Origin of the sequence: Bradyrhizobium sp. Rc3b (assembly GCF_900114915.1) — a bacterium.
Classification (GTDB): domain Bacteria; phylum Pseudomonadota; class Alphaproteobacteria; order Rhizobiales; family Xanthobacteraceae; genus Bradyrhizobium.
Genome location: NZ_FOUS01000005.1, coordinates 350,723 through 464,970 on the forward strand (window position 1 = coordinate 350,723; position 114,248 = coordinate 464,970).

General features: G+C 65.2%; 100 protein-coding genes, 2 tRNA genes, 1 rRNA gene and 1 riboswitch (1 of these 104 cut by a window edge). Of the genes, 54 read left to right on the forward strand and 49 right to left on the reverse strand.

Going from position 1 to position 114,248, the window contains the following annotated elements; all coding sequences use genetic code 11:
• Positions 1–28: 28 nt before the first annotated feature.
• Positions 29–105 (reverse strand) — tRNA-Ile (locus BM190_RS14325).
• A 192-nt stretch (positions 106–297) separates the two neighbouring features.
• A 16S ribosomal RNA gene (locus BM190_RS14330) occupies positions 298–1,786 on the reverse strand.
• Positions 1,787–2,929: 1,143 nt separating this feature from the next.
• Between BM190_RS14330 and BM190_RS14335 the strand changes: the two genes are divergently transcribed.
• Positions 2,930–4,993 carry a M23 family metallopeptidase gene (locus tag BM190_RS14335; protein WP_092255644.1) on the forward strand — a complete coding sequence of 688 codons (2,064 nt, stop codon included), beginning with the start codon at positions 2,930–2,932 and terminating at the stop codon, positions 4,991–4,993.
• Positions 4,994–5,145: 152 nt separating this feature from the next.
• On the forward strand, positions 5,146–6,765 hold the full coding sequence (locus BM190_RS14340) for an NHL repeat-containing protein (RefSeq protein WP_092255647.1): 1,620 nt from the start codon (positions 5,146–5,148) through the stop codon (positions 6,763–6,765).
• A 93-nt stretch (positions 6,766–6,858) separates the two neighbouring features.
• Here the strand turns inward: BM190_RS14340 and clpB are convergent, their stop codons facing one another.
• Positions 6,859–9,498: an ATP-dependent chaperone ClpB gene (gene clpB, locus BM190_RS14345; protein ID WP_092255650.1), complete on the reverse strand. Its 2,640-nt coding sequence runs from the start codon at positions 9,496–9,498 to the stop codon at positions 6,859–6,861.
• 239 nt (positions 9,499–9,737) lie between these two features.
• On the opposite strand from clpB, the gene BM190_RS14350 reads away from it, so the two are divergent.
• Positions 9,738–10,526 carry an MOSC domain-containing protein gene (locus BM190_RS14350; RefSeq protein WP_092255653.1) on the forward strand — a complete coding sequence of 263 codons (789 nt, stop codon included), beginning with the start codon at positions 9,738–9,740 and terminating at the stop codon, positions 10,524–10,526.
• 148 nt (positions 10,527–10,674) lie between these two features.
• Here BM190_RS14350 and BM190_RS14355 read toward each other — a convergent pair whose 3' ends face one another.
• The gene (locus BM190_RS14355; RefSeq protein WP_092255656.1) at positions 10,675–11,334 is read right to left on the reverse strand and encodes a TIGR02594 family protein; all 660 of its coding nucleotides are present in this window, start codon (positions 11,332–11,334) and stop codon (positions 10,675–10,677) included.
• A gap of 216 nt (positions 11,335–11,550) precedes the next feature.
• On the opposite strand from BM190_RS14355, the gene BM190_RS14360 reads away from it, so the two are divergent.
• Complete coding sequence (locus BM190_RS14360) at positions 11,551–12,411, forward strand: alpha/beta fold hydrolase (RefSeq protein WP_092255660.1); 861 nt, start codon at positions 11,551–11,553, stop codon at positions 12,409–12,411.
• 344 nt (positions 12,412–12,755) lie between these two features.
• On the opposite strand, the gene metW is transcribed toward BM190_RS14360, so the two are convergent.
• Together metW and metX are read right to left on the reverse strand one after the other, a co-directional pair.
• Positions 12,756–13,418: a methionine biosynthesis protein MetW gene (gene metW, locus BM190_RS14365; protein ID WP_091960292.1), complete on the reverse strand. Its 663-nt coding sequence runs from the start codon at positions 13,416–13,418 to the stop codon at positions 12,756–12,758.
• Positions 13,419–13,433: 15 nt separating this feature from the next.
• Positions 13,434–14,636 carry a homoserine O-acetyltransferase MetX gene (gene metX, locus BM190_RS14370; protein ID WP_092255960.1) on the reverse strand — a complete coding sequence of 401 codons (1,203 nt, stop codon included), beginning with the start codon at positions 14,634–14,636 and terminating at the stop codon, positions 13,434–13,436.
• Between the two features lie 89 nt (positions 14,637–14,725).
• Positions 14,726–14,805: riboswitch (SAM riboswitch) on the reverse strand.
• A 156-nt stretch (positions 14,806–14,961) separates the two neighbouring features.
• Here metX and BM190_RS14375 point away from each other — a divergent pair.
• Genes BM190_RS14375 through BM190_RS14385 form a run of 3 tightly spaced genes read left to right on the forward strand, consistent with a single transcriptional unit; the run spans position 14,962 to position 17,876 of the window.
• Entirely contained in the window at positions 14,962–15,810 is an 849-nt protein-coding gene (locus BM190_RS14375) for a chorismate mutase (RefSeq protein WP_092255663.1), read from the forward strand.
• Positions 15,811–15,846: 36 nt separating this feature from the next.
• A complete protein-coding gene (gene hisC, locus BM190_RS14380) occupies positions 15,847–16,944 on the forward strand; it encodes a histidinol-phosphate transaminase (protein ID WP_092255666.1) in 1,098 nt (365 codons plus the stop codon).
• Complete coding sequence (locus BM190_RS14385; protein ID WP_018316246.1) at positions 16,941–17,876, forward strand: prephenate/arogenate dehydrogenase family protein; 936 nt, start codon at positions 16,941–16,943, stop codon at positions 17,874–17,876. The genes hisC and BM190_RS14385 overlap by 4 nt, the downstream gene beginning before the upstream one ends.
• 105 nt (positions 17,877–17,981) lie before the next feature.
• On the opposite strand, the gene BM190_RS14390 is transcribed toward BM190_RS14385, so the two are convergent.
• Positions 17,982–19,166, reverse strand: a complete 1,185-nt coding sequence (locus BM190_RS14390; protein WP_092255669.1) for a DUF2125 domain-containing protein — start codon at positions 19,164–19,166, stop codon at positions 17,982–17,984.
• A 110-nt stretch (positions 19,167–19,276) separates the two neighbouring features.
• On the opposite strand from BM190_RS14390, the gene BM190_RS14395 reads away from it, so the two are divergent.
• Positions 19,277–19,885 carry a gamma-glutamylcyclotransferase gene (locus BM190_RS14395; RefSeq protein ID WP_026201635.1) on the forward strand — a complete coding sequence of 203 codons (609 nt, stop codon included), beginning with the start codon at positions 19,277–19,279 and terminating at the stop codon, positions 19,883–19,885.
• 97 nt (positions 19,886–19,982) lie between these two features.
• On the opposite strand, the gene BM190_RS14400 is transcribed toward BM190_RS14395, so the two are convergent.
• The 4 genes from BM190_RS14400 to ftsE form a co-directional block, all read right to left on the reverse strand.
• A complete protein-coding gene (locus BM190_RS14400) occupies positions 19,983–20,756 on the reverse strand; it encodes a lysophospholipid acyltransferase family protein (RefSeq protein ID WP_018316250.1) in 774 nt (257 codons plus the stop codon).
• A 23-nt stretch (positions 20,757–20,779) separates the two neighbouring features.
• Complete coding sequence (locus tag BM190_RS14405) at positions 20,780–21,484, reverse strand: YdcF family protein (RefSeq protein WP_092255672.1); 705 nt, start codon at positions 21,482–21,484, stop codon at positions 20,780–20,782.
• A 102-nt stretch (positions 21,485–21,586) separates the two neighbouring features.
• Entirely contained in the window at positions 21,587–22,555 is a 969-nt protein-coding gene (locus tag BM190_RS14410; RefSeq protein ID WP_092255675.1) for a cell division protein FtsX, read from the reverse strand.
• A complete protein-coding gene (ftsE, locus tag BM190_RS14415; RefSeq protein ID WP_020508614.1) occupies positions 22,548–23,207 on the reverse strand; it encodes a cell division ATP-binding protein FtsE in 660 nt (219 codons plus the stop codon). The genes BM190_RS14410 and ftsE overlap by 8 nt, the downstream gene beginning before the upstream one ends.
• Positions 23,208–23,368: 161 nt before the next feature.
• Between ftsE and BM190_RS14420 the strand changes: the two genes are divergently transcribed.
• Positions 23,369–24,250, forward strand: coding sequence for an MJ0042-type zinc finger domain-containing protein (locus BM190_RS14420; protein WP_092255678.1), 882 nt, complete (start codon positions 23,369–23,371; stop codon positions 24,248–24,250).
• Between the two features lie 41 nt (positions 24,251–24,291).
• Complete coding sequence (locus tag BM190_RS14425; RefSeq protein WP_018316255.1) at positions 24,292–24,666, forward strand: response regulator; 375 nt, start codon at positions 24,292–24,294, stop codon at positions 24,664–24,666.
• Between the two features lie 192 nt (positions 24,667–24,858).
• Here the strand turns inward: BM190_RS14425 and BM190_RS14430 are convergent, their stop codons facing one another.
• Positions 24,859–26,004, reverse strand: coding sequence for a DUF4175 family protein (locus BM190_RS14430; protein ID WP_092255681.1), 1,146 nt, complete (start codon positions 26,002–26,004; stop codon positions 24,859–24,861).
• Positions 25,992–27,941: a TIGR02302 family protein gene (locus tag BM190_RS14435; RefSeq protein ID WP_092255683.1), complete on the reverse strand. Its 1,950-nt coding sequence runs from the start codon at positions 27,939–27,941 to the stop codon at positions 25,992–25,994. The genes BM190_RS14430 and BM190_RS14435 overlap by 13 nt, the downstream gene beginning before the upstream one ends.
• 165 nt (positions 27,942–28,106) lie before the next feature.
• Between BM190_RS14435 and BM190_RS14440 the strand changes: the two genes are divergently transcribed.
• Positions 28,107–28,490: a carboxymuconolactone decarboxylase family protein gene (locus tag BM190_RS14440; RefSeq protein WP_018316258.1), complete on the forward strand. Its 384-nt coding sequence runs from the start codon at positions 28,107–28,109 to the stop codon at positions 28,488–28,490.
• 229 nt (positions 28,491–28,719) lie between these two features.
• Complete coding sequence (locus tag BM190_RS14445; RefSeq protein WP_092255685.1) at positions 28,720–29,610, forward strand: NAD(P)-dependent oxidoreductase; 891 nt, start codon at positions 28,720–28,722, stop codon at positions 29,608–29,610.
• 103 nt (positions 29,611–29,713) lie between these two features.
• Here the strand turns inward: BM190_RS14445 and lysA are convergent, their stop codons facing one another.
• The 3 genes from lysA to argH form a co-directional block, all read right to left on the reverse strand.
• Positions 29,714–30,979 (reverse strand): diaminopimelate decarboxylase, encoded by a 1,266-nt coding sequence (lysA, locus tag BM190_RS14450; protein WP_092255688.1) that lies wholly within the window; start codon positions 30,977–30,979, stop codon positions 29,714–29,716.
• Between the two features lie 23 nt (positions 30,980–31,002).
• The gene (gene lptM, locus BM190_RS14455) at positions 31,003–31,296 is read right to left on the reverse strand and encodes an LPS translocon maturation chaperone LptM (protein ID WP_026201636.1); all 294 of its coding nucleotides are present in this window, start codon (positions 31,294–31,296) and stop codon (positions 31,003–31,005) included.
• A gap of 95 nt (positions 31,297–31,391) precedes the next feature.
• On the reverse strand, positions 31,392–32,789 hold the full coding sequence (gene argH / locus BM190_RS14460) for an argininosuccinate lyase (RefSeq protein WP_092255689.1): 1,398 nt from the start codon (positions 32,787–32,789) through the stop codon (positions 31,392–31,394).
• A gap of 101 nt (positions 32,790–32,890) precedes the next feature.
• Between argH and tlpA the strand changes: the two genes are divergently transcribed.
• Entirely contained in the window at positions 32,891–33,556 is a 666-nt protein-coding gene (gene tlpA, locus BM190_RS14465) for a thiol:disulfide interchange protein TlpA (protein ID WP_092255692.1), read from the forward strand.
• A gap of 5 nt (positions 33,557–33,561) precedes the next feature.
• Here the strand turns inward: tlpA and BM190_RS14470 are convergent, their stop codons facing one another.
• The 6 genes from BM190_RS14470 to BM190_RS14495 all read right to left on the reverse strand — a co-directional run bounded on the left by BM190_RS14470 (position 33,562) and on the right by BM190_RS14495 (position 37,682).
• Positions 33,562–33,756: a hypothetical protein gene (locus BM190_RS14470; RefSeq protein WP_018316264.1), complete on the reverse strand. Its 195-nt coding sequence runs from the start codon at positions 33,754–33,756 to the stop codon at positions 33,562–33,564.
• 179 nt (positions 33,757–33,935) lie between these two features.
• Complete coding sequence (locus tag BM190_RS14475) at positions 33,936–34,817, reverse strand: 3-hydroxybutyryl-CoA dehydrogenase (RefSeq protein ID WP_026201637.1); 882 nt, start codon at positions 34,815–34,817, stop codon at positions 33,936–33,938.
• A gap of 210 nt (positions 34,818–35,027) precedes the next feature.
• Positions 35,028–35,972 carry an electron transfer flavoprotein subunit alpha/FixB family protein gene (locus BM190_RS14480; protein ID WP_018316266.1) on the reverse strand — a complete coding sequence of 315 codons (945 nt, stop codon included), beginning with the start codon at positions 35,970–35,972 and terminating at the stop codon, positions 35,028–35,030.
• Positions 35,972–36,721 (reverse strand): electron transfer flavoprotein subunit beta/FixA family protein, encoded by a 750-nt coding sequence (locus tag BM190_RS14485; RefSeq protein ID WP_018316267.1) that lies wholly within the window; start codon positions 36,719–36,721, stop codon positions 35,972–35,974. The genes BM190_RS14480 and BM190_RS14485 overlap by 1 nt, the downstream gene beginning before the upstream one ends.
• Before the next feature lie 127 nt (positions 36,722–36,848).
• Positions 36,849–37,421, reverse strand: coding sequence for a cob(I)yrinic acid a,c-diamide adenosyltransferase (locus tag BM190_RS14490; protein WP_092255695.1), 573 nt, complete (start codon positions 37,419–37,421; stop codon positions 36,849–36,851).
• Between the two features lie 66 nt (positions 37,422–37,487).
• On the reverse strand, positions 37,488–37,682 hold the full coding sequence (locus tag BM190_RS14495; protein ID WP_018316269.1) for a twin transmembrane helix small protein: 195 nt from the start codon (positions 37,680–37,682) through the stop codon (positions 37,488–37,490).
• Between the two features lie 233 nt (positions 37,683–37,915).
• Here BM190_RS14495 and BM190_RS14500 point away from each other — a divergent pair, with 233 nt between their 5' ends.
• Positions 37,916–38,809: a YihY/virulence factor BrkB family protein gene (locus BM190_RS14500; protein WP_026201638.1), complete on the forward strand. Its 894-nt coding sequence runs from the start codon at positions 37,916–37,918 to the stop codon at positions 38,807–38,809.
• On the opposite strand, the gene BM190_RS14505 is transcribed toward BM190_RS14500, so the two are convergent.
• Positions 38,736–40,016, reverse strand: a complete 1,281-nt coding sequence (locus BM190_RS14505) for an ATP-binding protein (RefSeq protein ID WP_092255698.1) — start codon at positions 40,014–40,016, stop codon at positions 38,736–38,738. The genes BM190_RS14500 and BM190_RS14505 overlap by 74 nt on opposite strands.
• 104 nt (positions 40,017–40,120) lie before the next feature.
• On the reverse strand, positions 40,121–40,993 hold the full coding sequence (gene gluQRS, locus BM190_RS14510) for a tRNA glutamyl-Q(34) synthetase GluQRS (protein WP_092255965.1): 873 nt from the start codon (positions 40,991–40,993) through the stop codon (positions 40,121–40,123).
• A 122-nt stretch (positions 40,994–41,115) separates the two neighbouring features.
• Between gluQRS and BM190_RS14515 the strand changes: the two genes are divergently transcribed.
• Positions 41,116–41,769: a DNA-3-methyladenine glycosylase family protein gene (locus BM190_RS14515; RefSeq protein WP_092255701.1), complete on the forward strand. Its 654-nt coding sequence runs from the start codon at positions 41,116–41,118 to the stop codon at positions 41,767–41,769.
• A gap of 31 nt (positions 41,770–41,800) precedes the next feature.
• Here BM190_RS14515 and BM190_RS14520 read toward each other — a convergent pair whose 3' ends face one another.
• On the reverse strand, positions 41,801–42,688 hold the full coding sequence (locus BM190_RS14520) for a LysR family transcriptional regulator (protein WP_092255703.1): 888 nt from the start codon (positions 42,686–42,688) through the stop codon (positions 41,801–41,803).
• A 180-nt stretch (positions 42,689–42,868) separates the two neighbouring features.
• Here BM190_RS14520 and BM190_RS14525 point away from each other — a divergent pair, with 180 nt between their 5' ends.
• The 6 genes from BM190_RS14525 to BM190_RS14550 all read left to right on the forward strand — a co-directional run bounded on the left by BM190_RS14525 (position 42,869) and on the right by BM190_RS14550 (position 50,346).
• Positions 42,869–43,843 (forward strand): NAD(P)H-dependent flavin oxidoreductase, encoded by a 975-nt coding sequence (locus BM190_RS14525; protein ID WP_092255969.1) that lies wholly within the window; start codon positions 42,869–42,871, stop codon positions 43,841–43,843.
• A 35-nt stretch (positions 43,844–43,878) separates the two neighbouring features.
• On the forward strand, positions 43,879–45,063 hold the full coding sequence (locus BM190_RS14530; RefSeq protein WP_092255706.1) for an ABC transporter substrate-binding protein: 1,185 nt from the start codon (positions 43,879–43,881) through the stop codon (positions 45,061–45,063).
• A 22-nt stretch (positions 45,064–45,085) separates the two neighbouring features.
• Positions 45,086–46,612 carry an acyl-CoA synthetase gene (locus BM190_RS14535; protein ID WP_092255708.1) on the forward strand — a complete coding sequence of 509 codons (1,527 nt, stop codon included), beginning with the start codon at positions 45,086–45,088 and terminating at the stop codon, positions 46,610–46,612.
• Positions 46,613–46,778: 166 nt separating this feature from the next.
• Positions 46,779–48,542, forward strand: coding sequence for a flavin-containing monooxygenase (locus tag BM190_RS14540; protein WP_143109041.1), 1,764 nt, complete (start codon positions 46,779–46,781; stop codon positions 48,540–48,542).
• A gap of 54 nt (positions 48,543–48,596) precedes the next feature.
• The gene (locus tag BM190_RS14545) at positions 48,597–49,574 is read left to right on the forward strand and encodes a peptidyl-alpha-hydroxyglycine alpha-amidating lyase family protein (protein WP_092255974.1); all 978 of its coding nucleotides are present in this window, start codon (positions 48,597–48,599) and stop codon (positions 49,572–49,574) included.
• Between the two features lie 214 nt (positions 49,575–49,788).
• Positions 49,789–50,346: an HNH endonuclease gene (locus tag BM190_RS14550; protein ID WP_018316280.1), complete on the forward strand. Its 558-nt coding sequence runs from the start codon at positions 49,789–49,791 to the stop codon at positions 50,344–50,346.
• A gap of 9 nt (positions 50,347–50,355) precedes the next feature.
• On the opposite strand, the gene BM190_RS14555 is transcribed toward BM190_RS14550, so the two are convergent.
• Positions 50,356–51,825, reverse strand: a complete 1,470-nt coding sequence (locus tag BM190_RS14555; protein ID WP_092255711.1) for a GH1 family beta-glucosidase — start codon at positions 51,823–51,825, stop codon at positions 50,356–50,358.
• A 2-nt stretch (positions 51,826–51,827) separates the two neighbouring features.
• A complete protein-coding gene (locus BM190_RS14560; protein ID WP_092255714.1) occupies positions 51,828–52,829 on the reverse strand; it encodes a glycoside hydrolase family 16 protein in 1,002 nt (333 codons plus the stop codon).
• Between the two features lie 236 nt (positions 52,830–53,065).
• Here BM190_RS14560 and BM190_RS14565 point away from each other — a divergent pair, with 236 nt between their 5' ends.
• The gene (locus BM190_RS14565; RefSeq protein WP_018316283.1) at positions 53,066–53,287 is read left to right on the forward strand and encodes a dodecin; all 222 of its coding nucleotides are present in this window, start codon (positions 53,066–53,068) and stop codon (positions 53,285–53,287) included.
• 173 nt (positions 53,288–53,460) lie between these two features.
• Positions 53,461–55,365 (forward strand): sensor domain-containing diguanylate cyclase, encoded by a 1,905-nt coding sequence (locus BM190_RS14570; protein ID WP_092255716.1) that lies wholly within the window; start codon positions 53,461–53,463, stop codon positions 55,363–55,365.
• A gap of 13 nt (positions 55,366–55,378) precedes the next feature.
• Here the strand turns inward: BM190_RS14570 and BM190_RS14575 are convergent, their stop codons facing one another.
• Positions 55,379–58,555, reverse strand: a complete 3,177-nt coding sequence (locus tag BM190_RS14575; protein ID WP_177237075.1) for an autotransporter domain-containing protein — start codon at positions 58,553–58,555, stop codon at positions 55,379–55,381.
• 378 nt (positions 58,556–58,933) lie between these two features.
• On the opposite strand from BM190_RS14575, the gene BM190_RS14580 reads away from it, so the two are divergent.
• Complete coding sequence (locus BM190_RS14580; RefSeq protein ID WP_092255719.1) at positions 58,934–59,977, forward strand: helix-turn-helix domain-containing protein; 1,044 nt, start codon at positions 58,934–58,936, stop codon at positions 59,975–59,977.
• A 56-nt stretch (positions 59,978–60,033) separates the two neighbouring features.
• The gene (locus BM190_RS14585; protein WP_092255722.1) at positions 60,034–60,678 is read left to right on the forward strand and encodes an HAD family hydrolase; all 645 of its coding nucleotides are present in this window, start codon (positions 60,034–60,036) and stop codon (positions 60,676–60,678) included.
• Between the two features lie 98 nt (positions 60,679–60,776).
• On the opposite strand, the gene BM190_RS14590 is transcribed toward BM190_RS14585, so the two are convergent.
• The 6 genes from BM190_RS14590 to BM190_RS14615 all read right to left on the reverse strand — a co-directional run bounded on the left by BM190_RS14590 (position 60,777) and on the right by BM190_RS14615 (position 68,079).
• Complete coding sequence (locus BM190_RS14590; RefSeq protein ID WP_018316287.1) at positions 60,777–61,745, reverse strand: ABC transporter ATP-binding protein; 969 nt, start codon at positions 61,743–61,745, stop codon at positions 60,777–60,779.
• Positions 61,742–62,737, reverse strand: coding sequence for an ABC transporter ATP-binding protein (locus tag BM190_RS14595; protein WP_092255726.1), 996 nt, complete (start codon positions 62,735–62,737; stop codon positions 61,742–61,744). Before BM190_RS14595 ends, BM190_RS14590 begins: the two co-directional genes overlap by 4 nt.
• A complete protein-coding gene (locus BM190_RS14600) occupies positions 62,737–63,654 on the reverse strand; it encodes an ABC transporter permease (protein ID WP_018316289.1) in 918 nt (305 codons plus the stop codon). Before BM190_RS14600 ends, BM190_RS14595 begins: the two co-directional genes overlap by 1 nt.
• On the reverse strand, positions 63,620–64,579 hold the full coding sequence (locus BM190_RS14605) for an ABC transporter permease (RefSeq protein ID WP_018316290.1): 960 nt from the start codon (positions 64,577–64,579) through the stop codon (positions 63,620–63,622). The genes BM190_RS14600 and BM190_RS14605 overlap by 35 nt, the downstream gene beginning before the upstream one ends.
• A 29-nt stretch (positions 64,580–64,608) precedes the next feature.
• A complete protein-coding gene (locus BM190_RS14610) occupies positions 64,609–66,399 on the reverse strand; it encodes a peptide ABC transporter substrate-binding protein (RefSeq protein ID WP_092255729.1) in 1,791 nt (596 codons plus the stop codon).
• A 261-nt stretch (positions 66,400–66,660) separates the two neighbouring features.
• Positions 66,661–68,079, reverse strand: coding sequence for a M20 family metallopeptidase (locus tag BM190_RS14615; protein ID WP_092255732.1), 1,419 nt, complete (start codon positions 68,077–68,079; stop codon positions 66,661–66,663).
• 287 nt (positions 68,080–68,366) lie between these two features.
• On the opposite strand from BM190_RS14615, the gene BM190_RS14620 reads away from it, so the two are divergent.
• The 3 genes from BM190_RS14620 (at position 68,367) to BM190_RS14630 (ending at position 70,721) form a co-directional block, all read left to right on the forward strand.
• Positions 68,367–69,338, forward strand: a complete 972-nt coding sequence (locus BM190_RS14620) for a S1C family serine protease (RefSeq protein ID WP_092255980.1) — start codon at positions 68,367–68,369, stop codon at positions 69,336–69,338.
• Between the two features lie 22 nt (positions 69,339–69,360).
• Entirely contained in the window at positions 69,361–70,431 is a 1,071-nt protein-coding gene (locus BM190_RS14625; RefSeq protein ID WP_092255735.1) for a carboxylesterase family protein, read from the forward strand.
• A gap of 83 nt (positions 70,432–70,514) precedes the next feature.
• The gene (locus BM190_RS14630; RefSeq protein ID WP_018316294.1) at positions 70,515–70,721 is read left to right on the forward strand and encodes a hypothetical protein; all 207 of its coding nucleotides are present in this window, start codon (positions 70,515–70,517) and stop codon (positions 70,719–70,721) included.
• Positions 70,722–70,795: 74 nt separating this feature from the next.
• On the opposite strand, the gene BM190_RS14635 is transcribed toward BM190_RS14630, so the two are convergent.
• The 3 genes from BM190_RS14635 to BM190_RS14645 all read right to left on the reverse strand — a co-directional run bounded on the left by BM190_RS14635 (position 70,796) and on the right by BM190_RS14645 (position 72,475).
• Complete coding sequence (locus BM190_RS14635) at positions 70,796–71,452, reverse strand: DsbA family protein (protein WP_177237076.1); 657 nt, start codon at positions 71,450–71,452, stop codon at positions 70,796–70,798.
• A 114-nt stretch (positions 71,453–71,566) separates the two neighbouring features.
• Positions 71,567–72,043 carry a PaaI family thioesterase gene (locus tag BM190_RS14640; RefSeq protein WP_092255741.1) on the reverse strand — a complete coding sequence of 159 codons (477 nt, stop codon included), beginning with the start codon at positions 72,041–72,043 and terminating at the stop codon, positions 71,567–71,569.
• 3 nt (positions 72,044–72,046) lie between these two features.
• Positions 72,047–72,475: an acyl-CoA thioesterase gene (locus BM190_RS14645; protein ID WP_092255983.1), complete on the reverse strand. Its 429-nt coding sequence runs from the start codon at positions 72,473–72,475 to the stop codon at positions 72,047–72,049.
• Between the two features lie 104 nt (positions 72,476–72,579).
• On the opposite strand from BM190_RS14645, the gene BM190_RS14650 reads away from it, so the two are divergent.
• On the forward strand, positions 72,580–73,128 hold the full coding sequence (locus tag BM190_RS14650; RefSeq protein ID WP_092255744.1) for a TetR/AcrR family transcriptional regulator: 549 nt from the start codon (positions 72,580–72,582) through the stop codon (positions 73,126–73,128).
• A gap of 128 nt (positions 73,129–73,256) precedes the next feature.
• Here BM190_RS14650 and BM190_RS14655 read toward each other — a convergent pair whose 3' ends face one another.
• A complete protein-coding gene (locus BM190_RS14655) occupies positions 73,257–73,748 on the reverse strand; it encodes a hypothetical protein (RefSeq protein ID WP_092255747.1) in 492 nt (163 codons plus the stop codon).
• A gap of 205 nt (positions 73,749–73,953) precedes the next feature.
• On the opposite strand from BM190_RS14655, the gene BM190_RS14660 reads away from it, so the two are divergent.
• Both BM190_RS14660 and BM190_RS14665 read left to right on the forward strand, forming a co-directional pair.
• A complete protein-coding gene (locus BM190_RS14660) occupies positions 73,954–74,226 on the forward strand; it encodes a PsiF family protein (RefSeq protein WP_092255749.1) in 273 nt (90 codons plus the stop codon).
• 100 nt (positions 74,227–74,326) lie between these two features.
• Positions 74,327–75,412: an AbrB family transcriptional regulator gene (locus BM190_RS14665; RefSeq protein WP_092255752.1), complete on the forward strand. Its 1,086-nt coding sequence runs from the start codon at positions 74,327–74,329 to the stop codon at positions 75,410–75,412.
• Positions 75,413–75,583: 171 nt separating this feature from the next.
• On the opposite strand, the gene BM190_RS14670 is transcribed toward BM190_RS14665, so the two are convergent.
• A complete protein-coding gene (locus BM190_RS14670; RefSeq protein ID WP_092255755.1) occupies positions 75,584–76,126 on the reverse strand; it encodes a disulfide bond formation protein B in 543 nt (180 codons plus the stop codon).
• 157 nt (positions 76,127–76,283) lie between these two features.
• Here BM190_RS14670 and BM190_RS14675 point away from each other — a divergent pair.
• The 6 genes from BM190_RS14675 to BM190_RS14705 all read left to right on the forward strand — a co-directional run bounded on the left by BM190_RS14675 (position 76,284) and on the right by BM190_RS14705 (position 83,731).
• Positions 76,284–76,368, forward strand: a tRNA-Leu gene (locus BM190_RS14675).
• A 192-nt stretch (positions 76,369–76,560) separates the two neighbouring features.
• Positions 76,561–76,863: a hypothetical protein gene (locus BM190_RS14680; RefSeq protein ID WP_092255758.1), complete on the forward strand. Its 303-nt coding sequence runs from the start codon at positions 76,561–76,563 to the stop codon at positions 76,861–76,863.
• An 861-nt stretch (positions 76,864–77,724) separates the two neighbouring features.
• Positions 77,725–77,952 (forward strand): hypothetical protein, encoded by a 228-nt coding sequence (locus tag BM190_RS14690; RefSeq protein WP_018316304.1) that lies wholly within the window; start codon positions 77,725–77,727, stop codon positions 77,950–77,952.
• Positions 77,953–78,196: 244 nt separating this feature from the next.
• On the forward strand, positions 78,197–80,953 hold the full coding sequence (locus tag BM190_RS14695; protein WP_092255760.1) for a T6SS phospholipase effector Tle1-like catalytic domain-containing protein: 2,757 nt from the start codon (positions 78,197–78,199) through the stop codon (positions 80,951–80,953).
• 151 nt (positions 80,954–81,104) lie between these two features.
• On the forward strand, positions 81,105–81,788 hold the full coding sequence (locus tag BM190_RS14700) for a response regulator transcription factor (RefSeq protein WP_026201644.1): 684 nt from the start codon (positions 81,105–81,107) through the stop codon (positions 81,786–81,788).
• Positions 81,785–83,731, forward strand: a complete 1,947-nt coding sequence (locus BM190_RS14705; protein ID WP_092255762.1) for a sensor histidine kinase — start codon at positions 81,785–81,787, stop codon at positions 83,729–83,731. Before BM190_RS14700 ends, BM190_RS14705 begins: the two co-directional genes overlap by 4 nt.
• Positions 83,732–83,866: 135 nt before the next feature.
• Here BM190_RS14705 and BM190_RS14710 read toward each other — a convergent pair whose 3' ends face one another.
• On the reverse strand, positions 83,867–84,157 hold the full coding sequence (locus BM190_RS14710; protein ID WP_018316308.1) for a hypothetical protein: 291 nt from the start codon (positions 84,155–84,157) through the stop codon (positions 83,867–83,869).
• Positions 84,158–84,395: 238 nt separating this feature from the next.
• Here BM190_RS14710 and BM190_RS14715 point away from each other — a divergent pair, with 238 nt between their 5' ends.
• Complete coding sequence (locus BM190_RS14715) at positions 84,396–84,620, forward strand: hypothetical protein (RefSeq protein ID WP_028139882.1); 225 nt, start codon at positions 84,396–84,398, stop codon at positions 84,618–84,620.
• Between the two features lie 65 nt (positions 84,621–84,685).
• Here BM190_RS14715 and BM190_RS14720 read toward each other — a convergent pair whose 3' ends face one another.
• Together BM190_RS14720 and mddA are read right to left on the reverse strand one after the other, a co-directional pair.
• Positions 84,686–85,108 carry a GFA family protein gene (locus BM190_RS14720; protein ID WP_018316309.1) on the reverse strand — a complete coding sequence of 141 codons (423 nt, stop codon included), beginning with the start codon at positions 85,106–85,108 and terminating at the stop codon, positions 84,686–84,688.
• 213 nt (positions 85,109–85,321) lie between these two features.
• Positions 85,322–86,110, reverse strand: a complete 789-nt coding sequence (mddA, locus tag BM190_RS14725) for a methanethiol S-methyltransferase (protein ID WP_177237077.1) — start codon at positions 86,108–86,110, stop codon at positions 85,322–85,324.
• Between the two features lie 133 nt (positions 86,111–86,243).
• Between mddA and BM190_RS14730 the strand changes: the two genes are divergently transcribed.
• Complete coding sequence (locus tag BM190_RS14730) at positions 86,244–87,791, forward strand: winged helix-turn-helix domain-containing tetratricopeptide repeat protein (RefSeq protein ID WP_092255766.1); 1,548 nt, start codon at positions 86,244–86,246, stop codon at positions 87,789–87,791.
• A gap of 21 nt (positions 87,792–87,812) precedes the next feature.
• On the opposite strand, the gene irr is transcribed toward BM190_RS14730, so the two are convergent.
• Entirely contained in the window at positions 87,813–88,298 is a 486-nt protein-coding gene (irr, locus tag BM190_RS14735) for a Fur family transcriptional regulator Irr (RefSeq protein WP_092255770.1), read from the reverse strand.
• Between the two features lie 483 nt (positions 88,299–88,781).
• Between irr and BM190_RS14740 the strand changes: the two genes are divergently transcribed.
• The 7 genes from BM190_RS14740 to BM190_RS14765 all read left to right on the forward strand — a co-directional run bounded on the left by BM190_RS14740 (position 88,782) and on the right by BM190_RS14765 (position 95,888).
• The gene (locus tag BM190_RS14740; RefSeq protein WP_092255773.1) at positions 88,782–90,332 is read left to right on the forward strand and encodes an ABC transporter substrate-binding protein; all 1,551 of its coding nucleotides are present in this window, start codon (positions 88,782–88,784) and stop codon (positions 90,330–90,332) included.
• Between the two features lie 270 nt (positions 90,333–90,602).
• Positions 90,603–91,574, forward strand: a complete 972-nt coding sequence (locus tag BM190_RS14745) for an ABC transporter permease (RefSeq protein WP_092255776.1) — start codon at positions 90,603–90,605, stop codon at positions 91,572–91,574.
• Positions 91,571–92,410, forward strand: a complete 840-nt coding sequence (locus BM190_RS14750; protein ID WP_143109043.1) for an ABC transporter permease — start codon at positions 91,571–91,573, stop codon at positions 92,408–92,410. The genes BM190_RS14745 and BM190_RS14750 overlap by 4 nt, the downstream gene beginning before the upstream one ends.
• Before the next feature lie 2 nt (positions 92,411–92,412).
• On the forward strand, positions 92,413–94,032 hold the full coding sequence (locus BM190_RS14755; RefSeq protein WP_177237078.1) for an ABC transporter ATP-binding protein: 1,620 nt from the start codon (positions 92,413–92,415) through the stop codon (positions 94,030–94,032).
• Positions 94,033–94,407: 375 nt separating this feature from the next.
• The gene (locus BM190_RS40410; RefSeq protein ID WP_018316319.1) at positions 94,408–94,584 is read left to right on the forward strand and encodes a hypothetical protein; all 177 of its coding nucleotides are present in this window, start codon (positions 94,408–94,410) and stop codon (positions 94,582–94,584) included.
• Positions 94,581–94,790 (forward strand): hypothetical protein, encoded by a 210-nt coding sequence (locus BM190_RS14760; RefSeq protein WP_018316320.1) that lies wholly within the window; start codon positions 94,581–94,583, stop codon positions 94,788–94,790. Before BM190_RS40410 ends, BM190_RS14760 begins: the two co-directional genes overlap by 4 nt.
• 159 nt (positions 94,791–94,949) lie before the next feature.
• Positions 94,950–95,888, forward strand: a complete 939-nt coding sequence (locus BM190_RS14765; protein WP_092255782.1) for an AEC family transporter — start codon at positions 94,950–94,952, stop codon at positions 95,886–95,888.
• Between the two features lie 7 nt (positions 95,889–95,895).
• On the opposite strand, the gene BM190_RS14770 is transcribed toward BM190_RS14765, so the two are convergent.
• Positions 95,896–96,183, reverse strand: a complete 288-nt coding sequence (locus BM190_RS14770; RefSeq protein ID WP_177237079.1) for a hypothetical protein — start codon at positions 96,181–96,183, stop codon at positions 95,896–95,898.
• 208 nt (positions 96,184–96,391) lie between these two features.
• Here BM190_RS14770 and BM190_RS14775 point away from each other — a divergent pair, with 208 nt between their 5' ends.
• From BM190_RS14775 to BM190_RS14790, 4 genes are all read left to right on the forward strand, one after another.
• Positions 96,392–96,712: a hypothetical protein gene (locus BM190_RS14775; RefSeq protein ID WP_092255788.1), complete on the forward strand. Its 321-nt coding sequence runs from the start codon at positions 96,392–96,394 to the stop codon at positions 96,710–96,712.
• 224 nt (positions 96,713–96,936) lie between these two features.
• Complete coding sequence (locus BM190_RS14780) at positions 96,937–97,662, forward strand: outer membrane protein (protein WP_092255990.1); 726 nt, start codon at positions 96,937–96,939, stop codon at positions 97,660–97,662.
• A 166-nt stretch (positions 97,663–97,828) separates the two neighbouring features.
• Positions 97,829–99,982 carry a methyl-accepting chemotaxis protein gene (locus tag BM190_RS14785; RefSeq protein WP_092255791.1) on the forward strand — a complete coding sequence of 718 codons (2,154 nt, stop codon included), beginning with the start codon at positions 97,829–97,831 and terminating at the stop codon, positions 99,980–99,982.
• 233 nt (positions 99,983–100,215) lie between these two features.
• Positions 100,216–101,277, forward strand: a complete 1,062-nt coding sequence (locus BM190_RS14790; protein WP_092255793.1) for an MBL fold metallo-hydrolase — start codon at positions 100,216–100,218, stop codon at positions 101,275–101,277.
• A gap of 34 nt (positions 101,278–101,311) precedes the next feature.
• On the opposite strand, the gene aroQ is transcribed toward BM190_RS14790, so the two are convergent.
• Positions 101,312–101,743 carry a type II 3-dehydroquinate dehydratase gene (aroQ, locus tag BM190_RS14795; RefSeq protein WP_092255796.1) on the reverse strand — a complete coding sequence of 144 codons (432 nt, stop codon included), beginning with the start codon at positions 101,741–101,743 and terminating at the stop codon, positions 101,312–101,314.
• A 340-nt stretch (positions 101,744–102,083) separates the two neighbouring features.
• Here aroQ and hemA point away from each other — a divergent pair, with 340 nt between their 5' ends.
• Both hemA and BM190_RS14805 read left to right on the forward strand, forming a co-directional pair.
• Positions 102,084–103,313 carry a 5-aminolevulinate synthase gene (gene hemA, locus BM190_RS14800; RefSeq protein ID WP_018316328.1) on the forward strand — a complete coding sequence of 410 codons (1,230 nt, stop codon included), beginning with the start codon at positions 102,084–102,086 and terminating at the stop codon, positions 103,311–103,313.
• 320 nt (positions 103,314–103,633) lie between these two features.
• A complete protein-coding gene (locus tag BM190_RS14805) occupies positions 103,634–107,143 on the forward strand; it encodes a PAS domain-containing hybrid sensor histidine kinase/response regulator (protein ID WP_092255993.1) in 3,510 nt (1,169 codons plus the stop codon).
• 37 nt (positions 107,144–107,180) lie between these two features.
• On the opposite strand, the gene BM190_RS14810 is transcribed toward BM190_RS14805, so the two are convergent.
• The 3 genes from BM190_RS14810 to BM190_RS14820 form a co-directional block, all read right to left on the reverse strand.
• The gene (locus BM190_RS14810) at positions 107,181–107,741 is read right to left on the reverse strand and encodes a cytochrome P460 family protein (RefSeq protein ID WP_092255799.1); all 561 of its coding nucleotides are present in this window, start codon (positions 107,739–107,741) and stop codon (positions 107,181–107,183) included.
• 71 nt (positions 107,742–107,812) lie between these two features.
• Positions 107,813–108,841, reverse strand: coding sequence for an alpha/beta fold hydrolase (locus tag BM190_RS14815; protein ID WP_092255802.1), 1,029 nt, complete (start codon positions 108,839–108,841; stop codon positions 107,813–107,815).
• A gap of 37 nt (positions 108,842–108,878) precedes the next feature.
• Positions 108,879–109,298, reverse strand: a complete 420-nt coding sequence (locus tag BM190_RS14820) for an organic hydroperoxide resistance protein (protein WP_092255805.1) — start codon at positions 109,296–109,298, stop codon at positions 108,879–108,881.
• A gap of 198 nt (positions 109,299–109,496) precedes the next feature.
• Between BM190_RS14820 and BM190_RS14825 the strand changes: the two genes are divergently transcribed.
• Positions 109,497–112,358, forward strand: a complete 2,862-nt coding sequence (locus BM190_RS14825; protein ID WP_092255807.1) for an ATP-binding protein — start codon at positions 109,497–109,499, stop codon at positions 112,356–112,358.
• Positions 112,359–112,363: 5 nt separating this feature from the next.
• Here BM190_RS14825 and BM190_RS14830 read toward each other — a convergent pair whose 3' ends face one another.
• On the reverse strand, positions 112,364–113,035 hold the full coding sequence (locus tag BM190_RS14830; RefSeq protein WP_018316334.1) for a response regulator: 672 nt from the start codon (positions 113,033–113,035) through the stop codon (positions 112,364–112,366).
• A 337-nt stretch (positions 113,036–113,372) separates the two neighbouring features.
• Between BM190_RS14830 and BM190_RS14835 the strand changes: the two genes are divergently transcribed.
• On the forward strand, positions 113,373–114,248 hold the 5' portion of the coding sequence (locus tag BM190_RS14835; protein WP_018316335.1) for an MFS transporter. Its footprint extends 750 nt past the window's final position; only the first 876 of its 1,626 coding nucleotides appear in the window; the start codon lies at positions 113,373–113,375; its stop codon lies beyond the right edge, outside the window.

The window sequence follows — 114,248 nt, forward strand, 5'->3', positions numbered from 1 at the left end:
CCTAGCCGAAGCAGCGAAGCGCGAAGGCTGGTGGGCCTGGGAAGACTTGAACTTCCGACCTCACGCTTATCAAGCGCGCGCTCTAACCAACTGAGCTACAAGCCCCTAACGCATATCCAGTCAAGGACCAGGGATTCTGCAAGCTTGCAGCCCCAGCGCGTGTTCGTCCGCGAAGAAAGAGAAACGAAGACGGCGAAATCCCGCCAATGCAGCTCAACAATCCTGACGATTGTTGGCCACTGATGTTTCTAAAACGATCCGATAGTGAGCCGAAGCTCGCTGAAGGATCATCCTTAGAAAGGAGGTGATCCAGCCGCAGGTTCCCCTACGGCTACCTTGTTACGACTTCACCCCAGTCGCTGACCCTACCGTGGCCGGCTGCCTCCCTTGCGGGTTAGCGCACCGTCTTCAGGTAAAACCAACTCCCATGGTGTGACGGGCGGTGTGTACAAGGCCCGGGAACGTATTCACCGTGGCGTGCTGATCCACGATTACTAGCGATTCCAACTTCATGGGCTCGAGTTGCAGAGCCCAATCCGAACTGAGACGGCTTTTTGAGATTTGCGAAGGGTCGCCCCTTAGCATCCCATTGTCACCGCCATTGTAGCACGTGTGTAGCCCAGCCCGTAAGGGCCATGAGGACTTGACGTCATCCCCACCTTCCTCGCGGCTTATCACCGGCAGTCTCCTTAGAGTGCTCAACTAAATGGTAGCAACTAAGGACGGGGGTTGCGCTCGTTGCGGGACTTAACCCAACATCTCACGACACGAGCTGACGACAGCCATGCAGCACCTGTGTTCCAGGCTCCGAAGAGAAGGTCACATCTCTGCGACCGGTCCTGGACATGTCAAGGGCTGGTAAGGTTCTGCGCGTTGCGTCGAATTAAACCACATGCTCCACCGCTTGTGCGGGCCCCCGTCAATTCCTTTGAGTTTTAATCTTGCGACCGTACTCCCCAGGCGGAATGCTTAAAGCGTTAGCTGCGCCACTAGTGAGTAAACCCACTAACGGCTGGCATTCATCGTTTACGGCGTGGACTACCAGGGTATCTAATCCTGTTTGCTCCCCACGCTTTCGTGCCTCAGCGTCAGTATCGGGCCAGTGAGCCGCCTTCGCCACTGGTGTTCTTGCGAATATCTACGAATTTCACCTCTACACTCGCAGTTCCACTCACCTCTCCCGAACTCAAGATCTTCAGTATCAAAGGCAGTTCTGGAGTTGAGCTCCAGGATTTCACCCCTGACTTAAAGACCCGCCTACGCACCCTTTACGCCCAGTGATTCCGAGCAACGCTAGCCCCCTTCGTATTACCGCGGCTGCTGGCACGAAGTTAGCCGGGGCTTATTCTTGCGGTACCGTCATTATCTTCCCGCACAAAAGAGCTTTACAACCCTAGGGCCTTCATCACTCACGCGGCATGGCTGGATCAGGGTTGCCCCCATTGTCCAATATTCCCCACTGCTGCCTCCCGTAGGAGTTTGGGCCGTGTCTCAGTCCCAATGTGGCTGATCATCCTCTCAGACCAGCTACTGATCGTCGCCTTGGTGAGCCATTACCTCACCAACTAGCTAATCAGACGCGGGCCGATCTTTCGGCGATAAATCTTTCCCCGTAAGGGCTTATCCGGTATTAGCACAAGTTTCCCTGTGTTGTTCCGAACCAAAAGGTACGTTCCCACGCGTTACTCACCCGTCTGCCGCTGACGTATTGCTACGCCCGCTCGACTTGCATGTGTTAAGCCTGCCGCCAGCGTTCGCTCTGAGCCAGGATCAAACTCTCAAGTTGGACTTGAACTTTGAACCGGCTGATCACAACGTTTGACGAGGTCCCACCATTATCGACCGAAGTCGATGTGCTGCCTGCGATTCACATCGCTGGCAACGATGGTGTTTCCTTTGAAACGTGTACCGCCGAAGTCTTTCGTCCGGTCCCGACCAGAAAAGCCGAAGCTTTTCAGGAGCGAGACCCGCAAGGACTCCGCCGTCCACGTTTCTCTTTCTTCATCTTCACTTGTCAAACAGCCCGGGACCGTGGAGGCCCCAACCTTCCTGAGAGGAAGGGTTCCGACACCCTTACCGACGATGGATGAACTCCAATCGACTTACGTCGACTGTTGTGTCACTCAACAAGGTGAGGAGCATCAGTGGCGCGTTCGCTCGCCTTGGTCAGTGACCCGGCGGCGCCGCGCTCAGTGGTCGGGTTATAGGCCCCCGCACTCGGGATTGTCAACGCCCATTGTCAACAAATCGTCGCACGGTGGATTGTCGCGAAAAAGGACGTGTTTCCAGGCGGTTAGGAGGACCGTAGATGCGCCGATCCGGTCGGGACGGTGAAAAAACTTGAAAAAAGTTTGGGCCCCAGGGGGCTCCGGAGCCGACCTGGGAGGGGTTGTGGGTGGGGACTGGGAAGCGACTTGGCGAGCCACCTGGGAAGCCACATGGGGAACGGCTTGGCGAGTGGATTGGCGCGCGGGTCGGGATCGACACAGGGTACTTGGGGAGGGATTGAGGGGCGGCTTACCGTACCTTCGCGGTGGGAAGCAGCTTGCAGCACCCTCTCGGGAGGCCCCCGCCCTCCGGCCGTTCAGGAAACTTTTTCGATGACAGGCGCCGTACTTGAGCCACAATCCCGCGGCGTTCTGATAAGAGACAAGCTTGAATCGCACGGATGCCAGTGGGGGCTGCCGGCGGTTTTCATGGGGTCAGAGGAAGGCGATCTTGCAGATGACGCGGCCTTCCTCCGACATTCGAGAGACATCGAGAGAGCTTCACCCGTCCAGCTGTTCGTAATTTCGGCCGGCCCCACCCGAGGGGCCTTCTGAGCACGGACGCCTGCGCGGCTTGCCTTTTCCGGCGATCCCCCTTCAAGAGGGCGACCAGGACGAGGTTCGAAAGCGGGCATCTTGGGTCGTTGATTGGGGGACTTGCGTTGAACCACAGGACATCACGCGGCGCTTACGGGCGTGAGACCGGGATCATCGATCTCGGCCACGAGCCGCCGCTGTCCGTCGATGGTTCTGAAGCCGCCGTAATCGACCGCCGTCGCGTCTCGGTGCAATGGTTCAGCGGGACAATTTTGACCGGACTCTGCGGCGCAGCCCTGATCGGCGGCGCCGTTTTCGCATCGCTCGACGGCGAGATGACCTTCGCCAAGGTGCCGGAGCGGGTCGAGGGCGCGCTGCGCGGTGCATTCGGCGGCGCCGATCGCGCCGCCACACTGCACAAGAGCGACCGCCTGCCGCCACCGAGCGAATCCACCGCGTCCCGCAACATCATGCGCGTCTCCACCGTGGCCCGCGTCGGCAACCGCGACGTGATGCGGGTGCGCCCCTTCGTCCGGATCGCCGGCAATCTGTCGATGACGACGAGCGACCTGTCGGCGAAGATCCCACCGTTCAACGCCCAGCGCCTGCTCACCGATGTCGGCTCCGATCCGAAGACCGCATCCGACGATCCCAACAATCCCGAAGCGGTCGAGCCCGACGCCGAAGTGTCCTTTGTCACCAAGGACCTGTCGCCGGTGCTGCCGAAAGCCAAGATTTCCGCGGTGGTGGCGCTCGACGACATCCTGATGCGGGTGCGCGATGCCGCCAACTGGCGCGGCAATGGCGGAGTGCGCTACGCCTCGCTCGCCAATGCCGCAGCCGATGTCTCCGGCGCGACCGGCCCGTCCGACATCAGAACCGCCTACGCCGCCGAGGCCTCGCCGTCCGATCCCTATGCCGGTTTCGAGACGCGCGTGGTGCCGGAAAACGTCACGCTGCTGCCCAAGACCAAGGAGCAGATCACCGGCGGCAATCCCAACGGCGAACGCGTCCATCTGGTCAAGAAGGGCGACAGCGTCGCCTCGGTGCTGCGCGATCTCGGCGCGAACGCCGACGAGATCAAGGCGATCACCGCGACGCTCGGCCCCCGCGGCCGCGACGGCGGCCTCAAGGACGGCGAGAAGCTCCGCATCCTGATGGCGCCGGCAAGTCCTGGCGCCCGCCTCCAGCCCTATCGCGTCGTCGTCGCCAACGAGTCCATGGTCGAGGCGATCGCGGCGCTGTCCGATCTCGGCAAATACGTCGCGGTCGACGTCTCCAGCATGAACACCGTCGCCGATGCCGCGGCCAGCGCCAGCAGCGATGACGACGATGATGACGACGGCTCCGGCGTGCGGCTCTACCAGAGCATCTACGAGACCGCGATGCGCAACAAAGTGCCGATGCCGGTCATCGACGACATGATCAAGATCTACTCCTACGACGTCGATTTCCAGCGCAAGGTGCAGCCGGGCGATTCCTTCGACGTGTTCTACGCCGGCGAGGACGAGGGCGTGACGTCGACGGAGAAGAACGACGTGCTGTTCGCCTCTCTCACGGTCGGCGGCGAGACCAAGAAATACTACCGCTACCAGAGCCCCGACGACGGCGTCGTCGATTACTATGACGAGACCGGCAAGAGCGCGAAGAAATTCCTGGTCAGAAAGCCCGTCAACAACGCTATCATGCGCTCCGGCTTCGGCGGCCGCCGCCACCCGATCCTGGGCTATGTGAAGATGCACACCGGCGTCGACTGGGCCACCGCCTACGGCACGCCGATTTTCGCTTCCGGCAACGGCGTGATCGAGAAGGCCGGCCCCGAAGGCGGCTACGGCAAGTATATCCGCATCAAGCACAACAACGGCTATGAGACGGCCTACGGCCACATGTCCGCTTTCGCCAAGGGCATGGAGATCGGCAAGAAGGTGCGGCAGGGCCAGGTGATCGGCTTCGTCGGCTCATCCGGCCTCTCGACCGGCCCGCACGTCCACTACGAGATCCTGGTCAACGGCCGCTTCGTCGACCCGATGCGCGTGAAGCTGCCGCGCGGCCGTTCGCTCGAGGGCCCGATGCTCGCAGGCTTCGAGAAGGAGCGCGACCGGCTCGACGGCATGATGAGCGGCCGCGGCGGCGCCATCGCCCGCATGTCTGACGCGACCGGCGGCCCGTTGCAGGTCAGCAACCGCTAATTGCAACCGGCCGGCATCGGCCGGACATCTCAAGATCCGATCCGAATTCGACGTTCTCGCGCGAGGCGCGCTTGGCGGCGGCTCAACGTCAAGTTTTGTTTGCCAAAGCGGCACCAGGGGCGAATACTTTCCAAAAAACGGGAGGTCTCGCCATGAAGAACAGGCTCGCCTGCGCAGCATTCGTCGCTGCCCTTTTCGCTACCACGAGCGTATCGGCCGAGACTTGGGAGGTCACCAAGCTGGTCCAGGGCTCGGCGTTCCATGGCGTGCATGGGCTCGGCATCGACAAGGCCGGCCATCTGTTCGCCGGCAGCGTCGCCGGCGCCGCTCTCTACGAGGTGGATGTATCAGGCGGTACCGCCAAGGTTGCAATCCCCTCGCCGATCGGAATGGCCGACGACATCGCCTTCGCGCCCGACGGCACCATGGCCTGGACCGGTTTCCTCACCGGCGATCTCTATGCGCGCAAGGGCGACGGCCCGATCAAGAAGCTCGCCAGCGGCCTTCCCGGCATCAACTCGCTCGCCTTTCGCAAGGACGGCAGGCTCTACGCCACCACCGTTTTCCTCGGCGACACGCTCTATGAGATCGACGTCGAGGGCGTGAAGCCGCCGCGCCAGATCATGGAGAAGATGGGCGGCCTCAACGGCTTCGAGTTCGGTCCCGACGACAAGCTCTACGGTCCGCTCTGGTTCAAGGGCCAGGTCGCAAAAGTCGACGTCGACAAGGCCGAGCTGACCGTCGTGGCCGACGGCTTCAAGATCCCGGCCGCGGTGAACTTCGATTCCAAGGGCAATCTCTTCGTAGTCGACACCGCGCTCGGCCAGCTCGTCCGGGTCGATCCCAAATCGGGCGCCAAGACCATGGTCGCACAATTGAAGCCGTCGCTGGACAATCTCGCCATCGACGAGAAGGACCGCATCTACGTCTCCAACATGGCCGACAACGGCATCCAGGAGGTCGACCCCGCGACCGGCCAGGCCAGGCAGATCATCATCGGCAAGCTCGCTTTGCCCGGCGGTATCGGCGTCACCTCGGAGAACGGCAAGGATACGATCCACCTCGCCGACGTGTTCGCCTATCGCACGGTGGATGGGGCGACCGGCGAGGTCACCGAGAAGGCGCGCATGCACGCCGCCGACACCACGCTCGAATATCCCATGAGCGCGACGGCGCGGGGCAACGACGTGGTGCTGTCGAGCTGGTTCACCGGCACGGTGCAGGTGATCGACGCCAAGACCGGCGCCACGCGCGACATGCTGCATGGCTTCAAGGCGCCGCATGACGCGATCGTGCTCGCCGACGGCAGCATTTTGGTCGCCGAGCTCGGCACCAAGTCGCTGGTCAAGGTGAGCGGTGAGCACGGCAAGGATCGCACCACGCTGATCGGCGACCTCGAGGGCCCGGTCGGGCTCGTTCGTGGCAAGACCGACGAGGTCTACGTCACCGACGCCTTTGCGGGCACTGTCTCGAAGATCGACAGCAACGGTGAAAAGACTGTGGTCGCCAAGGAGCTGAAGATGCCGGAGGGCATTGCGCGCGGCAGCGACGGCCAGCTGATCGTGGCGGAAGTCGGTGCCAAGCGGCTGATCGAGATCGCGCCGGACAGCGGCAAGATCACCGAGATCGCGGCCAATCTCCCGATCGGCCTCGCGGGCGCACCCGGCGGCCTGCCGACCAACATTCCGACGGGCGTGGCGGTCGGGGCGACGGGGGTGATCTACTTCTCGTCCGACATCGAGAACGCGATCTACAAGGTCTCGAAGAAATAGCGATCGGCCGGCGGGCAAGCCGGGCAAGAACAATTCGCCCCGGAGAGGATGACCTCTCCGGGGCGATAATGTTTAACGGCGAACGCCCGCGTTTCAGTTCAGCTTGCGCTTCGCCACCGGCGCCTCGAACTGGGTGATCTCGGCGGTCTGCGGCGCCTTGCCGTTGAAGGTCAGGACGTTGCCTTCGGACGAGATCGCGACAGTATCGCCGTCCCTGACGTCGCCGGCGAGGATCATCTCGGCGAGCGGGTCCTGGACGTGACGCTGGATCACGCGCTTCAGCGGCCTTGCGCCGTAGGCGGGATCCCAGCCCTTGGCGGCGAGCCAGTCGCGTCCGGCAGAATCGAGCGTCAGCACGATCTTGCGATCGGTCAGCAGCCTCTGCAGCCGCGCGAACTGGATCTCGACGATCCGGCCCATCTCGCTCCGCTGCAAGCGGTGGAACAGGATGATCTCGTCGACGCGGTTGAGGAATTCGGGGCGGAAATGCCCGCGCACCATTGCCATCACCTGCTCGCGCACGGCCGAAGTGTCCTCGCCCTCCGGCTGGTTCACCAGGAATTCCGAACCGAGGTTCGAGGTCATGATGATCAGCGTGTTGCGGAAATCGACGGTGCGGCCCTGACCGTCGGTCAGGCGGCCGTCGTCGAGCACCTGCAACAGGACGTTGAAGACGTCAGGATGCGCCTTCTCGATCTCGTCGAACAGCACCACCTGGTAGGGCCGGCGCCGCACTGCCTCGGTGAGCGCGCCGCCTTCGTCATAACCGACATAGCCCGGAGGCGCACCGATCAGCCGCGAGACCGAGTGCTTCTCCATGTATTCGGACATGTCGAGGCGGACCATCGCGGTCTCGTCGTTGAACAGATACTCCGCGAGCGCCTTGGTCAGCTCCGTCTTGCCGACGCCGGTGGGCCCTAAGAACATGAACGAGCCCGTGGGGCGGTTCGGGTCCTGCAAGCCCGCGCGCGAGCGACGCACGGCGGTTGCGACCGCGCGCACGGCCTCGGCCTGGCCGACGACGCGGGTGCCGAGCTGCTCCTCCATCTTCAGGAGCTTTTCCTTCTCGCCCTCCAGCATCTTGTCGACGGGCACGCCGGTCCAGCGCGAGACCACCTGCGCGATGTGATTGGCGGTGACCGCCTCCTCCATCATCTCGCCGGAGCCTTCACGCGCCTCGATATCCGCAAGCTGCTTCTCGAGCTGCGGGATCCGGCCATAGGCGAGCTCGCCGGCCTTCTGGAATTCGCCGCGACGCTGGGCGTCGGCGAGATCGACGCGCAGCGCGTCAAGCTCCGACTTCAGCTTCTGGGCGTTGGAGAGCTTGTTCTTCTCCGCGCTCCAGCGTGCCGTCAGCGCCGCGGACTTCTCCTCGAGCTCGGCGAGCTCTTTCTGGAGCGCCTCGAGACGGGACTTGGAGCCGGGATCGCTTTCCTTCTTGAGAGCTTCCTGCTCGATCTTGAGCCGGATGATCTCGCGGTCGAGCGAATCCAGCTCTTCCGGCTTGGAATCGACCTGCATCTTCAACCGCGCAGCCGCCTCGTCCATCAGGTCGATCGCCTTGTCGGGCAGGAAGCGATCGGTGATGTAGCGGTTGGATAGCGTCGTCGCGGCAACAAGCGCGGAATCCGTGATCCGCACGCCATGATGCTGCTCGTACTTGTCCTTGAGGCCGCGCAGGATCGAGATTGTGTCCTCGACCGAAGGCTCGCTGACGAAGATCGGCTGGAAGCGCCGCGCCAGCGCGGCGTCCTTCTCGACGTGCTTCTGATACTCGTCGAGCGTGGTCGCGCCGATGCAGTGCAGCTCGCCGCGGGCGAGCGCCGGCTTGAGCAGGTTGGAGGCGTCCATCGCGCCGTCGCCTTTGCCGGCGCCGATCAGCGTGTGCATCTCGTCGATGAACAGGATGAAGGTGCCCTCGCTGCCAGTCACCTCCTGGAGCACGGCCTTCAGCCGTTCCTCGAACTCGCCGCGGTACTTCGCGCCCGCAATCAGCGCGCCGAGGTCGAGCGACAGCAGCTTCTTGTCCTTCAGGCTCTCGGGCACGTCACCATTGACGATGCGCAGCGCGAGACCTTCGGCGATGGCGGTCTTGCCGACGCCGGGCTCGCCGATCAGGACGGGATTGTTCTTGGTCCGGCGCGACAGCACCTGGATCGTACGGCGGATTTCCTCGTCGCGGCCGATCACCGGGTCGAGCTTGCCGTCGCGCGCCGCCTGCGTCAGGTCGCGGGCATATTTCTTCAGCGCGTCATAGGCGTTCTCGGCGGTCGCGCTGTCGGCCGTGCGGCCCTTGCGCAGCGCCTCGATCGCCGCATTGAGGTTTTGCGGGGTGACGCCGCCCTTGGCGAGGATGGTGCCGGCCTCGCTGGTCTTTTCCAGCGTGAGCCCGAGCAGCAGCCGCTCGACGGTGACGAAGCTGTCGCCGGCCTTCTCACCGGCCTTCTCAGCCGCGTCGAAGGTGCGGGCGAGCTCGGGCGCCAGATAGATCTGCCCGGCACCGCCACCGCTGACCTTCGGCACCTTGCTGAGGGCATCCTCGGTCGCCTTCAGAATTGCACGGGAATTGCCGCCGGCGCGGTCGATCAGACCGGAAGCCAGCCCCTCATTGTCGTCCAGCAGGACCTTCAGCACGTGCAGGGTGGAGAACTGCTGGTGCCCCTCGCGCATCGCGAGCGACTGCGCGGACTGGACGAAGCCCCTGGAGCGTTCGGTGTATTTGTCGATATTCATCTTTTCTGTCCCTCGGCCTGCCCTCAGGGCCCTCTAAGGCACCCCAAACGGCATCTTCATTGGGTTTCCGATTACCGCATTGACGTTTCTCAACCGGTAACGGTCGTGTTTTGCCGACGTTGCCGCCGGCCTGAGCCAGATGTGGGAAGCAGGTTGCAGATGCGAAAGAGGCCAGTTCACAATTTCGTGCGCTGATCCGCCGGCTTGGCGGGCCCGGGGCGAATCCCTTAAGTAGCGGCATGACAGCTAGCCAGACTGCCGAAATCACCGGCCTCTACCGCTATCCGATCAAGGGCCTGACGCCGGAGGCCCTGCGCCGCGTCCCCTTGCGGACCGGCCAGACCCTGCCCGCCGACCGCCGCTACGCCATCGAGAATGGCCCGAGCGGCTTCGATCCCGAGGCGCCCCAGTGGAAGCTGAAAATCCAGTTTCTGATGCTCGCACGAAATGAGCGGCTTGCCGAGCTCGATAGCCGGTTCGACGACGCCACCAATGTCCTGACCATCCGCAAGGACGGCCAGACCGTCGCCAGCGGCGATCTGGAAACCGCGGTCGGGCGCGCCGCCATCGAGCGCTACTTCGCGGAAAATTTCCAGCCGGAGCTGAAGGGCCCGCCGAAGCTGCTGTCCGGCCGCGATCACAGCTTCTCCGACGTCGCCCGGAAGGTGGTCTCCATCATCAATCTCGGCAGCGTCCGCGCCATCGAGACCATGCTGGGCGGGACCGCCGTGCATCCGCTGCGCTTCCGCGCCAATCTCTACGTGAAGGGCTGGCCGGCCTGGTCGGAGCTCGATCTCGTCGGCCAGACGCTGGCGATCGGCGCGGCGCGCCTGAAAGTGGTCAAGCGCATCGTCCGCTGCCCGGCCACCAATGTCGACCCGGTGACGGCCAAGCGCGATCTCGAGATACCGCCGACGCTCTCGCGCAATCTCGGCCACATGGACTGCGGCATCTATGCCGAGGTGATCGAAGGTGGCGAGATCGGCGTCGGCGATGCGGTCGCGGTGGAAGAGCCGAAGCTGGTTTGAGCCGGCACCGGTACCGTAGGGTGGGCAAAGCGACTTGTCCGCCATAGCTCGAAGAGCGACGGTAGAAGCGTGCCCACGCAATTTCTGCGACGGAGAGAGATGGTGGGCACGGCGCAAGTGCGCCTTTGCCCACTCTACGGCTCCGTCGTTAGTTCGGCATCACATATGCGTAGATCCGGCCGCGCGAGACCGGCGCCTCGCGGACGCGGTTGCCGTTGTTGCCGGAGATCATGATCGGATTGCCCTGTGCATCGATGCCGGTGATGATGCCGACATGACCGCCGCGGCGACCGCGCGACATCACTGCGATGGCGCCGACCTGCGGACCGGAGACGCGGGTGCCGTAGCGGGCGAACGAGCTCGCCATGTCGGAGCCTGAGCCCTTATGGCCGGTATGCTCCAGCACCATGTTCATGAAGCGCGCGCACCACAGGCTGCCGCGCCCGGTCGGATTGCCGCCGACATAGCGGCGCGCCTCGGACACCAGGCTCGATCCGCCGCCGAAGCCGCCGCTTGCAGCCATGGTGTTGTTGACCATGCCGCCGCTGTTGGCGTTCGGATCATAGCTCGCCTGGGTGTCGGCGAATCCACTCGCCCGCAACTGCGCCGCGCTGCGCTCGAAGCGCGAGCTGCGTGCATGGTAGCGGTAATGATGATGTCTGGCGTGGTGCACGTGTGCGTGCCGCTCTGCGCTATGACGATGATGCGGCCGCGCTGAGGCCGGAGAAACGAACGCGGCAACCGCCGCGAAGAAGATCGCCAGCGCGACAACACAACGCGACAGGCGAGACGCAAACAACTCAAACATTCTTCATCCTTCGTTGACACCCCACTTCCCGATCGGCCCGTGCAACGGCCGATATCGGTCTGGCCGTTAAGCCGTCCGATGTGGCGAGAAAAAGACGCGGGCTGCCTGCGAATAGCTGTGATGATTTTGCGCCGACACTGATCGAGGCCGCCGCATTGCGGACAACAGCATTAACTGCAATCCTGCAAAGGCGGCTTGAAGAGAGGGAAACGGTTAATGCCCCACGCCACGACCAGGGACGACGTCCGCATCTATTTTGAGGAAGCGGGTCAGGGAACGCCGATCATTTTTCTGCACGAGTTCGCGGCCGACTACACCAATTGGGAGCCGCAGATGCGTTACTTCTCGCGCGGCCACCGCTGCATCACCTATTCGGCGCGCGGCTACACGCCGTCGGACGTGCCGGAGGGCGAGGTTTACAGCTACACGCATTTCTATAGCGATGCGCTCGCGGTGCTTGATCATCTCAAGATTGAGCGCGCGCATCTGGTCGGCCTGTCGATGGGCGCCTACTCCTCGCTCCAGATCGGGCTCAACGCGCCGCAGCGCGCGTTGTCGATGACGCTGGCCGGCGTCGGCTCCGGCTCGGAGATCGAGAACCTGGAGGCCTGGCGCAAGCAGTGCCGCGCCAATGCCGAGCAGTTCGAGACGCTGGGCTCCGCCGAGGTCGCGAAAGTCACGCGCGAGGCGCCGAGCCGGATTCCCTTCCTGGTGAAGGATCCCCGCGGCCACGCCGATTTCTACGCCGCGCTGGCGCGCCACGACGCCAAGGGTTCGGCACGCACGATGCGCGGCTTCCAGGGCCGCCGCCCCTCGATTTACACGATGACGGATGCGATCAAGCGCGCATCGACGCCGGCGCTGATCATCTGCGGCGACGAGGACGATCTATGCGTCGGACCGAGCCTGTTCCTGAAGAAGCATCTGCCTGCGGCGGGGCTGGCGATGTTTCCGAAGTCGGGGCACGTGCTCAATCTCGAAGAGCCCGCGCTGTTCAACGAGACGGTGGCGCGGTTCGTGACGCTGGTGGAGGCGGGAAGATGGCCGGTGCGCGACCCGCGGTCGCTGGCGCATTAGGCACAGGCGCAGCAAATACTCCGTCGCGTAGCCCGGATGGAGCGAAAGCGTAATCCGGGATTGTCAACGCGGCGCGACTTGCCCCGGATTGCGCTGCGCTTCATCCGGGCTACGGGGTTCGGTTAGGTCTGCACTATGAAACGCCCCGCGCTCTCAACTCCATCACCCTGAGGTGGCCGCCTCTTCAGCGGCCCTCGAAGGGCGACGGCCACGCTCTCGCCACAGCGAGAGATGAGCACGCCGAAACACTCGGCCGCTCATCCCTCGAGGCTCCCGGCGCGATGCTTCGCATCGCGCCACTCGCGCCTCAGGATGACGGGTCAGGCCGCAGCAGGCGAGAAAAACTACTTCCCGCCGCCGCGACTGAGCAAGAACACCGCCTGCTCGCCGAACATGTTCCACACCCACCAGGGCAGATTCAGCGGCACCGGGCGGCCGTAGAGATCGAGCGCGACCGAGCGCTCCATCTTGACGTTGATCTCGTCGCAGAGCTGCACGAAATCCTTGATGGTGCAGAAATGGATGTTGGCGGTGTCATACCATGTCGCCGGCAAATTCTCGGTGCGCGGCATGTGGCCGCCGACCAGGAGCTGCAGCCGCATCTTCCAGAAACCGAAATTCGGGAACGAGACGATGGCGCGGCGGCCGATGCGCAGCAGATTCTCCAGCACCACGCGCGGCTGCCGCGTCGCCTGCAGCGTCTGCGACAGGATCACATAGTCGAAGGCGTCATCCGGATAATTGACGAGATCGGTGTCGGCGTCGCCCTGCACCACCGCAAGGCCCTTGGCGACGCAGCGATTGACGCCCTCGCGCGACAGCTCGATGCCGCGGCCGTCGATGCCGCGGGTCTCCAGCAGCTGAAGCAGATCGCCCTCGCCGCAGCCGACGTCGAGCACCTTCGAGCCGGGCTTCACCATCTCGGCGACCAGCAGATGATCGGCGCGAAACTGGCCGGACGATCCGGTCGCGACGCCGTTCAACGGCAACACTTCCTGTACAGACATCGCTAGCCGTCCTTGTCAGTCGTTCTTGCCAGTGAGCCCGCGCGCCTTGCCCGCCGATTGCAGGAAGGCGCGGGAGATGTCGAAGAATTCGGGAACGTCGAGCAGGAAGGCGTCATGGCCGCGATCGGTCTCGATCTCGGCGAACGACACCCGCGCGCTCGATGCATTCAGCGCGTGCACCAGCGCGCGCGATTCCGAGGTCGGAAACAGCCAGTCGCTGGTGAAGGAGACCACGCAGAAGCGGGTCTTGATGTCGACGAACGCCTTGGCGAGCACGCCGCCTTGGTCGGCGGCGATGTCGAAATAGTCCATCGCGCGCGTCAGATAGAGGTACGAGTTGGCATCGAAGCGCTCGACGAAGGACGAGCCCTGGTAGCGCAGATAGCTCTCGACCTGGAAGTCGGCGTCGAACGAGAAGGTCGGCAGCTCGCGGTCCTGCATGCGCCGGCCGAATTTTCGATGCAGCGCCGCATCCGAGAGATAGGTGATGTGCGCCGCCATCCGCGCCACCGCGAGCCCGCGATGCGGATGGATGCCGTGATCGGCATAGCCGCCGCCGTGCCAGTCGGGATCGGCCATCACGGCCTGGCGGCCGAGCTCGTGGAAGGCGATGTTCTGCGCCGAGTGCCGCGTCGCGCAGGCAATCGCCAGCGCGGAGAACACGCGGCCCGGATAGGCGGCGGTCCATTGCAGCACCTGCATGCCGCCCATCGAGCCGCCGACTACCGCAAACAGCGTGTCGACGCCGAGCCGGTCGACCAGCATCGCCTGCGCGCGCACCATGTCGGGAATGGTGATGACCGGGAAATCCAGGCCCCAGACCTTGCCGGTGGCAGGATTGATCGAGGCCGGCCCGGTCGAGCCCATGCAGCCGCCGATCACGTTGGAGCAGATGATGAAGTAGTGCTTGGGATCGATGGGCCGGCCGGGGCCGACCAGCGTCTCCCACCAGCCGGGCTTACCGGTGACGGGATGCACATTGGCGACATGCTGATCGCCGGTCAGCGCATGGCAGATCAGCACCGCGTTGGAGCGATCGGCGTTGAGCTCGCCATAGGTCTGGTAGGCGATCTGGAACGGGGTGAGATCGACGCCGCAATCGAGCCGCAGCGGCTGCTCGGCGCCGAAATGCGCGATCTGCGAGCTTGGATGATCCACCTCGTGCGACCGCTCGTCGGCGCTGATCGCAGGACTCGGTATCGACTTGACGCCACCCATCTGACCATCGACCTCGTTTGCGATCACGCGTGATCGCCACTTGCATCAGGCCATGAAAAACCCGGCCTGAACGATAGGTTCGGCCGGGATCGGAAGCGTCCCCGGCCTGTTTAGCGAGTTTTTTAACGTGGCTGCAAGCCGGCCGGCTCAAATGACCACGGAACGGGCAAAAACTACCGTCTTGGGTGGTTTTCGTCAAGTCGCGGCCGGGATCGGCCCAATTCGTCTCTCTCGCGTCGTCCGAAAAGGACGTGATTTCTCTTTGCTTTCGCCGTCCCGACTGCCTAATCAGGACATCCCCCATCGAAACCATCGACAGCCAGACATGTCCCAACGTCCGCCCGCGCCACCATCGCTTCAGGAACTGCGCAAGGAGATCGACGCGATCGACGAGGGCATGCATCGCCTGCTGATGCAACGCGGCGACATCATCGACCGCCTGATCCAGGTGAAGCAGACCCAGGAGGTCGGCTCGGCGTTCCGCCCAGCGCGCGAGGCCGCCATGATGCGTGACCTCGTGCAGCGCCATCGCGGCATCCTGCCGCTCGACACCGTCGAGAGCATCTGGCGCGTCATCATCTCGACGTTCACTTACGTGCAGGCGCCGTTCTCGGTGCATGCCGACATCTCGGCGAGCGAGCCGGCGATGCGCGATTCCGCGCGCTTCCATTTCGGCTTCACGGTGCCTTACGTCGCGCATTTCAGCGCACAGGCCGCGGTCGAGGCGGTGGCGAAATCCAAGGGCGATCTGGCGCTGGTCTCGGCGACGTCGAGCCGCACGCCATGGTGGCTCTTGCTCGAAACGGAAGGCGCGCCGAAGATCATCGCGCGGATGCCCTTCGTCGAGCGCGCCGACCATCCGGCGGCGCTGCCGGTGTTCGCGATCTCGCGGGTCGCCGACAGCGCCCTGGTGACGGAGGTCGAGACCTTCAGCGTCCGCGTCTCCGGCTGGAACGCCGAGGTCGCGCGGGCCCTGTCGCCGCTCGCCGAGATCGTGGCGGTACCCGACACCGCCTTCGACGGCGCAGCGCTGCTGGTCTCGGTCACGACTGCGACCAGCATCGACAAAATCAGGGCTGCCCTGATCGAGGCGGGGGCCTCGGTGCGCTCCACGGCCCTCGTCGGCAGCCACGCAACGCGCTATACGGTGCCCCCGACCGGGGCGAAATCGTAAACCACGCGCCGCGCCCCGCCATTTTCGGAGTTCAAGATGTCCCGCCCAGTGCCGAATCCCGGCATTCTCGATATTGCGCCCTACACGCCCGGCAAGAGCCCGGTCGCGGAGCCGGGCCGCAAGGTGTTCAAGCTGTCGGCCAACGAGACGCCGTTCGGGCCCTCGCCCAAGGCAATCGAAGCCTTCAAGCACGTGGCGGACCACCTGGAAGACTATCCGGAAGGAACCTCGCGCGTGTTGCGCGAGGCGATCGGCCGCTCCTTCGGGCTCGCCCCCAACCGCATCATCTGCGGCGCCGGCTCGGACGAGATCCTCAATCTGCTGGCGCACACCTATCTCAGCCACGGCGACGAGGCGATCTCCACCACGCACGGCTTTCTGGTCTATCCGATCGCGACCATGGCGGTCGGTGCCAAGAATGTCGTCGCGCAGGAGACCAACCTGACCTGCGACGTCGACGCCATCCTCAAGGCAGTGACGCCGAAGACAAAGCTGGTTTGGCTCGCCAATCCCAACAATCCGACCGGCACCTATGTGCCGTTCGACGAGGTCAAGCGCCTGCGCGCCGGCCTGCCGTCGCACGTGCTGCTGGTGCTCGATGCCGCTTATTGCGACTACGTCTCGCGCAACGATTACGAGATGGGGATCGAGCTGGTCGCCACCACCGAGAATACGGTGGTGACGCACACCTTCTCCAAGATCCACGGCCTCGCCGCACTGCGCATCGGCTGGATGTTCGGCCCCGAGCACATCATCGACGCGGTCAACCGCATCCGCGGCCCGTTCAACGTGTCGACGCCGGCAATGTATGCCGCGGTCGCCGCGATCGAGGACACCGCGCACCAGGCGATGTCGAAGCAGTTCACCGAGACCTGGCGCAACTGGCTGACCGAGGAGATCGGCAAGCTCGGACTGAAGGTGACGCCGAGCGTCGCCAATTTCGTGCTGATCCACTTCCCGACCGACAAGGGCAGGACCGCTGACGATGCCGACGCCTTCCTGACCAAGCGCGGCCTAGTGCTGCGCGCACTGAAGAATTACGGCCTGCCGCATTCGCTGCGCATGACCATCGGCACCGAGGAGGCCAACCGCCTCGTCGTCGACGGCCTGCGCGACTTCATGGCCGGCAAATGAGCGAGCAAGCGCACTTCCAGCGCGTCGCGCTGATCGGCTTCGGCCTGATCGGCGGCTCGATCGCGCGTGCTGCGAAGCTCCAGGGTCTGGCGGACGAGATCGTCACCACCGCGCGCTCGGAGAAGACCCGCGCGCGGGTGCTCGAACTCGGTATCGTCGACCAGGTCGTGGCGACCAATGCGGACGCGGTGAAGGATGCCGATCTCGTCATCCTCTGCATTCCCGTCGGCGCCTGCGGCGAAGTCGCGCGGGAGATCGCCGCGCATCTGAAGCCCGGCGCAATCATCTCTGACGTCGGCTCGGTCAAGGGCGCCATCGTCAGGGACATGGCGCCGCATCTGCCGAAGACCGTTCATTTCGTGCCGGCGCATCCCGTCGCGGGCACCGAGCATTCGGGGCCGGATTCGGGTTTCGCCGAGCTCTTCATCAATCGCTGGTGCATCCTCACCCCGCCGGAAGGCGTCGATGCGGCCGCGACCGATCGCCTGCGCGCTTTCTGGGCGGCGATGGGCGCCAAGGTCGAGGTCATGACGCCGGATCATCACGATCTCGTGCTCGCGATCACCAGCCATCTGCCGCATCTGATCGCCTACACCATCGTCGGCACCGCCGACGAGCTGGCGCAGGTGACGGAGTCCGAGGTGATCAAGTTCTCCGCCGGCGGTTTCCGCGATTTCACCCGCATCGCGGCGTCCGATCCGACGATGTGGCGCGACGTCTTCCTCGCCAACAAGGAGGCGGTGCTGGAAATGCTCGGCACCTTCACCGAGGATCTCGCAAAACTCACCCGCGCGATCCGGCGCGGCGACGGCGAGGCGCTGTTCGACCATTTCACCCGCACCCGCGCCATCCGCCGCGGCATCGTCGAGATCGGCCAGGATTCGGCCGCCGCGGATTTCGGCCGCCAGCACGGGGCGCTGAAGAAGCCGTGAGTTCGTAGCCCGGATGGAGCGCAAGCGTAATCCGGGATTCTTGATCGCGGCTGGCACCGTCCCGGATTGCGCTTCGCTCCATCCGGGCTACGGCAGCTACGCCACCTAATACAGCGGCGGGATCTGGCCGACCTTGACCGGCCCGAGCAGCACGGCGCCGTCGACGAATTTCAGCGGGAAGCTTCTCGCCTTCTTGCCTTCCAGCATGCTCTCGGTGCCGATCGAGTTGATGCCGGCGGCAACGCCGGCATTGGCGTTCTGCTTGATCACCTTGCCGAGGCCGGGAACGGCGCGATCGAGCGCGCCGAACAGATTGTTGAGGTCCTGCGACTTCACCCCGGGCGCAACGCGGTCGAGCGTGGCCTGCGGCACACCCTCCTCCAGCATCTTCTCGATGCCCAGCGCCGGGATCACGCGCTCGAGCCCCGTCACCGTCATCTGCAATTCGCCGTCGAGCCGGCCATTGGCCGAGAGGGCGAGCGTGCCGGCCGCAACCGCGATCATCTCGCCCTGCTGAATCCGCGACAGCACGATCTCGATGTGGCCGCCGGCGGCCTGGATCTCGCGGAAGCGCTGCGGCCAGGGCTTTGGCGTCAGGTCGGACAGGCCCGTGATCTTGGCGCGCGTGTCCGCCTCGAACGGCTCGGCAAGCAGGGGATGAACGCCCTGGATGCTGCCCTGCGCGACTTGGAGCACGGTCTCGATCACAGGATGATCGGCCGGCGAGCCATCCGCGAGGCGTCCGTGCAGCTCGACCTGCTTGGCGCGCGCGAGCGGCACCTGCATGCTGCCGTCGAGACGATTGATGTTGGGATCGTCGAACACGATGGAGGCGCGGTCCGGCACGGCCGGCAGGCCGACCACGCTGCTGCGGCCCTTGCTCCAGTTCACCACGAAGGTGTTTTGCGTGACGCCGTCGGTCAGCGTCGCGGGCGCTGAGAATTCGGCGATGACGAGCTTGGGATCGTACACCTGGGCAACGACCAGGATGTTGTCGAGCTTGGCCGTGAACGGCGTCTTGCTGGCATTCTGCGAGACCAGGGCGACGCTGGCGCCGGAGCACTGGACCTCGAAGCGGAACGGGAAGCCGGCGATCGAGCGCTTGGCGCAATCATAGATGCGGCCGGACTTGGCCTCCTGCGCCCGCCACGCGTCGGCGACCACTTCGGCCTGCGAGGCCGCGTAGAACCAGAAGCAGCTCCAGGCGACGGCGAGGATCAGGACGAGGACGGGGGCAATGAAAAGGCCCCAACGGGAACGGCGGCCTGCGGCAACGGTCATATTGGACATGCGGCGACCCTTTGGCCCCAGATTTTGGCAAATGTAAGCGAGGCCCGCCCCCGACGAAAGGCGGAGAATTCGCTTCGCTTGAGGGCGCGGTTCTGGTAGCCGTGCCCGAAATGTCCGAAATCACCCTCCCCTCCGTCACCACAGCCACGGGCGACCTCTGGGTGTTCGGCTACGGCTCGCTGATGTGGCGGCCGGGCTTCGACTTCGAGGAGCGCGTCCCGGCACGGCTGGTCGGCGAGCACCGGGCGCTCTGCGTCTATTCCTTCGTCCATCGCGGCACACCGGAGAAGCCGGGCCTGGTGCTCGGGCTCGACCGCGGCGGCGCCTGCCGCGGCATCGCCTTTCGCGTCGCTGAAAAGAACCGCACCGACGTGGTCGCGTATTTGCGGGCGCGCGAGCAGGTCACCTCGGTCTATCGCGAGGTGATGCGCTCGGTGTGGCTGGAGAACGATGCGCGCCAGCGCGTCTCCGCGCTCGCCTATGTCGTCGACCGCGGCCATGTGCAATATGCCGGCCGCCTCTCGCTCGCCGAGCAGCACCGCCATGTCGTCCAGGGCCACGGCCAGTCCGGCGCCAATCGCGACTATGTCACCGCGACGGTGAAGGCGATCGAGGCCGAAGGTTTTCGCGATACGCAATTGCATCAGCTCGCAACCATGCTGCATGGGGAGGCGCATTCCCTGCACCCGCCGGCTCGCGACGATCGAGAGAGCCGCTAGAGCATGATCCGGAAAAGTGCGCAGCGGTTTTCCGGAAAGATAATGCTCAAACAATAAACTAAAGCGCGATGACGATTCATCCTAATCTCATCGCGCTTTAGCTCTCCGACGGGGCGTAACTCGGCGAGGCGCCAATCAGTTGCTCCTGCTCCTTGCGGCCGGCCTCGACGAGGCGGCCGGTTGCCTCTTCGATCGCCGTCTGCACACGGGAGAGAAACTCATCCTTCGGCAGGCCCGATGGCAACGGATCGAGGAATTCCACCACGAGCGTGCCGGGATAGCGCATGAAGGTGCGGCGGGGCCAGAACAGGCCGGAGTTGAGCGCGATCGGCAGACACGGCACGCCGCAGGACGAATAGATCTGCGCGAAGCCGGTCTTGTAGTCGGGCGGCGCGCCCGGCGCGCGGCGCGTGCCTTCCGGAAAGATGACGAGCTGCCGGCCCGAGCGCACCGCCTCGCGCGCCCGCCGCGTCATGTCCAAGAGCGCCTTCACGCCGGCCTTGCGGTCGATCGCGATCATCCCGGTCTTGACCAGGAACTGGCCGAACACCGGGATCTGCATGAGCTGACGCTTGAGGATGAAGATCGGACGATTGAAGAAGCCGGGCAGCACGAAGGTCTCCCAGAACGACTGGTGCTTTGCCACGATCACAAGCGGCCCCTGCGGGATGTTCTCGACACCGCGGAATTCGACCTTGATGTTGCAGACCACGCGCATCAGGACCAGCGTCGCCTTGGCCCACCATTGCGCGACCGTCAGCATGGCGCGCGGCGGCAATGCGAAGGTCGGCAGCGCCACGATCGCGAGGCAGACCAGCACGGCGTAGAACAGCACGTTGAACACGAGCGAGCGCAGGAAAATAAGGAACATCGACGATCCGATTATTTTGCCGATCAATTGGCCTGTGCGGTGGCGGGCCGCTTTGGCTGCTGACCTGCAGGCTGCTCCGACATCTCGGGCGAAAGGTCAATCCCGAAATCCTCCAGCCGCACCCTGAGCTCGGCCGCGACGTACTTGACATATTCCGACAGCAGCAGCCGCAAGGTGGACGCCGATGTCCACCACGGTTCCTCGCGCCATTTGTCGCCGACCACCGCGAACGGGATCAGCGTCGTCTGCGGCATCGCATGCGAGAATTCCACCAGCGCGCGCGGCATGTGATAGTTCGAGGTGACCACGATCAGCGACTTGAATCGGCGGCCGTCGGCCCAGCGCCGCGCCTCCGCCGCATTGCCGCGGGTCGAGAGCGCGGTGCGGTCGAGATCGACACAACAGGTCATGAAGGACTGGTTCTCCGGCAAGGTCCGGGAGATGTCACTCGCCGTCGACGTCGGGTGCACGCCGGAGATCAGGAGCCGCCTGCCGTAGCCGGCAGCGAGCAGCTCCATCGCGTCCGACACCCGCGAGGAGCCGCCGGTCAGGACCACGATGCCGTCTGCCCTGCGGCTTGGGGCGATCTCGGCGCCGCGCAATTGCGACAGGAACGCGATGAAGCCCGCCGCCGCGCCGACGAAGGCGAGCGCAATCGTCGACACCACGGCCGCGCGCAGCCAGCCGCGCGGCAGGTTCGGCGATCGATCGTCGGTCGGCGAGGTCATATGATGTCGATGATCCCTTCCCTGAGGTGATTTTAAAAGGTTTTGAGGCGAAGTGGAGTCCGGTTTCTTCGCCCTCTCCTGCCGGAGAACGGAAGAAAGAACTCAATCAACATCGTTCAACGTCGCAAACAGGGTCTGGCGTGAGGCCACCGCGGTGATGGCGCCGATCAGCACGGCCTGGGCCGCGAGCACGATGTAGCCGGACGGCCGCAGCGAGAAGGTGCCGAGCAGCGCCGCGAACTGGTCGCCGACGGGGGTACCGGAAAACCAGCCGGCGATCGACTCGGAGAAGCCGAACACCAGCATGGCGGCGCCGCCGCCGATCACGCCGCCCTCGAGGCCGAGCCTCAGGAAATGACGCAGGAAGTGATTGGCGATGTAGCGGTCGCCGGCGCCGACGAAATGCAGCACCTCGACGATCGGACGGTTCGCCGCCATGGCGCCACGGGTCGCGAACGAGACCGAGATGATGGTGGCGATGATGACCAGCGCGAGGATGCCGAGGCCGGCGAGCACGGTGGCGTTGGTCATCGAGCGCATCCGCTCGATCCAGGCGCGGTGATCGTCGACGCTGGCACTTGGCGCGACCTGGGTCACGCGCGCGCGCAAGGCGCCGAGATCGAGCAGCGTGCCGGGTTGCACACGCGCGATGATCATGCGCGGCACCGGCAGGTCGTCCATCGACAGCCCGGTGCCGAGCCAGGGCTCGAGCAGCTTGCCGCTCTCCTCCCGGGTGAACGGCTTGACCTCGACGACGCCGGCTTGCGCGCGCATCGCCTCCGTCACCGCCGCGGTGTCGCGTTCGAGATCGCGGCCGGCCTGCGGGCGAACCTGGATGGTGATCTCGCTGGCGACGTCCGACTGCCATTCCGCGGCGGAGGCGCTCACCAATAGCACCGTGCCCGTGGTCATCGACGCCAGGAAGGTCATGATGGCGACGACGGCGACCAGCGCGCGGCCCTGGATCGAGGCGCGCGGCACGATCGGCGACATGTTGCGCGCGTTGGCTGGAAGCTGCGGACGCTCGTGTCCGAGGTCGACCAACACGCCGCGCTCGTCGGTCCTACTCATAGACGTGCAACCGTCCCTGGTGCAGCACCAGCCGCCGGGCCTCGTACTGGTCCATCAGGCCGATGTCGTGGGTCGCGATGATGACGGCGGTGCCTGATTTGTTGAGCTCGATGAAGAGGCGCAGCAGACGGCGTCCGAGCGTCGGGTCGACGCTGCCGGTCGGCTCGTCCGCGAGCAGCAGTTGCGGCCGCGAGATGACGGCGCGCGCGATCGCCGCGCGCTGCTTCTCGCCGCCCGACAGGATCGGCGGCAGCGCGTCCATGCGGTCGCCGAGCCCGACCCAGCGCAGCAGGTCGATCACCTCCTTGCGATAGCTCGACTCGCTGCGGCCCATGACGCGGAACGGCAGCGCCACGTTCTCGTAGGTCGTCATGTGATCGAGCAGGCGGAAATCCTGCAGCACGATGCCGATGCGCTTGCGCAAATCGGCGATCTCGTCCTTGCCGAGACGCGAGATGTCGTGGCCGAACAGATTGACAAGTCCCCGCGTCGGCCGGTGCGACAGGAACAACAGGCGCAGCAGCGAGGTCTTGCCGGCACCGGAGGGGCCGGTGAGGAACTGGAACGAATGCGCCGGGATCTGGAAGCTGAGGTCGCGCAGGATCTCCGGCCCCAGACCGTAACGCAATCCGACATTTTCGAACCGAACCAAGCTCAGCTCCGTTCGAGAGGGGACGCGGGTCGCACTGCTGCGCTCCGCCATACGCGACCAACGGGTTTTGCCGCCGTTATGGTTTCCGGTTCGTTAACGGTCGCCTTGTAGCATCCAGAGTGCCCGGTTCGGCGCGGCTGGGTCATCGTCGAGGCCCGTCCATGCATATCGTCTGCCCCCATTGTATGACATCCTACGCCATCAAGCTCGCGAGCCTTGGGGCGAACGGACGGGCGGTCCGCTGTTCCCGCTGCAAGGAGACCTGGATCGCCCACGCCGAGGATGCCATCGAGGAGGCATCCGTCCCGGCCATGGCCGCGGCCAGCCAGGCCGACGACCAGACCGACCTTGCCGAGCAGTGGAACTCCTATGCCAAGGACGACAGCGCCACTGACGCACCTGTCGTCGACAGTCCCTCGATCGCCAGCGACTGGCCCGATGAAGAGGCCCCCAAGGAAACCGAGGACGAGTGGTCCGCGGCGGCCCGGGAAGCCGAGGAGGAGGTCGTCGGCGCGCAGCACCAGTCCTGGTTCCGCGGTCTGTTCGGCCGCCGCGGCGCGCGGGTGAGCCGTCCGGTCGCCACCGCGTCGCCCAAAAAATCCCATTTCGGCCTGCCGACCGCCTGCGCCGCCATGGGCGCGCTGGTGCTGGCGCTGGTGATCTGGCGCGGCGACATGGTGCGGCTGCTGCCGCAAACCGCCGTCTTCTACAAGATGGTCGGGCTCGAGGTGAACCTGCGGGGCCTCGCCTTCAAGGACGTGAAGCTGTCCAGCGAGACCGTGGACGGTAAGCAGGTGCTGGTGATCGAGGGCGTGATCGTCGGCGAGGGCAAGAAGCCGCTCGACATTCCGCGGCTGCGCTTTGCCGTGCGCGACGGGCAAGGCGCGGAGATCTACGCCTGGAATACGGTGCTGGAGCAGACCGTGCTGCGGCCCGGCGAGCGCGCCTTCTTCCGCTCCCGCCTGGCCTCGCCGCCGCCGGAAGGCCGCAATATCGACGTTCGCTTCTTCAACCGGCGCGACATTGCCGGCGGCAGCGTATAATCGCGCTGCACGGTACCGAGGTTGGTCCGAAAGTTGGTCCCATGCCGAAGATCTTGATCGCCGATGACGAAGATTCGATGCGCACGCTGGTGGCGCGCGCCATCGCCATGGACGGGCACGAAACGGTCACCGCGCAGGACGGCGCCGAGGCGCTGGAGATCCTGACCCGCGAGGACGGCGCCTTCGACCTGCTGCTCACCGACATCCAGATGCCCGTGATGGATGGCATCGCGCTGGCGCTCTCCGCCGCGCGCGATTTTCCCGACCTGACCATCTTGCTGATGACCGGCTTTGCCGACCAGCGCGAGCGCGCCTCGAACCTCAATGCGCTGGTGCACGACGTCGTGACAAAACCGTTCTCGGTCGCCGACATCCGCACCGCCGTGGCGGATGCGCTGGCAGCGAAGAAAACCTGACACCTCAACACAGTCACAGCTGATCCGTCATCCTGAGGCGCGAGCCGTGCGGCGCAACGCGCTGCATGGGGTGCCTCGAAGGATGTACGGCCCCGATGTAGCCGATCCAGCCGGGCCGTCGCCCTTCGAGGCTCGCCGAAGAGGCGAGCACCTCAGGGTGACGGTGATAGATAGGGCACGTACTGGGCCGCCTCAAAAATCCTTCAGCAGCCGCTCGATGTAGTCGAGCTCGATCTGCGGACGCGAGCTGTCGCCGAGGCGGCGGCGGAGCTCTTCGAGGATGCGGCGGACGCGCTGGGCGTCGATCTCGCCCGGGATCTTGACGGTGTAGTCGTCGCTGAGATCGCGGCCATGAAGCGGGCGCCCGAGCGGATCGGTCTGGTTGCCGCCGCTCTGCTGACGGCCGGCCCGATTGCCGGGACCATCGCCCTGCCCGTCGCCATCGCCCTGCTGCATCGCCTCGGCCATCTTCTGCGCGCCCTTGCGCATCGCGTCGAGAGCCTTGCCCTGCGAATCCACGGCACCGTCGGCATTGCCTTCACCGAGCTTCGAGCCGGCATCACCCATGGCACCGTCGGCGGCGTCGAGGCTGCCGTCGTCATCACCCTGATCGCCGTCCTGATCGCCGCTCTGGCCCGGGTCGCCCTGCTGGCCTTTCTGACCCTGCTGCCCTTTTTGACCCTTTTGTCCCTTCTGTGCGAGGCCGCGCTTGGCGAGCTCGTCCTGCAGCTTCTTCAGGCGATCGCGCAGCGACTGCTGATCCTGCTGCAGGTCCGACATCGACTGGTCGCCCTGCTGCTTGCCACGCGAGCGGTCACGCCGGGAATCCTGGCCCTGCTTGAAAGTCTTGTCGCGCAACTGCTGCTGCTTGCGGATCATGTCGCTGAGCTCGTTCAGCGCCTGCTCCATGTCGCTCTCGCCGGATTGCCCGGGCTGCGCCATCTGGAGATTTTCCATGATCTGCGCGAGCTGCTCGAGCATGCGCTGGGCCGCCTCTTTATTGCCCTCGCGCGCCGCCTTCTCGATCTGCCGCAGCAGGTCGTCCAGATCGCGCTGCGTGATGACGGAACGATCGCGATTGGAAGACTGGCTTCTTTCCGTGGCGCGCTTGTATTCCTCGAGCTTCTGAATGGCGTCGGACTGGTTGCTCAGGCTCTTCCCAGATTCCTTCTGCCTGAGGCTGTCGCCGGATTCCTGCATCGCCTTTTCCGCGCTGTCGAGCAGCGCATCGGGATCCTGATCCAGCTGTGCGGCGGCCGGCGAGACGCCGCCCAACAGCAAGGCGAGGCAGGCGATCGACATCACCTTCAAGACTGGCACGGGTGCTAGCTTCCGCATTTCCGGTCCCGCGTAAACTGGTTGGTCCTGTCGTCCCCCGCCTTGTTGGCACGGTTGTTCGCCGACTTGCGATAGGCCTGAAGCTGCTCGCGCAAGACGTCCTGCTGCTGCGCCAGCTCGGCGAGCTGCTCGGGCGTCGCGTGCTGGGTCTTTTGTCGCAGCTCGACGGCCTTGTCGAGGATGAGCTGGACCTCCGCCGGGAACGGCTGCCGGGCGCCGAGCGGATTCTGCTCGGCGCGGCGGGCGAGATCGCGCACCTTGCCGGCCATGGCCTCGCGCAGCTTCTGCGTCAGCACCCTGAGCTCGTCCTCGCTGGCGCCGCGGTCCAGCGCCGCCTTGAGCGCGTCCTGCGCCGAGCGCAGCGCGGCGTTGACGCTGCCGGCGACGCCGTCGTCCTCGATGGTCGTCGCGAAGGCCCACATGCTCGCCACCACGTTGCGCAGCGCATCGTCGGTGCGGGCAGCCTCGAGCTGGCTCGCGAGGCTGCGGAGGCCGAGATAGCAGCCGGCATCCGGCGTGAACAATTCGGGTGCGATCATCAGCGCGTCGAGCGCGGTGTAGACGTCCGAATTCCTGTTGGCGTCGAGCGCGAGGATGCGGCGCTGCTCGATCAGCGCGCGTGCGAGCGAGTTGGTGAACAGGCGCTCGGGCAGGCGCATGTTGAAGGGTTCGCTCCTGGCCTCGTTGCCGGCCTCGTCCTTGGCGGTGAGCGTCAGCGTGACGTCGGCGCCGGCATAGGGGTCCTCGCTGAGATCCTTCACTGTCTGGCCGACGCCGTTGCGGGTGCGCGCGTTCGGCAGCACGAGCGGGAATTGCGGCGGCTGGAACAGCGGCCGCGCCGCGGCCTTGCCGTCGGAATCCTTGCTGCCATCCTTGCTACCATCCCTGGCGTCGGCGGGGCGCAGGGCAATGTGGGCATCCCCGCCGGTCACGCCGTAATCGTCCTCGATCTTGTAGGAGAGCTGGAGCCCGCCGCGCGCCTGGCGCTCGGGATCCTTGGCGAGCGCGATCGTCGGTGCACGGTCCGGCGTTGCCGCAAACGCCCATTGCGGCTGGCCGGAGGGCGCGCGGACATGCGCGGTGCCATCTGCCGTGATGGTGAAATGCTTCTCGTTGGTGCCCTTGGGCGCGGCCTCCGCGGGAGCAACCTCCTTGAGGCCGCCGGAGACAACGACATCCAGGCTGCCGCCGGAGGAGCGTACGATCAGGGTCGAGCCGGCGGGAACGGCAAGCGGGCCGGCGGCGGGCAGCGCCGCGGCCTCCTTGTTGGCGGCCGACAGGATGACCGGCGGCTTGCCGGTATAGAGCGGCGGAGTGACCCAGGCATCGACGCGAACATTAGCCGGCGCCAGCACGCCGTTCCAGTCGAAGGCGGCCCCGAGCCGCATCGCGCGCTCGTCGCCGGCGGCGAAGAAGGTCGCGACCAGCATCACCATGACCAGCGCGCGCAGCGCCCAGGGATCATGCAGCGCGAGCCGCGGATGCGGCAGCCCGGCGCGGATGCGCTTGAGCGAGGCCAGCGTACGCTCGCGCTGCGCCTGCCACAGCGCCTGTGCGACCGGGTCCTGCGAGGACAGCGTGTCCGTCAGCGTCGTGGCCGGGCGATGACGGATGCCGGAGCCACGATCGAGCCGGCTGAGCGCCTCCTCGCGGCTCGGCCAGCGGAAGCGAATCAAGGGAAACAGGACGGCAATTGCGATGCCGGCGAAAACAACGAGACCGATGGCACGGGCAACGAACGGCAGCGCCAGCCAGAGGCCGGCCCAGGACACCACCAGGAACAGGCCGACGACGGTCAGCAGCCGCGCCAAATTCGGCCAGGCACGCTCCCACGCGATGGCATAAATGGCCCGATCGAGGGCCTGCGCCAGCTTCAGCCGCGACAGAGCATCGCCGTTGCGGATCGGGTCTGACGGGTCGGGGGTGACGCCGTTCAATCAACTCTCCAGGTTGCCCGGTAGAGAAGCCTATCACAACGGCAGCACTGAGGCATCCGTTCCGGTACGGGAGACACCCCTTTTCCCGCATAACACGAGGACGTGACTGGCCCGCTGCAACCCCGTAATTTCCGCGCCGCCCCGAGGGAGACGAGAGGAAACGCCATGGACAAGAAGATGCACGACAAGGGCCTGGAAGTCCGCAAAGCGGTGCTGGGCGAGGCCTATGTCAACAACGCCCTGAAGAATGTCGACGACTTCAACCGCCCGTTCCAGGAGATGCTGAACGAGTATTGCTGGGGCACGGTGTGGGGCCGCGAGGAGCTGCCGCGCAAGACCCGCAGCATGCTCAACATCGCCATGATCGCGATCCTCAACCGCCAGCACGAGTTTCGCGCGCATCTGAAGGGCGCGCTGACCAATGGCGTCAGCCGCGAGGAGATCCGCGAGATCCTGATGCAGGTGGCGATCTATGGCGGCATGCCCGCCGCAGTCGACAGCTTCCGCATCGCGCGCGAGGTGTTTGCGGAGATCGACGGCAAGGCGTGAGATGCAGCGCCAATCTCCGCTGTCGTCCCGGACAAGCGCAGTGAAGCGGAGCGTAGATCCGGGACCCATCACCACAGGGAGATGTGGTTAAGGGGACTCGGAGTAACCGCTTCGGCATAACAACTCCTCCCTGGGATTATGGGTCCCGGATCGGTGCGCGCTTTGGGCGCGCTTGTCCGGCACGACAGCGAGGATGGAGCAACAACAACAACAACCAAAAGGAAACACCATGGACATCGGATTCATCGGGCTCGGAAACATGGGTTTCCCGATGGCACGGCGGCTGATCGAGGCGGGACACCGGCTCGTCGTGTTCGACACGCGCAAGGAGGTGACGGGCAAGCTCGTAGCACTCGGCGCTAAGCCAGCGACATCGCCGAAGGACGTCGCCGATCAGGTCGAGACCGTGATGGCAAGCCTGCCCTCGCTGCAAGCCTCGCTCGAAGTCGCAACGGGAGCGAACGGCGTGATCGAGGGCCGCCGGGCAAAACGCTTCGTCGATCTCTCCACCGTCGGCTCGGCGATGGCCGTGAAGATTCACGACCTGCTCACCAAGCGCAACATCGTGCAGATCGACTGCCCCGTCTCCGGCGGCGTCGGCGGCGCCGAGAAGGGCACGCTGGCGGTGATGGTCTCTGGGCCGAGAGCGGAATTCGAGCTGCTCAAGCCCGCGCTCGACGTGATCGGAAAGGTGTTCTTCATCGGCGAGAAGCCCGGCGCCGCGCAGACCATGAAGCTCGCCAACAATTTCCTGTCGGCCACCGCGATCGTGGCGACGTCGGAAGCCGTGGTGATGGGCGTGAAGGCCGGGCTCGATCCCGCCGTGATGATCGACGTCATCAACGCCGGCTCCGGCATGAACACGGCGAGCCGCGACAAGTTTCCGCGCGCCGTGCTGCCGCGCAGTTTCGATTTCGGTTTCGCCACGGGATTGATGGTGAAGGACGTCCGGCTGGCGCTGGAGGAGATGAAGCAGCTCGGCCTGTCGATGGAGGTCGCGGACGCGGTCGGGCGGTTGTGGGAGACCGTGATCAGCGCAGAAGGCGCCGAGTCCGATTTCACCGCGGCGATAAAGCCGATCGAGAAGAAGGCGGGGGTGGTGGTGGGCGAAAAAAAATAACGCCAAACCCGTAGCCCGGATGGAGCGCAGCGTAATCCGGGGTTGTTACGGCTCGGCGAGAACCCGGATTTCGCTGCGCTCCATCCGAGCTACGATCACTGTCTCACAGCCACGGCGCGGGCGTATCCATCGCGATCAGCTGCTCGACCTCGATGCGCGGGCGGACCACGGCGTACTGATCGTCCTTCACCAGCACCTCCGGCACCAGCGGGCGGGTGTTGTAGGTACCGGCCTGCACCGCGCCATAGGCGCCGGCGGTCATGATGGCGATGAGATCGCCGGGCGCCGGCGTCGGCAGCGTGCGGTCGAGCGCGAGATAGTCGCCGGTCTCGCAGACCGGGCCGACGACGTCGGCCATGATGGTGGCGGCGCCCTTGGTGGGCTGCTTCACCGGCAGGATGTCGTGATGCGCCTCGTACAGCGTCGGGCGGATCAGGTCGTTCATGGCGGCGTCGATGATGACGAAATTCTTGCCGTCGCCGTGCTTCACATAGATCACCTTGGCGACCAGGATGCCGGCATTGCCGACGATCATGCGGCCCGGCTCGAACATCAGCGTGCAGCCGAGATTGTGGCTGACGCGCTTGACCATGGCGGCATAGGCCGCCGGCGCCGGCGGCGCCTCGCGGTCCATGTAATAGGGAATGCCGAGGCCGCCGCCGAAATCGACATGGGAGATGTTGTGGCCGTCGGCGCGCAGCGTCTGCACGAATTCGGAGAGGATGCGGAAGGCGGTCTCCATGCCGGAGAGGTCAGTGATCTGGCTGCCGATGTGCACGTCGGTGCCCGTCACCTCGATGCCCGGGAGTTTCGCGGCACGGGCATAGACCTCTCGCGCATGCACGATCGGGATGCCGAACTTGTTCTCGGACTTGCCGGTCGAGATCTTGGCGTGGGTGCCGGCGTCGACATCGGGATTGACGCGCAGCGAGACGCGCGCGGTCTTGCCCGTCTCGGTCGCCAGGCGCGACAGCAGCTCGAGCTCGGGCTCGGATTCGACGTTGAGACAGAGGATGTCGGCGGCGAGCGCGGCGCGCAGCTCCTGTTCGGTCTTGCCGACACCGGAGAACAGGATCTTGCTTGGCGGAATGCCGGCGGCGAGCGCGCGCTTCAACTCACCGCCGGAGACCACGTCGGCGCCGGCGCCGAGCTTGGCGAGCGTGCGCAGCACCGACTGGTTCGAGTTCGCCTTCATGGCGTAGCAGACCAGCACCTTCTCGCCGGCGAAGGCATCGGTGAAGACGCGATAGTGCCGCTCCAGCGTCGCGGTCGAATAGCAATAGAACGGCGTGCCGACGGTTGCGGCCAGCTCGGACAGGTTCACCGCCTCGGCGTGCAGCACGCCGTTGCGATAGTCGAAATGGTTCATGACGCAGGCTCGGTTGTCCCGGCTTATTTCTTGCCGGGAGGTTCGTCCAACAGCGGGTCGAGAATAAACGGTTTTTTCCTACCCTTGGCCGCCGCGGGTGCGGCATCCGCACCGGAGGTTGGGTCGAAGAGGCTCGGCGTCTTCTGGGCTGCGGTCTCGGTGTCGGTCGGAGCTGCGACGTTGCCCGTTGGCGCGTTGGAGGCGGTCGGCGGCAAATCCAGCGGACCCTTGCGGCCGCAGCCGGCAAGCGCGAGCGCCGTCAGGCTCAAGACAATGATGGCCCACCCCGAGCCGGCCGGGCGAAACTTTGACGTCACGACGAAATTCCCCACTACGCGGGGCGCACCATACAGAGATTGGCGCGCTCTGGCGAGAGCCGGATGACCATGAAACATAAGCGAAATTTTGCCCCTCAGCCCAATTTTCGCTCTTTTTCCAGCCGCTTCGCCCAGGCCTTGGCCTGCGACGTCACGTTCTTCGGCGCGGTGCCGCCGAAGCTGGTGCGGCTCTTCACCGACGATTCGACCGAGAGCACGCCGAGCACGTCCTTGGTGATCTTGGGCTCGATCGCCTGCATCTCCTTGAGCGGCAGCTCGTGCAGGGCGACGCCACCCTCGGCGGCCTTGGCGACGATACGGCCGGTGACGTGATGGGCGTCGCGGAACGGCATTTTCAGCGTCCGCACCAGCCAGTCGGCGAGATCGGTCGCGGTGGAATAGCCCTCGCCTGCAGCAAGCTTCATCTTGGCTTCGTCAGGCACGAGATCGCGAACCATGCCGGTCATGGCGCGGATCGCCAGCGACAGCGCGGCAAAGCCCTCCATGGCGCCCTGCTTGTCCTCCTGCATGTCCTTTTGATAGGCGAGCGGCAGGCCCTTCATCACGATCAACAGGCCGTTGAGCGCGCCGATGACGCGGCCGGTCTTGGCGCGCACCAGTTCGGCGGCATCCGGATTGCGCTTCTGCGGCATGATCGAGGAGCCGGTCGTGAACTTGTCGCTGAGCCGGATCATGCCGACCAGCGGCGAGGTCCAGATCACGATCTCCTCGGCAAAGCGCGACATGTGCACGGCGCAGATCGAGGCCGCCGACAATGCCTCCAGCACGAAGTCGCGGTCGGAGACGGCATCGAGCGAGTTCGCCATCGGACGGTCGAAGAGAAGCGCCTTCGCGGTGGCGTGGCGGTCGATCGGGAACGAGGTGCCGGCCAGCGCGGCGGCGCCGAGCGGGGATTCATTCAGCCGCTTGCGCGCATCCTGGAAGCGGCCGCGATCGCGCGCGGCCATCTCGACATAGGCGAGCAGATGATGGCCGAAGGTCACGGGCTGCGCGGTCTGCAGATGGGTGAAGCCGGGCATCACGGTTGCGGCATGCTCCAGCGCGCGATTGACCAGCGCGGCCTGGAACGCGGCGAGCGCCGCGTCGGTTTCGTCGATGATGTCACGGACGTAGAGACGGAAATCGGTCGCGACCTGGTCGTTGCGCGAGCGCGCGGTGTGCAGGCGGCCGGCGGCGGGGCCGATCAACTCGGACAAGCGGCTCTCGACATTCATGTGAATGTCCTCGAGCGCGCGCTTGAACTCGAAGCCGCCCTTGCCGATCTCTGACAAAATCGTGTCTAGACCCTTGCCGATATTTTTCGCATCAGAACCCGTGATGATGCCCTTCGCGGCAAGCATCGCAGCGTGGGCCTTGGACGCGGCTATGTCCTGGGCGAAGAGGTGACGATCGACGTCGATGGAGACGTTGATCTCTTCCATGATCTCGTCGGGACGTTCCGAGAACCGGCCGCCCCACATCTTGTTGCTCATGATCCCCTGCTCACGCCTTGATTTGCCGCACGTTTGCTGGCCGCCGCCAGCCGTATTAAGAGGCCCCTGATAGCCATATCTGCGACCGGATGACAAACGATATGCTCGACAAGACGCCCTCCGCCACGCGCCGGGTCCCCCTCGTCATCGCCACCGTGGCGGTCGTAGGGCTGGCCGGCTTCGCCGCGCTGTACGGACTGGGCCTGAGCCGGGCCCCATCAGGCGATCCGGCCTGCCGGGCGGCGGTGGCTACGGCGCAAAAGATCGCCCCGCTGGCCCATGGCGAGGTGGCGGCGCTGACCATGGCGAGCGCGCCGCTGAAGCTGCCCGACCTCGCCTTCGAGGATGCCGACGGCAAGCCGAAAAAGCTGTCCGATTTCCGCGGCAAGACGCTGCTGGTGAACCTCTGGGCCACCTGGTGCGTGCCCTGCCGGAAGGAAATGCCGGCGCTGGACGAACTCCAGGGCAAGCTGTCGGGCCCGAATTTCGAGGTGGTGGCGATCAATATCGACACTCGCGACCCCGAGAAGCCGAAGACTTTCCTGAAAGAGGCCAATCTGGCCCGGCTCAGCTATTTCAGCGATCAGAAAGCCAAGGTTTTTCAGGATCTTAAGGCCGTAGGCCGGGCGCTCGGCATGCCCACCTCGGTGCTGGTCGATCCGCAAGGCTGCGAGATTGCGACGATCGCGGGGCCGGCGGAATGGGCGAGCGAGGACGCGCTCAAGCTGATCCGGGCGGCGACCGGCAAGGCCGCCGCAGCGCTCTAGGATTTTCAGGCGGTGATGTTGAGATTGCCGCCGACGCCGGCACCGACATTGGCCAGCGAGGGCTGACCCGCACCGAGCAGCGTCAGGACGGTGGATTTCTCCATATCCGCGTTCTGCTTGGTCAGCGTCGCCGCAATATTCGACTGCAGCGCGCCTTGCTGAGCGGCCAGCATGGTGCTGACCATTGCCATCATGTCCATTACGCGAACCCTCTTACCGGCTGCAGCCTAGGCGCGAGGGGTTAACGCGACATGAATCGACACAGGATAGGTGCCGTAGGGTGGGCAAAGGCGGACTTGCCGCCGTGCCCACCACCTCACCATGGTCGCGAAAAATGCGTGGGCACGCTTCGCTTTGCCCACCCTACGGCACCGCCGCCTTAGCGCGTCGGAACCGGCTTGGCGCCGCGGTAGTCGTAGAAGCCGCGCTGGGTCTTGCGGCCGAGCCAGCCGGCCTCGACGTATTTCACCAGCAGCGGGCACGGGCGGTACTTGGAATCGGCCAGCCCCTCATGCAGCACCTGCATGATCGAGAGGCAGGTATCGAGGCCGATGAAATCGGCGAGCTCCAGCGGGCCCATCGGATGGTGCGCGCCAAGCTTCATGGCCGCGTCGATCGCCTCGACATTTCCGACGCCTTCATACAGCGTGTAGATCGCCTCGTTGATCATCGGCAGCAGGATGCGGTTGACGATGAAGGCCGGGAAATCCTCGGACACCGCGACCTGCTTGCCGAGCTTGGCGACGAATTCCTTGGACGCCTCGAAGGTCTGGTCGTCGGTGGCGATGCCGCGGATCAACTCCACCAGCTCCATCAGCGGCACCGGATTCATGAAGTGAATGCCGATGAAGCGCTCGGGCCGGTCGGTGGCGGCGGCAAGCCGGGTGATCGAGATCGAGGACGTGTCGGAGGCGACGATCGCCTCGGGCTTCAACACGGCGCAGAGCTCGTGGAAGATCTTGCGCTTGACCTCTTCCTTCTCGACCGCGGTCTCGATCACGAGATCGCAATCGGCGAGGTCGTCCAGCTTCTCGGCGGACGTGATGCGCGCCATCGCCTTGGCCTTGTCGTCCTCGGAGACGGCCTTCTTGGAGACCTGGCGCGCCAGATTACCGTTGATGGTGGCCATGCCCGACTTGAGGCGATCAACCGAAACGTCGTTGAGCACCACGTCGAAACCGGCCAGCGCCGCAACATGCGCGATGCCATTGCCCATCTGACCCGCGCCGATCACGCCGACCTTCTTGATCACTGCCGCCATCTTGTCATCCACCGGAACGGCGCGCGACGAGCGCGCCTGCCTATCCCCCGAGCCGGGAGGTCTGATTTGATCAGAAGCTTGATTTAATCAGAACCCGGGCTCGAAACCTAGATTGGATCGCTTCGAAGGCGTGCCCCACGCCAAAGAAAACGCTTCAGAAATGAAACACCGGCCGGAGTTTATGCCTCCGGCCGGTGTTTTTGGCGTCTTTTACTTGCCGAGCTTGCCGAGTTCGGCCGTCAGCTCCGGAACCGCCTGGTAGAGATCGGCGACCAGGCCGTAATCGGCAACCTGGAAGATCGGCGCGTCCTCGTCCTTGTTGATCGCGACGATCACCTTGGAGTCCTTCATGCCGGCCAGATGCTGGATGGCGCCGGAAATGCCGACGGCGACATAGAGCTCGGGCGCCACCACCTTGCCGGTCTGGCCGACCTGCCAGTCGTTCGGGGCGTAGCCGGCGTCCACCGCCGCGCGCGAGGCACCGACACCGGCCCCAAGCTTGTCAGCGAGCGGCTCGATGTACTTGGCAAAATTCTCGCGGCTCTGCATGGCGCGGCCACCGGAGACGATGATCTTGGCCGAGGTCAGCTCGGGACGGTCGCTCTTGGCGACCTCCTCGCCGATGAAGGACGACAGGGCCGGATCGGCCGCCGCCGCGACGGTCTCGACCGCCGCGCTGCCGCCCTCGCCGGCTGCGGCGAAGGTCGAGGTCCGCACCGTGATGACCTTCTTGGCGTCCTTGGACTTCACCGTCTGGATGGCGTTACCGGCATAGATCGGACGCTCATAGGTGTCGGGGGCGACCACCTTGATGATCTCCGAGACCTGCATGACGTCGAGCAGGGCGGCGACGCGCGGCATCACGTTCTTGAAGCGCGAGGTCGCGGGCGCGACGATCGCATCGTAGCCGGAGGCCAGCGAAACGATCAGCGCGGCCAGCGGCTCGGCGAGATCGTGGGCGTAGAGCTCGCCGTCGGCGAGCAGCACCTTCTTGACGCCGGCAAGCTTGGCAGCGGCATCCGCCGCGGCCTTGGCGTTCTGGCCGGCAACGAGGACCTCGACGTCCGCGCCGAGCGCGGCGGCCGCGGTCAGGGCCTTGTTGGTCGCATCCTTGAGCGACGCATTGTCGTGTTCGGCAATCAGCAGCGTCGTCATCAGAGCACCCCGGCTTCGTTCTTGAGTTTCGACACCAGCTCGGCGACGTCTTTGACCTTGACGCCCGCCTTGCGGCCGGCCGGCTCCGTCGTCTTGACGACCTCGAGACGCGGAGCGACGTCGACGCCGTAATCGGCGACGGTCTTGTCGGCGATCGGCTTCTTCTTGGCCTTCATGATGTTCGGCAGCGAGGCATAGCGCGGCTCGTTGAGACGCAGATCGGTGGTGACGATCGTCGGTCCCTTCAGCTTCACGGTCTGGAGACCGCCATCGACTTCGCGGGTGACCTTGAAGTCAGAACCTTCGACCTCGAGCTTCGAAGCGAACGTCGCCTGCGACCAGCCGAGCAACGCAGCCAGCATCTGGCCGGTCTGGTTGCTGTCGTCGTCGATCGCCTGCTTGCCGAGAATGATCAGGCCGGGCTGCTCTTCTTCCGCAACCTTCTTCAGGATCTTGGCGACCGCGAGCGGTTCGACCGTGCCCTCGGCCTTCACCAGGATGCCGCGATCGGCGCCCATGGCAAGACCCGTGCGGATCGTCTCCGACGCCTGCGCAGGTCCAATGGAAACCACCACGACTTCGGTCGCCTTGCCGGCTTCCTTCAGGCGCAGTGCTTCCTCAACCGCGATTTCGTCGAACGGGTTCATCGACATCTTGACGTTGGCGAGTTCAACGCCCGATCCATCGCCCTTGACGCGGACCTTGACGTTGTAATCGACCACCCGCTTTACCGGCACTAAGACCTTCATCGATCCTCTTTCACTCAATTTGGGAGGGGGGTTATCAACTGGCGCGGAACCTAAAGGCCTGATCTGCCCCGGTCAACGCGCGAACGAGTCTAATTTCGGCCTTCTGAAATGCAGAGGGCACGGTAGGTCAGCGGTTTTGGCCCGGAACCCAAAGCACGTCGCCGGCGCCATTCCCGTTGGCGGCCCGGCTGGCCACGAAGAGGAAGTCCGACAGGCGATTCATATATTGGATGCCAGCCGCGCTGACCTGCTCCCCGGGTTGCGCCGCCAGTTCCACGATCACCCGTTCCGCCCTGCGGCATATCGTGCGCGCCACGTGGAGATAGGCCGCAGTCGGCGTGCCGCCGGGAAGCACGAAGGAGGTCAGCGGCGCGAGCTTGTCGTTGAGCGCGTCGATGTCGCGCTCGAGCCGCTCGACCTGGCTTACCACCACCCGCAGCCGCTCCGCCTTGCCCTCACGCTCGGGCACCGCGAGGTCGGCGCCGAGATCGAACAGGTCGTTCTGGATGCGGCCCAGCATCGCGTCGAGCTCGGGCATGTCCGCGGTGTGGAGCCTGACCACGCCGATCGCGGCGTTGGTCTCGTCGACGGTGCCATAGGCCTCGATGCGCAGATCGTATTTCGGACGCCGCTCGCCGGTTCCGAGCGCTGTCGTGCCGTCGTCACCGGTTTTCGTGTAGATGCGATTCAGTACGACCATAGGAGACTCTTAATTTTGGGGCATGATCCTGTCGGAAAACCGCTTCACACTTTTCCGGATCATGCCCTACCGCCCCATCGCCCAGACCGCGAGCATCGCGATGATGATCGCCACGAATTGCAGCAGCACGCGCCAGCGCATCAGCTTCTGCGAAATGTTGGGCGAGCCGCCGCGCATCATGTTGATGAGCCCGAGCAGCAGCACCAACGCCACGGCGCCGGCTGCCGCCGGCAGGATGAAAGTCGTCAGGAGAGATGCCATTGGGGGGTGATAACACCGTGCGCGCCGGTCCGCCATGGTGCCGCGGCAGCCTCCGGCGTCATTCCGGGGCGATGCGAAGCGTCTCGCCCGGAATGACAGCGAGACGCTTCGCGAACTGGCTTTTGGGGCAAGAATATCAGATGGTATTGCGATGATTTCCGATTTGCGCCCATTGCCTATTCTCCTGACCTCTCCCTACGTGCGGGGAGAGCGGGCAGCGGTGTAGGTGCCATTTGAAAGCCATCCGCTACATTTACTGCGTCTTGGAGGATGCATTCTACACGTTCCTGGCCGACGACGGCTGGGCGATCGCGAGCCATATCGCGCTGTCGACGTTGATGGCGCTGTTCCCGTTCCTGATCGTGCTGACCTCACTCGCGGGCTTCTTCGGCTCCAAGGAACTCGCCGACCAGGCCGCCAGCCTGATGCTGCAGATCTGGCCCAAGCAGGTCGCCGATTCGATCTCGGGCGAGGTGCATGACGTGCTGACCACGACCCGCACCGGCATTCTGACGATCGGCGCGGCGCTGTCGGTCTATTTCGCCTCCAACGGCGTCGAGGCCCTCCGGGTCGCACTCAACCGCGCCTATGCGGTGGTGGAGATGCGGCGCTGGTACTGGCTGCGGCTGGAATCGATTGTCTACACGCTGATTGCTGCCTTCACCGCGCTCGCCATGGCGTTCCTGATCGTGCTCGGTCCGCTCCTGATCGAGGCGGCGCGGCGCCACATCCCGCTGTTCGTCGAATCCAACGAGAGCATCCTGACCTGGCTACGCTACGGCATCACCATCGGTGCGCTGGTGGTGGCGCTGATCATCCTGCATGCCTGGCTGCCGGCTGGACGGCGCGGCTTCTTCCAGATCCTTCCCGGCATCGTCTTCACCATCGTGGCGTCGCTGATATCAGGCATCGTGTTCGGGCAATATCTGGCGCGCTTCGCCAACAATTACGTGACCATGTATGCGGGGCTCGCCTCGGTCATCATCGCGCTGGTGTTCCTGTACTTCATCGCCGCGATCTTCGTTTACGGCGGCGAGCTCAACGCCGCGATCATCAAGTCGCGGCTTCCTCACGGCGTGTCGCTTCAAGCAGCGCAGTCGCTAGCGCCCGCGGAGACACAGGCTTGACCAGGAAGGCGTCGGCACCTGCCTCGCGCGAGGCCGCCTCGTCCTCGCCGCGGCCGGACACCCCGATGATCGGGATCTGAGCCAGCGGGGCCTCCATGGTGCGGATCCGCCTGATGGCCTCGACGCCGTCGATGCCCGGCAGCACCATATCCATCAGCACCGCATCGAACGCGCCTTGCGCCAGCCGGCCGACGGCGTCCTCGCCGCGCCCGATAAACTCGGCATGATGGCCGAGCTCAGTCAGAATCGTGTTGAGCACAACACGGCCGAACGGATTGTCCTCGACACTAAGGACGCGCAGCGCCGCGGCCACATCCGCCTCGGCTTCGCCCTTCGCCTTGCGGGATTTGCGCGGTCCCGCCGCATCGAGCGACACCGTCAGCGTGAAGGTGGCGCCACCGCCGCGGCGTGGGGCCACGGTGATGTCGCCGCCCATCGCGCGCGCCAACTGCTTGACCGAGGACAGGCCCAAGCCGGCGCCGCCGAAGCGCGAGGCGATGGTGACATTGGCCTGGGTGAACGGGCGGAACAGCCGCTTGATTTCGGCCATGGTCAGCCCGATGCCGCTGTCGGACACCGCGAAGGCGACGCCGACCCTGCCCTTCTCTTTTGGCTTGCCCTTCGCTTTGCCTTTGGCTGGACGCCAGGGCGCGACCTCGAGTGCCACGCCGCCCTGGTCGGTGAACTTCACGGCATTGTCGATCAGGTTCTCGAGCGCGGCGCGCAGGCGGACGGGATCGCCGACCACGAGGCCGGGGAGCTTGTCGGAGATCTCGACCTGGGCCTGGAGACCCTTGGCGGCGGCGCGGCCGGCCAGCGAATCCCCGGCGCTGCGGGCGAGCGTGCGCAGATCGAACAGGTCCTGCCGCAGCGTACTTCCGCCCTTTCCGGCCCCCTTGCCGGTTCGGGCGGCATCCACGAACAGCGTGGCAAGGCTCGCCAGATGCTCGGCGCCGGCCTTGATGGTGTCGGCCCAGCGCCGTTCCCGCTCGCCGAGATCGGAGGTCGCGAGCAGGTCACTGATCGCCAGAATGCCGGTCAGGGGGGTGCGGACCTCATGGGCAAAGGCGGCGAGCGCCGCCTGGACCACGTCCGGGGCGACCGCCTTGGTGCTGCGCTTGCGCAACCCGCCGGCCGTCCCGGACCGCTTCCGAGGCGGTCGCCTGGACGTCCGCGTGGTGCGCGCTGGGCGCGTTTTCGCCGCCATAAATCCCCTTCGAAGTGTCCCCTTCGAACCCCGGGCTGTCGGCCAAGCATGGCACGGCGGAACCCCCGGAGTCACGGCGGCGTTTGGCTAACCCCCAGAGAAACTTAATCTAATCCCACCAGCTGACGGATGCCGGCAGGCGTGATGCCGGCCGCGCGCAAGGCGCGCAGACCGGTCGAGCGGCTCGATTTCGACAGCTTCCGCCCCTCGCCGTCGCCAATCAGCCGGTGATGGCGGTAGGCGGGTTCGGGCAGGCCGAGCAGGACCTGGAGCAGGCGGTGGACGGCGGTGGCGTGAAACAGGTCCTGGCCACGCACGATCTCGCTGACGCCCTGGAGCGCGTCATCGACGACGACGGACAGGTGGTAGCTGGTCGGCGTCTCCTTGCGCGCCAGGATGACGTCACCCCAAGCCTCGGGCCGCGCCGGGACGGTGGCGTGCTCGCCATCGGGCCCCTCGCCCAGCTCATTCCAGGTCAGGCCGGCGACGCGCCGACAGGCGGCCGCCATGTCGAGCCGCAGCGCGTAGGGCGCGCTTGAAGCGATCAGGCGCGCCCGCGCGTCGGCAGGCAGTGATTTGGACTCGCCGGGATAAAGCGGCGCGCCGTCGGGATCACGCGGCCACGGGCCATCCGCCTCGCGCGCGGAGACGAGCTTTGCGATCTCGGCGCGGCTTTCGAAGGCGGGATAGATGAGCCCAAGCGCCGACAGCTTGTCCAGCGCGGCGCGATAATAAGCGAGATGCTCCGACTGCCGCCGCACCGGCGTCTCCCAGTTGATCCCGAGCCAGGCCAGATCCTCGTAGATCGCCGCCTCGAATTCCGGCCGGCAGCGCGTTGCATCGATGTCCTCGATCCGCAGCAACAAGCGGCCGCCAGTCTCGCGCGCGCGGTCGAAATTCAGCAGTGCGGAATAGGCGTGGCCGAGATGGAGGTGGCCGTTCGGGCTCGGGGCGAATCGGAAAACGGGTGGTGCCATCATATCAAACTCGTCATGGCCGGGCTCAGCCCGGCCATCCATCTTCCAAGTACTCTGTTACGATAGGAGATGGATGCGCGGGTCAAGCCCGCGCATGACGTCGAAGAGAGCTTGCCAATCGCATGACCATCCATCTCGAAACCCAATCCGATCTCGAAGAGGCCGTCCAAGCGCTGATCAAGCGCGATCCCCGTCTCAAACCCGTGTTCGAGATCGCAGGCATGCCGGCGCTGCGGCGGCGGGAGCCGGGTTTTGCGGGCCTTGCCCACATCGTCTGCGGCCAGCAGCTCTCGACCGCGAGCGCCGCGGCGATCTGGGGACGGTTGTCGGCGGCCTTCGATCCGTTCGACCATGACGCGGTGCGCCGCGCCCGCACTGACCGGTTGGGGCGGCTCGGCCTGTCGGCCGCCAAGATCAAGACGCTGAAGCATCTCGCGCGCGAGATCGGCGCGCAGCGGCTGAACCTCGACGTGCTCGCCGAGGAAGACGCCGACGCCGCGCATCACACGCTGATCGCGCTGCCCGGCATCGGCCCCTGGACCGCGGACGTCTATCTGTTGTTCTGCCTCGGCCATGGCGATGCCTGGCCCGCCGGCGACCTCGCCGTGCAGGAGGCTATCCGCGTCGGGCTCGGCCTTCAGGCAAGGCCGACGGAAAAGCAGATGGCGCCGCTCGCCGAGCCCTGGCGTCCCCTGCGCGGCGCGGCGGCGCATTTGTGGTGGAGCTATTATCGCGCGGTGAAGAAGCGCGAGGGCGTGCTCGCCGGCTCGGGCTAAAGAAACCGCTGCGCACTTTTCCGGATCATGCCTAGCCCCGCAGCCTCGCGCGGTCGGCCCGGGCGCATTCGGCGACGAAATCCACGACGGCGCGCACCGCCGGAAGCTCGACGAGGTCGGGATGGGCCAGCAGCCACAGGTCCGCCACGCTGGCGAGCTTTTGCGGGGCGACGCGCACGAGGTCGGGATAGCTTTCCGCGACGAAGCAGGAGAGCGCCGAGATCCCAATCCCGGCGCGAACCGCCGCCAGCATGTCCCCCTGGGAAGAGCAGCGCATCACCACCCTGGCCTGCCGGGTGACGGCGTCGCTCCAGCGCGCAAGCTGCGCATTGGACGCCTGGTCGGCGAAGCCCACGACGCTATGCTCCTTCCACTCGCCGCGCCGTTCAGGCAAGGAACGCCCCGCGGCATAATCGCGCGAGGCATAGAACCCGGTGCCAAGGCGGCCGATCTTGCGGCCGACCAGGTTTTCCTCGCCGCTGTCGAAAGGCCGCAGCACCACGTCCGCCTCACGCCGGCGCACGCTCGCCGGAAACGGGTGGGTGATGATCTCGAGCTGGACATGATCGTGCGCACGCAGGAAGGCGGGCAGGCGCGGCATCAGCCAATGCGAGGCCAGCGTCGCGCCGATCGAAAGCTTGACGATGCCGCGCGCCTTATGTCCTCCGGCCGCAACCGCGGTCTCGGCCCGCAGCGCCGCCGCCGCCATGGCCTCGGCGTGCTCGCGCAATGTCCGTCCATCCGCCGTCAGCGCCAGGCCGTCGGCGGCGCGCGCCACCAACCTGGTGCCGAGCTGAGCTTCCAGCGCCGCGATCTTGCGGCTGACGGTCGGATGGCTGGTGTGCAGCCGGCGGGCGGCGGCGGTGAAGCTTCCGGTATCGGCGACCGCGACGAAGGTCTTGCAAAGATCCCAGTCCAATCGGCACCCCCGTTCATATCTGAATGGCTATCCGTTCATTATTGAACGACCGGAGCGCGCCGTCCAACCTTATAGTGGGTTCAAACCCGCGACACGGGCGGCAATCGCCCGCGCGACAATCAACAGGGAAACGCCTCGTCATCCGCCCGCCGGCGGGGCCGCGTTTCCAGGGAGGACATGATGGCGCTGCCCGCTCTCTTGAAGGATTCGCTCGCGCTGCCCGTGGTGGGCTCGCCGCTCTTCATCGTCTCCGGACCAGAGCTGGTGATCGCCCAGTGCAAGGCGGGCGTCGTCGGATCCTTCCCCGCGCTCAATGCCCGTCCGGTCGCGAAGTTCGACGAATGGCTGAGCCGCATCGAGGACGAGCTCGGCCAATACAAATCGCTCAATCCGGGCAGGAAGGTCGCGCCCTACGCGGTCAACCAGATCTGCCACGCCTCCAACGACCGCCTGATGAAAGACATGGAGACCTGCGTGAAACATCGCGTCCCCATCATCATCACCTCGCTGCGGCCGCCGGCCGAGATCGTCGAGGCCGCGCATTCCTACGGCGGGCTGGTGTTCCACGACGTCATCAACGTCAAGCATGCGCGGAAAGCGGCCGAGCACGGCGTCGACGGCCTGATCCTGGTCTGCGCGGGCGCCGGCGGGCATGCCGGAACGCTGTCGCCCTTCGCGCTGGTGCGCGAGGTCAAGCAATGGTTCAAGGGCACGATCCTGCTGTCAGGCGCGATCAGCGACGGCTTCGGCATTGCCTCCGCGCTGACGCTGGGCGCCGACCTCGCCTATATCGGCACGCGCTTCATCGCGACCAGGGAAGCCAACGCCGACGAAGCCTACAAGGCCGCGCTGACGCAGCATGCCGCGCACGACATCGTCTACACCAACCTGTTCACCGGCGTGCACGGCAACTATCTCGGCCCCTCCATCGCCGCCGCGGGACTCGATCCGGGCAATCTGCCGGTGGCCGACAAGACGAAGATGAATTTCGGCTCCGGCGGCAACACGAAATCAAAGGCCTGGCGCGACATCTGGGGTTCGGGCCAGGGCATCGGCCAGATCACCGACGCGCCGCCCGTGGCCGACCTGGTCGACCGGATGAAGGCGGAGTTCGATCAGGCCCGCCAGGATTTCCTGCTCCGCGCCAGCGCCTGACGTCTCGGACTGACAAGAAAAAACGGGAGGACACCATGAAGCTCGCAGCCGCATTGATCGGCATGTCGTTGCTGACGCTCGGCGCCGCCAGCGCCCACGCCGAGGGCAGCGCCGAGATCCGCATCGGGCAGACCCTGCCCTATAGCGGCCCGGCCTCCGGCTTCGGCGCGATCGGGCGGACACAGGAAGCGTTCTTCGAGAAGATCAATGCCGAAGGCGGCATCAGCGGCCGCAAGGTCAAGTTCATCACGCTGGACGACGCCTATTCGCCGCCGAAGACGGTCGAGCAGACCCGCAAGCTGGTCGAGCAGGACGAGGTGCTGATGATGTTCGGCTCGCTCGGCACCGCCACCAACAGCGCCGTGCAGCGCTATCTCAACGCCAAGAAGGTGCCGCAGCTGTTCGTGCTCTCGGGCGCCACAAAATGGGCCGAGCCGCAGAAGAATCCGTGGACGATGCCGGGGATGGCGGCCTACGAATCCGAGGGCGTGGTCTATGCCAAATACATTCTGCAGACCAAGCCCGACGCCAGGATCGCGATCCTGGCGCAGAACGACGATTTCGGTCGCGACTATGTCGCAGGCTTCAAGCGCGCACTCGGAGCCAAGGCGGCCAGCATGATCATCGCGGAGCAGACCTACGAGACCAGCGCGCCGACGATCAGCTCGCAGCTCTCGACCCTGAAGGCCTCGGGCGCCAACGTGCTGTTCGGCGTCGTGCTCGGAAAGTTCACCTCGCAGATGGTCAAGGGCGTGGCCGAGATCGGCTGGAAGCCCGAGCTGTTCTTCGTGCCGACCTCGGCTTCGTCGATTTCGTTCCTGGAGCCCGCCGGGCTCGACAACGCGGTCGGCCTGATCTCGTCGAGCAACCAGAAGGACACGATGGACCCGCAATGGGCCAACGATCCCGGCGTGAGGGAGTATTTTGCCTTCATGAAGCAATACATGCCGAACGCCGACCTTTCCAACTCCAACTACGCGGCCGGCTATCACTACGCGACGCTGCTGATGACGGTGCTGAAGGCGTGCAAGGATGATGTCAGCCGCGACAACATCATGCGCCAGGCGGCCTCGCTGAAGGAGGTGAAGCTGCCGCTGCTGCTGCCGGGAATATCGGTTACGACCGGTCCCGACGATTATCTGCCGTTCCAGCAGCTTCAGCTCCGCCGCTTCAACGGCAAGAGCTGGGTCGGCTTCGGCGACGTGCTGGACGATCGCTAGGCTCGCGCGGGAAGGACACGCCATGATCATCAGCGGCGAGCGCCGGATCAGCTATGACGAGATCCAGTCACGCATCAGGCGGGCGGCGAGCGGATTCCGCGCCCTGGGCCTTGCCGAGGCCGCGCCGGTTGCGATGATGCTGCGCAACGACTTCGCCCTGTTCGAGGTGGTTGCGGCCTCTGCCGCCCTCGGCAGCCCGGTGGTGCCGATCAACTGGCATCTCAAGGCCGAGGAGGTCCGCTACATCCTGACCGACAGCGGCGCGAAGATCCTGGTCTGCCACGCCGACCTGCTGCCGCAGATTCGTGACGGCGTGCCGGAGGACGTCCGTCTTCTTGTGGTCCAGACGCCGCCCGAACTGGCGACAACGTTCGCCGTGCCCGCCGCGCTGACGCAAATCCCCGCCGGACTGACCGATTGGGACCGCTGGCGCGACGGCCAAGTGGAAGCTCAGGAACCGCCGCGCCGGGCCGCGGCGATGATCTACACGTCGGGCACGACCGGGATGCCGAAGGGCGTGCGGCGCATGCCGATGCAGCCGGAACAGGCCGCCGCCTCCGAACGCGTCGGCGCCATCGCCTATGGCATCAAGCCACGGGACAACCAAATCGTGCTGATCAACGGGCCGATGTACCACTCGGCGCCGCATTCCTACGGCATGATGGCGTTTCGCAATAGCTGTACCATCATCCTCCAGCCGCGGTTCGATGCGGAGGAGCTGCTGGCGCTGATCGAGCGTCACCGCGTGACGCACATCCACATGGTCCCCACCATGTTCGTGCGGCTGCTGCGGCTGCCCGAGACCGTCAGGCGCCGCTACGACCTGTCGTCGCTGCGCTTCGTCGTGCACGGCGCTGCGCCCTGCCCGCCCGAGGTGAAGAAGGCGATGATCGATTGGTGGGGGCCGGTCATCAACGAGTATTTCGGCTCGACCGAGACCGGGATCCCGGTGTGGCACTCTGCCGAGGAGGCGCTGAAGAAGCCCGGCACCGTCGGCCGCGCCATCGAAGGCGGCATCGTCAGGATATTCCGCGACGACGGCAGCCCGTGCAAGGCCAACGAGGTCGGCGAAATCTACATGCGTCAGACAGCGGTGCCCGATTTCGATTATCACGGCAAGGCGCAGGCGCGCGCCGAGGCCGGGCGCGACGGCCTCGTCAGCGTCGGCGACGTCGGCTATCTCGACGAGGACGGCTATCTGTTCCTGTGCGACCGCAAGCGCGACATGGTGATATCGGGTGGCGTCAACATCTATCCCGCCGAGATCGAGAACGCGCTGATCGGCATGCCCGGCGTACGCGATTGCGCCGTGTTCGGCATTCCCGACCCGGAATATGGCGAGCGGCTCTGTGCCTGCATCGAGCCCGACACCGGCGAGCAGCTCTCCGCTGCCGCAGTGCAGGCCTTTCTGCGCGAGCGGCTGGCGAACTTCAAGGTGCCGAAGGAGATCCGGTTCCTGGATGCGCTGCCCCGGGAGGCGACCGGAAAGATCTTCAAACGCAAGCTGCGCGATCCCTATTGGACCGGCCGCGGTCCGGGCGGCGCTTAAACCTTCACCGGCCGGCGTCCCGCGCGCGAGTGGAGGGCCAGGCCATATTCCGCCCGAGCAGGGCTGCATGCCTGCCTCGCTCGGGTCGGCAGCTTTTTGCGGGCAAGGAAACCGTATAGCGTTCGATTCAGAGGAAACGCCGCGAAAGACGGCCAAGAGGTCGCGCATGCTCGACAAGATCAAGGATCTATCCGCCTGCGCCCAGGCCTGGCTCGATGAATTCGAGCGCGCGCTGGGCAGGCCCGATCCCGCCACGCTGGACCGCCTCTTCCTCGCCGACAGCTTTTGGCGCGACGTGCTGGCGCTGAGCTGGAACCTGCAAACGATCGCCGGCCGCGAGACGATTGCGCTAGCGCTGACCGCGCTCGCGCCCCAGGCGGCACCGACCAGCTTCAAGATCGCGCCGAACCGCGCGCCGCCGCGCTGGGTGACACGCGCCGGTACCAATACCATCGAAGCGATCTTCAATTTCGAAACGGCGTTCGGGCGTGGCAGCGGCATCATCAGGCTCATTCCCGATGGCGCTGACGGCGACCGCCTGAAGGCCTGGACATTGCTCACCGCGCTCGACGAGCTCAAGGGATTCGAGGAGCAACTCGGCACGTCGAGGCCGCGCGGCCAGGCCTATTCGCGCGATTTCCGCGGGCCTAACTGGCTCGATTTGCGCAACGCCTCGCGCGACTACGCCGATCGCGATCCGGCCGTGCTGGTGGTCGGCGGCGGCCAGGCCGGGCTCGCGATCGCAGCACGGCTGAAGCAGCTCAAGGTCGACGCGCTGATCGTCGATCGCGAGACGAGGATCGGCGACAATTGGCGCAAGCGTTATCATGCGCTCACCCTGCACAACCAGGTGCAGGTCAATCACCTGCCCTACATGCCGTTCCCGCCGAACTGGCCGACCTATATCCCCAAGGACAAGCTCGCCAACTGGTTCGAGGCCTACGTCGATGCCATGGAGCTGAACTTCTGGACCGGCACCGAATTCGCAGGCGGCGCCTATGACGAGGCGAAGGGACGCTGGACGGTCACACTGTGCCGTACCGACGGCAGCAAGCGGACCATGCATCCGCGTCATGTCATCATGGCAACCGGCGTCAGCGGCATCGCCAATATTCCGGCCATTCCGACGCTCGACAATTTCAAGGGAACGCTGCTGCATTCCAGCCGCTACGAGGATGGCGAGAGCTGGACCGGCAAGCGCGCGATCGTCATCGGCACCGGCAACAGCGGCCACGACATCGCGCAGGACCTTCATTCCAGCGGCGCCGAGGTGACGCTGGTGCAGCGTTCGCCGACGCTGGTCACCAATATCGAGCCGTCGGCGCAGCTCGCTTATGCGACCTACAACGAAGGCACGCTCGAGGACAATGATTTGATCGCGGCCTCGATGCCGACGCCGCTGGCGAAGAAGACGCACGTGATGCTGACCGAGCAATCGAAGCAGCTCGACAAGGAGCTGCTGGACGGCCTCTCCCACGTCGGCTTCAAGCTCGACTTCGGCGAGGCCGGCACCGGCTGGCAGTTCAAATACCTCACCCGCGGCGGCGGCTATTATTTCAACGTCGGCTGCTCCAACCTGGTCGTCGAGGGCGCGATCAAGCTCAGGCAGTTCTCCGACATCGAGGGTTTCGTCGAGGAGGGCGCACGGATGAAGGACGGCACGCTCCTTCCCGCCGATCTCATCGTGCTCTCGACCGGCTACAAGCCGCAGGAATATCTGGTGCGAAAACTGTTCGGCGAGGCCATCGCCGACCGCGTCGGGCCGATCTGGGGCTTTGGCGATGGTCTTGAGCTGCGCAACATGTACGCGCGCACCAGGCAGCCCGGGCTCTGGTTCATCGCCGGCAGCCTCGCCCAATGCCGGATCAACTCGAAATATCTCGCGCTGCAGATCAAGGCGATCGAGAAAGGGATTTTGGGGCGAATATAGCCGTCATTCCGGGGCGCGCGTAGCGCGAGCCCGGAATGACAAGAGGAGAGATCAATGCCAGCCATTCTCGGCAGCGGCGAGCACCGCTACCGCGTCGTCGACAATTTCGCGAAACTGCCCGACGGCTGGCAGCTCACCGACGTCGCCTCCGTCGCGGTCGACAGCAAGGATCGTGTCTACGTCTTCAACCGCGGCGCTCACCCGATGGTGGTGCTCGACCGCGAGGGCAATTTCCTGCGCAGTTGGGGCGAAGGGCTGTTCTCGCGAGCACACGGGCTGCATATCGACGCCGACGACAATCTCTACTGCACCGATGACGGCGACCATACCGTGCGCAAATGCACCACGGACGGCAAGGTGCTGCTGACGATCGGCATCCCCGAGAAACCGGCGCCGTTCATGAGCGGCGAGCCCTTCCACCGCTGCACCCACACCGCGCTGTCGCCGAAGGGCGAGATCTACGTCTCCGACGGCTATGGCAATGCGCGCGTGCACAAGTTCACGCCGGACGGCAAGCTGCTCAAGAGCTGGGGCGAGCCGGGCACAGATCCCGGCCAGTTCAACATCGTGCACAATATTGCCACCGACGCCGACGGCTGGGTCTATGTCGCCGACCGCGAGAACCACCGGGTGCAGGTGTTCGATGGCGAGGGCAAATACGAGACGCAGTGGAACAACCTTCACCGCCCCTGCGCGCTGTGCTGCTGCGGAGGGGCCAAGAGCCCGACCTTCGTGATCGGCGAGCTCGGCCCGGGCCTCGCCATCAACCGCAATGTGCCCAATCTCGGCCCGCGGCTGTCGATCGTGGACGCCAAGGGCAAGCGCATCGCGCGCCTCGGCGGCGAGGAAGGGCCGGGTGTTGCGAGCGGAAAGTTCCTGGCGCCCCACGGCATCGCGCTGGATTCCAGGGGCGACATCTATGTCGGCGAGGTCGGCGTGACCAACTGGGACACCAGCTTTCCCGACGAGGAGATGCCGGCGGCGGTGCGCGCGACGCGGTGCTTGCAGAAGCTGGAGCGGGTACGGGAGTAGCTTCCGCAGCAGACCACCAGCCGCTGGTCACGGCGGTTCCTAGCCAGCCGCGTACCTCCTCCAAAACGCGGCTTTTTGAGCACTTTCGCCACCCCGGCGCCGCATTGCTTGCACCTGAATAAGTCGCTCAACGGGCTTCACAATCCCGTCACGCTGCATGTAGTATGTCAGTACATGCTGCTTCGCAGCGTATATTGGAGGCCGGGAGCGTTACTTGAACGCACATGTCTCGCAAGGCAGTTGGCCGGTGTTGGTGCTGAATGCGGACTTCCGGCCGCTGAGTTACTACCCGCTGTCTCTTTGGTCGTGGCAGGACGCGATCAAGGCGGTGTTCCTCGATCGCGTCAACATCGTCGCACATTACGATCAGGCGGTTCATAGCCCCACGCTGCAAATGCAGCTGCCGAGCGTCGTCTCGCTCAAATCCTTCGTCAAGCCGACCACCCATCCGGCCTTCACCCGGTTCAACGTTTTCCTGCGCGACCGTTTCGCCTGCCAGTATTGCGGCTCGCCCGAAGACTTGACCTTCGATCACATCATCCCGCGCAGCAAAGGCGGCCAGACCACCTGGGAGAACGTGGTCGCGGCATGCTCGCCGTGTAACCTGCGCAAAGGCAATCTCACGCCGGTGCAGGCAAAAATGTTTCCGCGCCAGCACGCCTTCGCCCCGACCGTGCACCAGCTTCACCGCAACGGCCGCCTGTTCCCGCCGAACTATCTGCACGATAGTTGGCTCGACTATCTGTACTGGGATACGGAGCTGGATCCGTAGGGTGTGGTCTCACGCCCCGATTGCATTCCGTGCCACCACGTCGCGATAGAACGCCGCGCTCAGCTTCGGCAGCCTTGCCTGGGTCTCGAAATCGACCCGGTAGAGGCCGAAGCGCTTGCCGTAGCCGAAGATCCACTCGAAATTGTCCATCAGGCTCCAGAGGAAGTAGCCGCGGATCGGCACGCCCTCGGCGGTCGCGCGCTGCATCTGGGACAGATAGTTGCGCAGGAACATGATGCGGTCGAGGTCGTAGACCTGGCCGTCGGCAGCGATCTTGTCCTCGCACGAGGTGCCGTTCTCGCTGATATAGATATTCTCGATGTTCCAGATCTTTGCCGCAAGGCGCGGCGCCCAGTAGATCACTTCGGGGCCGATCCGCAGCCATTCCGAATTCATGTGCGGGAACGAGGTGGGGAACGGCAGCACGTGGAAGCCGGGCGCGCGGTCGGAAGCCGTGACGTAATACTGCGGCGCGTAAATGTTGAGGCCGACGAAATCGTTCGGCGTGCCGATGATCTTCAGTTGCTCGGCGGTGAATTTCGGCGCATCCGCGCCGGCATAGGCCAAAAAGCCCTCGGTGTATTTGCCCTCCAGCACCACGCCGAGGAAGCCGGCGTTGAGCTCGCGCGTCGCGATCTCGGCGGCGTGGATGTTTTCCAGCGTCGCGATCGCCGGCACGCAGGCGGCGATGTTCTCGGCCGGGCCGACGCGGGTGCCGGCGCGGCCGGAGGCGCGGATCGCCTGCACGGCAAGCCCGTGCGCCAAGGCGACGTGATGGCGCGCCTGATTGAGCTGCGCGGTCGGCAGCTTGAGACCGGGCGCATCGATGCCCCAGCCATAGCCGAAATTCACGAAACGCCCGACCTCGTTCACGGTGAAGATATTCTTCACCCGATCGGTCAGACGCGCGGCGACATGCGCAGCGTAATCGGCAAAAGCCTTCGAGGTGTCGCTCGACGACCAGCCGCCGACGCGGTCCTGGAGCGCCTGCGGCAGGTCCCAATGATAGAGCGTGGCATATGGTTCGATGCCGTTCGCGAGCAGCTCGTCGACGAGACGGTCGTAGAAATCGAGCCCCTTGGGGTTGGGCTGGCCAAAGCCTTCCGGAAACACGCGCGGCCATGCGATCGAGAAACGGTAGGCCCTGACGCCGAGCGCCTTGATCAGCGCGACGTCCTCCTTGTAGCGGTGATAGTGCTCGTTGGCGCGGTCGCCGGTCGAGCCGTCCTCGATGTTGCCGGGGATGTGGCTGAAAATATCCCAGATCGACTTTCCGCGACCGTCCTCATCGACCGCGCCTTCGATCTGGTAGGACGAGGTCGCCGTGCCCCACAAAAAATCCTTCGGAAACGGCGCCGGCAGGTGGCGGTCGGTCGATGCGGACTTTTCATTCTCCGCGGCCCGGACACCTGCGGCTACGCCCAGCGCGGCGAGGCCCGTGAGCTTGGCAAAACGGCGCCGCGAGACATCGGCTGGCATCGCTATCTCCGTGCCAGCTCCAGATCGATCTGATAGACGGAAATCCGGTCGATCTCGAACGCGACGCTCGCTGGCGATTCCGCATCGACCTGACTGACGCCCGGAAAAAACTTCGACCCGATCGCCAGATTGACGATCATGTACATGGGATCATCGAAGCCGATCGGCACCTTGATGTCGGAGACCGGCCTGCGGTCGATGAAATAGACCAACCGATCCTCCTGCCACAGCACACCGTAATTGTGGAATACGCTCGAGGCGTCGCCGACCGCGAAATCGAAGCCGCAGGATTGGATCTTCTGGGTCGAGGGGATCCGCCAATGCGTCGTCATCACCAGATCTCCCGGCCGTTCGCCGCGGCCTTCCAGCACGTCGACCTCCGGCGGCCAGCCGCCGTCGTCCGCCAGCATCCAGAACGCCGGCCACACTGCGTGGCCGACCGGCACCTTGGCGCGAATTTCGAAATAGCCGTGCTTCTGGGCGAATGTGCCCTGGGTCGTCAGGATGCCCGAGATGTACTCGTTGTTGAACAGCACCGGCTTCAATTCCGGCGGGGTGCGGCTGGCGATGATCGATAGCACGCCATCCTTCACCCTGAACGGATCGAGCCCGAGCGGCGCGGCCGCGCGGCCCGCATAGCGCGGGTCGACGTAGATCTGCTGCTCGCCATTGGCGCTGGTCTTGCGCTTGAAGTCGGAGCCGTCGCCGCCCCAATATCGCGCCTCCGGCCACGCCGCGCCGCCGGCATAATGCGGGACCCAACGTCCCGTCGACAGCGGATGCTCGTCGAAATCCTCGCTGAAAGTCCGGCGCAGCGGCAGGAACACCAGCGAAGCCGGATTGACCGTATCGAGCCGGCGACACGCGATGGTGGAAGGATCGGTCGTGACTTGCAGCGACATGCTCGCCGGCGCGCCATCGAGCTCATCCTGCGCCATACAAGGCGCGGTCAGCACGCCGAGGCCGATCGTAACCAGAGTGCCCCTCGTCCAACGGTCGATCATCACCGCACTCGAAGCTGCCACGACATGCGCAGAGGTTAGCTTATCCGTCTTCGCGGGGGCAACCGCGGCATCCAGCGCCGGCGGGCGATTTGAAAACCATTTCTCGCCTCCGCTCCGGGGCCATCGGGCGCTGGGAACCCGAAGCGTCCACGCCCGTTCAGAGTCAACGCCATGCGCTCGCATGCACGTTCCATCGAGCGCGTTTGTCCGCTGCAAGATGACACAAGGGAAGACCCATGGCCGCAACCGAGAGTGATCATGTCTACAAGATCCTGGACCTCGTCGGATCGTCCGAAACCTCGATCGAGGACGCGATCAAGAACGCGATCAGCCGCGCCTCCAAGACCATCCGCGAGATGAAATGGTTCGAGGTGGTGCAGACGCGCGGCCACATCGAGAACGGCGCCGTGCGCCATTATCAGGTGACGCTGCGCGTCGGTTTCACGCTTGAGGGATGACGCGGCGGGCAGCAGACGGAACTGTCGCACTGCGGTAGCGTGGCTCCGCCGACGAGCCCTGGCGACATCGGCAATCCTTCCGGTTGATTACGGACCCCGCACAATCATCGCGGATTTTGCAATAGGCCGTTAAGGCGAAAGTGAGAGGTTTGCCCCAATTTGGAGCAAGCCCGATGGTCACCAGCCGCGAACTCGGCAAGGCGCGTCTTCCGCTCTGGGCGGCGGGCTTTGTTGCGCTGATTTGCGTGACGATCCTCGGCTTGAGCGCCTGGCGCGAATGGGAAGCTCGCAATGTCGACCTCAGGAACGCCGAGATCGACGTCGCCAACCTCGCACATTCACTGATCCAGCACGCGGACGATACGTTCGAGCTTGCCGATACGCTCCTGGTCGGGCTGGTCCACCGGCTCGAACTCGACGGAACCGGCCCCGACACCATCACAAAGCTCCAGGCCTATCTGCCGACACGCAAATCATCGGATCGCATTCGCGGCATCTTCGTCTATGACGCGACGGGCCGGTGGCTTGCCACGACCGAGCGCCTCGACTTCTCCAAGCTCAACAACAGCGACCGGGAGTATTTCCAGCGCCATCGCGCCTCCCCGGAAACGGGCACGCTGATCGGACCGCCCGTCAAGAGCCGCTCCGGGGGCCAGTGGATCATCACGGCGTCCCGTCGGATCAACGATCACGACGGCGGCTTCGCCGGCGTTGCCCTGCTCACCATCGACGTCAGCTATTTCGTCAAATTCTACGAGCGGTTCGACGTCGGGCCGAACGGCTCGGTATCGCTGCTCAACAATGGCGGCATCATGCTGGCACGCAGCCGAGACGAGAGCGGCGCCTTCGTTGGACGCGACCTGTCCAATGCGCCCTTGTTCAAAAGCTGGCAAAGCCGCCCCGCCGAAGCGGTCTATTATTTCAAGTCGCCGCTCGATGGCGTGCAGCGCCTGAGCTACTACCAGCGCAGCAGCCGCTATCCCCTGATGGTGCTGGCGAGCAAGTCCCGGGACGACGTGCTGGCTCCCTGGCGACGCGCCGCCGCCACGCGCTTCACCTTCGTCGTCGGCCTCGTCCTGCTGATCGCGGTGATCGGCTCCTACCTGGTCCGTCAGCTTTGGCAGCGGCAGCGCATGGCGCAGGCCCTGGTCGCCAAGGAGGCCAATTTCCGCCTGCTGGCCGAGCAATCCAGCGACATGGTGACCCGGATCGGGCTGGATAACCGGCTGCTCTACGTCTCTCCGTCATGCGTGCGCATCACCGGCTGGACCGCCGAGGAACTGCTGAACTCGTCGGCCCTGGCCGGCATTCACGCCGACGACATGGAACGGGTCGAGCAGGCCATCACGGCACTGAAGAACGGCGAGGCCGAGGAAGCGCGGTTCGTCTATCGCCAGCGTCATCGCGAAAAAGGGGAGATCTGGGCGGAGGCGGCGCTGCACGTGACGGTGGCATCGGACAGCGGCGCGATCGACGGCGTCGTCGCGGTCGTGCGCGACATAACCGAGCAGAAGGATCTTCAGGACAAGCTCGCTTCGCTTGCGAGGACGGACGGCCTCACCGGCCTTGCCAACCGGCGCGCATTCGACGAACGCCTCACTGAGGAATGGGCGCGCGCCCGGCGCGACGGCACGCAGCTTTCGCTCCTGCTGATCGACGTCGATCATTTCAAGAAATTCAACGACCATTACGGGCATCTGGCGGGCGACGGGTGCCTGCGCGCGCTGGGCCGGATCCTGTCCGCCCAGGCCAGGCGCCCCGCCGACCTCGCGGCGCGCTACGGCGGCGAGGAATTCGCCGTGTTGTTGCCGAACACCGGCTCGGATGGCTGCGTGGAGGTCGCAGAAGCGGTCCGCCAGGCGCTGCACGATCTTGCCATGCTGCATGCGCAAAATCCGCCCTCCCGGCTGGTCACGGTCAGCGTCGGCGCCGCAACCGGGGTTCCGTCCCTGACCTCCACGGACTTCAGCACGCTGGTCGCTGCGGCTGACCGTGCGCTCTATGCCGCGAAAGACAGCGGCCGCGATCGGCTGGTGATGTCCGGACAGGTCGTGCCCTGGCCCGCGAAGACCGCGTGACGGGACCCACCGCTCACCAATTGTAGCGAACGCTGCCCTTGCCGGCGTAGCTGCGGGTGACGCTGGAGAACTCGCCTTCGAACGTGGCCGCCCCCGACCAGCCGTTCAGCCATTTCATCTCGACCGATGCCGTCGTGAGCGCGGCGTCGCGGGCCTGCGCTGCGCCGTTGACGACGAAGCTTGCGACCGGCAAAGCCTGAAAGGTTGCGGCGGCCGCACGATCGGGATTGAAATCATGCGCCCAGGCGACACGGCCGCGCAGTGCCAACACGCCGGCCAGCGTGGCGAACGACTTGTCGGTACGCAGGCCGAGCTCGCTGCGGCTGTCGGTCACGCTCTTCGCGGCGTAGTTCAAGGCGAATGCCGATGAGCCGGAGACGACGTGTTCGGCATAGGCTGGCAGGTCGAGCGTCGTGAACTGCATCGCCCCATAAGGCGTGAGGCCGATCCCGCCGATCCATGCCCCGACCAGGCGGTAGCCGCCTTCGAGACGACCGGAATACGCGTTGGCGTCGAATGCGGCGCGCAGGCGGTCTGTGCCAGCGACCGTCACGGTGCGATCGGTGGTGATGTTCTGCCAGCCATAGGCCAGCGCGGCGGAGACGTAGGCCGCGCCGTTCGCATGGTAAAGATAGGCGCCGGCCTGGAACAGGTCGGAGCGACCGGAGCCGAGACCGTTCACGCCGAAGCTGGTGCCACCGCCGGCAAGCGCGAAGCCGAGCTTCGTGTTCGGCGCGAGCCAATAGTCCGCGCCGACCGCCGTGCCGGCGATGCGGCTCGTCATGTCGTTCGAACCATCCGTCGCACGGCCGTCGGTCGATTGCGATCCGCCGAAGCCGGCAGCCCACACGCTCCAACGCCGCGCAAATCCCTGCGCCGGAGCCTTGCCGAACATGGCGAACGCGTCGGTGCGCTTGCGTGCGGCATAGGCGCTTGCCTGAACATCTTCGGCAAGTCCAGCCGCACCGTTCGCAGGATCCGGCCCGCCCTCGCGCTGCGCGAAGGGGTCGGTGAGCAGGCCCATGAACTGGCTCATCGCGCTGATCGTCGTCTGCTGCGCTGCCGTGCCTTGTTCGCCCGAGGCTTGCGTCAAGCCGGCCGCCGTCATGCTGCCATAGATCAGCGGAATGCCGCCGTTGACGTCGAAGGAATTGACCAATGCGTTCGCCACCGCCTGCTGATTGCCGTTCAGGCCGGAATTCGGCGGCGGCACGAAGGCGAGCGACAGGTTGAGATAGGCATTGTTTGCGTCGTAGCTGAGATCGGTCTTGAAGTTCGCCGGGAGATTGCTGCTGGCAACGGCCGAGGCAAAGCTACCGGAGAGACCGCCGCCCGCGCTGAGGATGGTGTATTTCTTCTCGATATAGCTGCCGGCTGCAAACACCGCGCTCACGGTAGCCCCGCCCAGCGTCGCGCTGCCCGTGACGTTCGCATGGGACGCCGTCGACGGATTGACCTGGACCTGATAGATCGCGCCCGATTGCAGGGCGAGATCGCCGACGATGCTCGTGACGCTGCCGGGCGTGCCGTTGCCGGGCGCGAACGTGCCGCCGCCGGCAATCGCCACCAACAGCGGATCGATCGTGCCCGATCCCATCAGCACGCCACCGGCATTCACGGTGACTGAAGAGGTGCCGGTGATCGTTCCTTCGACGTCGAGCACACCGCCATTCACGGCCGTGGCTCCGGTGTAGCCGTTGTTGCCGAGCAACATGGTGAAGCCGGCCGTGGTCGTCAGGCTCGCGGTCCCGCCGATGCCGTTGAGGACGCCTCCGATGGAGGTAATGGGCGCGTTCAGGTTGCCGTTGCGGATCGTGCCGCCGTTAAGGCCGACCGCGCCCTGGGTCTGCGTCGTGCCGCCCAGATCGAGTGTGGCACCGCTGTTGACCGTGGTCGTCCCGCCGACGTCGCCCAGCGTGCCGGCGCCGCTCAGGGCCAGCGTGCCGCCGTTGACGAAGGTGCCGCCGCTGTAGGTGTTGGCGCCGGACAGCGTCAGCGTGCCCAACCCCATTTTGGTCAGGGCTCCCGTGTTGATGATCTGTCCTGATAACGTCGCATTGAAGCCGTTGGTGTCGATCGTGCCGCCGCCGGCCAGCAGCGAGATTGTCCGCGCGGTGCTGAAAGCCCCCGTGAACCGCAGCGCGCCGCCGTTGAAGTTGACGTATTGCCCGAAGCTCAGTGCCGAGAGCGCGGCATCGCTGCCCGCCGCGACCGCCCCACCCGCCGCAACGATGACGTTCGGCCCGATGAAGGCGGTCCCGGCATTGCCGTTGTCCGCGATCGGCATGGTGACGGAGGAGAGGATCGTGTTGGTGGCCGTATCCATCACGTAATAGCCATGGCCTGTCGTGATGTAGGCCCGGCTGCCGTCGGGCGTCACGGTCACTCCGATGCTGAAGCCGGACAAGGTCACGCTCGCCGTGACAGTGTTCGTCACGGCATTGATCACCACGAGTTGGTTGGACTGCGTCGCCACATAGATCCGCGACCCGTCCGGGCTGGCCGCGACGCTCAGGGGCAGTCCGGAGACCGAAACCGTCGTAACCACCGATTGCGATACCGCATCGATCACCGAGACGCTGCCACTGCTTTGATTGGCCACGTAGATCCGGCTTCCGTCCGGAGACATCGTGATGCCGGAGGGGGAGCTTCCCGCCGCGACCGTGCCGATGACGGTTTTCGACGCGGCGTCGATGATCGAAATGTTCGCGGAGCCCTGGTTGGCGACATAGGCCCGGGTCCCGTCCGGCGAAACGACGACGCCGAAAGGGGCTACTCCCACCGCGATGGGTGAGCCGACCACGAGATTGGTCGCGGTGGAAATCACCGTGACCGAACCGGCCGAGGAGGACGTCACGTAGAGGCTCGAGCCATCCGGACTGAGCGCCAATCCCGCCGTCAATCCGGCGACGGGTATGGTCGCGACGACCGTCCGGCCAGCGACGTCGATGACCTCCACCGCGCCGGACATGGCAACGACATAGGCGAAGCGGCCATCGGCCGAAAACACCGCGCTGTGAGGATATGCGCTCGTTCCGATCGGGGACCCGATCGGAGCGTTGCTCAGCGTGCCGAACTCGATCACCTGCCCCGGTGTGCTGTTGATCGCGGTCCAGATGCCGTAATTGTCGATCTGCGCCCGGCTGGCGGAGGTCGAGCCGAGATACGGCAAAGCCAGGATGACGAACATGCCGCAACCTCTCACTGTCCGGCGACGACGGCAGCTGCGCGGACGTCGTTGCCAACGACCAGCGCGCAAAATTCCCATTGACCCCACGCGACAACCCCATTCCGACGGCGCAGCCCCGCATGGCGCGCTCGCATTCCAGAGACGGGAGAATCTCTAACAGGGCGGCAGACCGGACGATGTGCCCAGCGTCTCAGCGCGACAAAATCCAAGTAAACCTCTCGATGGTTGCAAATACACAATCGCACAATCTATCTCGACCTCGCTTGCGCACCGATTTCCGAATGGCTACATCCAGACCCGACATTGGCTTGCCGCCGATCTCGAGAAATCAGTTGCATGCGGTCTTCCGCATCGCGAGGGGATGTGGACGGGACTGCGTTGAACGGAAGCACGGCGGCGGACATTCCCGGGCGCGGTCCGGAGGCGCTCGCGCAGTTGCGGGCCATGACGGTCGACATTTGTGAGGTCATTCCGCGGACCGCGGAGGGCGACTTCCATGTCACTACGGTGACGAGGATGACCCGCAACGCCCTGCTGATCGACACGCGTGCCACCGACCAGGACTATGACCGCACGCCCGCGCACGTCGCCCGCGGCGTCATGGATCATTTTCAGATCACCCTCTGCGTCGAGGGCGAGATGCAGTTCAGCTCGGGCCGGCGCGAGGTCACGCTGCGGCCCGGCGACATCGTTCTGATCGACATGGCGCAGCCAAACCGGACCGCGCTGCGCGCCGCGGGCAGCCGCACCCATCTGATGTCGATCGTGCTGCAACGCGCGATGCTGGCGCCGCGGCTCGCCCATCCGGATGCGGCGACGGCAACCCTGCTGCCGTCGGATCACCCTCATGCACGCCTGCTCGCCAGCCACTACGCCGCGCTTGCCCTGCCGTCCGAGCCCGGCACGGACACCGCGACCGGCCATGCCGAAGCCACGGTCGAGGCGATCGCCGATCTCGTGGCGGCCGCTGCCGGCGGGACGGCGGAGATCGTCGCGGGCCTCGAGCGCGCCGAGCGGCACCTCTACCTCACGATGATCAAGCGCCGCATCGCGAACAATCTCGAAACCGATGCGCTCACCAGCGAAGAGCTCTGCCGCCACTTCCAGATCTCGCGCGCGACCCTCTACCGGATGTTCGAGGCCGAGGGCGGGCTTGCGCATTATGTGCGGGAGCAGCGGCTCAATCTCGCGTTTCGGCGCTTGATATCACCATCCGCGCAGGACGGCCGTCTGATCGAGCTCGCCGTCGACATGCGCTTCAGCAGCGATTCCACCTTCATCCGCGCGTTCCGTCGCAAGTTCGGCCTGACGCCGGGCGAATTGAGGGAATTGGCCGACACGTGGCTGCGCGAGACCGGAGCGGTGCCGGCCGTCGACACGGTGCTGCATCAACTGGCGCGGCGGCGCGCATCGCAGCCCTAGCCAGCACCTGATTTGTCGCCCGCGTTCCGGCGCGATATGACTCACGCCAGGGCCGGATGTTCGGCCAATGCGCGAGCGTCGCCGTGACTGATGCCATCAAGCTTGTCCTCTTCGACATGGACAATGTCCTCTGCGACTACGACAGGGCGACGCGCGTCGCCTATCTGGCGGAGCTTGCGGGGACCAGCAGCGAAGCCGTTCACAACGCGATCTGGGACAGCGGATTCGAGCTGCTCGGCGATTCCGGCGCGCTCGAGGCCGCCGACTATTTGCGGGGCTTTGGTGAACGCATCGGCTATCCCCTCTCGCTCGATGAATGGGTGGAGGCCCGGCGTCGTTCGATGCAGGCCGATCGCGCGATGCTGGACGTTGCCGGCAGCCTGCGAAACACCGTCGATATCGCCGTCCTGACCAACAATACCACGCTGGTTGCCGACCACATCGACACGCTGCTGCCGGAATTGCGCCCGCTGTTCGGCGCCCGGATCTACACCTCGGCGCAATTCAAGACCGCCAAGCCGGACCCGCACTGCTATCGCCTCTGCCTCTCGGAGCTCGGCTTGAGGCCGCAGACCGTCCTGTTCGTCGACGATCTCGCAGCCAACGTCGCCGGCGCGCGAGAGGCGGGCTTGTTCGCGCATCAGCACACGTCCGTGGAGACCTTCAGGCAGGCTTTGTCGGAGTACGGCCTGCTTCCCTGATGAATGTGCGTAGGGTGGGCAAAGGCGCGACAGCGCCGTGCCCACGTCTTCAGAATCGTGGGCACGCTTCGCTTTGCCCACCCTACGTGTTCATCGCACTACGCCAGATGACACGCCACGAAATGCCCGCCCGCCCCTTCCTTCAGCACGGGCGCGCTTTCCGCGCAGCGCGGCTGGGCGATCGGGCAGCGGGTGTGGAAGTGACAGCCCGACGGCGGCTTCATCGGGCTCGGCACGTCGCCCTTGAGGCGGATGCGCTCGCGCTTGAGCTTTGGATCGGGCACCGGCACCGCCGACAACAACGCCCTGGTGTAGGGATGCTGCGGGTTGCGGTAGAGATCGCTCGCTTTCGCCAGCTCGACGATCCGGCCGAGATACATCACCGCGACGCGGTCGGAGATGTGCTCGACCACCGAGAGGTCGTGCGCGACGAAGAGATAGGTGAGGTTCAACTCGGCCTGGAGGTCTTCCAGCAGATTGATGACCTGGGCCTGGATCGACACGTCGAGCGCCGAGACCGGCTCGTCGCAGACGATCAGCTTCGGCTCGACCGCGAGCGCGCGCGCGATCACGATGCGCTGGCGCTGGCCGCCGGAGAATTCGTGCGGATAGCGCCGCATGTGCTCGGCCTTGAGCCCGACCTTGACCAGCAGGCCCGCGACGCGCTCCTCGCGCTCCTTGGCGGAGGTCGCAAGGTTATGGATGGTGAAGGCCTCGCCGAGGATCGCGCCGACCGTCATGCGCGGATTGAGCGAGGCGAACGGATCCTGGAACACCAGCTGCATGTTGCGCCGCATCGCGCGCAGATCGTTGCCGCCGAGGCTGCGCACGTCCTGGCCGTCGAAAGTGACCTCACCGTCGGTCGGCTCGATCAGGCGCAGCACGCAGCGTCCCGTCGTCGACTTGCCGCAGCCGGATTCACCGACGAGACCGAGCGTCTCGCCGCGATTGACCGAGAACGACACGCCGTCGACCGCATAGACGGTGCCAACCTGGCGCGACAGCAGGCCACCGAGCACGGGGAAATGCTTCTTCAGATTGGAGACTTGCAGCAAGGGTTCGCTCATGCCGCACCTCCCAGATTTGTATCGCCGAGATGACAGGCCATGCGATGGCCGGGTGCGATCTCGCGCAGCAGCGGCTCCTTCTCGGTGCAGACGTTCATGGCGAACTTGCAGCGTGGCGCAAAGCGGCAGCCGACCGGCGGATTGATCAGGATCGGCACCGAGCCGCCGATCGCCTCGAGCCGCGTCTTGTGCTCGCTGTCGAGATCGATGCGCGGGATCGAGCGAATCAACCCTTGCGTATAGGGATGGCCGGGATTGCCGAAGAGATCATCGACCGGCGCTTCTTCGACCACCTTGCCGGCATACATCACGACGACGCGCTGCGCGGTTTCGGCGACGACGCCCATGGCATGGGTGATCAGCATCACCGCCATGCCGAAGCGCTCCTTCATGTCCTGGAGCAGGTCCAGGATCTGGGCCTGGATGGTCACGTCGAGCGCGGTGGTGGGCTCGTCGGCGATGATCAGCTTCGGCTTGCAGGCGAGCGCCATCGCGATCATCACTCGCTGGCGCATGCCACCGGAGAACTGGTGCGGATAATTGTGCACGCGGCCTTCGGCGTTGGGGATCTGCACCAGCTTCAGCATCTCGATGGTGCGATCGAGCGCCTGCTTCCTGGTCACGGCCTCGTGGCGGCGCAGGCTCTCGGCGATCTGCTCGCCGACGGTGAGCACCGGGTTGAGCGAGGTCATCGGCTCCTGGAAGATGAAGCCGATCTCCTTGGCCCTGATCTCGTCGAGCTCGTTGCTGGTCAGCGGCACGAGATCGCGACCCTCGAAGATGATCTGACCCGCCGCGATGCGGCCCGGCGGCATCGCGATCAGCTTCAGGATCGACATCGCGGTGACGGTCTTGCCGCAGCCGGATTCGCCGACCACGCAGAGCGTCTCGCCCCGGTTGATGGAGATGTCGACGCCGTCGACGGCCTGGAGGATGCCGTCGTCCGTGGAGAAGTGGGTCTTCAGTCCCTTGATCTCGAGCAGCGGCGCCATCAGATCACCCGTCGCGCATCGAGTGCGTCACGCAGGCCGTCGCCGATGAAGTTGATGGCGACCACCGCGATGAAGATCGCGCCACCCGGAAACAGCGCCCAGTGCGGGCCGATATCGAGAAAGTCCTTTGCGTCATACAGCAGCCGGCCCCAGGTCGGCGTGTCGGGCGGGAAGCCGAGGCCGAGGAAGGACAGCGTCGATTCCGCGATGATGGCGGCGGCGACGTCGATGGTGCCGGCGATGATCACCGGACCGAGCGCATTGGGCAGGATGTGACGTACCACCTGCCGCACCGGGCTCGCCCCGAGCGCCCGCGCGGCCTCGACGAACTCCTTCTCGCGGATCGACAGGAACTGGGCGCGCACGAGCCGCGCCACCGGCATCCAGCGCAGGCCGCCGATCACGAGCACGATCAGGATGAAGATACCGCCCTCCGGACCGAACGCGGCCTTCAGACCGTCGCGGAAGAGATAGATCAGCAGCAGCAGCAGCGGCAATTGCGGCAGCGACAGGAACAGATCGGTCAGCCACATCAGCCCGTGGCCGAGCGCACCGCGCGACATGCCGGCGAGCGCGCCGATCAGCACACCGACGAAGACCGAGACCAGCATCGCGGCGAGGCCGACCGCGAGCGAGATGCGCCCGCCATAGATCATGCGGGCGAGGATGTCCTGCCCGAGATCGTCGGTGCCGAAGGGATGCGCCGGCGAGGGCCCCTGCATGCCTGCGACGATGTCGATGTCGTCGATCTTGACGCGCCAGATGAAGGGGCCGAGCACCACCGCCAGGATCAGAACGAGCAGCAGGAACGCGCTGACCACGGCAAGCTTGTGGCGGCTGTAGCGCCGCCACGTCTCGCGCCAGGGCGAGTAGACGCGCCGCTCAGCGGAGGGAGATGCGAGGGTCAAGCCAGCCATAAAGCACGTCCGCGATGAGATTGAACAGCACGACCAGACACGCAAAGACGAAGGTGACGGCCATCACCACCGGCGTGTCGTTGGAAAGGATGGAGGAGATCAGCAGCGAGCCGATGCCCGGAATACGGAAGATCTGCTCGGTGACGATGGCGCCGCCGAACACCGCGGGCATTTGCAGCGCGATCAACGTCACGACCGGAATCATGGCGTTGCGCATGACATGCTTGACGATGACCTTGGCCTGCCCGAGCCCCTTGGCGCGGGCGGTGGTGACATAGTCGAGCCGGATCACATCCAGCATCGCCGAGCGCACGAAACGCGTCATCGACGCCGCCTGGAACAGGCCGAGCACCGCCACCGGCATGATCGCCTGACGGATCATCTCCAGCACCCAGTGGATGCCGGTGCCCTTGATGTCGGTGGTGTAGACGAAAGGCAGCCAGTCCAGCGTGACCGAGAAGATCAGGATGAACAGGATGCCGGTGAAGAAGGTCGGCAGCGAGAAGCCGACGAACGCGAGTGTGTTGGCGATCTGGTCGAACAGCGAATAGGGCTTCGTGGCGGCATAGACGCCGACCGGAATCGCGATCAGCAGCGCCAGGATCTGCGCCGAGCCGATCACGTAGAGCGTGGCCGGCAGGCGCTGCAGGATGAGCGTGTCGACGTTCATCCGGCTGACGAAGGAGAAGCCCCAGTCGCCGTGCAGCATGGCGTTGAGCCAGTGCAGGTAACGAAGGTGGATCGGATCGTCGAGGCCGAACTTGGCCCGGAGCGCCGCCTGTACCTCGGGCGGCACGTTCGGGTTGGTCGCCAGCTCGGAGAACGGATCGCCGGGCGCGAGCGCGAGCACGACGAACAGCACGACCGAGATTCCGAGCAGGCTCGGAATCGCGATCATCAGGCGACGCAGGACGTATTGGCTCATGAGGGAAGGCCCCGTCTAGAGTTGGGGGATCATTCCTCGCGGTACCAGTCGAACAGATTGTCGGTTTCGTTGGCCCAGCCGGACACGACCGGGCGCAGATTGTTGGCCGCTGCCTCGACCTTGAGGCGATGCTGCACCGGGATGAACACGGTGTCCTGGTACATCAGGTCGTTGGCCTTGATGTAGAGCGCGGCGCGCTTGACCGGATCCATCTCGCCGTCCGCAGCCTGGATGGTTGCGTCATATTCCTTGTTGACCCAGCGCGGGAAGTTGGTGCCCTGCCACTTGTTCTCCTTGGTGGCGACGAGGGTCGAGAGATAGCGACGCATGTGCTGCGACGGATCGGGCTGGCTCAGCGGGATCTGGAACATCTCCATGTCGGCGTAGAATTTGGAATAGGTATCGGGATTGCCGACATCGGACGAGAAGAACACGGAGGCGACGACCGATTTCAATTCGACGTCGATGCCCGCCTTCTGGCAGGCCTGCTTGACGATTGCCTGGGTCTTCTGGCGCGGACCGTTGATCGAGGTCTGGTAGAGCAGCTTCAGCTTCTTGCCGTCCTTCTCGCGGATGCCGTCGGCGCCCGGCTTCCAGCCGGCCTCGTCGAGGATCTTCGAGGCCTTCTCGATGCTGAACTCCCACGAGGTGTTCTTGGAGACGAACTTTTCGGGACCGTTGAGGAAGTTGGCCGTGGTGCGGCCGGCGCGACCATAGATCGCCTTCTTGACCGACTCGCGATCGATCAGCAGCGAGAGCGCCTTGCGCACCGCCGGATCCGAGAACAGCGGGTGCTTGGTCTTGATCGAGGAGCGTTCGCCATCGACCTCGGTGTTGGGATCGGTGAAGTTCAGCGCGATGAACTCGGTGTCGCCACCGACCGCATAGACGGTCTTGCCCTTGCCGCCCTTCTCCAGGCGCAACAGCACGTCGTCCTCGACCTGGATGTTCCAGCCGAAATCGTATTCGCCGGTCTGGATCACCGCCCGCGCGGCCGAGACGGCGTCGCCGCCGCCCTTCATCTCGACCGAGTCGAAATAGGGGCGGCTCGGCATGTGATAATCGGGGTTGAGCACGCCGCGGACGAGGTCGCCCGGCTTGAACTCGACGAACTTGTAGGGGCCGGTACCGACCGGCGAGAGGTTGGTCGGCGCCTCCCGCGATTTGGACCCCATATAGTCCTTGAACAGATGTTTCGGGATAATGGTGTTGGGCGCACCGACGAAGGCGTCGGCCCAGAACGGCGTCGGCTTGTTGAAGAGGATGCGGACCGTGAGGTCATCCACTTTCTCCACCGTGATGTCGCGGAGCGTCGCGATCGTCAGCGCGGAGGTCGCGGGATCCTTGGCGTATTCCCAGTTGAATACGACGTCGTCGGCAGTGAACGGCGCGCCGTCATGCCATTTAACGCCGGGCTTGAGCTTCCAGGTCACCGACTTGCCGTCGGCGGCCAGGCCGCCGTTCTGGATCGAGGGAATTTCGGCGGCGAGAACCAGCTTCATGTTGCCGTCGGGATCCCAACAGGCCAGCGGCTCGTAGAACAAGCGCGCACCGTCCTGGTCCTTGGTGCCGGTGGCGAAATGCGGATTGAGCAAGGTCGGGCCCTGCCACCACAGCAGCTTCAGCGCACCACCGCCGCCACGCTTGGTCGGCTTGTAGGTCGAGGCGCCCTCGGCCATGGCGACGCCGCCGAGCGCGAGGATCTGGTTGGCCAGCGGGGCAGTGAGACCGACCGCGGCCATGCGCGTGATGAAGGCGCGGCGATCCATCCGTCCGTCCTTCACCTGGCCGATCATCGAACGCAGTTCTTTATCCAGCATGGTTGTCCCCCGTCTGGTTCCCATCGTGATGAAGACGGCCGTCAGAGGCGGCCGCCCAATTAGCTGGCAGTAGATGGCACACCGAATGGGGGGCGCGTCAACTGGGACCGTGTGTATGCAAACGGTCTTCTGGCTGTCTGTTGGGCAAAACTGTGTTCTGCAGCCCATCCGTTCGGCAATCCAGCATCAAAACATGCTGGATTGCACGCTGCACTGCGGAAAATTTGTTCGCAGGATCAGACGAAGTGTGGAGGCGAAATTCTACGCGACGGACATGTCGAGCGGCGGCTCGACGTGATCCGGCAGCGGACAGACATACGGCGTCTTGGCCGTTCGCTTCTTCAAGTCGGCCTTGGCCGCCTTGATCAGTTCCGGATCTGTCAGCGCCTTGATGCCGAGACCGGCCATCGCCTTGGCGGCCTGCACCATGGCCTTGTGGGCATGCGGGCTCTTGCCCTGCGCCACCACCTGCCAGGTGTGGAACGGCGTGCCGATTGCAACCGTGGGGGCGTGAACCTGCACGGTCGGCACCACCCAGCTGACGTCGCCGACGTCGGTCGAGCCGACCAGCGGGTTGCGCTTGGCATCGAGCGGCACCAAGAAGTCGGCCAGCGGCCGATCGGTCTGCTCCATGCCGATCGCGTAAAAGACCGACGCGATATCCTTGTCGCTCAAGGTCGCGCGGATCTGGCTGGCAAAGCCCTTGTCGGCATCGTCGAAATGCGGCGGTCCGAGCTCTTCCATGACCCGGTGCAGCGCCTGCTCCAGCGGCGTGTTCGGCAGGATGTTGGAGACCGCGGAGATGATCTTCATCTCGACCTTGGTCTCGGTCATCAGCGCCGCGCCCTCGGCGATCTTGCTCACACGTCCGACCAGCTCGTTCATGCCGGGAAGGTCACGGGCGCGGATCGAATAGCGCACCCGCGCATGGGCCTGGACCACGTTCGGCGCAATGCCGCCGGTGTCGAGCAGCGCGTAATGCACCCGCGCATCGCTCGGCATGTGCTCGCGCATGTAGTTCACGCCGACATTCATCAACTCCACCGCATCGAGCGCGGAGCGGCCGAGATGCGGCGAGGCCGCGGCATGCGAGGTGCGACCGGTGAAGATGAAATCCGCGCGCGTGTTGGCGAGCGACGGCGTCACCGCGACCTCCCAGAAGCTGTGCGGATGCCAGGTGATGGCGATGTCGGCGTCCTCGAACGCGCCGGAGCGCACCATGAAGGCCTTTGCGGCGCCGCCTTCTTCAGCCGGACAGCCATAATAGCGCACGCGACCTGGCACCTTGTTTTCGGCAAGCCAGTCCTTCACCGCGGTCGCGGCGAGCAGCGCGGCGGAACCGAGCAGATTGTGACCACAGCCATGGCCGTGCCCACCGGCTTCGATCGGACGATGCTCGGCGACACCCGCTTCCTGGCTGAGACCGGGAAGGGCGTCATATTCGCCCATGAATGCGATGACCGGACCGCCCTCGCCCCACTCGCCCATCACTGCGGTCGGAATGCCGGCGACGTTCTCGGTGATGCGGAAACCCTGATGACGCAGCTCGGCGAGATGCTCGGCGGCGGACCGCGCCTCGGTGTAGCACACCTCGGGCATGCCCCAGACCTTGTCGCTGAGGTCGATGAAACGCCCCTTGATCGTGTCGACGCCACGCCAGATATCGCTGCGGTTGTCCATTGCTTCGGTCCGTGATCCCTTGGTCAAACGAAGCGGCAATGGTTAGCAGCTTCATGGTACGGCGCCTAGCACCTCGCCGGACACCAGCCATGCGGCGCATGCCGGATTGAGGGGTGCCTACCGCTCGTGCACAAGGTGTTTCCGTGCCTTTCAAAGATTTCACGCGGCGCTCTCACGAATAATTGGGAACGAGGCTTTCAAGACGGCCTGCCCCGGCCTAAATTATGCGGGCTTCGCGCGTCGCTCTGCAGCAATCACGGAGCGATGCACTCAGCCAGGAGAACTCCATGCCCGCTTTGACCGAATGGAGAGTGCCGCCGGCCAATCAGCCGCGTGCGGGCGACTACGGTTTCGATCTCGACCGCGCGCTCGCATCCGTCGTTGGCCTGCACGCCATCGTCCCGCCGGACGCCTTCAGCGCCGAGACGCTGGGCACCGAACGCGCCGGCAACGGCGTCGTGATCGATCACGGACTGGTGCTCACCATCGGCTATCTCATCACCGAGGCGGAATCGGTGTGGCTGCACCTCGGCGATGGGCGGGTGGTCGAAGGCCATGCGCTCGGTTTCGATTCCGAAACCGGCTTCGGCCTGGTGCAAGCCCTCGGTGAGCTCGACGTCGAACCGTTGCCGCTCGGCAGCTCGGCAGAAACCGGGATCGGCGACCGCGTCGTGGTCGGCGGCGCCGGCGGTCGCACGCGCTCGGTCGCCAGCCAGATCGTGGCCAAGCAGGAATTCGCCGGCTATTGGGAATATCTGCTGGACGAAGCCGTCTTCACCTATCCCGCGCATCCGAACTGGGGCGGCACGGCGCTGCTCAACGAGCGCGGCGAGCTGATCGGCATCGGCTCGCTTCAGCTGGAGCGGGAGCGCGACGGCAAGGCCGAGCATGTCAACATGGTCGTGCCGATCGACCTCTTGAAGCCGATCCTGGACGATCTGCGCAAGTTCGGTCGCGTCAACAAGCCGGCGCGCCCCTGGCTCGGGCTCTACTCGACCGAGATCGACAACCGCTTGGTCGTGATCGGGATCTCCCCCAACGGCCCTGCCGCGCGCGCCGAGCTCAAGACCGACGACATCATCCTCGCCGTGAACGGGGACAAGGTCACGAGCCAGACCGCCTTCTACAAGAAGATGTGGGCGCTCGGCACCGCCGGCGTCGACGTGCCGCTGACCGTGTACCACCAAGGCGTCACCTTCGACGTCACGGTGACCTCCACCGATCGCTTCAAGCTCTTGAAGGCACCGAAGCTGCATTGATCCCACGCTGAAGGAAGCCGCGATGAGCGAGGCCGTGATCGACGACATCGTGGCCGTGCTGCCGCCGCTGCTCAATGCGCTGGAAGCACTCGGCTTCTTCCAACGCCATCTGCATCCGCCGGCGTTCGCTACCGTGATGAACGCGATCGGCGCACCGGATGAGGCGCTGCAAGCGGCACACGCGGCTATTGGAAAGTGGCCAGAGCAGTTCGCGGGCCTCCGCGAGCGGCTCGATCGCGCCTGCGGCGAGACGCTCGCCGCCTTTGCCGGGATCCGCGAGGTGGAGCGCGGCAATGGCGATCTCATCGCTGTCTTCCGCGCGCTGCGCCACGTGCCGCGCGCGCAGGAGGCGCTTTATCCCCTGGCGATGCAATTTCCTCCCGTAAGCAGCTTCTTCCTCAACACCGCCAATCGCGAAAATGCGGATCTGTTGTCGCGGCTCGACGTCGGCGCGAGCGAAAATACTGGCATCTTCCACGATCACAACGAACCCGGCAGCCGCGGCGGCTTCTCGGTCTATGTGCCTGAGGACTATACGCCCGAGCGTGCCATGCCGCTGGTGATGGCGCTGCATGGCGGCAGCGGCAACGGACGCGGTTTCCTGTGGAGCTGGTTGCGCGACGCCCGCAGCCTTGGCACGATTCTGGTGGCGCCAACCGCGACCGGTCCGACCTGGGCGCTGATGGGCGATGATGCCGATACGCCTAACCTCATGCGTATCCTCGAAACCGTGCGCAGCCGCTGGAGCATCGACGCCTCGCGCATGCTGCTGACCGGCATGAGCGACGGCGGCACCTTCAGTTACGTCAGCGGCCTCGACGGCGCCTCGCCTTTCACCCATCTGGCGCCGGTCTCGGCAACCTTCCATCCGCTGATGGCGGAGATGGCCGACGCCGCGCGCCTGCAGGGGCTGCCCATCTTCATCACCCACGGCAAGCTCGACTGGATGTTTCCGGTGCAGACCGCGCGCCAGACCCAGGCCGCGCTCGCAACGGCCGGGGCTGATGTCACCTATCGCGAGATCGACGACCTCAGCCACACCTATCCGCGCGAGATCAACGCGGAGCTGGTGCAGTGGCTGAACGCGGGGTGAACAACCCGTCCTTATCCGCGCCGCACTGCCGCGGAACCATCGCTCCGGGCCGACGTTATTGCTGGCCCACCGGAGGTTCGCAAATGCAGACTTTTTTCGGAATGATCCTTGGCGCGCTGCTGCTTGCCGGCGGCGTGTATGTCTATGACTCCATGCAGACCTCGTCCGTCGCCAATGGCGAGGTCGCGACCACCAATCGCACCATCGTGAACTGGGATGTCGCGAAGGCGGATTGGGATGCGCTGCGCGACCGCGCGCACAAGGACTGGGTCCGGATCTCGTCGAAGTAACAACGCCCATCATGAACGAGGCGCCGTCGCGAGCTCCGCGGCGGCGCCTTTGCGTTGGCTACCGCCGATGCGCCTCAGTTCATCTTGGCCTTGCGCGCATCGGCGATGACCTGCTCGAACTCGGTCATGCTGAGCACGCCGGGGACGCGGTACTTGCCGACGATGAAAGACGGGGTGCCGCTGAAACCGAAGGCTTCGGCCTGCTCGTTGTTGCGCTTGAGCAGGGCGTCGATATCGCTGCCATGGCCGGCGAGATCGCGCTTCAGGCGATCCATGTCGAGGCCGGCGGCGGCAAGCAGCTCGTTGATGCGCGGCTCGGTCAGGCGCGAGCTGACGCCCATCAAGGCATCATGGGCCTGATGGTATTTGTCCTGGAATTTTGCCGCGAGAGCGGTCCGCGCCGCGGTGACGGAGACCGGCCCGAGGATCGGCCAATCCTTCATCACCAGCCGCACCTTGCCGTCGTCCTGAACGACCTGGCGCAGCTCGGGCTCGAGCTTGCGGCAATAGGGGCAATTGTAGTCGGACCATTCGACGATCGTGACGTTACCGTTGGAATTGCCGGCGACGGGCGTGTCGGGATCGCGCAGCACCTTGGCTTCGGTCAGCACCTCGTTGTCGTCGGTCGCCGCGCGCGCCGAGGCGCCCGTCAGTGCGAGGGCGCCCGCCCCGATCAACGTCAACGCCGCGCGCCGCGTCGGCGCAAGGCCCTTAGTCTCAAATCCAGCCATATCTCGTCCCGTTTCGGTCCCATCTCCCTGAATACGGTCGGGACCGGGAATTGTTACTCGTCATATAGAGTGTCGCGACGGCGATGTCATCGCACCAGCAGCGTGACCGTCAGGCTATGCGCCGGACGCACTCGCCGCGGGTGGCGCTGCAATGCGCGGCAGCATCGCCATCAACGTGCCGGTCATCGTTGCAATCAGCGTGGTCTTGCCCTCGTGCTCGGCAAACGCCCTGGCCTCGCAGAACGTCAGCGTGCGGCCGGGCTTGACGACCTCGGCCTTGAAGACGAAGCGCTCGCCTTTAGCCGGAGCCAGCAGCGTGGTCTTGAACTCGACGGTAAGGATATCAGCCTCGCGCGGCATCAGGGTGAAGGCGGCAACGCCGCAGGCGTTGTCCAGCCCGGCGGTGATGATGCCGGCATGAACAAACCCGTTCTGCTGGGTGAAGGCCGCGGAATGCAGCATCGCCAGCTCGGCCTCGCCCGGTGCGAGGCGGACGATCACGATGCCGAGCGTGTGCATCGCCGGCTGGCCGTCGAACATGGCGATGGCCGCCGCCCGATAGCCCGGGTTCTTCGGCTCGAACGCAGCCATGGCTCAGGCCTCGGCCGGCTCGGCGAGATGCCGAAGAGCGATCTCGCGGACGGCATCCGTGAACGGCGCCGATTTGCGCTGGGTTCGATCCATGTGCACGCCGGTGATCTCGCAAATCGCCGCGATCTCGCCGGTCTCGGCATTCGTCATGTCGTGCCGGAAGCGGATCAACTTTTCGCGCACCTCGAGCAGATGGCTACGGATCTCGACGATGTCGCCGGCGAGCAGCTCGCGCCTGTAGGCGATGTTCTGCTGCACGGCGGCCATGCCGCGGCCGGAGGAACGCAAATAGCTCGGCGTGAGGCCGAGGCGGGCGAATAGATTCCAGTTGGCTTCGTCGAATTTGCCGACATACCACATGATGTTCATGTGGCCGACATGGTCGCATTGCCACGGATAGACCGTGCCGCGATAGGTCGCCTCCTGCTCCATCGCCATTTTCCGCCCTCGTTGTTTATTGATTGATACGGTAGCGTATCAGGCACGAGACGCGTTAGCAATACGGCACCGTATCAAGAGTTCGAGAGGCTTCATTCATGAGCGACGGCAAGGGCGATGTCTGGGTCGAGGCGGGGTTTGCCGAGCTCGCCCGCGCGGGGGTCGAGGGTGTCAGGGTCGAGGTGCTTGCCAAGAATCTCGGCGTCACCAAGGGCGGCTTCTACCGCCGCTTCGCCGACCGCGCCGCGCTGCTCGATGCCATGCTGCAACATTGGCGCGAGGGGCGGGCCGCGTCGATCGCGCAGCAGACGCGCCTCGATGGTCAACCGCCCCGCGAACGGCTGAAGGCGGTGATCCAGCTCTACTCCGAGCGGCTCAATCCGGAAGCCATGGCGATCGAGCTCGCGATCCGGCAATGGGCCCGCTCCGACGAGAGCGCCGCGGCGGCCGTGGCGAGCGTGGACGCAGCGCGGCTCAAGCACGTGGCCGAGCTCTATCGCGCGACCGGGCTTGCACCCGAGGAGGCCGAGGCGCAGGCCTTCCTGTTCTATTGCTTCATCTTCGGCCAGAGCCTGTTGTTCGTCGAGCGCGGCCCGCGCAAGCGGTCGCAACTGGTGGCGAAATCGGCCGAAAAGCTGCTCAACTAGAGCATGATCCGGACCCGAAGGGCCGCGTGAGCGCAAAGTGTGCAGCGGTTTTCCGAAAGATAATGCTCCAACTCAAAATCAAGTGAAAAGGCCGGAGCGGTGCTCCGGCCTTCGTATCGATTCGAAGCTCAGGCAGCGCCCTTCAGCTTCTTGTTGCATTCGCTGTAGTAGCCGCCGCCCTTCTGGATCCACTTCATGCCGCCGTTGCCGTTGGTGGTCTTGTTGGCGTTGTACTGGTCGACGCAGGTGTGCAGGCGCCCCTTGCCCGGGGTCTCCTTGGCATATTTCGGATCGATCGCGTTCGGATAGATCGCAGGTCCCGCCGGCAGGGTCGGCGCGGCGGCGGGGGCCGCCTCCTTCTTGGCCTGCTTCGGCTCGGCGGGCGCAGCCGCGGTCGGTGCAGGAGCAGCCGGTGCTGCAGCAGCCGGCGTTGCATCCGCGCCGCACTGGGCCTTGCGGAAGTCATTCCACTTCATGGTGCCGAGCGAGCCGTCCTTCTTGGCCGCCTGGTATTTGGCGCTGCACTCCTGCGACGTCAGCGCCTGCGCCGGCGCCGATACCGAGAGCACAGCAAATCCCGACAACGCAATCGCGCACAGCATTTTTGATTGAATGGTCATCCTTAGGTCTCCTCCTTGGTCTTCCCCCGAGGGGAAGTGAAACAAGAATTGCTATCCTAGCGTGCCGGCCATTTGCGACAAGGAAGCGATGGCTCCCGGCCGCCAAAATATAGTAACGGCGCCGTTCAGATTATTCATGTCGCGTTCAGCAATGCGAGCCGACGTTCGCAGCCCTTCGCAATTCTCGCAAGATGAGTGCAACACCATGACCCTCGCCTCTCGCCTCGCCGCCGTCGCCCTCGCCTCCCTGCTCGCCGGCGGCACTGCCTTCGCGCAGACCGCCGCGCCGGCTGCCAAGACCGAACCTGCCGCCACCGCCGACAAGAAAGCCCCGAAGGAGCGCTCGGCGGAGTCGCTCGAATGCTCCAAGCAGGCCGACGCCAAGGGCCTGCACGGCAAGGAGCGCAAGAAATTCCGCTCCGAATGCATCAAGACCGCCAAGGCGGGCGCCGCCGCGCCGGCTGCCGACAAGAAGTAGCCCCGACACGATCTTCCGCGAGCTTCCAGCGAGAGGCGCGCGCATTGCGGCATGACGAGCCTGCAATTGTGCGCCTCTCGCTGATTTGCGATAAGGTGGCGTGAAGCAAATTGCCGCCTCCCTGTCGTTTGAATGGCCGAGCCGTGCCAAGATCCTGAGCACGGCGGAGACGCTCGTCATCGGCACCGCCGGCGGCCTTGTGTTTCTCCTCGCCGGCCTTCCCGGCGGGCTGATCTCCGGCTCGATGATCGCGGTCGGGATCGCCGCGATCGCCGGGCGCCAGCTCGCGCTGCCGCCGCTCCTGACCCAGACCGTGCTGGTGCTGCTCGGCATTTCGCTGGGCTCGGTGGTCTCGCGCCATCTGCTTCAGCAGGTCGGCGCATATCCCCTCACCATCGGGCTGCTTGCGCTCGCGACCTTCTGCTCGACCTTCGGCTCGAGCTATTACCTCCAGCGCATCCATGGCTGGGACCGCACCTCGGCCTTCCTGGCCGGCAGCCCCGGCGCGCTGTCGCAGATCACGATCCTGGCGGTCGAGCGCGGCGCCGACCTGCCGGGAATCGCGGTGGTGCAGACCATGCGCGTCATCATCCTCACCGCGGCCCTGCCGATGGTGCTCGCGTTTGCGGGCGTCGCCCCCTCCACCGCGCCGTCGCTGGCGACGACGATCGCCTCGCCGCTCGATCTCGTCGAGCTGGCCGCGGCGTCGCTGGCCATGGCGCTGGTCCTTCGCCTGATCAGGTTTCCCGCGAGCTGGATGTTCGGCGCCATGATCGCCTCCAGCGTGCTGCATGGCGCCGGCTGGGTCGAGGGCGGCCTGCCGGACTGGGTGCGCGGCGTGGCGCTGGTCGGGATCGGCGCGCTGATCGGCAGCCGCTTCGCGCGGATGCGGATCAAGACGCTGGCCGGCCACCTCAACGCGGCGCTGGGCTCGTTCACGGTCGCAATCGCCGTCTCCGCCATCTTCGTCGGCATCGTGGCGCTGACCACCCAGGTCAGATTCTCCGACGCCGTCGTCGCCTTCGCGCCGGGCGCGATGGATGCCATGCTGGCGCTGGCGCTGACGCTGCACATCGACCCGATCTTCGTCGGGGCCCACCATTTGTCGCGTTTCGTGTTCGTGACGATCGCAACGCCGGGCATCGTGCATCTGTTCGGGCGTACGCAGGACGATGTGGATGATTAACGGCGCGCGGTGCGCCTCGCGAACTCCGCTCTCGTAGGGTGGGCAAAGGCGCATAGCGCCGTGCCCACGTTCTCTTTCGACCTTATCACTACGAGATGGTGGGCACGGCGCGCGAAGGGCGCGCCTTTGCCCACCCTACGGCAGCCTGCCTGCCCACCTACGGCAGCTGACCTAGCCTCTCGCCGTCTTCGCAAATCCCCACGCGGCAATCGCGGCCATGAGCAGCGAGATCAGGACGTTGTAGCCGGCGAGCGAGAGGCCGAGGAAGCGCCACTGCACCTCGTCGCAACGCACCACCTTCACGGTGTCGAGCTTTGAGAACAGATCGCCGGCATTGCCGAGATTGACGACGGGACCGCTGCAATCGGTCGGCCCCTTCCAGAACCCCCATTCAACGCCGGAATGGTAGGTGCCGAGACCGGCATTGGCGAGCGTTGCCAGCGCGAGGATCGCCAGCCCCGCCAGCAGCAGTGGCCGCGGCGCGCCGCTCCGCGCCGCCAGCGCCGTGAGCGCACCGAGCGGAATCGCGAGATAATAGGCGTAGCGCTGCTCCAGGCAGAGCGGACAGGGCAGGATCTCCAGCACGAGCTGGAAGAACCAGGCGCCCGCGATGGTCGCGGCTGCAATCAGCGTGACGAGCAGCGAGGCCGTCAGCGCAGCGCCGCTCGCAGCCGGCTTGAACGCAGCAGGTATGGCGGCACTCTGGGTCGTCACGGCAGCCTCTTTCCGGTAGGTCGCGCTCCTAAGCCTCTAGACCCGCTCCATGCGGCTGTCGAGAACGGCTGACATCACTTTGGCGCGGGTTGACCCCGCTTTGTCCATGGCTATAGTCCGCCGGCTTCGCGACGCTCCCTGCAAGGGCCGACCGAGGGCCCCTGTGGCGGAACTGGTAGACGCGCTCGACTCAAAATCGAGTTCCGCAAGGAGTGCTGGTTCGATTCCGGCCAGGGGCACCAGCCTTCGCTGCTTCGCAGCTACGGCTCGGCAAGCCGGGCGCAGCCATATCCATGCGAAGCGGCGAAGGCTGTCGCGCCGAAGCCTTGGCGAAGGCGGACTGGCTCAACACACTCGCTCTCCCCCCTCCCTAGCCATCCCCTCATCTCCACTGTATAAACCGGTAGCTTCTTCCGTAACTCGAAGGAGCTCATATGAACGACCTGCACGCGTGGCTTTCGCAGCAACACCACGGTTTGCGGACCTTCCAGACCTTTCAGCAGAAGCTCGAGACGCTCGGCCAGCACGATCCCGCCCAGCGCGGCCTGTGCCGCCTGCTCAGCGGCGTCATCGGCAGCTATGTCGAGGCCTTTGACGAGGCCCCGCTGCCGGTCGACACTGCCGAGGACGCCTATCGGCGCCTGCTGACGCTGGTCGAAAGCCTCGATCTGCACGGAAACGCCGCTCGCCGGCTCGCCGACATCAACCGCGTGGCGACCTGCGAGTTGTGGCGGTGATCGTCAGGACCAGCGTGCCCACTTCAATTTCTAGGTAACAGGACACGCCTCTTCGGCCTCGCGACGCATGACGCCCGAGTCCAGTGCTTCTCTTGACGCCCCTTCCTTGGAAAGGGCGCAGGGAAGGCCGGGCGCCGGCTGGCACCCGCGGTCCGCTGCGCGCAAATTGCGAAGACAAATGCACAGCGGCATACAGGGCAGCCCAGGACATCCCGGCCTTTCCCTGCGCAATGGTTTTACGGCTTATGGCGCGCTCTCCCCGGGGAGCGATGCACTATTGCCCCCGTCGCCTTGCGGATGACTGGCGCGCGTGCCCGGTCGGGCCGCTTCACCACCACAAGCCTTGACGCACAGACCCCGGGCGTCAGGACGACACGCTTTTGCCGTACGCGGACCGCACCGGTCGTGTGCGCGCTGCTCAACCGCTCACGGGCCAAACCCGCCCTGCGATTGCTGGCGCGCCGATGCACTCCACGTCCACCGCCACCCGGCCCGCGCATCGTGACGATCGCGAAACGCCCCTTATCCTTGGGCCGGGATGAGCGACACATACGATATTTCCGAATTTCGGTGAAGCAGAATCTTGTGTGACCAAGCGGCGAGTGTCCAGAGAGACCTTGTTCCGGCCGAGAATCATCTCCTGCAGCTCAATAGCTTCGTTTCTCCCCCGTGTATCCGCATCGTCATTGCGAGCGCAGCGAAGCAATCCCGGAATGCATCAGCGGAAACAGTCTGGATTGCTTCGTCGCAAGAGCTCCTCGCAATGACGAGGAGGAGAGATTACGCTTCTTGAGGCCGTTCCACTTCGCCGCGCCGATCCCTATATCCTGTGGCAGCAGATGTGATGCAGCGGACAGTTTGATGGCCAGGACACGCAGGACGGACGCCGACGACCTCCCCCGCTATTTCGTCTGGGTCCGGGGCCTCGAAGGCCCCGAGCCGCAGAAATGGATGGCGATGGATTTCGGCGTCGGCGACTGGAAGCGGCCGCTGGTGCTGGCCTATCTTGAGCTGCCGGCGGACGAGCGCGATCTGTCGCTGTCGATGCTGGCGCGGCGCTACCCGCCGCCGCGGGTGGATCTCTCGTAACGGCGTCAGCCCATCCAGCACAAGTCTGTCGCCATGGAGACAACGACCGCTGGAGGCAGCGCCGCCGCCAGCCAGCGACGACCCGACACGGCGACGCCGCACGATCCCGCTTGCTACCTCAACGCGACTGTGCGCAGAATGCACCTGTGTTTTCATGAGTCAGATATTTCAACCACTGATTGATTCCGGGAAATGGTGCCCGGTTTGGCCTGACGCTTTCCTTGTCGAATTGCCGGAGGGGCCCATGACGCATCATGATGTCGGGGGGAACGCCGATTCTCCGAGGCCGGAACGCGCGCCCAGCGATCAAGACAGCAATGCCGGCGCGGGCGCGGCCCTGCCAAGACGCAAGCTGGTGCTGTTCGCCGACGGCACCGGCAATGCGTTCACCAAGCAGGAATCCAGCGTCTGGCGTCTGTATGAGGCCCTGGACCATACCCAGCCGGACCAGATCTCGCATTACATCAAGGGTGTCGGCACCGCCGGCTGGGCACCGCTTGCCGCGCTCGACGGCGCCACCGGCATCGGCGTCCCCGGCAACGTACGCAAGCTCTATCGCTTCCTGTGCTGGAATTGGCGACCCGGCGACGAGATCTACATCTTCGGCTTCAGCCGCGGCGCCTTCACCGCGCGCACGCTGGCGGCGCTGATCGCGAGCCAGGGCTTGGTGCCGGCGGAGATCGACGACACGCCGGTGTCGCACGCGGAGATGGGGCGCAACGTCAAAGCCGCCTGGCGCGAGTATCGGCGCGAGACCGTGCCCTGGACCAAGAGCTTGCCGACGATCTGGGTCACGCGCTGGATCCGCGACTTCCTGCTGTTCGTCTATCACTGGCTTTGCGGGCACCGTAGCTATGCCGAGGTGCGGAGCAAAATGAACGGGCGCAGCGAGGTCGAGATCGCATTCCTCGGCCTGTTCGACACCGTCGAGGCCTTCGGCGTGCCGGTCGAGGAGCTCCGCCTCGCCATCGACTGGGCAATCTGGCCGATCTCGTTCCGCAATCACCGGCTGTCGCACAAGGTCAGGCACGCCTGTCACGCGCTCGCGCTCGACGACGAACGCACCACCTTCCATCCGCTGCGGATCGACCAGAGCCATCTGGCGGAGGGACAGATCGTCAAGGAAGTGTGGTTCACGGGCGTCCATTCCGATATCGGCGGCGGCTATCCTGAATCCACGCTGTCCTTCGTGCCGCTAGTCTGGATGGTCGAGCAGCTCGGCGACCGGTTGCGCTTCCAGGACGGCGAGATCGAGCATTTCAGGGAATATCAATCGGCGCTCGGGCCGCGGCATGATTCACGCAGCGGCGCAGCGGTGCTGTACCGCTACGGGCCGCGTCCGATCCTCAGCGGCGACGTGAATGGCGGGCTGCCGGTGGTGCACTTCGCCGTCATCGAGCGCATGCTGCTCGGCTGCGACGATTACGCCCCCATCATGCTTCCGGCGAACTGCCTGGTGCTGCTGCCGGACGGAACGAGGTTGCCGCTGCGATCGGAGGGAGAGACCAAGGATCTCGACGAGCAGCATGCGCGCGAGGTCATGAAGGCCGCCTATCTGCAAAAGGCGACGGGACCGCGTCGTACCGAGGAGGCCAGGGCCTTCACTGGGATGAGCACGCCGGACGCCACCATGTCGAGCCTCACGCGCGACACCGTGTGGTGGCGGCGCGTCGCCTATTTCTCGCTTTTGTTCATGGCCGGCGTGATCGCCGCGTGGCCGTGGATCGCGCACGCGCTGGTGCAATGGTCCGAAGACCGCGCCCTGGAGGGCACCGGCGCACTGTCTTTCATCACCAATATCGACTGGGTGATGGGCGCAGTGGTGGCGCCACTGACCAATCTGCTGCAAGACGTGGTGCCGTCCTATGCGGCCCCCTGGCTCAACATCGCGACCTACTATCCCTTCCTGACCTCGATCGTGGTGATCGTCACCTGGTGGATCTGGCAAAAGAACGGAACGTTGCGTGACGACATCGAGGAGCGGGCGCGTCTTGCATGGAACACGTCGCGCCGCAGGGCGAGCATGGAGCACATCGACAAGCCGGGGCCGTTGATGCGGCTCGGACACTGGATGCGCCTGAACGCCAGCCCGGCGCAGCACGTCATCACCAGGGGACTGGTGCCGGCGGTCTTCCTGATCGCGATCTTCGGCTCCGCCGCGCTGATCGTGTCGAGCAGCCTGTTCACCGCACGTCTCGCCCTCGGATCGGTCTGCTCGCCGCCTGCCGTCAAGGGCTCGGCCGCGTTCCAGACCGGCACGCCGGTGACGGACGAGCCGGTCGACGCGCGCGCGTTATTCGACACCAGGGACTTTTGCTGGTGGAGCGGGCTCGCCGTCGAGAAGGGCCGCAAATACCGCGTCTTTCTCGAGATCAAAGAGCCATGGTTCGACCGCACCATCATGAGCGGCGTGAACGGATTTGCGACCTACGAGCCGCACCACTACGTGGCGCTGCCGGAGCGTCGTCTGTTCGCCGCGGACTGGTTTCAGCCCGTGGTGCGCGTCGGCAGCAAAGGCATCAACGACCTGCCGCTCAAGGCAGTCAATGTGATGCCGGCCGACGAATTTCCCCGCCGCATGAAGCCCACCCTGCCCGCGGAGGACGACATCAGCAGGAGCCGCAACAGGTACCCCGCGCGGCTCGACGACACGGCCGAATTCAAGGGCAGGCTCGACGGACTCGGCAAATTCGAACCGATTCCGCCGGCCATGCTCGCCGAGGCAGGCCAGGTCTGGACCAAGCAGCTGTTGACCGGCCGCGTCGTCGCCGAATTCGTGGCGCCCGAGTCCGGCGAGCTGTTCTTCTACGTCAATGACGCCGTCCAGATATTCCCGCGGCTGCTTCCGGAGTCGTGGGTCCCGTCCTGGCTCGATGCGATCCAGGGGCCGCACGATCTGTTCTACCGAAACAATAGCGGCACTGCGAAGATCAAGGTCCAGCGCCTGCCGGCCCCACCGATGCCGCCGGACAAGCCGGCATTACCGCTGGCGAGCAACTGAGGTCCAGCGGGGACGCAGCGTCGGAGCGCTCCGCGCCGCGACTTGGACACGGGGCATTCCCGCCCCCATGATTATGGGTGTCGCTGCCTGCGTCCGGTGGTTAAACTTGCCCTTGCGCCGCGGGGGACACGCGGGTCGCGGGACCATGATCATGACCGAACAGGGCGAGACGGGTGAAGCCATCACCATCCTCCTCGTCGAGGACGACGCGCCGACCTGCTGGCGGCTGCAGGATGCGCTGGTCAAGGCCGGCTACGAGGTGCGCAGCGCCGGCACGCTCGGCGAAGCCCGTTCCGCGCTTGCCGGCGGCGCGCCCCGCGTGCTGCTGACCGATCTGCGCCTGCCCGACGGCCACGGCATCGAGCTGATCCGCGAGATGAGGCAGCGCTTCCCCGACACCGAGATCATGGTGATCTCGGCCCTCGGGGACGAGGAAAGCGTGATCTCGGCGATCACAGTCGGCGCCACCGGCTATCTGCTCAAGGACGCCTTCCCCACCGACATCGCCACCACGGTGCGCGATCTGGTCGCCGGCCATTCGCCGATCTCGGCCTCCATCGCGCGCTTCATCGTGCGCAGAACCCAAGGTGCCGCGCCAAATTCGGCGGAGCCGCCGCCCGGCCCGGCGCTCAACACGGCGAGGCTGACACCGCGCGAGATCGACATTCTCTGGGGCATCGCAAAAGGCTTCAGCTATGCCGAGATCGCCAGCCATCTCGGCCTGTCCAAGCAGACCGTGCCCGGCCATATCAAGAACATCTATCGCAAGCTTGAGGTGCACACGCGCAGCGAAGCGGTCTTCGAGGCGGTGCAGCAGGGCCTGATCAAGCTGTGAGCGAGATCGCGGCCAAAGCACCTATCAAGGCAGCTACGAAGGCGCCTACGCGGCCGCGGCGCCGGCTGATCGCCTCGCGCCTCGTGCCCTATCTGCTGATGCAGGCCCTGATCGTGATCGCCACCATTCTCGGGCTGCGGCTGCTGCAGCCGAGCGATCCCGACGATTTTGCGTTGAGCGGGTTTTCGCTGCGGCAGGACGGCGTGACGCTGCCCGTGAACCTCCCGCATTTCACGGCGTCGCGCTATTCCCTGGACGACCCACCGCTCTACACCGGCAGCTTCACGTTCCGGCGCGGCGAAGCGGCAGCGGGATGGTCGGTCTATCTGCCGCGCTTCAGCAACGCGGTGGAGGTCGCCGTCGACGGCGTCGTCGTGCTCGATTCCCGGCGCGACGCCAATGCCAACCGGCCCGACCGCAACACGCCGCAGATCGCAGCGATACCCGCCTCACTGCTGCGCGAGGGCGCCAACGAGATCACGGTGCGCCTGTTCGTGTGGGGGCCGTTGAAGGGTTTTCTCGACACTGTCTATGTCGGGCCGGATGCCGCCTTGCGGCCAGCCTATGAGACGCGCACACTGCTGTTTGTCACCCTCCCCGTGGTGTTTTCGGCCTGGCAGTCGATCCTCGCCGTCATCCTCGCGATCATGTGGCTGATGCGGCGCCGCGAGCCGGTCTACGGCGTGTTGGCGGCCGCGATGGTGCTCGGCGTGGTGCAGGCGTACGTACCGCCGCCGGTTCCGCCGGCCGCCACGTCGCGGCTTGCCGCGGTGCTGCTGGCGTCCGCGCCGATCGAGAGCGCGTTGGTCGTCATGTTCGGCGTGCTGTTCTTCGGCTGGCGCTGGCCGCGCTACGGCATGCTGCTGTTCGTGCCAGGCCTCGTCGTGTTCGTGGTCGGGCTGATCGGGGGCCCGCCGCTGCCGCGCATCCTCTTTCTGGTGCTCGGCATCCCCACCGTCGGGATTTGCCTGTTTCTGATGGCCTGCGTGACCGCGACCGCGGTCGTCCGGCGGCAGGACGCGGCAAGCTTCACGATCGGATGCGCCGTCACCATCGTGCTGGTCTGCTGGGTCCAGGACATGTTCACGGTGTTCGAGATCGTCGCCAACGAACGCATCTTCGTCTCGCGCCTGTCCTATTCGGCGATGCTGGTCGCGATCGGGGCCGGCTTGACCTGGCGCTTCGCCCGCGCGCTCAACCAGGTCGACAGCTTCGCCGGCCAGTTGGTGACACGTGTGCGCGAGGCCGAGGAGCGGCTGAAGGCGAGCTTCGTCCGCGAGGAGGAGCGCGCGCGCGCCGCCGCGCTCGCCAATGAGCGCACGCGTCTGATGCGTGACCTGCATGACGGCCTCGGCGGCCAGCTCGTCAGCATCGTCGCGCTCTCCGAGCGCGGCCATGAGGGCGCGACCATCACCGACGCCGCCCGTGCCGCGTTGAAGGATCTGCGTCTCGTCATCGATTCCATGGACGACATCGGCGGCGACCTGATGCTCGCGCTCGGCTCCTGGCGCGAGCGCGCGAGCGCGCAATTGCGGCCGCACGACATCACGCTCGACTGGCGCGTGGCGACCCCGCAGGGCCTGCCCCTGCACCCTGAACTCAGGCCATGGCACGTCATCCAGATCGTGCGCATCCTCGACGAGGCCGTGACAAATGCGGTCAAGCATGCACACGCCCACCGCATCGCGGTCACCATCGAGACGCTCGATGCAAGCGAGGGGCCGTACGGCCTGATCAGCGTGACCGACGACGGCCAAGGCTTTGCGCTGGCCGGCCATGGAGAGACCGCCCGCGCGGGCCAGACCGCGCGCGGCTTGCGCAACATGAGAAGCCGCGCCGCGCGCTGCGGCGCCGTGCTAGACCTGAGTTCCGATGCTTCCGGCACGCGGGTGCGGCTGCAATTGCCGCAGCGTTTTCCCGACAGCGACGCGGCTGCGGGCTGAAAAGCCCCCTCTCCGAACGTGTGGGACGCGCGGAGAGAGGGAACGGGCCGGGTGATTTGCCGGCGGAGGACGGGGGTTCGTCCGCAGGGCGCCCTGGGCCCGAGGCGATGCAATCAATTCAATCGAATGGAAATATCAGCGCACGCCGACGCGATTGACCGGGCCGCCGCGATTCATCGGCGTTCCCGCGCGCACGCCGACCCCGGGGGCGCCGACGCCGGGCGTTGCGACCGCGGCTCTTGCGACCGGCGCTCCCGGCGCGACCACCACGGCCGCCGTCGGCCGCACCACGCAGCCCTTGGGCACGCCGACCGTCTTGCAATAGACCACCGCCTGCGCCGGGCTCGTGCCCAGCGACACCATCGCCGCGCCGGCCAGCGCCATGACCGTCAGCCCCGCACTCAGCGCTCCAGCTCTCTTCGACATCCTTTGCTCTCCTGCTTCCCGTTCGGCGTCCCGATGCAATCACCGGGTTTCGCAGCCGAGGTGCAGCCTGAATGACAAAATACGGCGCGCGGATACATGCCATGAAGATGGGGGTTGCCGCGGCCGGGACACCGGGCCGACGCCATGAACATGGCATGGACCCACGCACGACCTTCGCGAGATGGTCCGGCCCGATTGATCCCGGTCGGGACCAACGTCGATTCCAAAGAGGTGCTTTATGAAGATTTCAGCTGTTGCCGCGCTGCTGCTCGCCGCTTCCGCCCTGCCCGCTGCTGCACAATCCGGTCCATCGGTCCAGGAGCAAATGGCCTGCCGTGGCGATGCCAGCAAATTCTGCGCTGAGCATATCGGCAAGCCCCCTCAGATGAATGCCTGCCTGCGCGAGAACAAGTCGAAACTCTCGGACAGCTGCCGCAAGGTCGTCGAATCACGCGGCGGCTGATCTGCCAACGCTCTCGCGAAGAAGAGAGGAGCGGCGTGCTGCCGCCCTCTCAACACCCGGCGCCGCTACTCCTGCATCATCTCGCCGCTGCCGCCGAACTCGGCCGGAAAATCCTTCAGCTTGGGCAGGCCGTCGCGCATCGGCAGCACGGTCTCGGCATAGTTGACGTGAACGCCGGGCGCGAAGGCGAGCGTCGGGATGGTTGCGGTGAAGACGTCGACCAGTCCGAGCGGCGGATGGTTGGTCATGAGATGGCCGCCGCACTTCTTGCAATATTGGCGCTGGCTGAGCGGCGTCTTGGCAAACGTCTCGACATTCTGGGCGCCTTCGGTGACGCGCACGGCCTCGGGCTTCCACAGGCTGAAGGCGTTGACCGGACCGCCCGACCAGGAGCGGCAGGAGCGGCAATGGCAATAGCCCATCGCCTCCGGTGCGCCCGTGACCTCGATCGTGACCGCGCCACAGAAGCAATTTCCGACATGTTTCATTTGGTCGTCTCCGTTTGATGAAGAGGAAGAAATCCTCTCCCCGCTCCTCGTCCACAATATGTCGGGACCGATGGGAATGCGGGGAGAGGTGTCGGGGTGAAGGGGGACATCACCCCGGGGACGTTGAGGGGACGGGTATGTGAGATGCTCGCATACCTCAGCCGGCGCGGCCAAGCGTCCTCCGTTCGGCGGACGCGCGGTGCCGCACCGAGGCTAGAGTGACCGACGCCAGGGAATAAGCATCGACACCCGTTGTTTGTACTGCCGGTACTCGTCGCCGAAGAGAGCGACGAGGTCGTGCTCCTCCAGCGCGATGCCGACGAAGATGTAGAGCGTGGTGACGACCGCAAACAGCAGATGCCCCGCGGTCATGGTCGGCGCCGCCCAGAACGCAATGATGAAACCGAGATAGATCGGATGGCGGACGAAATTGTAGAGCAGCGGCGTCCTGAAGCGCGGCGGCGTCATCTCCTTGCCGACCAGATGGTTGGTCACCTGATGCAATCCGAACAATTCGAAATGATTGATCAGGTAGGTGCTGGTGAACACCAGGATCCACCCAGCGAAGGACAGCGTGACCAACGTCACGGCGAGATCCGGGTTCTCGACATTCCATACGATCGCAGGCAGCGGGCGCCACTGCCAGAACAGGAGCAGCAATGACAGGCTCGCGAACAGCACATAGGTCGAGCGCTCGACCGGCTTGGGGACGAATTGCGTCCACCACGCCTTGAACTGCTTGCGTGCCATCACGCTGTGCTGAAGGGCGAACAGCGACATCAGGAGGAGATTGACGATGACGGCTTCGGCCGTCGGCGTGTCGGTTCCGGTATCGATGGTCTTGGGCACCACCATCCCCATGACGAAGCCGATGGCGTAGAGAATGGTGACGAAAAACACGAGATATGCCGCAATTCCGTACAGAAAGGCGATGAACTTGAAAATGCGTGAGCCCGCAACCTCCGGGCTGATGGAATGAACCTGGTGATCAAGTTGGGTCATAGAACGCTCCGTTGTGCCGAGGCATCGACACTGTTTGGTCTTCGCACCATGCCGGATCGGACGTCCCCAGACTTTCGCGACCGGTTGATTTTCGCCTGAGACGACTTTGATTTTTGCTTGAGACGACAGAAACGTGCGATTTCGCTTTGAAAACAACGTGCTCGACGGCGACCTGCGGGAACTGACCTGCGGCGGGGCAGCCGTGCCGTTGCAGCCGCAGGTGTTCGATCTCTTGCTCTATCTCGTCGCGCAACGCGCGCGTGTGGTCAGTAAGGATGACCTGATCAGCCAGATCTGGAGCGACCGGATCATCTCGGATTCGGCGCTGAACAGCCGGATCAACGCAGCGCGCAAGGCGCTCGGCGACGACGGCGCGACGCAGCGGCTGATCAAGACCATTCCGCGCAAGGGCTTTCGTTTCGTCGGCGAGGTCCGGGAAGATGTGGCAGCGTCGATCGTGCCGGCCGAAGCCAGGCCCGCGCCGTCGCGCGTGGGGGACCGCCCGGCGATCGCGGTGCTCGCCTTCGAGAACATGAGCGGCGATCCCGCTCAGGACTATTTCGGCGACGGGATCAGCGAGGACATCCTCACGGCGCTGTCGAAGCAGCGCTGGTTCATGGTGATCGCCCGCAACTCGTCCTTCACCTACAAGGGGCGCGCAGTCCACCTCAGGCAGATCGCGGAGGAGCTCGGCGTCCGCTACGTCGTCGAAGGCAGCGTGCGCAAGGCGGGCAATCGGGTGCGCATCACCGCGCAGCTCAACGATGCCACGTCAGGCAGCCATCTATGGGCCGAGCGCTACGACCGCGAGCTGGTCGACGTCTTCGCCGTCCAGGACGAGATCACCAACGCGATCGCCGCGGCGATCGAACCGCAGATTCACGCGGCCGAAAGTTTTCGCGCCCAACGCAAGGGACCTGCGAGCCTGGACGCATGGGATCTGCTGATGCGGGCGCTGTCGCATTATTGGCGCGTGACCCGGCACGATCACGAGACCGCACGGACGCTGCTCGAACGCGCGATCGGGATCGATCCGAATTACGGTCAGGCGCTGTCGGTGCTGGCGGCGAATTACATGTTGGGCGTGCACCTCGGCTGGGCCGAGCTCGCCACCGTGGTGCCGGTGGCGGAGGCCGCCGCGCTGGCCGCGGTGCGCTGCGACCATGAGGATGCCTGGGCGCATGTCGCCCTCGGCAGCGTCTGCTTCTCGACACGCAGGCTCGGGGACGCGCTGTCCGAGTTCGAGCAGGCGCTCGCGCTCAATCCGAACTTCTCGCTGGCGCAGGGTTATTACGCGCTGGCGCTGTCCTATGCCGGACGTCCCAAGGATTCGTTCGAGGCCGCGCAACGGGCGATCCGGCTGTCACCGCGCGATCCGTCGCTGGCGATCTATCACGGCATCGCCGGCTATGCGCGCTTCACCGAACGCCGTTATGACGAGGCCATCGCACTGGCGCGCGAGGCGATCCGCCATCGCGGCGATCTCACCGGCGCCTACCGCGTGCTCGCGGTCTCCGCCGGCATGACCGGTGACGGAACGCTTGCGGAGACGGCGCTGGGCGAGCTCCGCCGCACCCAGCCCGACATCTCGCTGCACTGGATCGCGACGCAACTGCCGTGGGCCAATGACGGGGATCGCGAGCACTATCTGGAAGGATTTCGGCGCGCGGGACTGCGCTAGGCGGCTGCTCTTACCCCGGCGCTACGCGCGCTTGCGGCGCAAATGGACGATGACGTCGAGCCGCGCGATCTCGTGGCCGGGAAGCGCCTCGGGGATCCTGGTGAAGGCGAGGCCTTCGGCAACGTCGACCAGCACATCCTCGCCCTCGAGATAGAAGTGCGGATGCACCGATGTGTCGGTGTCGAAGAACGACTTGATGCCGTCGGCGGCGATCCGGCGCAAGAGGCCCGCCTCGGTGAACTGGTTCAGCGTGTTGTAGACGGTCGCGAGCGACAGATAGGCGTTCGCCGCCATTGCCTCTTCGAACAGGCTCTCTGCGGTGACATGACGATGACCGCGCAGGAACAGCAACTGGCCGAGCGCCAGGCGCTGGCGCGTCGGGCGCAGACCGGCATCGCTGAGCAATTGCAGACAGTGCTGCACCCCTGCATCGGGCGGCAACTCGAGGCCGGCGACATCAGGATCGCTATCGTCATGCGCAGGGAAATTCGTGGCCTGGATGTCCATCGATCGTCTCACGGCTCAGGGGGAGCAGGACGCACAGTGCCGGGTCCTGCCAGTTGCTATTCGATCGCAAAAGCGGCGGCCTGGCTTTGATCCGGATCAAATCCGGAGCGGGGCCGCCTCTGACCTATCGCAAGGCGGTCCGGTTTATTCCTGGCCGGTTTGGCGGCGGGCGCTCGGCGCATCATGACCGCCTGACGCTTTTGGTCGCAGGCGCAGGCTTGTGCAACGCCTTCGTAGACTCTCGACAGGAGTAAGGCCGCTTGATCACCCGGAGCGGGCCGATCCGCCGCGCGCGAAGGTATGCGGAAAACAGGACGCGCTGTACATTTTTTGTGCGAGCACTGTCGCGACTTTCATCTTGCGGCGCCGAACGGGACTGTGTGAGCCTCGATATCGGATGGGGACTGGGATGGAGCGGCCGTAGTTTCGCGCGCCATGGCGTGCGAGGCGTTGACGGCTGGTCTCGCTTGAGAAAGATACGACATGCCGAAACGAGTGTTGCTTGGTCTCCTCCTGGCGTGCGGCCTCACGGCCCCGACACTGGCGCAAGAGCCGAAGACCGGAGGTGTGATCAATGCGGTGATCCAGCCCGAGCCGCCCGGCCTGATGCTGGCGATGGTCCAGAACGGCCCCGTGCAGATGGTCTCGGGCAACATCTTCGAGGGCCTGCTGCGCTACAGCCCGAAGCTCGAACCGCAGCCGGAGCTCGCCGAGAGCTGGAGCGTCAGCGAGGACGCCAAGACCTACACGTTCAAGCTCCGGAAGGGCGTCACCTGGCATGACGGCAAGCCCTTCACCGCCGCGGACGTCTTGTTCTCGATCGAGATGCTGAAGCAGACCCACGCGCGCGCCCGCAACAACCTCGCGCAGGTCGACAAGGTCGAGGCGCCCGATGATTACACTGTCGTGTTCACGCTGAAGCAGCCGTTCGGTCCGTTCCTCGGCATCTTCGAGGTCGGCTCGATGCCGATGGTGCCGAAGCATCTCTATGAAGGCACCGACTGGAAGACCAATCCCTACAACAACGCCCCCGTCGGCACCGGCCCCTTCATGTTCAGGGAATGGCAAAAGGGCTCATTCATCCGCCTGGTCAAGAACCCGAACTATCACGAGAAGGGCAAACCCTATCTCGACGAGATCTACTGGCAGATCATTCCCGACGCCGCGGCGCGCTCGGTGGCGTATGAGACCGGCAAGGTCGACGTGCTGCCCGGTGGCTCGGTGGAGAATTTCGACGTGCCGCGGCTGTCCAAGCTGAAGGACACCTGCGTCACCGGCGCCGGCTGGGAGTTCTTCTCGCCGCTGGCCTGGCTGTGGCTGAACAACCGCCAGGGTCCGCTCGCGGACAAGCGGGTGCGGCAGGCGGTCATGTATGCGATCGATCGCGACTTCGCCAAGGACGTGATCTGGAACGGGCTCGGCAAGGTCGCGACCGGCCCGTCCGCCTCGACCATCAAGTATTACACCGACGACGTGAAAAAATATCCGTACGATCCGGCCAAGGCCAAGGCCCTCTTGAAGGAGGCCGGCTACAAGGGCGAGAAGATCCGGCTGTTGCCGCTCGCTTATGGCGAGACCTGGCAGCGCTGGGGGGAAGCGGTGAAGCAGAACCTCCAGGACGTCGGCATCAACATCGAGACCATTGCCACCGACGTCGCCGGCGGCAACCAGAAGATCGGCGACTGGGACTACGACATCGCCTTCACCTATCTCTACCAGTACGGCGATCCCGCGCTCGGCGTCGGCCGCAACTACGTCTCCAGCGCCATCGCCAAGGGCCAGATGTTCAACAACGTCGAGGGCTATTCCAACCCCGAGATCGACAAGCTGTTCGCCGACGGCGCGGTCGCGACCCCCGACTCCAAGCGCAAGGAGATCTACGAGAAGGCGCAGAAGATCCTGGTCGAGGACGTGCCGGTGGCCTGGATGCTCGAGCTGCAGTTCCCGACCATCACCCGTTGCAAGGTCAAGAACCTGATCACAACGGGAATCGGGGTCAATGACGGCTTCAAGGACGCATGGCTCGACAAGTGACGGGCGCTTCGCGTCTGATCTCTCGTGCTGTAGCTTTCGCCGAATGATTGCCGTCCGAGCCACCGAAAAGGTGCACCTCTCCCGCTTGCGGGGGAGGTCGACGCGCGTCGGGCGATGCGAAGCATCGTCCCAAGCGCGGCGGGTGAGGGCTCTCTCCACTCGGGGACCTTCTCTGCGGAAACACCCCCACCCCTACCCTCCCCCGCAAGCGGGAGAGGGAGCGCACCGTCGCTGCGGCGACACTCTCGTCAAACAAGCGTCGCTCTAAGTATGCTCTCCTTTATCGCTCAGCGTGTCCTGAAGGGCGTGATCGTCCTGCTTGCGATCGTCGTCCTCAATTTCTTCCTGATCCGGCTTGCGCCCGGCGACCCCGCGGTGGTGATGGCGGGCGAGGCCGGGGCCAGTGATCAGATCTTCGTCAATCAGCTCAGGGAGAAATTCGGGCTCGACAAGCCGTTGCCGGAACAACTCTTCCTCTATGTCAAAGGCGTTGTCACCCTCGACCTCGGCTTCTCCTTCCGCCAGCAGGCACCGGTCGCAAAGCTGATCGGCGAACGGCTGCCGGCGACGCTGCTGTTGACGCTGACCGCATTCGCGATCTCGCTCGCGCTCGGCATCCTGTTCGGCACCTTCGCCGCGCGCTTTGCCGGGACCTTCCTCGACACCGCCATCACCGTGTTCGCACTGATCTTCTACGCCATGCCGATCTTCTGGGTGGCGTTGATGGGCATCCTGCTGTTCTCGGTCACCATGGATTGGTTGCCGAGTTTTGGTTACGAGACGGTCGGCGCCAATCTGACCGGCTTCGCCCACGCGGTGGACGTCGCAAAACACCTGATCATGCCGGCGATGACGCTCGGCCTGTTCTTCATGGCGACCTATACCCGCATGACGCGCGCCTCGATGCTGGAGGTGAAGCGGCTCGATTTCGTCAAGACCGCGCGCGCCAAGGGCCTCTCCGACGCCGTGATCCAGCGCCGCCACGTGCTGCGCAACGCGCTGCTGCCCGTCGTGACGCTGGCCGGCGTGCATTCGGGAACGCTGATCGGCGGCGCCGTCATCACCGAGACCGTGTTCGCCTGGCCCGGGATCGGGCGCCTGATGTACGACGCGCTGTTGCAACGGGACTACAATCTGCTGCTCGGCGTCTTCGTGATCTGCTCCGCCATGGTCCTGATCTTCAACCTCATCACCGACCTGGTCTATCGCCTGGTCGACCCGCGCATCGAATTCGCCTCATGAAACAGTTCTGGAAATCGATGCTGCGCAGCCCGAGCGGCGTCATCGGGCTCATCATCCTGGTTCTCGCGATCTCGGTCGCGTTGTTCGGACCGATGCTGTTCCCGAACTCGCCATGGCGCATGGTGCAGCGGCCGTTCCTGCCGCCGTTCACGCTCTCCACCGTGCCGCTCGGCACCGACGCGCTCGGCCGCGACGTGTTCGCCGGCATGATTTTTGGCGCGCGCGTCTCGCTGCTTGTCGGCCTCGTCTCCACGCTGGTCGCGCTGATCGTCGGCGTTCCCATCGGCGCCATGGCCGGCTATTTCGGCGGCAGGGTCGATGACGCCCTGATGCGCTTCACCGAGTTCTTCCAGACCATTCCGAGCTTCGCGCTCGCGATCGTGCTGGTCGCGATCCTGCAGCCCTCGATCTATTCGATCGTGACCTCGATCGCGCTGGTGAGCTGGCCGCCGGTCGCCCGCCTCGTGCGCGGGGAGGTGCTGTCGCTGCGCACGCGGGAATATGTCCAGGCGGCCGTGGTCACCGGCCAAAGCAACACCTGGATCATTATGCGCGAAATCCTGCCGAACGCACTGTCGCCCGTGATCGTGCTGGCCTCGCTGATGGTGGCGACCGCGATCCTCCTGGAATCCTCGCTGTCCTTCCTCGGCCTCGGCGATCCCAATCTGATCTCCTGGGGCTACATGGTCGGCGCCGGCCGCACCGTGATCCGCCAGGCCTGGTGGATCACCGTGTTTCCCGGCGTCGCCATCCTGATCTCCGTGCTCGGGCTCAATTTGATCGGCGAAGGCCTCAACGACGCGCTCAATCCGCGCCTGTCGCGGGAGGGACGCTGACAATGACCGCCCCGCCCGCCGTCTCCATCAAGAACCTGCGAATTGCCCTGCCCAAAGGCGCCGAGCGTCCCTTCGCCGTCGACGGCGTCTCGCTCGATTTCCGGCCCGGCAAGATCGTCTGCATCGTCGGCGAGTCCGGCTCCGGCAAGTCGATGTGCGCGCATGCGCTGATGGGCCTGTTGCCCGATACGGTCTCGGTGGCCGCCGGCGAGATCCAGTTCGAAGGACGCGACCTGCTCAAGCTCGACGACGACGGCTGGCGCGATCTGCGCGGCCGCCGTCTGGCGATGATCTTCCAGGAGCCGATGACCGCACTCAATCCGTTGATGCGGATCGGCGACCAGATGGCGGAGATGTTCGAGGCGCACGGCCTGCTGACGCCGAGGGAGCGGCGCGCGCGAGCGCTCGCTTTGGCACGGGAAGTCGGCCTGCCCGACCCTGAAAGAATCGTGCGTGCCTATCCGCACCAGCTCTCCGGCGGTCAGCGCCAGCGTGCCATGATCGCGATGGCGCTCGCGCTCGAACCAGCCGTTCTGGTCGCGGACGAGCCGACCACCGCGCTCGACGTCACCACCCAGGCGCAGATCCTCAAGCTGATCCGCAACCTCCAGCGCAACCGCAACATGGCGGTGATGTTCATTACCCACGATTTCGGCGTGGTCGCCGACATCGCCGACCAGGTCGTCGTGCTCCGGCACGGCAAGGTCGTCGAGGAAGGTCCAGCCGCGACGATCTTCAACGCGCCGCAGCACGACTACACCAAGGCGCTGCTCGCCGCGGTGCCCTCGATGGACCCGCCGGCGCGCGAGCCGCTCGACGATCAGGCCAGGGCGGTCGAGGTAATCGGGCTCGACAAGACCTATATCACCTCGGGCGGCTGGTTTCGCGAGGACCGCCGCGTCGATGCCGCGCGCGCGGTCAATTTCAACATCCTCAAGGGCGAGACGCTCGGCCTTGTCGGCGAATCCGGCTCCGGCAAATCGTCGGTGGCGCGCCTGGTGATGCGGCTGATCGAGGCCGACCGCGGCACGGTGCGGATCGGTGAGACCGATCTTACTTCTCTTTCCGGCAAGGCGCTGCGTGCCGAGCGCCATCGCATCCAGATGATCTTTCAGGATCCGTTCGCTTCGCTCAATCCGCGCCGCAAGATCGGCCACATCATCGCCGACGGCCCGATCGCGGCCGGCCTTGATGCCAAGGTCGCGTTCGACCGTGCCCGCGACCTCCTCAAGATGGTGGGCCTGGATGCCGGCGCACTCGAGCGCTATCCGCATGAATTCTCTGGCGGCCAGCGCCAGCGCATCGGCATTGCGCGCGCGCTCGCACTCGAGCCCGAGATCATCGTTGCAGATGAGGCCGTCTCCGCACTCGACGTCTCCGTGCAGGCGCAGGTCTTGCGGCTGCTCGAAGACCTCAAGACCCGTCTCGGTCTCTCTATGCTGTTCATCACTCACGACTTACGCGTCGCCGCCCAGATCTGCGACCGCATCGCGGTGATGCAGCGCGGCGCCATCGTCGAGCTGAAGCCGACCGCGCAGCTGTTTGCCGCGCCGGAGCATGCCTATACGCGCGAGCTGCTGGCGGCGGTGCCGGGACGTAAAGAGCGCGCGCCGGCGGCGTGACGATCGATCGCATCGAGTCGCCGAATTCCGGGATTGTTCCAAAAACTTGCACGCGGCCTGAGGTGAAACATATTCGGTCCAGAAGAATTTTCTTGACGAGAATATCCTTGCCGATGAGCGCAAGGAGCAAGTCGACACCAGCATTCGCGCGCGCGGCTCCAGAAAGCCGCGCGACGGATGTGAGCTGGTGAGCGGTCTCTCAACCCGGCGCATCAAAGGCACGGGAGACGTTGGGATTCCGGAGTGCGCTCACGCGCTTTTTACTCATTCGTGATCGGCGACACCGCTTCAAAGCCGAAGACGGCGTCATAGATGACGATGAAATGATAGCCGTCATCTGATGACGGGATTTGCCAACTGATATTCGGAGCCAACATGGGCGAAGTCATTCGATTTGTCTCCAAGTCCGAGCGCGAGCGAGCACGTCTCATCCAGGAGGCGCGCGCCATCTACGACAGTATCTTCCCGCCGACCGACCCGGCCAGCGAAGGCCAGGATAAGGCCGCGATGGGCCGTGCATATATCGGCCGCGACGGGGGTAACCTGTCGTGATCAAGATCATCGCCGTGCTTTGCAGCCTTGCCTCCCCGACCAATTGTCACGAGCAGGTCGTCACCACCTCGGATTTCGCGCAGGTTTCGGTGCAGTCCTGCCTGATGGGCGCGCCGCAGCTCGCCGACTGGATGAACCAGCATCCAGCCGAGCGGCTGGCTGCGTGGCGCTGCGTGATCGGTCAACAGGCCGGCCGGGGCATCTAGCGTCTGACGGCCGCGTTCGATCGGCGCGCCCGCCCGGCCATGACGGTCTCGACTGAAGGGAGCTCTTGGCCGGGGGCCACGGCTCGACCAAAGCAGTGACGACACTCCATTGCCGGGGTAACCTCTCGTTGCGGCCATTGGCAGCAAGGGGGGATCCGCATGGAAGTCGCGAGCCTCGTTCTTCCCGTATTCGCGATCATCGTCACCGGCTGGCTGGCCGGCGAGCTCGGCTATCTCTCCCGCTCGCTCGCCGACGCGCTGGTGCATTTCGCCTACAACGTGGCAATGCCTGCGCTATTGATCGTCACCATCGCGCAGGAGCCTGCGGGCAATCTGCTGGAATGGCGTTTCCTGCTCGCGTTCGGCGGCGGCTCCCTCGTCTGCTTTGCGCTGGTCTTCCTGGTGGTCCGCGCCCGCGGAAAGCATGATCTCGCCAGCAGCACGATTCATGGCATGGCGGCGGCGATGACCAATACCGGCTTCGTGGCGCTGCCGATCCTGCACGCGATCTACGGCCAGCCCGCCGTCCTGCCTGCTGCGGTAGCGACAGTATTCGTCGCGGCCGTGATGTTTCCGATCACGGTCATCCTGCTGGAAAGGGACGCACGCGGATCGTCCGCGCAGTCCGCCGGCCTCGCGAAGCAGATCCTGCTCAATCCGATGGTGCTGTCGACGCTTTGCGGTCTCGTCTGGGCGATTACGGGCCTGCCGATTCCGGCGCCGGTTGCCGCCTACCTCAATATGGTCGCCGCCGCGCTCACGCCCTGCGCACTGTTTGCCATCGGGCTCGGCCTTTCGGTCGAGGGCCTGCGCTCCAACCTGAAGGCATCGTTCGCGCTCGCGCTCGTGAAGCTCGTGATCATGCCGCTGATCGTCTACGGACTTTGTGTGGTCACCGGCCTCAACGCGCTCTACACCGTCGCCGCCGTGATATGCGCCGCCGTGCCCACGGCGAAGACGGTGTACGTGCTGGCGCACGAACACAAGGTCGAGGAGAAACTGGTCGCGGCCACGGTCTCGGTCACGACGATGCTGTCGGTAGCGACATTGCTGGTCGCGCTATACCTTCTCTCGGGTCTGGCGACCGGCACGCGCTAACCCGCACTTATCTCGTGGTGTTGCTCCAGGTGGGCGCCGAGTTGGTCACGCCGACCGAGGGCCAATTGTAAGATCCGACCGACGGTGCCGTGACCGTTCCGACCGTCTGGCCGGACGAGCCGTAGGACGCCCGCGGCTGCACAGCAGTGGGCGCCCCGGCGCCGCCATAGGTTGGGGCCACCACGCCCGTGCTGTAATGTCGGCTCGACCGCGCCTTCTTCGCTTCAGCCGCAAAGGGCGCGGCAAGCAGCCCGGTCGTGATGAGCGCGGCAATGGCGAGTTTGATGCTTGTCATGGCTGATCCCTCGATCGCTGGGGCCCTTGTGCCATGTGTTCATTGATCGCACGATGTCCATAGGCACAAATTCATAACTCCGTGTGCTGGCGAATGTGCCGAAGCAGTGCGTTCGTCACCTCCGCTTCGGACGAATCATGCCCGCCTTCGGATGGACCCGAATCAGCGCTAGTGCATTGCCCTTAGCGACTTCGCGTATTGAGGCGACATGACCGGGCCCGAACTGAAGCAACTCCGCGCCGACCTCTCCGATGTCCTCGAGCGGAAGCTCACGGCGGCCGACATGGCAAAGCTCTGCGGATTGCCGGAGAAAGGCGGCAGTGACACCATCCGGCGCTGGGAGGTGAGCGGCCCGACGCCGGAGGCGACCAAGGTGCTGCGCGTGCTTGCGATGGCGAGCGAGCGCTACCCGATCCTGGAGAAGTTCGACATCTTCGATCGACATGACGTGCGCGAGGAAGACCGGCCCGCGAAGCGCGCGGCGTTCCGCGCGCAGATGCGCGATGAGGCGCGACGGCGTCTCGGTTAACGAAGGACGCCGAGAGGTTACCGAAGGGCTGCGAGGTTAAGCCTTCCTTCACCACTTCTTAAGCCGGCATTAAGCACGAAATTCATTTGCAGCCCAATAAGTTAGGTTGGGTCTCGCTGTGCCATGCATGTGACAGCATTTTCGTCAAAAGCGAGCTATCTGCAAAACCAACGCGGCGCGGAAAGCGCGCCTGCCGGGGACCTTAAGTGTCGGAGTTCAAGACGATGAAGAAGATTCTGTTTGCGACCGTTGCGCTGCTCGTGATGGGCGCTGCTGCACCGGCCGTCGGCGCCGATCTCGGCAACCGCAACTATTACAAGACGCCCGCGCCGGCCTATGCCGCGCCGATCTACAACTGGACCGGCTTCTACATCGGCGGCCATATCGGCGGCGCGTTCTCCAGCGACAACAATTTCAACGGCCTTTCCACCGGCAACAACGGCAATGGCCGTTTCCTCGGCGGCGTGCAGGTTGGTGGGGACTGGCAGTTCCACCCGAACTTCGTGGTCGGCGTCGAGGGCCAGTATTCCTGGCTCTCCGGCAGCGTCGGTGCCGTGTTTCCGGGCGGCATCGCATATACCAACGACCAGCGTGGCCTCGGCTCGATCACCGGCCGCGTCGGCTACACCTGGGGCCCCGGCCTCGTCTATGTGAAGGGCGGCTACGCCTATTCGGACAACAACGAGAAGGTGACGGTCGGCGGCGTGCCGACCGCGTTCGTCATCACCGGCGATCACCGCAACGGCTACACGGTCGGCGCCGGCCTCGAATACATGTTCGCCCCGAACTGGTCGGCCAAGGCCGAGTACCAGTACTACAATTTCGGCGACTCGAGCTTCACCGGCGGCCCGCTCGCGGGCACCGGCAGCTTCACGACCGACGACCACACCATCAAGGCGGGCGTCAACTACCGCTTCAACTGGGCAAGCCCGGCCGTCGCGCGCTACTGATCGGTTACCACAACCTTACCAGGACGGAAGGGCCGGCGATTTCGCCGGCCCTTCTTTTTTTCGCCCTGCGGAACACGCGCAACCGTTTGGGGAGATTGCGAATTTTTAACCGGCGGTGCGGATACTGCCGGCCGCAAACAGAAGCAAGAACGTTGGGGGAATTTCGATGGCGATCCGTTTCAGCCTTGGCGGCTCACTTGGCCGGATGCGGCCTCGTTTCAAAATGCCGACCTGGGGCGTGCGCGGCAGCCTGTTCGCGGCCTTTGCAGTGATCGCGGGCATGGGCCTCGTGATCGCAGCCGGCGCCGGCCTGGCGCTGCAGAATCTCGGCGGACGGATGACCGAGCTGAGCGGGCGGGATATTCCGCGCCTCACTGCCAGCCTGCAATTGTCGGCCCTCAGCGCCAGCCTAGCGGCACAGGGACCTGCCCTGCTCGCGGCTCAAACCGAGGAAGCCCTGAACGAGCGCACCAAGAAGCTCAAGGAGCTGCAGGAGCAGACCCAGCAGAAGCTCACCGAGATCATCGGGCTCGGCGGCGACAAGACCGTCGTCTCCGGACTCAGCGAGACGATGAAGAGCATCAACGAGGCGGCGCAGAGCCTCGCCAAGGCGGCCCGCGAGCGGCTCGATATCGCCGCCCTCCATGACAAGCAATATGACGCGCTTCGCAGCGCCCAGGGCGCCTTCGTCGGCGCGGCCAGTCCGGTGATGCTCGACGCGCAGACCCGGGTCAACGCCATTCTCGGCTCGGCCGACCTGTCCGCCGCAGATGCCAACGATGCCGCGCAGACCGTCGGCCAGCTCGGCAACGTCGTCGCCAGCGGCAATCGCGCGGCCGCCAACATGAGTGCGGCACTGTCGGCGAACACCAGCGACAAGCTCGACGACATCCAGAAGGAATTCAAGACGGCACAGGGACGCCTGCGGTCCAACCTCGATCTGTTGCCGGACAATCAGGGCAACAAGATGCTGCGCGAGACGGCGGAGAAGCTGATGGCGCTCGGCACCGGCAAGACCGGCGTGTTCAATCTGCGTGAGAAGGAGCTCGACTCCGTCGACTACGGCCAGACCATCCTGGACGAGACCCGCAAGCTCAATGTCGGCCTCGGCATCAGCGTGCAGCAGCTCGTCGACGGCGTGCAGAAGGAGACCAACGCCTCGACCTCGCAGGCGCAGCAGGAGACCTCGCTCGCGACGACCGTGATGCTGGCCCTTGGTGCCTTGATGCTGGTCGGCTCGGCGCTGTTCGTCTGGCTCTATGTCGGCCGCAACATCCTGCGCCGCATCCGTGAGCTTCAGCGCGCCATGCAGCTGCTGTCGGCCGGCGACCTCGACACCGAGATCGTCCGCTCCCGGCAGAACGACGAGATCGGCGTGATGAAGGAAACGCTGACCGTGTTCCGCGACAGCATGATCGAAGCCCGGGCACTCGCCGCCGAGCAGGACAAGGACCGTGTCGCCAAGGCCGAGCGGGCCGCGCGCATGGAAGCGAAGATCGCCGAATTCGAAAGCACGGTGCGCTCCGCGCTCGACAATCTGGCGCAGTCGGCCAATTCGATGCAATCGACCGCGCAGAGCATGTCGACCACCGCCGACCAGTCCAACGCGCTGGTCAACGCGGTCGCCTCCGCCGCCGAGGAGACCTCGGTCAACGTGCAGACCGTGTCGTCAGGCACCGAGCAGCTGTCGTCCTCGATCGAGGAGATCAGCAAGCAGGTCGTGACCTCGGCCGCAATCGCCAAGAAGGCGGTCGACGAGGCCGGCGCCACCGACACCACGGTGCAGAGCCTTGCCGACAGCGCGAGCCGCATCAGCGTCGTGGTCGACCTGATCCAGACCATCGCCTCGCAGACCAATCTGCTCGCGCTCAACGCCACCATCGAGGCGGCGCGCGCGGGCGAGGCCGGCCGCGGCTTCGCGGTGGTCGCCTCCGAAGTGAAGAGCCTCGCGAGCCAGACCGCCAAGGCCACGGAGGAAATCCGCACCCAGATCGCCAGCATGCAGGAGATCACGACATCGGCGGTCGGCGCCATCCAGGGCATCGGCCGGATCATCGGCGAGATCGACAACGTGACCACAACGATCGCAGCCGCAGTCGAGGAGCAGGGCGCCGCCACCCGCGAGATCGCGCGCAACATCCAGCATGCCGCCGGCGGCACCAGCGAAGTCTCCAGCAACATCGTCGGCGTCTCCACCGCCTCGGCCGAAGCCGGCGCCGCGGCAAACGAAGTGCTGGGCGCCTCCGACGCGCTCCGACGCGAAGCCGACATGCTGCGCGGAGAGATCGACGCGTTCCTCAACAACATGCGGGCGGCCTGACGTCATTCCGGGGCGCCTCGAAGAGGCGAACCCGGAATCTCGCAACAATCTCCAGATTCTCGGGTGCGCAACAGCGCACCTGAGTTCGCGCTCCGCGCGCCCCGGAATGACGACGTTTTTTACGGTCACGACCGGGACGCGGAAAAACGCCGCCCGGTATGTCCGCCATGCGGAGACCACGGACGGTCCTTTTTCGGCTGGCGTCCCGCCGTATGTGCGGGTACCGATAATGCATGAACGCAAAAACCGACACCGCACAGTCCTCGGCCGAAGCCCTGCGCTACCCCTGGGAACAGCACCCCGGCCACGACGAGGTCGTGGAGATCAGGCCCGGCGTGTTGTGGGTGCGGCTGAAGCTGCCGTTCCGCCTCAACCATGTGAACATCTACCTGCTCGCCGACGGCGACGGTTATGCGATGGTGGATACCGGCTTCGGCAACGAGGAGACGATCGAGGCCTGGACCAAGCTATTCGACGGGCCGCTGAAGGGCGTCCACATCACGCGCCTGATCGTCACGCACTCCCACCCTGACCATGTCGGCCTTGCCGGCTGGGTCGTCGAGCGGTTCAACTGCCCGCTGGTGATGTCGCAGGTCGAATATCTGCAATCGGTCTATCACCAGAACCGCGGCACCGCGGAGCGGCAGGAAGCGCAGCGGCTGTTCTTCCGCCGCCACGGCATGGACGAGTCGCTCACCGAAAAGCTGCTCGGCCGCGGCCAGGATTATCTCAAGCGCGTTTCGGTGCTGCCGCCCTCCTACCGCCGCATCTCCCATGGCGAGGACGTCGTGATCGGCACGCGCCGCTTCAAGGTGATCACCGGCGGCGGCCACGCGCTCGACCAGGTGATGCTGTATTGCGCCGACGACAAGCTGTTCCTCTCCGCCGACCAGGTGCTGAGCAAGATCTCGCCCAATGTCAGCGTCTGGGCGGTCGAGCCCGACCAGAACTCGCTCGGCGAATATCTGGCTTCACTCGCCAGCCTCACCACGACGCTGCCCTATGACGTCCTGGTGCTGCCCGGCCACGGCGTGCCGTTCTACGGATTGAAGACCCGCATCAAGCAGCTCGCCGACCACCATGAAGAGCGCTGCCGCCTGATCGCGGAAGCCTGCCGCGAGGTGCCACAGACCTCGCGCGCCCTGGTGCCCGTCGTGTTCAACAAGCATGTGCTCGACGAGCACCAGATGGGCTTTGCCGCCGGCGAGCTGGTCGCCCACGTCAACTACATGATCGTCGAGGGCCGGTTGACGGCCGAGACGAAGGACGGAGTGCTGCAGTTCACGACGACGTGAGTCACTTCGTCATGGCCGGGCTTGTGGCGGCATCTCACTTCATATTCGCGATTGCATGCAGCGCCGCGATGTAGCCGAACGGTCCGAGGCCACAGATCACGCCGGTCGCCACGAACGAGATCTTGGAGTGGCGGTGATATTCATCGCGGGCGTGGATGTTGGAGATGTGGACTTCCAGCACCGGCCCTTCGAACGTCTTGATCGCGTCCATGATCGCGACCGAGGTGAAGGAAAATCCGGCCGGATTGATGATGATTGCATCGGCGTCCTGCCGCGCCGACTGGATCAGGTCGACCAGCACGCCTTCATGGTTGGATTGGTGGAAGGCGAGCTTGAGCCCGAGCGATGCGGCGGCCGCCTCGCAGCTCGCGTTGACCTCTGCGAGCGTCGTCGTGCCGTAGATGTGCGGCTCGCGGATGCCGAGCATATTGAGGTTGGGACCGTTCAGAATCATGACTCGCTTCATCGGGCGTCCTTTCGCATGAGCTGCTGGCGAGCCGATCCGCGCCTCGCCAAGGCAAAGGCTACGACATCGGCGCGACCAGCTCAGCAATCATGGACGGAGCGCGCCCCATGGACAAAATGTCCAAGCCGGCGGCAACGGTCCCCGGCTTTCCCCGAAGCCTTGGCCGTGCGGACGGGCCAGCGTTAGGCGTTTGATCCACATCAACTATCGCCGGCGATACGCCGCTATCAATGGACCCGCGCGCCTCGTCACAAATGTGTGCGGGCGCATGGACATTGGAGCTGGAAAAGCTCTAAAAATGAGCGGCCGCCGTGGCCGGGTTCCGTTGCAGGTTTTGCCGATGGATTACAACCAGTTCTTCGATACCGCCCTCGATCGTCTCCATTCCGAGCGGCGCTACCGCGTGTTCGCCGACCTGGAGCGCACGGCCGGCCGATTCCCGCACGCGGTCTGGCACTCGCCCAAGGGCAAGCGCGACGTCGTGATCTGGTGCTCGAACGATTATCTCGGCATGGGCCAGCATCCGAAAGTGGTCGGCGCCATGGTCGAGACTGCGACGCGCGTCGGCACCGGCGCCGGCGGCACCCGCAACATCGCCGGCACGCATCACCCGCTGGTGCAGCTCGAGGCCGAGCTCGCCGATCTCCATGGCAAAGAAGCCGCGCTACTGTTCACCTCGGGCTATGTCTCGAACCAGACCGGCATCCCGACCATCGCAAAACTCATTCCGAATTGCCTGATCCTGTCGGACGAGCTCAACCACAATTCGATGATCGAGGGCATCCGCCAGTCCGGCTGCGAGCGGGTCGTGTTCCGGCACAACGACCTTGCGCATCTCGAGGAGCTGTTGAAAGCGGCCGGCCCGAATAGGCCGAAGCTGATCGTCTGCGAGAGCCTCTATTCCATGGACGGCGACGTCGCACCGCTCGCCAAGATCTGCGATCTCGCCGAGAAGTACGACGCGATGACCTATGTCGACGAAGTCCACGCGGTCGGCATGTACGGCCCGCGCGGCGGCGGCATCGCCGAGCGTGACGGCGTCATGCACCGCATCGACATCCTCGAAGGCACGCTGGCGAAAGCCTTCGGCTGCCTCGGCGGCTACATCGCCGCCAACGGCCAGATCATCGACGCCGTGCGCTCCTATGCACCGGGCTTCATCTTCACCACCGCGCTGCCGCCGGCGATCTGCTCGGCTGCGACCGCCGCGATCAAGCACCTGAAGACCTCGAACTGGGAGCGCGAGCGCCACCAGGACCGTGCCGCCCGCGTCAAGGCGATCCTCAACGCCGCCGGCCTGCCTGTGATGTCGAGCGACACCCACATCGTGCCGCTGTTCGTCGGCGATCCCGAGAAGTGCAAGCAGGCGTCCGACCTCCTGCTCGAGGAGCACGGCATCTACATCCAGCCCATCAACTATCCGACGGTCGCCAAGGGCAGCGAGCGGCTGCGCATCACGCCTTCGCCCTATCACGACGATGGCCTGATCGATCAACTCGCCGAGGCCCTACTGCAAGTGTGGGAGCGCCTGGGTCTGCCGCTGCGCCAGAAGTCGCTCGCGGCGGAGTAGGTCTGTCTTACCCTCCCCTGGAGGGGGAGGGTCGGCTCACATTGAGCGCAGCGAAATGTGGGCCGGGGTGGGGTGACGGTGTCTCCTCATCCAACCGTGCCCGAGTGGATAGATCACCCCACCCCGCTCGCGCTTCGCGCGATCGACCCTCCCCCTCCAAGGGAGGGTGAGAGCAAGCAGCTCGCCCTACGACTTAACGACAACCCCAGTTCCCACCGCCGCGCGGCATTTCGCTGTCGCCTCGCCCCGTCCAACGCGCTAGAATTACTGGGAAAATGAGCTCGGGCGCCGCCGGCGCCCTTTCGAGAAGCGCGCTCGCCATGCTGCACGATTGGGGCGTGATCGCCGCCGCCTTCGGCTATATCGGCTTCCTGTTCCTGGTGGCGAGCCATGGCGATCGCCGCTCGCCGGCCGGGCGCGGCCGTGCCTCCGGGCTGATCTATCCGCTCTCGCTGGCGATCTACTGCACCTCCTGGACCTTCTTCGGCTCGGTCGGCTTCGCCACCCGCGCCTCGACCGACTTCCTCGCCATCTATGTCGGCCCGATCCTGATGATCGGGTTAGGCGCCGGCGTATTGCGCCGCGTGATCCAGCTCGCGAAAACCCACAACATCACGTCGATCGCCGACTTCATCGGGGCCCGCTATGGCAAGAGCCAGGCGGTGGCGGCCACCGTCGCACTGATCGCGATCATCGGCTCGGTGCCCTACATCGCGCTCCAGCTCAAGGCGGTCGCCTCCTCGCTCGAAACCATCCTGAGCGAAGACCAGGCCTTCTCCCACATCCCGATCGTCGGCGACGTCGCGCTGATGGTGACGCTGGCGATGGCGGCCTTCGCCGTGCTGTTCGGCACGCGGCAGACCGACGCGACCGAGCACCAGCACGGCCTGATGCTGGCGATCGCGACCGAATCCATCATCAAGCTGGTCGCCTTCCTCGCCGCCGGCATCTTCGTCACATTCTGGATGTTCTCGCCGCACGAACTGATCGAGCGCGCCATGAAGACGCCGGAGGCGGTGCGCGCCATCAACTATTCGCCGTCGATCGGCAACTTCCTCACCATGACGCTGCTGTCGCTTTGCGCCATCATGCTGCTGCCGCGCCAGTTCCACGTCAGTGTGGTCGAGAACTCCTCGGATGCCGAGGTCGGCCGCGCGCGCTGGCTGTTCCCGCTCTACCTCGTCGCCATCAATCTGTTCGTGATCCCGATCGCGCTCGCCGGCCTCGTCACCTTCCCGTTCGGCGCGGCCGACCCTGACATGTACGTGCTGGCACTGCCGATGGAGGGCGGTGCGGGGCTTCTCAGCGTCGCCATTTTCGTCGGCGGCCTGTCGGCGGCGACCGCGATGGTGATCGTCGAATGCGTCGCACTCTCCATCATGGTCTCGAACGACCTCGTGGTGCCGCTGGTGCTGCAACGGCGGCCGGAAGGACGCGCCGGCGGCGCGGATTTCAGCGACTTCCTGCTGCGCTCGCGGCGGCTTGCGATCTTCGCCATCATGGTGATGGCCTATTTCTACTATCGCGCGCTCGGCAATACCCAGCTCGTGGCGATCGGCCTGCTCTCCTTTGCCGCCATCGCGCAGCTTGCGCCGAGCTTCTTCGGCGGGCTGCTGTGGCGGCGCGCGACCGCGCGCGGAGCCATCGGCGGCATGCTGGTCGGCTTCGTGGTGTGGCTCTACACACTGTTCATCCCGAGCTTCATGGATACCTCGACATCAGGCATCCTGCTGCTCCAGCATGGCCCCTTCGGCATCGAGGCGCTGCGGCCGCAGGCGCTGTTCGGCGCCGATCTGCCTTCCTTGATGCACGGCGTGATCTGGTCCCTGTCGCTCAACATCCTGACCTATGTGCTGCTGTCGCTGGCACGAAGGCCCTCGTCGATCGAGCTGCTGCAGGCCGATCTGTTCGTGCCCAATACGCTCGCGCCGATCTCACCGAGCTTCCGCCGCTGGCGCACCACCGTCACCGTGCAGGACATCCAGACCACTGTGGCGCAATATCTCGGACCCGACCGCGCCCGGCATTCCTTCGAGGCGTTCTCCGCACGGCGCAACGTTCGTCTGGAGACGGGAGCGCCCGCCGATTTCGAGCTGTTACAGCATGCCGAGCATCTGATCGCCTCCTCGATTGGAGCTGCCTCCTCGCGTCTCGTGATGTCGCTGCTGCTGCGCAAGCGCACGGTCTCGGCCAAGGCTGCACTCAAGCTGCTCGACGACTCCCACGCGGCCCTGCATTTCAACCGCGAGATCCTGCAGACCGCGCTCAACCACGTGCGCCAGGGCATCGCCGTGTTCGATGCCGATCTGCAGCTGATCTGCTCCAACCGGCAGTTCGGCGATCTCCTCAACGTGCCCCCGCATATCGTCCAGTTCGGCGAGCCGCTGCGCGATATCCTGGAATTCATCGGCGTGAGCGATCCGGGCGACCCGGTCGAGCGCGAGGCCATGCTGGAGCGGCGCCTCGCCGCCTACACCACCGACAGCGAGCCATATCTCGAACGCCTGCCGGAACGCCACATGGTGATCGAGGTGCTCACCAATCGCATGCCCGGCGGCGGCTTCGTCATCACCTTCACCGATGTCACGCCAACCTTCGAGGCGGCGGAAGCGCTGGAACGCGCCAACGCGACACTGGAAAAGCGCGTGCGCGACCGCACCGAGGAACTGACGCGGCTGAACTCCGAGCTGGCGCTGGCCAAGAGCGCGGCGGAAGACGCCAGCATCTCCAAGACGCGCTTCCTCGCCGCCGCCAGCCACGACATTCTCCAGCCGCTGAACGCGGCGCGGCTCTATGTCACGAGCCTGGTCGAGCGCCAGCACAGCGGCGAGGAGACGCGGCTGGTCGAGAACATCGACGAATCGCTGCAGGCGATCGAGGAGATCCTCGGCGCGCTGCTCGACATCTCGCGGCTGGACGCCGGCGCGATGACGACCTCGACCTCGAGCTTCAAGATGGCCGATCTGATGCGCTCGCTGGAGATCGAGTTCGCGCCGATCGCGCGTGCCAAGAACCTGGAGCTCACCTTCGTGCCGTGCTCGCTGCCGGTCGAATCGGACCGGCTGCTGCTGCGGCGCCTGCTGCAGAATTTGATCTCGAACGCGATCAAATACACCCCGCGCGGCCGCGTCCTGGTCGGCTGTCGCCGGCAAGGCCCTTCGCTCAAGATCTGCGTCTACGACACCGGCGTCGGCATCCCGCCGGTCAAGCGCGGCGAGATCTTCAAGGAATTCCACCGCCTCGAGCAGGGCGCGCGGATCGCGCGCGGGCTGGGGCTCGGCCTGTCGATCGTCGAACGCCTGGCGCGCGTGCTCAAGCACGGCATCGCCATCGACGGCAACAGGAGCGGCGGCTCGGTATTCTCCGTGACGGTGCCGACGGCGAAAGCGATCACCCACACCGCCGCGGTGACCAGCGCGACGCCGCTGGCGCGCACGCCGATTTCAGGCGCCCTGATCGTCTGTATCGAGAATGACGCGGCGATCCTCGATGGCATGCGCACGTTGCTGAAGGCCTGGGACGCCGAAGTGATCGCGGTCGCCGATCCCGAAGGCGCGATCGCCGCCATCGAGACGGCGGGACGGCGCGTCACCGGCCTCCTGGTCGACTATCATCTCGACCGCGGCAACGGCATTGCCGCGATCCGCGAGATCCGCCGCCGTTTCGGCGACGGCATCCCGGCGATCCTGATAACTGCCGACCGCAGCCCCGCCGTGCAGGTCGCTGCGCGCGACGAGAAGGTCGCGGTGCTGAACAAGCCGGTCAAGCCGGCCTCGCTCCGCGCCCTGCTCGGTCAGTGGCGCACGCAGCAGATGGTGGCGGCGGAGTGAAGCGGCTTGCTGGCGACGGCCGGCACGCTTGCACAATTCAGGGCGCCAGCCGCGTGAAGACGTAGTCCCGACTCTTGGCGCGAGCTTCGTGACAGCCCCAGCAAGTGCGGTGCTGGGCCTCGTCGACCGGCTTGCCGTTGATGAAACGGCCGAAGCCCCAGCCGCCCGTCGCCGCGTATTTTTTGGAATCCTTGACCATCACCTGGACCGTGGTAGCGGCACCAGGAATTGTCGCGGACGCGAACTCCGGCGACTGCTTCCGCTTCCAGGCGCGCTTGACCAGGATGGTGCCATCAGGGAATGGGAGCTTGCCGGCCTGATACGCATCGATTGCGGTCTGGTTGCCAACGACGGCGCGAAGCTCGTCGAGCGGCGCGGCTTCTTCGGCCGGCGCGATCAGCTCCCACTGCTTGTAACCGGGCGGAATCGTGATGCCGAAGATCGGCGAGGCGTCTGCCGCGTTTTGCGCAGGCCCCTCGGCAAGAGCGATCGAGACCAGATAGGGCACGCAAGTCAGCAGAACGACCAGAAGAAGCACGGCCAGCGTGATCACCGTGACGTAGGATCGCTCATTCTTTTCAGGTTCGATAAATGGCATGACGTTTCTTCAAGCTGGGATCGCGGTACATCCCCGGCCCAGCCACGCTGGACCGAGGCACGCATGAATGCTCAGGCGCCGTCGGCGTCGATGACGGCCTTGGCAAAGGCTTGCGGCGCTTCCTGCGGCAAATTGTGGCCGATGCCGCCGGTGATCAGGCGAAACTCGTATCGGCCCGAGAACTTCTTGGCATAGGCGCTCGGGTCGGGATGCGGCGCGCCGTTGTCGTCGCCCTCCATCGTGATCGTCGGCACGTCGATGACGGGAGCCGCCGCCAGCTTCTTTTCGAGATGCTCGTATTTCGCTTCGCCCTGGGCGAGCCCGAGTCGCCAGCGGTAGTTGTGGATCGTGATCGCGACATGATCCTTGTTGTCCAGCGCCGCCGCACTTCGATTGAAGGTGGCGTCGTCGAACTTCCATTGCGGTGAGGCGAGCTTCCAGATCAGCTTGGCGAAATCATGCGTGTACTTCTCGTATCCGGCACGGCCGCGCTCGGTCGCGAAATAGAACTGGTACCACCATTGCAGCTCGGCGGACGGCGGCAACGGCGCGTTGCCGGCGGCCTGGCTGGAGATCAGATAGCCGCTGACCGACACCAGCGCGCGGCAGCGCTCCGGCCACAGCGCGGCGATGATATCGGCGGTGCGCGCGCCCCAATCGAAGCCGGCGATAACAGCCTTCTTGATCTCAAGCTTATCCATCAGCGCGATGATGTCGTCCGCCATCGCGGCAGGCTCGCCGTTGCGCGGCGTCTCGCTGGAAAGGAAACGCGTCGTGCCGTAGCCGCGCAAGTGAGGGATGATCACGCGATAGCCGGCCTTGGCCAGGATCGGCGCGACGTCGACGAAGGCGTGAATGTCGTAGGGCCAGCCGTGCAGCAGGATCGCCACGGGACCGTTCGAAGGACCCGCCTCCGCATACCCGACATTGAGGACGCCGGCATCGATCTGCTTGATCGCCCCGAAGGACGCAGTCGATGCGGACGATTTCGGCGCTTCGGTCTCAGCGCGCGCGAGTTCGATCACGCCGAGGCCGACGGCGACGGTTCCGGCGGCGACGCCAAGGAACTGGCGGCGATGCTGATCGATGATCTGCTTCATGGTGGTGCTACCTTTCTTGATGGTTGGTGATGGCGCGTCAGATCAGCGCGACCGTGACGTCGACGTTGCCGCGAACGGCCTTGGAATAGGGGCAGGTCTGATGCGCATCATCGATGATGCCGCGTGCGATCTCGGGGTCGAGGCCCGGCAGGCTGACATTGAGGCGCGCCCGGAGCGAATAGGCGCCCTCGTCGAGCATGAGATCGATTTCCGCATCGATCGCGCATTTCCTGGGAAGCTCGATCTTCCGCTTGCGCGCCGCGATCTCCATCGCGCCTTCGAAGCAGGCCGACCAGCCGGCGGCGAACAATTGCTCGGGATTGGTGCCGATGCCTGCGGCGCCCGGCGGCGACAGCTTGACGTCGAGGCGGCCATCGGAGCTGCGCGATATGCCGTCGCCTCGGCCGCCGCTGGTGTGGGTCTTGGCCGTGTAAAGTATTTTTGCCGCCTGCGTCATGAAGCTGTCCTTTCCGTTCCGCAACTGACTAGCAGTGGCTGGTGCAGGACACCCGTTGGGAGTTGTGAGAAGTTGTGAGGTCAGACCTCGCGCGCTTAACAAGGCCTGCACCCGCGGCCTGATGCCGATGCAGCGACGGCCTTGCCGGATCGCGATCATCTGGCTATCGGGTCCTGTCGAAGGGACCCGAGATTTGCCATGACAGAGCCGGCCGGCACCGCAGCGGGAACTTTATCGTTCGGGCCATTCTCCGTGACGCCGCATGAAAGGCTCGTGACGCGCGATGGCGTCGCGTTGCCGCTGGGCGCGAAAGCGTTCGACACGCTGATGGCGCTGATGTCGCGACCGAACCAGGTCGTCGGCAAATGGGACCTGATGGCGCTGGTGTGGCCCGGCGTCACCGTCGAAGAGGCCAATCTGCGCTTTCACGTCGCAACGCTGCGCAAGGCGCTCGGCGACGGCAAGGACGGCGCCCGCTACATCACGACGCTCTCCGGCCGCGGCTATTGTTTCGTGGCGCCGATCTCGCAACTCGCAGCGCCGGTTTCGCAAACAGGCATTGCGGCAGCCCAGCGCCCCACGCCGCGGCTGGAATTGCCGCCGGTGAAACTGCCGAACCGGCTACAGCGGATGGTCGGGCGCGACGATGAGATCGCCACTGTTTCCGACAAGCTCATCGCCTCGCGCTTTGTCACGATCGCCGGCCCCGGCGGCGTCGGCAAGACGGCGGTCGCAGTGGCGATCGCCCACGACCTGCTCGAGACTTTCTCCGACGCCGCGCACTTTGTTGATCTCGCCGCGCTCAGTGATCCCGATCTCGTGATCACCTCGATCCTGCTGATGCTGGGCTTGCCGGCCGAGACCGACGATCCCCTGCCCGCGCTGCTCGCGCATGTCAGGGACAAGCGGATGCTGCTGGTTCTCGACAATTGCGAGCACGTCATCGCGACCGCCGCGCCGCTGGCGGCGGACATCTTCCAGGCCGCGCCACATGTCCATATCCTCGCGACCAGTCGCGAGGCCCTGCGCGTCGAGGGCGAGCAGGTCTATCGATTGGCGCCGCTTGCCGTTCCGCCCGACGGCTCCGGACTGACGGTCGCCGCAGCGCAGACCTATCCGGCGCTGCAACTATTCCTCGAACGTGCCACGGCCAGCGGCGCGCAGATCAGTCTCGATGACGCCAATGCCGCGATCATCGCGAGGATCTGCCGCAAGCTCGACGGCATGGCGCTGGCGATCGAACTCGCCGCCGGCCGGGTCGAAGCCTACGGCCTGGAGCAGACGGCCGCACTGCTCGACGAGCGCCTCAATCTGCTCTGGCAAGGCCAGCGAACGGCGCCGCCCCGGCAGAAGACATTGCAGGCCACGCTCGACTGGAGCTACGGACTGCTGTCGGATCTCGAACGCCTCGTGCTGCGCAGGCTTGCGGTCTTCGCCGGGCATTTCACCATCGATGCGGCGCTCGAGGTCGTGCCGGACGAGCGCGTCGACCAGGCCCGCCTGTTCGACGCCGTCGACAGTCTCGTGGCCAAATCGATGGTCGCGCCGCGCCCCATCGGCGCCATGATGCGCTACCGCCTGCTCGACACGACGCGCGCTTATCTGCTCGAGATCGAGCCCGATGACGCGGCTCTCGCCGCCCGCCACGCGACGTACTACCGGCGATGGCTGGAACAGGCCGGCATGACATGGGCCGCCGTGCCGAGCGCGGACGAGCGAGCTGCTCACTTCTCCGCGCTTCACAATGTGCGCGCCGCGCTCGACTGGTGCTTCGGGGCGGGCGGTGATCTCGGCATCGGCATTGCGCTCGCCGCCGCCGCGGCGCCGATCTTCCTGGCGATGTCCTTGTTGATCGAATGCCGGCGCTGGTCGGAGCGGGCGCTGCTGGCGATGGACCCCTCCTCGCGCGGCAGCGCCGAGGAAATGCACATCCAGGCCGCCCTCGGACTGACCTTGATGTTCACCCGCGGCGGCAGCGAAGCGGCGCGCAGCGCCTTGAGCCGGAGCCTTGCGATCGCCGAAGCGCGCGGCGACGAAATCAACCAGCTCCAGCTGCTCGGCCGGATGCATATCTTTCACGAGCGGATGGGAGAGTTCGACGCCGCGCTCGGCTATGCGCAGCAGAGCCTCGGGGTCGCGAGGTCGCTGGGCGATTCCGCCTCAATCGCCCTCGCCCATTCCCTCCTCGGCGTCTCCTTGCATCTGGCAGGCCGGCATCGCGACGCGCTCGAGATGCTGGAGGTCGCATGGCGGGGACCGGGCACGGAGCGAATCAGCACCGTCCACGGCTTCGATCATCGCAATCGGGCCGGCATCACGCTGGCTCGCGAGCTCTGGTTGCAGGGCCGCCCCGCGGATGCGCTGCAACTGGCGCGACAGACGGTCACCGAGGCCGCGCAGATGGATCACCCGATCACGCTCTGCATTGCGCTGATCTGGACGGTCGCAATCGATCTCTGGAGCGGAGACCTCGACGGTGCGAACGCGAACATCGACCGCTTCATCGCGCATGCGACGTCGCGCTCGATGGGGCCTTATCTCGCCGTCGGCCGCGGCGTCAAAGGCGAGCTGGCGATCCGGCGCGGCGATGCCGCAGTTGGCGTCGAGACGATCAGGACTTGCCTGCGTGAGCTCCACGATGCCCGCTACGAGCTGCTGACCACGACGTTCAACATCGCGCTGGTTCAGGGATTGATAGCGCTCGGCCAGATCGCGCAGAGCGCACAGCTGATCGACGACGCCATCCGCCTCGTCGCGCAGAGCGGCGATCACCTCTATATGCCCGAGCTGTTGCGCATGAAGGGCAAGGTGCTGTCGCACCTGCCCGAGCCGCAAATCGAGGAAGCGGAGGCCTGCCTCGTGCAGGCGCTGGAACTCAGCCGCGACAAGGGTGCCAAAGCGTGGGAACTGCGCGCGGCAATCGATCTGGCGCAGCTTCTTGCCCACCGGCGCCGCGCCAAGGAAGCCAGGCGATTACTTCAATCGGCACGCGAAGGTTTCGCTGCAGGTTCCGAGACTGAAGATATCAGGGCCGCCGATGCGCTCCTGAAGACGCTGTAGCGGGCTCACCCCGTCGGCGTGCCCTGCTTCCACTGGCCGCCGGCGATCTTGGCGGCGGCGATCACCGCCTGGGTGCGGCTTTCGACGCCGAGCTTTTGCAGGATCGCCGAGACATGTGCCTTGATGGTGGCCTCGGAGACCCCGAGCTCATAGGCGATCTGCTTGTTGAGGAGGCCCTCCGACAGCATCATCAGGACCCGGACCTGCTGCGGCGTCAGCGTCACCAGACGGTCGCGCAGGCGCGTCATGTCGGGATCGGCCGCAGCCGACAGATCGGTATCGGCGGGAACCCAGACGTCGCCCTCCATCACCTTGAGGATGGCGTCGCGCAGGGTCTCGACGCCGAATCGCTTGGGAATGAAGCCGGAGGCGCCGAAATCGAGCGAGCGGCGGATCGTGGCGCTGTCGTCGGACGCCGAGACGATCACCACCGGGATCGCCGGATATTGCGCACGCAGATAGATCAGGCCGGAAAAGCCTGAGATCCCGGGCATCGAGAGGTCGAGCAGGATCAGGTCGACATCCGAGGTCTGTTCCAGGAGCTTGGTCAGATCCTCGAACGATCCGGCCTCGTCGATCCTGGCCGAGGTCAGGACGCCGGCCACCGCCTGTCGCAGCGCGTCGCGGAAAAGAGGATGGTCATCGGCGATGACGAGATGGGTCGAGGGAGCGTTCATCGTTCTCTTGCTGTCGTTCGCGGGCCGGCGGACAGATCCCGGGTCTGTCAATTCTTCCCCGAGCGGCCGTGGCATGCAAGTGCACATTATCCCTTTGCTGCAAAGGGGTTAATCCGGAAGCCTACGTGGCGGCGCGCCGGTGCCTGATACCGGCGTCAGCTACGCGTCAGTGCGCAAGGCCGAAAGTCGTATTGGGGCGGGTTTCACGCCGATGTTACCTTGCAGGCAAGACCTGGGTTGATCCGGCATGTCCGGACGTCTGGGGTGCGAGGAAACGCAATTCGGGGAGCGACTCAATATGTCGACAATGGCTGTGTCTCAAGCAGGCGCGGGAGGGATGACGAAGGACGAACGGTTCGTCATTCTCGCCTCCTCGCTCGGTACCGTCTTCGAGTGGTACGATTTCTACCTCTACGGCTCGCTGGCTTCGATCATCGGCGTGCAGTTCTTCTCGGATTACCCGCCAGCCACCCGCGACATCTTCGCGCTGCTGGCCTTCGCCGCCGGCTTCCTGGTGCGTCCGTTCGGCGCGATCGTGTTCGGCCGCGTCGGCGACATCGTCGGCCGCAAATACACCTTCCTCGTCACCATCCTGATCATGGGTCTGTCGACCTTCATCGTCGGCCTGCTGCCGAACGCGGCGACCATCGGCATCGCGGCTCCGATCATCCTGATCGCGCTGCGCCTCGCCCAGGGCCTGGCGCTCGGCGGTGAGTATGGCGGCGCGGCCACTTATGTCGCGGAGCATGCTCCGAACGGCAAGCGCGGCTACTACACCTCCTTCATTCAGACCACCGCGACGCTCGGCCTGTTCCTGTCGCTACTGGTGATCCTGTTCACCCGTAGCGCCCTCGGCGAGGCCGATTTCGCGAAGTGGGGCTGGCGCATCCCGTTCCTGGTCTCGGTGCTGCTGCTCGGCATCTCGGTCTGGATCCGGCTTCGCCTCAATGAATCCCCGATCTTCCAGAAGATGAAGGACGAGGGCAAGAGCTCGAAGGCGCCGCTGACCGAAGCCTTCGGCAACTGGCAGAACGGCAAGCTGGTGCTGCTCGCGCTGCTTGGCGGCGTGATGGGCCAGGGCGTCGTCTGGTACACCGGTCAGTTCTACGCGCTGTTCTTCCTGCAATCGATCCTGAAGGTCGACGGCTACACCGCCAACCTGCTGATCGCCTGGTCGCTGCTGCTCGGCACCGGCTTCTTCATCGTGTTCGGC

Excerpts from the sequence above, each read along its gene's own strand:
- BM190_RS14635 (WP_177237076.1), bottom strand. The coding sequence starts at position 71,452 with ATGGCTGGATTTGAGACTAAGGGCCTTGCGCCGACGCGGCGCGCGGCG.
- BM190_RS14815 (WP_092255802.1), bottom strand. The coding sequence starts at position 108,841 with ATGAAGCAGATCATCGATCAGCATCGCCGCCAGTTCCTTGGCGTCGCC.
- hemA (WP_018316328.1), top strand. The coding sequence starts at position 102,084 with ATGGATTACAACCAGTTCTTCGATACCGCCCTCGATCGTCTCCATTCC.
- BM190_RS14525 (WP_092255969.1), top strand. The coding sequence starts at position 42,869 with ATGGCGCTGCCCGCTCTCTTGAAGGATTCGCTCGCGCTGCCCGTGGTG.
- BM190_RS14830 (WP_018316334.1), bottom strand. The coding sequence starts at position 113,035 with ATGAACGCTCCCTCGACCCATCTCGTCATCGCCGATGACCATCCTCTT.
- BM190_RS14425 (WP_018316255.1), top strand. The coding sequence starts at position 24,292 with ATGCCGAAGATCTTGATCGCCGATGACGAAGATTCGATGCGCACGCTG.
- BM190_RS14390 (WP_092255669.1), bottom strand. The coding sequence starts at position 19,166 with ATGTCCAATATGACCGTTGCCGCAGGCCGCCGTTCCCGTTGGGGCCTT.
- BM190_RS14710 (WP_018316308.1), bottom strand. The coding sequence starts at position 84,157 with ATGTCGAAGAGAGCTGGAGCGCTGAGTGCGGGGCTGACGGTCATGGCG.
- BM190_RS14585 (WP_092255722.1), top strand. The coding sequence starts at position 60,034 with ATGTTCGGCCAATGCGCGAGCGTCGCCGTGACTGATGCCATCAAGCTT.
- BM190_RS14645 (WP_092255983.1), bottom strand. The coding sequence starts at position 72,475 with ATGGAGCAGGAGGCGACCTATCGCGGCACGGTCTATCCGTGGCAATGC.
- BM190_RS14785 (WP_092255791.1), top strand. The coding sequence starts at position 97,829 with ATGGCGATCCGTTTCAGCCTTGGCGGCTCACTTGGCCGGATGCGGCCT.
- BM190_RS14620 (WP_092255980.1), top strand. The coding sequence starts at position 68,367 with ATGCCCGCTTTGACCGAATGGAGAGTGCCGCCGGCCAATCAGCCGCGT.
- BM190_RS14595 (WP_092255726.1), bottom strand. The coding sequence starts at position 62,737 with ATGGCGCCGCTGCTCGAGATCAAGGGACTGAAGACCCACTTCTCCACG.
- BM190_RS14625 (WP_092255735.1), top strand. The coding sequence starts at position 69,361 with ATGAGCGAGGCCGTGATCGACGACATCGTGGCCGTGCTGCCGCCGCTG.
- lysA (WP_092255688.1), bottom strand. The coding sequence starts at position 30,979 with ATGAACCATTTCGACTATCGCAACGGCGTGCTGCACGCCGAGGCGGTG.
- BM190_RS14575 (WP_177237075.1), bottom strand. The coding sequence starts at position 58,555 with ATGTTCGTCATCCTGGCTTTGCCGTATCTCGGCTCGACCTCCGCCAGC.
- BM190_RS14655 (WP_092255747.1), bottom strand. The coding sequence starts at position 73,748 with ATGACCATTCAATCAAAAATGCTGTGCGCGATTGCGTTGTCGGGATTT.
- BM190_RS14640 (WP_092255741.1), bottom strand. The coding sequence starts at position 72,043 with ATGGCTGCGTTCGAGCCGAAGAACCCGGGCTATCGGGCGGCGGCCATC.
- BM190_RS14790 (WP_092255793.1), top strand. The coding sequence starts at position 100,216 with ATGAACGCAAAAACCGACACCGCACAGTCCTCGGCCGAAGCCCTGCGC.
- BM190_RS14680 (WP_092255758.1), top strand. The coding sequence starts at position 76,561 with ATGAACGACCTGCACGCGTGGCTTTCGCAGCAACACCACGGTTTGCGG.
- argH (WP_092255689.1), bottom strand. The coding sequence starts at position 32,789 with ATGAGCAACAAGATGTGGGGCGGCCGGTTCTCGGAACGTCCCGACGAG.
- BM190_RS14820 (WP_092255805.1), bottom strand. The coding sequence starts at position 109,298 with ATGACGCAGGCGGCAAAAATACTTTACACGGCCAAGACCCACACCAGC.
- BM190_RS14490 (WP_092255695.1), bottom strand. The coding sequence starts at position 37,421 with ATGGTCGTACTGAATCGCATCTACACGAAAACCGGTGACGACGGCACG.
- BM190_RS14805 (WP_092255993.1), top strand. The coding sequence starts at position 103,634 with ATGCTGCACGATTGGGGCGTGATCGCCGCCGCCTTCGGCTATATCGGC.
- BM190_RS14770 (WP_177237079.1), bottom strand. The coding sequence starts at position 96,183 with ATGACAAGCATCAAACTCGCCATTGCCGCGCTCATCACGACCGGGCTG.
- BM190_RS14615 (WP_092255732.1), bottom strand. The coding sequence starts at position 68,079 with ATGGACAACCGCAGCGATATCTGGCGTGGCGTCGACACGATCAAGGGG.
- BM190_RS14535 (WP_092255708.1), top strand. The coding sequence starts at position 45,086 with ATGATCATCAGCGGCGAGCGCCGGATCAGCTATGACGAGATCCAGTCA.
- BM190_RS14715 (WP_028139882.1), top strand. The coding sequence starts at position 84,396 with ATGAAGATTTCAGCTGTTGCCGCGCTGCTGCTCGCCGCTTCCGCCCTG.
- BM190_RS14825 (WP_092255807.1), top strand. The coding sequence starts at position 109,497 with ATGACAGAGCCGGCCGGCACCGCAGCGGGAACTTTATCGTTCGGGCCA.
- BM190_RS14650 (WP_092255744.1), top strand. The coding sequence starts at position 72,580 with ATGAGCGACGGCAAGGGCGATGTCTGGGTCGAGGCGGGGTTTGCCGAG.
- BM190_RS14780 (WP_092255990.1), top strand. The coding sequence starts at position 96,937 with ATGAAGAAGATTCTGTTTGCGACCGTTGCGCTGCTCGTGATGGGCGCT.
- BM190_RS14775 (WP_092255788.1), top strand. The coding sequence starts at position 96,392 with ATGACCGGGCCCGAACTGAAGCAACTCCGCGCCGACCTCTCCGATGTC.
- BM190_RS14720 (WP_018316309.1), bottom strand. The coding sequence starts at position 85,108 with ATGAAACATGTCGGAAATTGCTTCTGTGGCGCGGTCACGATCGAGGTC.
- BM190_RS14340 (WP_092255647.1), top strand. The coding sequence starts at position 5,146 with ATGAAGAACAGGCTCGCCTGCGCAGCATTCGTCGCTGCCCTTTTCGCT.
- BM190_RS14395 (WP_026201635.1), top strand. The coding sequence starts at position 19,277 with ATGTCCGAAATCACCCTCCCCTCCGTCACCACAGCCACGGGCGACCTC.
- BM190_RS14590 (WP_018316287.1), bottom strand. The coding sequence starts at position 61,745 with ATGAGCGAACCCTTGCTGCAAGTCTCCAATCTGAAGAAGCATTTCCCC.
- BM190_RS14740 (WP_092255773.1), top strand. The coding sequence starts at position 88,782 with ATGCCGAAACGAGTGTTGCTTGGTCTCCTCCTGGCGTGCGGCCTCACG.
- BM190_RS14515 (WP_092255701.1), top strand. The coding sequence starts at position 41,116 with ATGACCATCCATCTCGAAACCCAATCCGATCTCGAAGAGGCCGTCCAA.
- BM190_RS14765 (WP_092255782.1), top strand. The coding sequence starts at position 94,950 with ATGGAAGTCGCGAGCCTCGTTCTTCCCGTATTCGCGATCATCGTCACC.
- BM190_RS14470 (WP_018316264.1), bottom strand. The coding sequence starts at position 33,756 with ATGGACATGATGGCAATGGTCAGCACCATGCTGGCCGCTCAGCAAGGC.
- BM190_RS14360 (WP_092255660.1), top strand. The coding sequence starts at position 11,551 with ATGCCCCACGCCACGACCAGGGACGACGTCCGCATCTATTTTGAGGAA.
- BM190_RS14355 (WP_092255656.1), bottom strand. The coding sequence starts at position 11,334 with ATGTTTGAGTTGTTTGCGTCTCGCCTGTCGCGTTGTGTTGTCGCGCTG.
- BM190_RS14530 (WP_092255706.1), top strand. The coding sequence starts at position 43,879 with ATGAAGCTCGCAGCCGCATTGATCGGCATGTCGTTGCTGACGCTCGGC.
- BM190_RS14445 (WP_092255685.1), top strand. The coding sequence starts at position 28,720 with ATGGACATCGGATTCATCGGGCTCGGAAACATGGGTTTCCCGATGGCA.
- aroQ (WP_092255796.1), bottom strand. The coding sequence starts at position 101,743 with ATGAAGCGAGTCATGATTCTGAACGGTCCCAACCTCAATATGCTCGGC.
- BM190_RS14700 (WP_026201644.1), top strand. The coding sequence starts at position 81,105 with ATGACCGAACAGGGCGAGACGGGTGAAGCCATCACCATCCTCCTCGTC.
- gluQRS (WP_092255965.1), bottom strand. The coding sequence starts at position 40,993 with ATGGCACCACCCGTTTTCCGATTCGCCCCGAGCCCGAACGGCCACCTC.
- BM190_RS14420 (WP_092255678.1), top strand. The coding sequence starts at position 23,369 with ATGCATATCGTCTGCCCCCATTGTATGACATCCTACGCCATCAAGCTC.
- BM190_RS14605 (WP_018316290.1), bottom strand. The coding sequence starts at position 64,579 with ATGAGCCAATACGTCCTGCGTCGCCTGATGATCGCGATTCCGAGCCTG.
- BM190_RS14565 (WP_018316283.1), top strand. The coding sequence starts at position 53,066 with ATGGCCGCAACCGAGAGTGATCATGTCTACAAGATCCTGGACCTCGTC.
- BM190_RS14690 (WP_018316304.1), top strand. The coding sequence starts at position 77,725 with ATGGCCAGGACACGCAGGACGGACGCCGACGACCTCCCCCGCTATTTC.
- BM190_RS14695 (WP_092255760.1), top strand. The coding sequence starts at position 78,197 with ATGACGCATCATGATGTCGGGGGGAACGCCGATTCTCCGAGGCCGGAA.
- BM190_RS14810 (WP_092255799.1), bottom strand. The coding sequence starts at position 107,741 with ATGCCATTTATCGAACCTGAAAAGAATGAGCGATCCTACGTCACGGTG.
- metX (WP_092255960.1), bottom strand. The coding sequence starts at position 14,636 with ATGGGTGGCGTCAAGTCGATACCGAGTCCTGCGATCAGCGCCGACGAG.
- BM190_RS14430 (WP_092255681.1), bottom strand. The coding sequence starts at position 26,004 with ATGCGGAAGCTAGCACCCGTGCCAGTCTTGAAGGTGATGTCGATCGCC.
- BM190_RS14505 (WP_092255698.1), bottom strand. The coding sequence starts at position 40,016 with ATGGCGGCGAAAACGCGCCCAGCGCGCACCACGCGGACGTCCAGGCGA.
- mddA (WP_177237077.1), bottom strand. The coding sequence starts at position 86,110 with ATGACCCAACTTGATCACCAGGTTCATTCCATCAGCCCGGAGGTTGCG.
- BM190_RS14560 (WP_092255714.1), bottom strand. The coding sequence starts at position 52,829 with ATGATCGACCGTTGGACGAGGGGCACTCTGGTTACGATCGGCCTCGGC.
- BM190_RS14350 (WP_092255653.1), top strand. The coding sequence starts at position 9,738 with ATGACAGCTAGCCAGACTGCCGAAATCACCGGCCTCTACCGCTATCCG.
- BM190_RS14610 (WP_092255729.1), bottom strand. The coding sequence starts at position 66,399 with ATGCTGGATAAAGAACTGCGTTCGATGATCGGCCAGGTGAAGGACGGA.
- BM190_RS14475 (WP_026201637.1), bottom strand. The coding sequence starts at position 34,817 with ATGGCGGCAGTGATCAAGAAGGTCGGCGTGATCGGCGCGGGTCAGATG.
- BM190_RS14750 (WP_143109043.1), top strand. The coding sequence starts at position 91,571 with ATGAAACAGTTCTGGAAATCGATGCTGCGCAGCCCGAGCGGCGTCATC.
- clpB (WP_092255650.1), bottom strand. The coding sequence starts at position 9,498 with ATGAATATCGACAAATACACCGAACGCTCCAGGGGCTTCGTCCAGTCC.
- BM190_RS14410 (WP_092255675.1), bottom strand. The coding sequence starts at position 22,555 with ATGAGTAGGACCGACGAGCGCGGCGTGTTGGTCGACCTCGGACACGAG.
- BM190_RS14480 (WP_018316266.1), bottom strand. The coding sequence starts at position 35,972 with ATGACGACGCTGCTGATTGCCGAACACGACAATGCGTCGCTCAAGGAT.
- BM190_RS14375 (WP_092255663.1), top strand. The coding sequence starts at position 14,962 with ATGTCCCAACGTCCGCCCGCGCCACCATCGCTTCAGGAACTGCGCAAG.
- BM190_RS14745 (WP_092255776.1), top strand. The coding sequence starts at position 90,603 with ATGCTCTCCTTTATCGCTCAGCGTGTCCTGAAGGGCGTGATCGTCCTG.
- BM190_RS14600 (WP_018316289.1), bottom strand. The coding sequence starts at position 63,654 with ATGGCTGGCTTGACCCTCGCATCTCCCTCCGCTGAGCGGCGCGTCTAC.
- metW (WP_091960292.1), bottom strand. The coding sequence starts at position 13,418 with ATGTCTGTACAGGAAGTGTTGCCGTTGAACGGCGTCGCGACCGGATCG.
- BM190_RS14755 (WP_177237078.1), top strand. The coding sequence starts at position 92,413 with ATGACCGCCCCGCCCGCCGTCTCCATCAAGAACCTGCGAATTGCCCTG.
- BM190_RS14555 (WP_092255711.1), bottom strand. The coding sequence starts at position 51,825 with ATGCCAGCCGATGTCTCGCGGCGCCGTTTTGCCAAGCTCACGGGCCTC.
- BM190_RS14630 (WP_018316294.1), top strand. The coding sequence starts at position 70,515 with ATGCAGACTTTTTTCGGAATGATCCTTGGCGCGCTGCTGCTTGCCGGC.
- BM190_RS14540 (WP_143109041.1), top strand. The coding sequence starts at position 46,779 with ATGCTCGACAAGATCAAGGATCTATCCGCCTGCGCCCAGGCCTGGCTC.
- tlpA (WP_092255692.1), top strand. The coding sequence starts at position 32,891 with ATGCTCGACAAGACGCCCTCCGCCACGCGCCGGGTCCCCCTCGTCATC.
- BM190_RS14495 (WP_018316269.1), bottom strand. The coding sequence starts at position 37,682 with ATGGCATCTCTCCTGACGACTTTCATCCTGCCGGCGGCAGCCGGCGCC.
- BM190_RS14440 (WP_018316258.1), top strand. The coding sequence starts at position 28,107 with ATGGACAAGAAGATGCACGACAAGGGCCTGGAAGTCCGCAAAGCGGTG.
- BM190_RS14485 (WP_018316267.1), bottom strand. The coding sequence starts at position 36,721 with ATGAAGGTCTTAGTGCCGGTAAAGCGGGTGGTCGATTACAACGTCAAG.
- irr (WP_092255770.1), bottom strand. The coding sequence starts at position 88,298 with ATGGACATCCAGGCCACGAATTTCCCTGCGCATGACGATAGCGATCCT.
- hisC (WP_092255666.1), top strand. The coding sequence starts at position 15,847 with ATGTCCCGCCCAGTGCCGAATCCCGGCATTCTCGATATTGCGCCCTAC.
- BM190_RS14545 (WP_092255974.1), top strand. The coding sequence starts at position 48,597 with ATGCCAGCCATTCTCGGCAGCGGCGAGCACCGCTACCGCGTCGTCGAC.
- BM190_RS40410 (WP_018316319.1), top strand. The coding sequence starts at position 94,408 with ATGGGCGAAGTCATTCGATTTGTCTCCAAGTCCGAGCGCGAGCGAGCA.
- BM190_RS14385 (WP_018316246.1), top strand. The coding sequence starts at position 16,941 with ATGAGCGAGCAAGCGCACTTCCAGCGCGTCGCGCTGATCGGCTTCGGC.
- BM190_RS14660 (WP_092255749.1), top strand. The coding sequence starts at position 73,954 with ATGACCCTCGCCTCTCGCCTCGCCGCCGTCGCCCTCGCCTCCCTGCTC.
- BM190_RS14400 (WP_018316250.1), bottom strand. The coding sequence starts at position 20,756 with ATGTTCCTTATTTTCCTGCGCTCGCTCGTGTTCAACGTGCTGTTCTAC.
- BM190_RS14405 (WP_092255672.1), bottom strand. The coding sequence starts at position 21,484 with ATGACCTCGCCGACCGACGATCGATCGCCGAACCTGCCGCGCGGCTGG.
- BM190_RS14570 (WP_092255716.1), top strand. The coding sequence starts at position 53,461 with ATGGTCACCAGCCGCGAACTCGGCAAGGCGCGTCTTCCGCTCTGGGCG.